Source organism: Streptomyces sp. NPDC029044 (assembly GCF_040637495.1).
In the GTDB taxonomy this organism is placed as follows: domain Bacteria; phylum Actinomycetota; class Actinomycetes; order Streptomycetales; family Streptomycetaceae; genus Streptomyces.
Genome location: NZ_JBEZWN010000003.1, coordinates 186,259 through 300,230, shown reverse-complemented (window position 1 = coordinate 300,230; position 113,972 = coordinate 186,259). Strand labels below are relative to the sequence as shown.

General features: G+C 69.6%; 103 protein-coding genes and 3 tRNA genes (1 of these 106 running past the window's edge). 43 read left to right on the top strand and 63 right to left on the bottom strand.

The genetic code is table 11. From position 1 onward, the window contains the following. The 5 genes from AB0E85_RS04840 to pdhA form a co-directional block, all read right to left on the bottom strand. Positions 1-1,213, bottom strand: the 5' portion of a protein-coding gene (locus tag AB0E85_RS04840) for a molybdopterin molybdotransferase MoeA (protein ID WP_361922365.1). The gene continues 176 nt to the left of window position 1, outside the view; 1,213 of the gene's 1,389 nt are visible here — the first part of the coding sequence; it begins with the start codon at positions 1,211-1,213; the stop codon falls past the left edge of the window. After that, positions 1,210-2,193 (bottom strand): NTP transferase domain-containing protein, encoded by a 984-nt coding sequence (locus AB0E85_RS04835; RefSeq protein ID WP_361922363.1) that lies wholly within the window; start codon positions 2,191-2,193, stop codon positions 1,210-1,212. Before AB0E85_RS04835 ends, AB0E85_RS04840 begins: the two co-directional genes overlap by 4 nt. An 86-nt stretch (positions 2,194-2,279) precedes the next feature. Beyond that, positions 2,280-3,704 (bottom strand): dihydrolipoamide acetyltransferase family protein, encoded by a 1,425-nt coding sequence (locus tag AB0E85_RS04830; protein ID WP_361922361.1) that lies wholly within the window; start codon positions 3,702-3,704, stop codon positions 2,280-2,282. Continuing rightward, positions 3,704-4,708: an alpha-ketoacid dehydrogenase subunit beta gene (locus tag AB0E85_RS04825; protein WP_361922360.1), complete on the bottom strand. Its 1,005-nt coding sequence runs from the start codon at positions 4,706-4,708 to the stop codon at positions 3,704-3,706. Before AB0E85_RS04825 ends, AB0E85_RS04830 begins: the two co-directional genes overlap by 1 nt. Beyond that, the gene (gene pdhA, locus AB0E85_RS04820; RefSeq protein WP_361922358.1) at positions 4,705-5,856 is read right to left on the bottom strand and encodes a pyruvate dehydrogenase (acetyl-transferring) E1 component subunit alpha; all 1,152 of its coding nucleotides are present in this window, start codon (positions 5,854-5,856) and stop codon (positions 4,705-4,707) included. The genes AB0E85_RS04825 and pdhA overlap by 4 nt, the downstream gene beginning before the upstream one ends. Positions 5,857-6,046: 190 nt before the next feature. Here pdhA and AB0E85_RS04815 point away from each other — a divergent pair, with 190 nt between their 5' ends. After that, positions 6,047-6,532, top strand: a complete 486-nt coding sequence (locus AB0E85_RS04815) for an Lrp/AsnC family transcriptional regulator (RefSeq protein ID WP_361922399.1) — start codon at positions 6,047-6,049, stop codon at positions 6,530-6,532. Positions 6,533-6,550: 18 nt separating this feature from the next. Here AB0E85_RS04815 and AB0E85_RS04810 read toward each other — a convergent pair whose 3' ends face one another. The 3 genes from AB0E85_RS04810 to AB0E85_RS04800 form a co-directional block, all read right to left on the bottom strand. Then, the gene (locus AB0E85_RS04810) at positions 6,551-6,859 is read right to left on the bottom strand and encodes a hypothetical protein (RefSeq protein WP_361922356.1); all 309 of its coding nucleotides are present in this window, start codon (positions 6,857-6,859) and stop codon (positions 6,551-6,553) included. Positions 6,860-6,973: 114 nt separating this feature from the next. Then, a complete protein-coding gene (locus AB0E85_RS04805) occupies positions 6,974-7,564 on the bottom strand; it encodes a TetR/AcrR family transcriptional regulator (RefSeq protein ID WP_361922354.1) in 591 nt (196 codons plus the stop codon). After that, positions 7,561-9,084, bottom strand: coding sequence for a 3-hydroxyacyl-CoA dehydrogenase (locus AB0E85_RS04800; protein ID WP_361922352.1), 1,524 nt, complete (start codon positions 9,082-9,084; stop codon positions 7,561-7,563). Before AB0E85_RS04800 ends, AB0E85_RS04805 begins: the two co-directional genes overlap by 4 nt. Before the next feature lie 160 nt (positions 9,085-9,244). Here AB0E85_RS04800 and paaN point away from each other — a divergent pair, with 160 nt between their 5' ends. Further along, entirely contained in the window at positions 9,245-10,936 is a 1,692-nt protein-coding gene (gene paaN / locus AB0E85_RS04795) for a phenylacetic acid degradation protein PaaN (protein ID WP_361922351.1), read from the top strand. Between the two features lie 68 nt (positions 10,937-11,004). Here paaN and AB0E85_RS04790 read toward each other — a convergent pair whose 3' ends face one another. The 3 genes from AB0E85_RS04790 to AB0E85_RS04780 are packed head-to-tail and all read right to left on the bottom strand — an operon-like array spanning position 11,005 to position 13,786. Beyond that, positions 11,005-11,748: a TrmH family RNA methyltransferase gene (locus AB0E85_RS04790; RefSeq protein ID WP_361922349.1), complete on the bottom strand. Its 744-nt coding sequence runs from the start codon at positions 11,746-11,748 to the stop codon at positions 11,005-11,007. Further along, the gene (locus AB0E85_RS04785; protein WP_361922347.1) at positions 11,745-12,956 is read right to left on the bottom strand and encodes an HTTM domain-containing protein; all 1,212 of its coding nucleotides are present in this window, start codon (positions 12,954-12,956) and stop codon (positions 11,745-11,747) included. Before AB0E85_RS04785 ends, AB0E85_RS04790 begins: the two co-directional genes overlap by 4 nt. Continuing rightward, on the bottom strand, positions 12,953-13,786 hold the full coding sequence (locus AB0E85_RS04780) for a DUF5819 family protein (protein WP_361922398.1): 834 nt from the start codon (positions 13,784-13,786) through the stop codon (positions 12,953-12,955). The genes AB0E85_RS04785 and AB0E85_RS04780 overlap by 4 nt, the downstream gene beginning before the upstream one ends. Before the next feature lie 813 nt (positions 13,787-14,599). On the opposite strand from AB0E85_RS04780, the gene AB0E85_RS04775 reads away from it, so the two are divergent. Then, a complete protein-coding gene (locus AB0E85_RS04775) occupies positions 14,600-15,733 on the top strand; it encodes an acyl-CoA dehydrogenase family protein (protein ID WP_361922345.1) in 1,134 nt (377 codons plus the stop codon). A gap of 52 nt (positions 15,734-15,785) precedes the next feature. Here the strand turns inward: AB0E85_RS04775 and AB0E85_RS04770 are convergent, their stop codons facing one another. The 4 genes from AB0E85_RS04770 to AB0E85_RS04755 form a co-directional block, all read right to left on the bottom strand. Then, a complete protein-coding gene (locus tag AB0E85_RS04770) occupies positions 15,786-16,115 on the bottom strand; it encodes a rhodanese-like domain-containing protein (RefSeq protein WP_361922396.1) in 330 nt (109 codons plus the stop codon). A gap of 65 nt (positions 16,116-16,180) precedes the next feature. Continuing rightward, positions 16,181-17,050, bottom strand: coding sequence for a hypothetical protein (locus AB0E85_RS04765; protein ID WP_361922343.1), 870 nt, complete (start codon positions 17,048-17,050; stop codon positions 16,181-16,183). Between the two features lie 432 nt (positions 17,051-17,482). Further along, a complete protein-coding gene (locus AB0E85_RS04760; protein ID WP_361922342.1) occupies positions 17,483-18,922 on the bottom strand; it encodes a DUF2252 domain-containing protein in 1,440 nt (479 codons plus the stop codon). 135 nt (positions 18,923-19,057) lie between these two features. Beyond that, the gene (locus AB0E85_RS04755; RefSeq protein WP_361922340.1) at positions 19,058-19,765 is read right to left on the bottom strand and encodes a ScbR family autoregulator-binding transcription factor; all 708 of its coding nucleotides are present in this window, start codon (positions 19,763-19,765) and stop codon (positions 19,058-19,060) included. Positions 19,766-19,942: 177 nt separating this feature from the next. Between AB0E85_RS04755 and AB0E85_RS04750 the strand changes: the two genes are divergently transcribed. Together AB0E85_RS04750 and AB0E85_RS04745 are read left to right on the top strand one after the other, a co-directional pair. Next, positions 19,943-21,193, top strand: coding sequence for a ScbA/BarX family gamma-butyrolactone biosynthesis protein (locus AB0E85_RS04750; protein WP_361922338.1), 1,251 nt, complete (start codon positions 19,943-19,945; stop codon positions 21,191-21,193). Next, entirely contained in the window at positions 21,190-22,113 is a 924-nt protein-coding gene (locus tag AB0E85_RS04745; protein WP_361922336.1) for an NAD-dependent epimerase/dehydratase family protein, read from the top strand. The genes AB0E85_RS04750 and AB0E85_RS04745 overlap by 4 nt, the downstream gene beginning before the upstream one ends. Before the next feature lie 63 nt (positions 22,114-22,176). On the opposite strand, the gene AB0E85_RS04740 is transcribed toward AB0E85_RS04745, so the two are convergent. Beyond that, positions 22,177-23,493, bottom strand: coding sequence for a cytochrome P450 (locus tag AB0E85_RS04740; RefSeq protein ID WP_361922335.1), 1,317 nt, complete (start codon positions 23,491-23,493; stop codon positions 22,177-22,179). A gap of 120 nt (positions 23,494-23,613) precedes the next feature. After that, a complete protein-coding gene (locus AB0E85_RS04735) occupies positions 23,614-24,429 on the bottom strand; it encodes a ScbR family autoregulator-binding transcription factor (protein WP_361922333.1) in 816 nt (271 codons plus the stop codon). Positions 24,430-24,978: 549 nt separating this feature from the next. Between AB0E85_RS04735 and AB0E85_RS04730 the strand changes: the two genes are divergently transcribed. Beyond that, the gene (locus tag AB0E85_RS04730; protein WP_361922331.1) at positions 24,979-26,169 is read left to right on the top strand and encodes a spore photoproduct lyase family protein; all 1,191 of its coding nucleotides are present in this window, start codon (positions 24,979-24,981) and stop codon (positions 26,167-26,169) included. Positions 26,170-26,349: 180 nt separating this feature from the next. On the opposite strand, the gene AB0E85_RS04725 is transcribed toward AB0E85_RS04730, so the two are convergent. Then, a tRNA-Leu gene (locus tag AB0E85_RS04725) sits at positions 26,350-26,436 on the bottom strand. Between the two features lie 472 nt (positions 26,437-26,908). On the opposite strand from AB0E85_RS04725, the gene AB0E85_RS04720 reads away from it, so the two are divergent. From AB0E85_RS04720 to AB0E85_RS04690, 7 genes are all read left to right on the top strand, one after another. Further along, positions 26,909-27,778, top strand: a complete 870-nt coding sequence (locus AB0E85_RS04720; protein ID WP_361922329.1) for a DUF3662 and FHA domain-containing protein — start codon at positions 26,909-26,911, stop codon at positions 27,776-27,778. 10 nt (positions 27,779-27,788) lie between these two features. Beyond that, on the top strand, positions 27,789-28,307 hold the full coding sequence (locus AB0E85_RS04715; protein ID WP_184560543.1) for an FHA domain-containing protein: 519 nt from the start codon (positions 27,789-27,791) through the stop codon (positions 28,305-28,307). 140 nt (positions 28,308-28,447) lie between these two features. Then, positions 28,448-29,998, top strand: a complete 1,551-nt coding sequence (locus tag AB0E85_RS04710; protein WP_361922327.1) for a Stp1/IreP family PP2C-type Ser/Thr phosphatase — start codon at positions 28,448-28,450, stop codon at positions 29,996-29,998. 22 nt (positions 29,999-30,020) lie between these two features. After that, the gene (locus AB0E85_RS04705; protein WP_361922326.1) at positions 30,021-31,478 is read left to right on the top strand and encodes an FtsW/RodA/SpoVE family cell cycle protein; all 1,458 of its coding nucleotides are present in this window, start codon (positions 30,021-30,023) and stop codon (positions 31,476-31,478) included. Next, complete coding sequence (locus AB0E85_RS04700) at positions 31,475-32,953, top strand: penicillin-binding protein 2 (RefSeq protein WP_361922324.1); 1,479 nt, start codon at positions 31,475-31,477, stop codon at positions 32,951-32,953. The genes AB0E85_RS04705 and AB0E85_RS04700 overlap by 4 nt, the downstream gene beginning before the upstream one ends. 169 nt (positions 32,954-33,122) lie before the next feature. Then, positions 33,123-35,159, top strand: coding sequence for a Stk1 family PASTA domain-containing Ser/Thr kinase (gene pknB / locus AB0E85_RS04695; protein WP_361922322.1), 2,037 nt, complete (start codon positions 33,123-33,125; stop codon positions 35,157-35,159). 195 nt (positions 35,160-35,354) lie between these two features. Then, positions 35,355-36,386 carry a restriction endonuclease gene (locus tag AB0E85_RS04690; RefSeq protein ID WP_361922320.1) on the top strand — a complete coding sequence of 344 codons (1,032 nt, stop codon included), beginning with the start codon at positions 35,355-35,357 and terminating at the stop codon, positions 36,384-36,386. 94 nt (positions 36,387-36,480) lie between these two features. Here AB0E85_RS04690 and AB0E85_RS04685 read toward each other — a convergent pair whose 3' ends face one another. The 6 genes from AB0E85_RS04685 to AB0E85_RS04660 are packed head-to-tail and all read right to left on the bottom strand — an operon-like array spanning position 36,481 to position 40,749. Beyond that, the gene (locus tag AB0E85_RS04685; RefSeq protein ID WP_361922318.1) at positions 36,481-37,230 is read right to left on the bottom strand and encodes a class E sortase; all 750 of its coding nucleotides are present in this window, start codon (positions 37,228-37,230) and stop codon (positions 36,481-36,483) included. Between the two features lie 13 nt (positions 37,231-37,243). Next, positions 37,244-38,425 carry a class E sortase gene (locus AB0E85_RS04680; protein WP_361922316.1) on the bottom strand — a complete coding sequence of 394 codons (1,182 nt, stop codon included), beginning with the start codon at positions 38,423-38,425 and terminating at the stop codon, positions 37,244-37,246. Continuing rightward, complete coding sequence (locus tag AB0E85_RS04675; RefSeq protein ID WP_361922314.1) at positions 38,422-39,060, bottom strand: aminodeoxychorismate/anthranilate synthase component II; 639 nt, start codon at positions 39,058-39,060, stop codon at positions 38,422-38,424. Before AB0E85_RS04675 ends, AB0E85_RS04680 begins: the two co-directional genes overlap by 4 nt. Then, positions 39,057-39,254: a hypothetical protein gene (locus AB0E85_RS04670; protein WP_033309918.1), complete on the bottom strand. Its 198-nt coding sequence runs from the start codon at positions 39,252-39,254 to the stop codon at positions 39,057-39,059. The genes AB0E85_RS04675 and AB0E85_RS04670 overlap by 4 nt, the downstream gene beginning before the upstream one ends. A 17-nt stretch (positions 39,255-39,271) precedes the next feature. Next, the gene (locus tag AB0E85_RS04665) at positions 39,272-39,946 is read right to left on the bottom strand and encodes a class E sortase (protein WP_361922312.1); all 675 of its coding nucleotides are present in this window, start codon (positions 39,944-39,946) and stop codon (positions 39,272-39,274) included. A 20-nt stretch (positions 39,947-39,966) separates the two neighbouring features. Then, the gene (locus AB0E85_RS04660) at positions 39,967-40,749 is read right to left on the bottom strand and encodes a DUF881 domain-containing protein (RefSeq protein ID WP_361922310.1); all 783 of its coding nucleotides are present in this window, start codon (positions 40,747-40,749) and stop codon (positions 39,967-39,969) included. Between the two features lie 139 nt (positions 40,750-40,888). Here AB0E85_RS04660 and crgA point away from each other — a divergent pair, with 139 nt between their 5' ends. After that, positions 40,889-41,143: a cell division protein CrgA gene (crgA, locus tag AB0E85_RS04655; RefSeq protein ID WP_030846986.1), complete on the top strand. Its 255-nt coding sequence runs from the start codon at positions 40,889-40,891 to the stop codon at positions 41,141-41,143. A 254-nt stretch (positions 41,144-41,397) separates the two neighbouring features. Here the strand turns inward: crgA and AB0E85_RS04650 are convergent, their stop codons facing one another. Both AB0E85_RS04650 and AB0E85_RS04645 read right to left on the bottom strand, forming a co-directional pair. Then, on the bottom strand, positions 41,398-42,288 hold the full coding sequence (locus AB0E85_RS04650; protein WP_361922308.1) for a rhomboid family intramembrane serine protease: 891 nt from the start codon (positions 42,286-42,288) through the stop codon (positions 41,398-41,400). 112 nt (positions 42,289-42,400) lie between these two features. Continuing rightward, positions 42,401-42,928: a peptidylprolyl isomerase gene (locus tag AB0E85_RS04645; RefSeq protein ID WP_033309915.1), complete on the bottom strand. Its 528-nt coding sequence runs from the start codon at positions 42,926-42,928 to the stop codon at positions 42,401-42,403. 337 nt (positions 42,929-43,265) lie between these two features. On the opposite strand from AB0E85_RS04645, the gene AB0E85_RS04640 reads away from it, so the two are divergent. Then, positions 43,266-43,967, top strand: coding sequence for a DUF5324 family protein (locus AB0E85_RS04640; protein WP_361922306.1), 702 nt, complete (start codon positions 43,266-43,268; stop codon positions 43,965-43,967). A 158-nt stretch (positions 43,968-44,125) separates the two neighbouring features. Here the strand turns inward: AB0E85_RS04640 and AB0E85_RS04635 are convergent. Then, positions 44,126-44,198 (bottom strand) — tRNA-Ala (locus tag AB0E85_RS04635). Between the two features lie 181 nt (positions 44,199-44,379). On the opposite strand from AB0E85_RS04635, the gene AB0E85_RS04630 reads away from it, so the two are divergent. Continuing rightward, positions 44,380-44,928, top strand: coding sequence for a DNA-binding protein (locus tag AB0E85_RS04630; RefSeq protein ID WP_033309914.1), 549 nt, complete (start codon positions 44,380-44,382; stop codon positions 44,926-44,928). A gap of 303 nt (positions 44,929-45,231) precedes the next feature. After that, the gene (locus tag AB0E85_RS04625; RefSeq protein ID WP_361922304.1) at positions 45,232-46,731 is read left to right on the top strand and encodes a protein kinase; all 1,500 of its coding nucleotides are present in this window, start codon (positions 45,232-45,234) and stop codon (positions 46,729-46,731) included. A gap of 25 nt (positions 46,732-46,756) precedes the next feature. On the opposite strand, the gene AB0E85_RS04620 is transcribed toward AB0E85_RS04625, so the two are convergent. Continuing rightward, complete coding sequence (locus AB0E85_RS04620; RefSeq protein ID WP_361922302.1) at positions 46,757-48,037, bottom strand: hypothetical protein; 1,281 nt, start codon at positions 48,035-48,037, stop codon at positions 46,757-46,759. A gap of 207 nt (positions 48,038-48,244) precedes the next feature. Then, positions 48,245-48,373, bottom strand: a complete 129-nt coding sequence (locus AB0E85_RS04615; protein ID WP_003999697.1) for a DLW-39 family protein — start codon at positions 48,371-48,373, stop codon at positions 48,245-48,247. Between the two features lie 337 nt (positions 48,374-48,710). Here AB0E85_RS04615 and AB0E85_RS04610 point away from each other — a divergent pair, with 337 nt between their 5' ends. Next, the gene (locus tag AB0E85_RS04610) at positions 48,711-49,073 is read left to right on the top strand and encodes a DUF6344 domain-containing protein (protein ID WP_361922301.1); all 363 of its coding nucleotides are present in this window, start codon (positions 48,711-48,713) and stop codon (positions 49,071-49,073) included. Between the two features lie 64 nt (positions 49,074-49,137). Here the strand turns inward: AB0E85_RS04610 and AB0E85_RS04605 are convergent, their stop codons facing one another. The 10 genes from AB0E85_RS04605 to dnaA form a co-directional block, all read right to left on the bottom strand. After that, positions 49,138-49,416 carry a hypothetical protein gene (locus tag AB0E85_RS04605; protein ID WP_361922299.1) on the bottom strand — a complete coding sequence of 93 codons (279 nt, stop codon included), beginning with the start codon at positions 49,414-49,416 and terminating at the stop codon, positions 49,138-49,140. Positions 49,417-49,472: 56 nt separating this feature from the next. Then, positions 49,473-49,549, bottom strand: a tRNA-Ile gene (locus tag AB0E85_RS04600). Positions 49,550-49,662: 113 nt separating this feature from the next. Then, the gene (locus AB0E85_RS04595) at positions 49,663-50,472 is read right to left on the bottom strand and encodes a DUF3566 domain-containing protein (RefSeq protein ID WP_361922297.1); all 810 of its coding nucleotides are present in this window, start codon (positions 50,470-50,472) and stop codon (positions 49,663-49,665) included. Positions 50,473-50,491: 19 nt separating this feature from the next. Beyond that, the gene (gene gyrA, locus AB0E85_RS04590; protein ID WP_361922295.1) at positions 50,492-53,083 is read right to left on the bottom strand and encodes a DNA gyrase subunit A; all 2,592 of its coding nucleotides are present in this window, start codon (positions 53,081-53,083) and stop codon (positions 50,492-50,494) included. Positions 53,084-53,125: 42 nt separating this feature from the next. Beyond that, positions 53,126-55,186 carry a DNA topoisomerase (ATP-hydrolyzing) subunit B gene (gyrB, locus tag AB0E85_RS04585; protein WP_359632966.1) on the bottom strand — a complete coding sequence of 687 codons (2,061 nt, stop codon included), beginning with the start codon at positions 55,184-55,186 and terminating at the stop codon, positions 53,126-53,128. Positions 55,187-55,657: 471 nt separating this feature from the next. Then, on the bottom strand, positions 55,658-56,212 hold the full coding sequence (locus AB0E85_RS04580) for a DciA family protein (protein WP_361922293.1): 555 nt from the start codon (positions 56,210-56,212) through the stop codon (positions 55,658-55,660). Beyond that, entirely contained in the window at positions 56,209-57,330 is a 1,122-nt protein-coding gene (gene recF / locus AB0E85_RS04575; RefSeq protein ID WP_361922291.1) for a DNA replication/repair protein RecF, read from the bottom strand. Before recF ends, AB0E85_RS04580 begins: the two co-directional genes overlap by 4 nt. A 31-nt stretch (positions 57,331-57,361) precedes the next feature. Beyond that, complete coding sequence (gnd, locus tag AB0E85_RS04570; protein ID WP_361922289.1) at positions 57,362-58,237, bottom strand: phosphogluconate dehydrogenase (NAD(+)-dependent, decarboxylating); 876 nt, start codon at positions 58,235-58,237, stop codon at positions 57,362-57,364. A 197-nt stretch (positions 58,238-58,434) separates the two neighbouring features. Then, the gene (dnaN, locus tag AB0E85_RS04565; protein WP_033309904.1) at positions 58,435-59,565 is read right to left on the bottom strand and encodes a DNA polymerase III subunit beta; all 1,131 of its coding nucleotides are present in this window, start codon (positions 59,563-59,565) and stop codon (positions 58,435-58,437) included. A gap of 1,038 nt (positions 59,566-60,603) precedes the next feature. Beyond that, the gene (dnaA, locus tag AB0E85_RS04560; RefSeq protein WP_361922287.1) at positions 60,604-62,694 is read right to left on the bottom strand and encodes a chromosomal replication initiator protein DnaA; all 2,091 of its coding nucleotides are present in this window, start codon (positions 62,692-62,694) and stop codon (positions 60,604-60,606) included. A 374-nt stretch (positions 62,695-63,068) separates the two neighbouring features. On the opposite strand from dnaA, the gene rpmH reads away from it, so the two are divergent. From rpmH to AB0E85_RS04515, 9 genes are all read left to right on the top strand, one after another. Then, positions 63,069-63,206: a 50S ribosomal protein L34 gene (rpmH, locus tag AB0E85_RS04555; protein WP_003956500.1), complete on the top strand. Its 138-nt coding sequence runs from the start codon at positions 63,069-63,071 to the stop codon at positions 63,204-63,206. A gap of 21 nt (positions 63,207-63,227) precedes the next feature. Continuing rightward, the gene (gene rnpA, locus AB0E85_RS04550) at positions 63,228-63,599 is read left to right on the top strand and encodes a ribonuclease P protein component (RefSeq protein ID WP_078625383.1); all 372 of its coding nucleotides are present in this window, start codon (positions 63,228-63,230) and stop codon (positions 63,597-63,599) included. Further along, positions 63,596-63,970 carry a membrane protein insertion efficiency factor YidD gene (gene yidD / locus AB0E85_RS04545; RefSeq protein ID WP_361922285.1) on the top strand — a complete coding sequence of 125 codons (375 nt, stop codon included), beginning with the start codon at positions 63,596-63,598 and terminating at the stop codon, positions 63,968-63,970. Before rnpA ends, yidD begins: the two co-directional genes overlap by 4 nt. Positions 63,971-63,973: 3 nt before the next feature. After that, a complete protein-coding gene (yidC, locus tag AB0E85_RS04540; RefSeq protein WP_361922283.1) occupies positions 63,974-65,260 on the top strand; it encodes a membrane protein insertase YidC in 1,287 nt (428 codons plus the stop codon). A 15-nt stretch (positions 65,261-65,275) separates the two neighbouring features. Then, on the top strand, positions 65,276-65,788 hold the full coding sequence (locus AB0E85_RS04535) for a R3H domain-containing nucleic acid-binding protein (protein ID WP_033309900.1): 513 nt from the start codon (positions 65,276-65,278) through the stop codon (positions 65,786-65,788). A 125-nt stretch (positions 65,789-65,913) separates the two neighbouring features. Then, entirely contained in the window at positions 65,914-66,630 is a 717-nt protein-coding gene (gene rsmG, locus AB0E85_RS04530) for a 16S rRNA (guanine(527)-N(7))-methyltransferase RsmG (protein WP_033309899.1), read from the top strand. Between the two features lie 338 nt (positions 66,631-66,968). Beyond that, positions 66,969-68,045: a ParA family protein gene (locus AB0E85_RS04525; protein ID WP_078899128.1), complete on the top strand. Its 1,077-nt coding sequence runs from the start codon at positions 66,969-66,971 to the stop codon at positions 68,043-68,045. After that, the gene (locus tag AB0E85_RS04520) at positions 68,042-69,142 is read left to right on the top strand and encodes a ParB/RepB/Spo0J family partition protein (RefSeq protein WP_361922280.1); all 1,101 of its coding nucleotides are present in this window, start codon (positions 68,042-68,044) and stop codon (positions 69,140-69,142) included. The genes AB0E85_RS04525 and AB0E85_RS04520 overlap by 4 nt, the downstream gene beginning before the upstream one ends. Positions 69,143-69,466: 324 nt before the next feature. Continuing rightward, positions 69,467-70,084, top strand: coding sequence for a GNAT family N-acetyltransferase (locus AB0E85_RS04515; RefSeq protein ID WP_033309896.1), 618 nt, complete (start codon positions 69,467-69,469; stop codon positions 70,082-70,084). Positions 70,085-70,173: 89 nt separating this feature from the next. Here the strand turns inward: AB0E85_RS04515 and trxA are convergent, their stop codons facing one another. The 7 genes from trxA to AB0E85_RS04480 form a co-directional block, all read right to left on the bottom strand. After that, positions 70,174-70,506 (bottom strand): thioredoxin, encoded by a 333-nt coding sequence (trxA, locus tag AB0E85_RS04510; RefSeq protein WP_030847066.1) that lies wholly within the window; start codon positions 70,504-70,506, stop codon positions 70,174-70,176. Between the two features lie 45 nt (positions 70,507-70,551). Continuing rightward, positions 70,552-71,520 (bottom strand): thioredoxin-disulfide reductase, encoded by a 969-nt coding sequence (gene trxB / locus AB0E85_RS04505; RefSeq protein ID WP_359632973.1) that lies wholly within the window; start codon positions 71,518-71,520, stop codon positions 70,552-70,554. A gap of 165 nt (positions 71,521-71,685) precedes the next feature. Then, positions 71,686-72,636, bottom strand: a complete 951-nt coding sequence (locus tag AB0E85_RS04500) for a hypothetical protein (RefSeq protein WP_361922277.1) — start codon at positions 72,634-72,636, stop codon at positions 71,686-71,688. Then, entirely contained in the window at positions 72,633-73,355 is a 723-nt protein-coding gene (gene sigM / locus AB0E85_RS04495; RefSeq protein ID WP_361922275.1) for an RNA polymerase sigma factor SigM, read from the bottom strand. Before sigM ends, AB0E85_RS04500 begins: the two co-directional genes overlap by 4 nt. 27 nt (positions 73,356-73,382) lie before the next feature. After that, positions 73,383-75,080 (bottom strand): protein kinase family protein, encoded by a 1,698-nt coding sequence (locus tag AB0E85_RS04490; protein WP_361922274.1) that lies wholly within the window; start codon positions 75,078-75,080, stop codon positions 73,383-73,385. A 140-nt stretch (positions 75,081-75,220) separates the two neighbouring features. Further along, positions 75,221-77,515, bottom strand: coding sequence for a murein biosynthesis integral membrane protein MurJ (gene murJ, locus AB0E85_RS04485; RefSeq protein ID WP_361922272.1), 2,295 nt, complete (start codon positions 77,513-77,515; stop codon positions 75,221-75,223). 43 nt (positions 77,516-77,558) lie between these two features. Then, a complete protein-coding gene (locus AB0E85_RS04480) occupies positions 77,559-79,964 on the bottom strand; it encodes a DUF6049 family protein (RefSeq protein ID WP_361922270.1) in 2,406 nt (801 codons plus the stop codon). Between the two features lie 267 nt (positions 79,965-80,231). Here AB0E85_RS04480 and AB0E85_RS04475 point away from each other — a divergent pair, with 267 nt between their 5' ends. Next, complete coding sequence (locus tag AB0E85_RS04475; protein ID WP_361922268.1) at positions 80,232-81,677, top strand: CCA tRNA nucleotidyltransferase; 1,446 nt, start codon at positions 80,232-80,234, stop codon at positions 81,675-81,677. A gap of 117 nt (positions 81,678-81,794) precedes the next feature. On the opposite strand, the gene AB0E85_RS04470 is transcribed toward AB0E85_RS04475, so the two are convergent. From AB0E85_RS04470 to AB0E85_RS04455, 4 genes are all read right to left on the bottom strand, one after another. Beyond that, entirely contained in the window at positions 81,795-82,307 is a 513-nt protein-coding gene (locus AB0E85_RS04470) for a hypothetical protein (protein WP_361922267.1), read from the bottom strand. A gap of 123 nt (positions 82,308-82,430) precedes the next feature. Then, on the bottom strand, positions 82,431-83,693 hold the full coding sequence (locus tag AB0E85_RS04465; protein ID WP_361922265.1) for an MFS transporter: 1,263 nt from the start codon (positions 83,691-83,693) through the stop codon (positions 82,431-82,433). Positions 83,694-83,782: 89 nt separating this feature from the next. Further along, positions 83,783-84,865 (bottom strand): inositol-3-phosphate synthase, encoded by a 1,083-nt coding sequence (locus AB0E85_RS04460; RefSeq protein ID WP_361922263.1) that lies wholly within the window; start codon positions 84,863-84,865, stop codon positions 83,783-83,785. 44 nt (positions 84,866-84,909) lie between these two features. Continuing rightward, positions 84,910-85,593 (bottom strand): PadR family transcriptional regulator, encoded by a 684-nt coding sequence (locus tag AB0E85_RS04455; RefSeq protein WP_361922261.1) that lies wholly within the window; start codon positions 85,591-85,593, stop codon positions 84,910-84,912. Between the two features lie 786 nt (positions 85,594-86,379). Between AB0E85_RS04455 and AB0E85_RS04450 the strand changes: the two genes are divergently transcribed. After that, positions 86,380-88,653 (top strand): transglycosylase domain-containing protein, encoded by a 2,274-nt coding sequence (locus AB0E85_RS04450; RefSeq protein WP_361922394.1) that lies wholly within the window; start codon positions 86,380-86,382, stop codon positions 88,651-88,653. Between the two features lie 127 nt (positions 88,654-88,780). Next, positions 88,781-90,292 (top strand): glycosyltransferase 87 family protein, encoded by a 1,512-nt coding sequence (locus AB0E85_RS04445; RefSeq protein WP_361922259.1) that lies wholly within the window; start codon positions 88,781-88,783, stop codon positions 90,290-90,292. Positions 90,293-90,394: 102 nt separating this feature from the next. Here the strand turns inward: AB0E85_RS04445 and AB0E85_RS04440 are convergent, their stop codons facing one another. The 3 genes from AB0E85_RS04440 to AB0E85_RS04430 all read right to left on the bottom strand — a co-directional run bounded on the left by AB0E85_RS04440 (position 90,395) and on the right by AB0E85_RS04430 (position 93,103). After that, positions 90,395-91,426, bottom strand: a complete 1,032-nt coding sequence (locus AB0E85_RS04440) for an alanine racemase (RefSeq protein ID WP_030847092.1) — start codon at positions 91,424-91,426, stop codon at positions 90,395-90,397. Between the two features lie 81 nt (positions 91,427-91,507). Beyond that, positions 91,508-92,629: a peptidoglycan bridge formation glycyltransferase FemX gene (gene femX, locus AB0E85_RS04435; protein WP_351631819.1), complete on the bottom strand. Its 1,122-nt coding sequence runs from the start codon at positions 92,627-92,629 to the stop codon at positions 91,508-91,510. A 168-nt stretch (positions 92,630-92,797) separates the two neighbouring features. Continuing rightward, the gene (locus AB0E85_RS04430; protein WP_107456497.1) at positions 92,798-93,103 is read right to left on the bottom strand and encodes a hypothetical protein; all 306 of its coding nucleotides are present in this window, start codon (positions 93,101-93,103) and stop codon (positions 92,798-92,800) included. Positions 93,104-93,366: 263 nt separating this feature from the next. Here AB0E85_RS04430 and rpsF point away from each other — a divergent pair, with 263 nt between their 5' ends. From rpsF to rplI, 4 genes are all read left to right on the top strand, one after another. After that, entirely contained in the window at positions 93,367-93,657 is a 291-nt protein-coding gene (gene rpsF / locus AB0E85_RS04425; protein ID WP_030847098.1) for a 30S ribosomal protein S6, read from the top strand. A 71-nt stretch (positions 93,658-93,728) separates the two neighbouring features. Continuing rightward, a complete protein-coding gene (locus tag AB0E85_RS04420; protein WP_361922256.1) occupies positions 93,729-94,322 on the top strand; it encodes a single-stranded DNA-binding protein in 594 nt (197 codons plus the stop codon). A 45-nt stretch (positions 94,323-94,367) separates the two neighbouring features. Beyond that, positions 94,368-94,604, top strand: coding sequence for a 30S ribosomal protein S18 (gene rpsR / locus AB0E85_RS04415; protein ID WP_003949403.1), 237 nt, complete (start codon positions 94,368-94,370; stop codon positions 94,602-94,604). Between the two features lie 18 nt (positions 94,605-94,622). Further along, entirely contained in the window at positions 94,623-95,069 is a 447-nt protein-coding gene (gene rplI / locus AB0E85_RS04410; RefSeq protein WP_033309881.1) for a 50S ribosomal protein L9, read from the top strand. Between the two features lie 174 nt (positions 95,070-95,243). Here the strand turns inward: rplI and AB0E85_RS04405 are convergent, their stop codons facing one another. Beyond that, the gene (locus AB0E85_RS04405) at positions 95,244-96,581 is read right to left on the bottom strand and encodes an MATE family efflux transporter (protein WP_361922254.1); all 1,338 of its coding nucleotides are present in this window, start codon (positions 96,579-96,581) and stop codon (positions 95,244-95,246) included. A gap of 460 nt (positions 96,582-97,041) precedes the next feature. Between AB0E85_RS04405 and dnaB the strand changes: the two genes are divergently transcribed. Beyond that, complete coding sequence (gene dnaB / locus AB0E85_RS04400) at positions 97,042-98,523, top strand: replicative DNA helicase (protein WP_361922252.1); 1,482 nt, start codon at positions 97,042-97,044, stop codon at positions 98,521-98,523. A gap of 9 nt (positions 98,524-98,532) precedes the next feature. Here the strand turns inward: dnaB and AB0E85_RS04395 are convergent, their stop codons facing one another. Further along, on the bottom strand, positions 98,533-99,534 hold the full coding sequence (locus AB0E85_RS04395) for an RNA-binding protein (protein ID WP_361922250.1): 1,002 nt from the start codon (positions 99,532-99,534) through the stop codon (positions 98,533-98,535). A 144-nt stretch (positions 99,535-99,678) separates the two neighbouring features. Here AB0E85_RS04395 and AB0E85_RS04390 point away from each other — a divergent pair, with 144 nt between their 5' ends. Next, positions 99,679-101,064, top strand: coding sequence for a serine hydrolase domain-containing protein (locus AB0E85_RS04390; protein WP_361922248.1), 1,386 nt, complete (start codon positions 99,679-99,681; stop codon positions 101,062-101,064). Between the two features lie 57 nt (positions 101,065-101,121). On the opposite strand, the gene AB0E85_RS04385 is transcribed toward AB0E85_RS04390, so the two are convergent. After that, entirely contained in the window at positions 101,122-101,574 is a 453-nt protein-coding gene (locus tag AB0E85_RS04385) for a GNAT family N-acetyltransferase (protein ID WP_361922246.1), read from the bottom strand. A 157-nt stretch (positions 101,575-101,731) separates the two neighbouring features. Then, positions 101,732-102,196 carry a MarR family transcriptional regulator gene (locus AB0E85_RS04380; RefSeq protein ID WP_107456502.1) on the bottom strand — a complete coding sequence of 155 codons (465 nt, stop codon included), beginning with the start codon at positions 102,194-102,196 and terminating at the stop codon, positions 101,732-101,734. A 142-nt stretch (positions 102,197-102,338) separates the two neighbouring features. On the opposite strand from AB0E85_RS04380, the gene AB0E85_RS04375 reads away from it, so the two are divergent. After that, positions 102,339-103,547: an MFS transporter gene (locus AB0E85_RS04375; protein WP_361922244.1), complete on the top strand. Its 1,209-nt coding sequence runs from the start codon at positions 102,339-102,341 to the stop codon at positions 103,545-103,547. 67 nt (positions 103,548-103,614) lie between these two features. After that, positions 103,615-104,037, top strand: a complete 423-nt coding sequence (locus AB0E85_RS04370; protein ID WP_361922242.1) for a heme-binding protein — start codon at positions 103,615-103,617, stop codon at positions 104,035-104,037. 70 nt (positions 104,038-104,107) lie between these two features. Here the strand turns inward: AB0E85_RS04370 and AB0E85_RS04365 are convergent, their stop codons facing one another. Further along, positions 104,108-104,971: a GNAT family N-acetyltransferase gene (locus AB0E85_RS04365; protein WP_361922240.1), complete on the bottom strand. Its 864-nt coding sequence runs from the start codon at positions 104,969-104,971 to the stop codon at positions 104,108-104,110. A 567-nt stretch (positions 104,972-105,538) separates the two neighbouring features. On the opposite strand from AB0E85_RS04365, the gene AB0E85_RS04360 reads away from it, so the two are divergent. Continuing rightward, on the top strand, positions 105,539-107,176 hold the full coding sequence (locus AB0E85_RS04360; protein ID WP_361922238.1) for a globin domain-containing protein: 1,638 nt from the start codon (positions 105,539-105,541) through the stop codon (positions 107,174-107,176). Positions 107,177-107,185: 9 nt separating this feature from the next. Here the strand turns inward: AB0E85_RS04360 and AB0E85_RS04355 are convergent, their stop codons facing one another. The 5 genes from AB0E85_RS04355 to AB0E85_RS04335 form a co-directional block, all read right to left on the bottom strand. Beyond that, entirely contained in the window at positions 107,186-107,668 is a 483-nt protein-coding gene (locus AB0E85_RS04355; protein WP_030849972.1) for an NUDIX hydrolase, read from the bottom strand. A 178-nt stretch (positions 107,669-107,846) separates the two neighbouring features. Then, a complete protein-coding gene (locus AB0E85_RS04350) occupies positions 107,847-108,752 on the bottom strand; it encodes a LysR family transcriptional regulator (RefSeq protein WP_361922236.1) in 906 nt (301 codons plus the stop codon). Between the two features lie 195 nt (positions 108,753-108,947). After that, positions 108,948-110,279 carry a cystathionine gamma-lyase gene (locus AB0E85_RS04345; protein WP_361922234.1) on the bottom strand — a complete coding sequence of 444 codons (1,332 nt, stop codon included), beginning with the start codon at positions 110,277-110,279 and terminating at the stop codon, positions 108,948-108,950. Continuing rightward, positions 110,276-110,767: a low molecular weight protein-tyrosine-phosphatase gene (locus AB0E85_RS04340; RefSeq protein WP_361922232.1), complete on the bottom strand. Its 492-nt coding sequence runs from the start codon at positions 110,765-110,767 to the stop codon at positions 110,276-110,278. Before AB0E85_RS04340 ends, AB0E85_RS04345 begins: the two co-directional genes overlap by 4 nt. A gap of 6 nt (positions 110,768-110,773) precedes the next feature. After that, the gene (locus tag AB0E85_RS04335) at positions 110,774-111,151 is read right to left on the bottom strand and encodes a phage holin family protein (RefSeq protein ID WP_033309868.1); all 378 of its coding nucleotides are present in this window, start codon (positions 111,149-111,151) and stop codon (positions 110,774-110,776) included. A gap of 60 nt (positions 111,152-111,211) precedes the next feature. Between AB0E85_RS04335 and AB0E85_RS04330 the strand changes: the two genes are divergently transcribed. The 4 genes from AB0E85_RS04330 to AB0E85_RS04315 all read left to right on the top strand — a co-directional run bounded on the left by AB0E85_RS04330 (position 111,212) and on the right by AB0E85_RS04315 (position 113,494). Continuing rightward, positions 111,212-111,529 carry a cupin domain-containing protein gene (locus AB0E85_RS04330; protein WP_361922229.1) on the top strand — a complete coding sequence of 106 codons (318 nt, stop codon included), beginning with the start codon at positions 111,212-111,214 and terminating at the stop codon, positions 111,527-111,529. 165 nt (positions 111,530-111,694) lie between these two features. After that, positions 111,695-111,907: a DUF5326 family protein gene (locus AB0E85_RS04325; RefSeq protein WP_361922227.1), complete on the top strand. Its 213-nt coding sequence runs from the start codon at positions 111,695-111,697 to the stop codon at positions 111,905-111,907. Positions 111,908-112,226: 319 nt separating this feature from the next. Continuing rightward, complete coding sequence (locus AB0E85_RS04320) at positions 112,227-112,961, top strand: IclR family transcriptional regulator C-terminal domain-containing protein (protein WP_361922392.1); 735 nt, start codon at positions 112,227-112,229, stop codon at positions 112,959-112,961. A gap of 98 nt (positions 112,962-113,059) precedes the next feature. Continuing rightward, complete coding sequence (locus AB0E85_RS04315; protein ID WP_030849994.1) at positions 113,060-113,494, top strand: SsgA family sporulation/cell division regulator; 435 nt, start codon at positions 113,060-113,062, stop codon at positions 113,492-113,494. The last annotated feature ends 478 nt before the right edge of the window (positions 113,495-113,972 follow it).

Genomic DNA, 113,972 nt, shown 5'->3' with positions numbered 1-113,972 from the left:
CCACGGGCACGAGCCGGGTGTCGTGCGGGTGCCCGTGCACGGCGTCCCGGAGCGGCATCGTGTACGGCTCCGGGGCCGGGCGGGCCGCGAGGATCCGCAGCAGCGGCTCGGCGAGCGTCAGCAGGCCGGAGACGGCGGCGAGCGGATTGCCCGGCAGGCCGACGAGGTGCTGGGTCTCCGTGGTGCGGGCCAGCAGCATGGGGTGGCCCGGGCGCACCGCGACGCCGTCGACGAGGAGTTCGGCGCCGATCCTGCGCAGGGTGGGGTGGACGTGGTCGACGGGACCCGCCGCGGTGCCGCCGGTGGTGAGGATGACGTCGGCGTCGCAGGTGGTGACGGCCTCGTGCAGGGCGTCGGCGTCGTCGCGGACGCGCCGGACGGCGGTCACCTCGGCGCCGAGTGCCCGCAGCCACGGCGGCAGCATGGGACCGAGCGCGTCCCGGATCAGACCGTCGTGCGGCAGGCCCCGCGTGAGCAACTCGTCGCCCAGGACGAGGACTTCGACGCGGGCCCGGGGGACGGCGGTGACGGTGTCGTAGCCGGCCGCCGCCGCCAGTCCGAGGACGGCCGGGGTGACGAGGGTGCCGACGGCGAGGAGCTGGTCGCCGGCACGGCACTCCTGGCCTCGCGGGCGGATGTCCTGGCCGGGGACGACGTCCCTGGTCGCGGACAGGCGGCCCTTGTCGTCGGTACGGCCGTGTTCGCTGCGCAGGACGGCGGTGGTGTCCGGGGGGATGCGCGCGCCGGTGGCGATCCGCACGGCCTCGCCGTCGGTGAGGGACACGGGGGCGGCGTGCCCCGCGAGGACGCCGTCGTCCCGTACGTGCCAGGGAGCGGGGCCGCAGACCGCCCAGCCGTCCATCGCCGAGGTGTCGAAGGAGGGGAGGTCGGTGAGGGCGTCGAGCGGGGCGGCGAGGGTCAGGCCGAGGGCGGTGTCGAGGGGGACGGAGACCGGGGCACGGCGGGCGGCCCGGATGGCGTGCCGCCCGGCGCGTTCCGCGAGGGCCCGGGCATCGGGCCAGGCGGTGGCGCGATGGCGGGGGTCGGGCCGGGCTGCGGGGTCCGGCTGGTGGGAGGCGCGGGCGCGGTCCGTCCCGCCTCGTGCTGCCGGGTCGGGCAGCTGGCTGCCGTTGCTGTTCCTCACGAGGGCGAGCACCTCCTCGACGTCGAGGTCCTCGGCGTCCTCACCGGCTCGGGCGCCGTGCGGGGTCATCCGGCGTCCGGGTGGGTGTCGGGGGTGGCGTCGGGGGCGACATCGCCCTGCGCGGGCCGCTGCTCGCCGCCGGAGGGCCGGTCCTCAGCGGTGCTCTCCCGCGCCCAGCGGGCGGCGAGGGCCTCGGCCTTGCGGGCGGCCTCGGCGACGGCCTCCGGGCCGCCGCCGGCCTGCGCGGCCGCGTAGCCGACGAGGAAGGTGGTCAGCGGCGCCGCGGGCCGGTCCACACCGTGGGCGGCGTCGCGGGCGAGGTCGAGCAGGCCGCGGGTGTCGACAGCGAGGTCGATCCCCAGTTCGTCCTTGACGGCGGAAATCCATTCATCCAACACGTGCCCATGCTCCCTGATACGTGCCCTGGCGGTGGCGATGTCGTCCCAGGTGTCGCAGTCGAAGGACGCGACGGGGTCGGAGATGCGGGTGAGATCCAGCTCGGCGGTGAGGCGCCGCAGGGGCAGACCGGCGAGGGCGCCGTGCCGGCCGGCGAGGAGCGCGAGTTCCTCACGCAGCCGCGGCGCCCGGTAGGCGGCCACGAGTGGCTGGTCACGGCCGCCGGGGTCGGTCAGCAGCACGCCGTCGCGGCCGCTCGTCCGCAGCGTGCTCAGCATGCGGTCCACGGTCGTCTCGTCCAGGAACGGCAGGTCGGCGGAGAGCACCACGACGTGTTCGGCGGTGGTGTGGCGGAGCCCGGCGTCCAGTGCGGCGAGCGGTCCGCCGCCGGGCGGGTCCTCGCGGGCCCAGGTCACGGGCCGCGCGGTCGGGCGGGGCGCGGCGACCACCACGGTGGTGCGAGCGGTGGCGCAGGCCGCGAGCACCCGGTCGAGCAGGGGCCGCCCGCCCACCCGCACGCCGGGTTTGTCCGCGCCGCCCAGACGCCGGGCGGCACCACCGGCGAGCACGACGGCGTCGTACCGGGCCGGGCCCGCCCCGTGCGCGGGGCCGGTCGCGGCGCCTGGTTCGCCGGGGTGCTGGTACGCGGTCACCCCCCGAGTATGCGGGCCCCCGCGATCACACGGAACGCGGGGGAAGCGACGCGATCACGAAGGCCGGCTCGGACGAGGAACAGGAATCACAGCGTCCGCAGCAGGACCGCCGGCTGTTCCACGCAGTCCGCGACGTACCGCAGGAATCCGCCCGCCACACCGCCGTCGCACACCCGGTGGTCGAAGGTGAGCGAGAGCTGGACGACCTGCCGCACCGCCAGCTCACCCTCGTGCACCCACGGTTTGGGGACGATGCGGCCGACGCCGAGCATGGCGGCTTCGGGGTGGTTGATGATCGGGGTGGAGCCGTCGACGCCGAAGACGCCGTAGTTGTTCAGCGTGAACGTCCCGCCGGTGAGGTCGCCCGGCGTCAGCGTCCCCGTCCGGCCCGCCTCGGTCAGCCGGGCGAACTCGGCGGTCAGCGATTCGGCGTCGCGTGCGTGCGCGTCCCGTACGACCGGGACGACCAGGCCCCGGTCGGTCTGCGCCGCGAAGCCCAGGTGCACCTGGCCGAACCGGACGATCTCCCTGGCCTCGTCGTCGACCGTGGAGTTGAGCTCGGGGAAGCGGGCGAGGGCCGCGGTGCAGATCCTGGCCAGCAGGGCGAGGAGGGAGATCTTCGGGCCGCCGGCCGCGTTCATGGCCGTGCGCGCCCGCATCAGCTCCGTGGCGTCGGCGTCCACCCAGCAGGTGGCGTCCGGGATCTCGCGGCGGCTGCGCGCCAGCTTGTCGGCGACGGCGCCCCGGATGCCCTTGAGCGGGGTGCGGATCTCGGCGGGCGCCGCTGTCGCCGAGGACGCCGGCACGAGCGCCGGGCTCGGCGCCTGCGGCACGGGCGGGTGCGGCTCGGCCGCCGGAGCCGTCGTGGCCCCCCGGCCGGCGGCGCGCAGGGCGTACTCCACGTCCGCCCGCAGGATCAGCCCGTCGGGGCCGGATCCGGTCAGCTCCCGCAGGTCAAGGCCGTTCTGCCGGGCCAGCCTGCGCACCAGGGGCGAGATCACGGGGACGGGTCCGTCCTCCGTCGCGAGGCCGCCCGCCCGCCCGTTCACCGCCGCCGGGGCGCCCGCGGCCTGCGCGTCCACAGGGGCAGCGTCGGCTGCGGTCCGCCCGTTCGCCGTTCCGGCACCGGACTGCCCGGCCGTCGCGGACGCGCCGGACGCCGGCCGCTCCTGCCGGACCCGGCGGCGCCGCGCGGGCGCCTCGGAGGTGCCGTACCCGACCAGGACGTTGCCCGAGCCCTCGGAGGCGTTGCCGTCGGCGGGCTTCTCCCCCACGGCGACCGTGATCAGCGGTGCCCCGACGGGCAGTTCCGTGCCCTCCTCGCCGAAGCGGGCCGTGACCACGCCGCCGTAGGGGCACGGCACCTCGACCATCGCCTTGGCCGTCTCGACCTCGACGACCGGCTGGTCGATGGCGACGACGTCGCCGACCTCGACCAGCCAGCGCACGATCTCCGCCTCGGTGAGCCCCTCCCCGAGGTCGGGCAGCTTGAACTCCAGCACCTGTGCCATCAGCTCTCGGCCTCCCACTGCAGACGCCCCACGGCGTCCAGGATCCGGTCCACACCGGGCAGGTGGTGACGCTCCAGCATCGGCGGCGGGTACGGGATGTCGAACCCGGCCACGCGCAGCACCGGCGCCTCCAGGTGGTGGAAGCAGCGTTCCGTGACCCGGGCCGCGATCTCACCGCCGGGGCCCCCGAAGGAACCCGACTCGTGGACGACGACCGCGCGGCCCGTCCGCCGTACCGAGGCGCACACCGTCTCGTCGTCGAACGGCACCAGGGAGCGCAGGTCGACGACTTCGAGGTCCCAGCCCTCGCCCTTCGCCGCCTCGGCCGCCTCCATGCAGACGGGCACGGAGGGCCCGTAGGTGATGAGCGTGGCGCTCCGGCCCGGGCGCCGCACCACCGCTCGGCCGATGGGTTCGACGGGCGTCGGCTCCTCGGGGTTCCAGGAGTCCTTCGACCAGTACAGCCGCTTCGGCTCCAGGACGACGACCGGGTCGTCGGAGGCGATGGCGGCGCGCAGCAGACCGTAGGCGTCGGCGACGGTGGCGGGCGTGACGACATGGAGGCCCGGAGTCGCCATGTAGTACGCCTCTGAGGAGTCGCTGTGGTGCTCGACGCCGCCGATGCCACCGCCGTAGGGGACGCGGATGGTGATCGGCAGGGGCATCGTGCCGCGGGTGCGGTTGCGCGTGCGGGCCACGTGCGAGATGAGCTGCTCGAACGCCGGGTAGGCGAACGCGTCGAACTGCATCTCCACGACCGGGCGCAGGCCGTACATGGCCATGCCGACGGCGGTGCCGAGGATGCCCGCCTCGGCGAGCGGGGTGTCCGTGCAGCGGTCCTCGCCGAACTCCTTCGCCAGTCCGTCGGTGACGCGGAAGACGCCGCCGAGGGTGCCGACGTCCTCGCCCATGACGTGCACGGCGGGGTCGGCGGCCATGGCGTCGCGCAGCGCCCGCGTGAGGGCCTGGGCCATGGTGGCCGGCTTGACGGCGACGGTGGTCATCGGTGCGTGCCGCCTTCCGGCTCGGTGTCGGCCTCGGCCGCCAGCTCGGCCCGCAGCTGGTCCTGCTGCTCGCGCAGTTGGGGTGTGGGCTCGGCGTAGACGTGGGTGAAGAGGTCCACCGGGTCCAGGGCCGGGTCCTGGTTCATGTGCTCGCGCAGGGCCGCCGCCATGGTCTCGGCGTCCTGGCGGGCGGCTTCGATGCCGGCCTCGTCGAGCAGGCCGCGCCCGGTCAGCTCGCGCTCCAGCAGCCGGATCGGGTCGTGCTCGCGCCAGGTCTCGACCTCGGCGTCGCCGCGGTAGCGGGTGGCGTCGTCGGCGTTGGTGTGGGCGTCGACGCGGTAGGTGATCGCCTCGACGAGGGTGGGGCCGCCGCCCGCGCGGGCGCGGCGCACGGCGTCGGAGAGCACCTCGTGCACGGCGGCGGCGTCGTTTCCGTCGACCAGGCGGCCGGGCATGCCGTAGCCGACGGCCTTGTGGGCCAGCGACGGGGCCGCGGTCTGCTTGGCGAGCGGGACGGAGATCGCGAAGCCGTTGTTCTGCACGAAGAAGACGACCGGGGCCTGCCAGACGGCGGCGAAGTTCAGTGCCTCGTGGAAGTCGCCCTCGCTGGTGCCGCCGTCGCCGACCATGGCCAGCGCGACCACGTCGTCGCCCTTGAGGCGGGCGGCGTGCGCAAGGCCCACGGCGTGCGGCAGCTGGGTGGCCAGGGGGGTGCACAGGGGGGCGACCCGGTGCTCGTGGGGGTCGTAGCCGGTGTGCCAGTCGCCGCGCAGCAGCGTGAGCGCCTCGACCGGATCCACGCCCCGGGCGACCACGGCGAGGGTGTCGCGGTAGCTGGGGAACAGCCAGTCCTGCTCCTTCAGCACCATCGCGGCGGCGACCTCGCAGGCCTCCTGGCCGGTGGTGGAGGGGTAGACCGCGAGACGGCCCTGCTTGGTGAGGGCGGTGGCCTGCGCGTTGTAGCGGCGGCCCTTCACCAGCTGCGCGTACAGCGTCCTCAGCAGCTCGGGGTCGGCCTTCGCGGCCGCCTCGGTGCCGAGGACGCGGTACGGCTCGGCGTCGGGCAGCAACGGCGCGGGATCCGTCCGGGGCTGCCAGGCGGGCGGCGGGGTGGGCTTGTACGCGCCCCGCTGCTCCATGACCGTCATGACGGCACCTCCTCGTGGGAGCGGCTCGAAGAGGCGCGTCGGCTGTGACCCGCCTCACCTACCGATTGTTCGGTCGACGGCGCAATTTGGCTATGGGTGGCCTCAGGCTGTGGACAAACGGTTCTCCACAGCCTGAGATGGACGCAGTACGTCCATGGTAGGGAGGTCGGCGCAGGTGGCATCTGAACAAATGGCCGCGCGGCAGGACGACGGCGGCGTGCCGCCGCCGCCGCGACCTCTGGACGCCATAGATCAGGACATCCTGCGCATGCTCCAGGCGGACGGGCGCGCCTCGATACGGTCGGTCGCCGAGCGGGTCCACGTCTCGCGCGCCAACGCCTACGCCCGCATCAACCGGCTGGTCGAGGACGGCGTGATCCGGGGCTTCGGCGCCCGCGTCAACCACGAACGGGCGGGTCAGGGCACGTCCGCGTACATCACGCTGAAGATCGTGCAGAACTCCTGGCGCACGGTGCGCGAGGAGCTCAGACAGCTGCCCGGGGCCTCCCACATCGCCCTGGTCGGCGGCGACTTCGACGTGCTGCTGCTGGTGCACGTGTCCGACAACCGGGCGCTGCGCGAGCTGGTGCTGACCCGGCTCCAGGCGATCCCGCAGGTGCTCAGCTCGCGCACGCTGCTGGTGTTCGAGGAGGAGGATCTGGAGCCGCAGGGGTGACCGGCCCGGCCCCGCCCGTCAGTCCGAGGCCATCGCGGCGCCGAGCAGCACCGCGAACATCACCGGGAGCAGCGCGCAACCGAGTCCGGTGCCGGCCGCCGCGATCCGCAGCCCGCGCAGGGACCGGCGGTGGGGCAGCACCCAGGCGAGCGCGATGAGGCCGGCCGCCCAGAACAGCACGCCCGAGAAGGCGCCGGGGCCGTCCTGGGCGGCGAACCAGCGGTACTCCAGCGCGAGGAGCGGCAGGCCGGGCAGGGTGGCCACGAGCGGGGCCCGCCACCACGTCCGGTGAGCGGCGGGGGAAGGCGGCGCGTCGTTTCCGGGCATGCGCCCCACCCCATCACCGCGCCACGGCCGGGACATCGTCACGCGTACTCATCCCGCCCAGGCGCGCGTACTCACGCGAAGGGGCCGCCGTCGGACGGCCTCGCGCATGTCGCGTCAGGCGGCCTTGCGCAGGCCTGAGAAGGCCACCTGCACCACCGCGTCGGCCACCTCGCGCTCGTTCATGCCGCGGCCGTCCGGCCGGTACCACTCGACGATCGAGTTGATCATGCCGAAGACCAGCCGGGTCACCAGCCGGACCTCTATGTCGGCGCGCACGTCCCCGTCCGCCGCGGCGGCCTTGAGCAGGTCGGCGACGCGGTGGTCGAAGTCGCGGCGCCGCTCCAGGGCCCACCGCTCGGTGTCGGTGTTGCCCCGCACGCGCAGCAGCAGGGTCACGTAGGGCAGTTCGGTGATGAGCACCTCGACCATGCGCCGGACGACGTACTCCAGGCGGTCGGCGGCACGCCCCACGCGCGCGTGCTCCTCGTCGAGGATCCCGAAGAGCCCGTCCAGGGCCCGGCTCACGGCCCGGCGCAGCAGCTCCTCCTTGCCGGCCACGTGATGGTAGATCGACGACTTGGAGATGCCGGCCGCCTTGGAGAGGTGCTCCATGGAGGTGCCGTCGTAGCCACGCTCGTTGAACACCCGGACGGCGACGGACAGCAACGTGTCCGGGGTGTAGGTGTCGCGCTTGGCGGTGGTCATGAGGCGGTGCCTTCCCGCGGGTCGGGGGCGTGGGCGTGGCGGTACAGCGCCAGGGACGGCGCGTAGCGGCCCGAGGGATCGCGCCGGTGCAGGTCGTCCAGGAGCACGTAGGCCCAGGTGCGGCCGAGGCGGCGGCTCCACTCGAAGGGGCCCAGGGGGTAGTTGACACCGAGGCGCATCGCGGTGTCGATGTCCTCCTCGGTGGCCACGCCCTTGGCGACCGCGTCGTGCGCCAAGTCGATGATCCGCGCGACCGTGCGGGCGACGATCATGCCGGGCATGTCGCCGATGAAGCTGACCTGCTTGCCGAGCGCCTGGAAGAGGCCGGCGGCCTCGGCGATGGCCTGCGGGGAGGTGTCCTGGGAGGCGGACAGGGCGATCCGGGTGGCCCGGCGGTAGTCCAGGGCGAGGTCGAAGTAGACGAGGTCGCGGTACTCCACGGCGGTCTGCCCGTCGGCGAGGACGAGCCGGCCGCCGCTCGGGAGCAGCAGACACGCCCCCTGATCCTCGTCGTCGCTCTCGTCGCGGACCGGGATGCCCGCCTCCCCGATCATCGCGAGCAGCTCGGCGGCCGGCCCCAGGTCGCCCTCGGCGACGACGTACGCGGGCGGCTGCCGCCGCTCGGCGGTGTCCGGCTCGGGGCGCTCGGCGCCGTCGCGGTGGTCGTACCAGCCGTGGCCGGTCTTGCGGCCGAGCCGGCCGGACTCGACTAGGCGGCGCTGGGCGAGGGACGGCGTGAAGCGCACGTCGTGGGAGAAGGACTGCCACACCGACTGCGTGACGGACTCGTTGACGTCCTGGCCGATCAGGTCGGTCAGCTCGAACGCGCCCATCCGGAAGCCGCCCGACTCACGCAGCACGGCGTCGATGGTGGCCGGGTCGGCGCCCTGCGCCTCGTAGACCGCGAAGGCCTCGGCGTAGAAGGGCCGGGCGATGCGGTTGACGATGAAGCCCGGGGTGTCCGCGCAGGCCACCGGCGTCTTGCCCCAGGCCCGGGCGGTCTCGTACGCGCGCGTGGCATGGGTGACGTCGGTGGCGAACCCGGAGACGACCTCGACCAGCGGCAGCAGCGGAGCGGGGTTGAAGAAGTGCAGGCCGACGAAGCGGCCGGGGGCGCGCAGGGCGCCGCCGATGGCGGTGACGGACAGCGACGAGGTGTTGGTGGTGAGCAGGCAGTCGTCGGAGACGATGCCCTCCAGGTCGCGGAACAGCGCCTGTTTGACGTCCAGGCGCTCCAGGACCGCCTCGACGACCAGGGCGCAGTCGGCGAGCTCGGCGAGGTTCTCGGCGGGCAGCAGCCGGGCGCGGGCGGCGTCCCGGTCGGCGCCGGTGAGCCGGTCCTTCTCGACGAGCCGGTCCAGCCGGGCACCGATCGCCTCGGCCGCCTTCCGGGCCCGCCCCGGGGCGGTGTCGTACAGCCGTACGGGATGGCCCGCGACCAGCGCGACCTGGGCGATTCCCTGGCCCATGGTGCCGGTGCCGACGACGGCCACGGGGCTGCTGAGGTCGAGTGCTGTCATGTGCGCGATCCTCCCGCACGGGGTTTTCCACAGATGCGGCGGACCCCCTTGAACCGACCGATCGTTCGGTTACTCTAGCTCTGTCCGAGTGTTCCTGCCCAGGTTTCTGCCCAGGTCATGAACTCGACGAAGAGTTCTTGAGACGAGGAGATGGTCACCCATGACCGCCGCACTCTCGGCGCACGAGCTGATCGCCCGGCACCGGTCCACCCTCGACCAGGCGCTGGAAGCGATCCGCACGCGCGCGTACTGGTCCCCGCACCCCGAGCACCCGAAGGCCTACGGGGAGAACGGCAGCCTGGACGCGGCGGCGGGCAAGGCCGCCTTCGACGCCCTGCTCGGCTCCCGCCTCGACCTCGGCCAGCCCGGGACGGACGACTGGGTGGGCGGCGAGACGTCCCCCTACGGCGTCGACCTGGGCGTGACCTATCCGCACGCGGACCTCGACGTGCTGCTGCCCGCCATGAAGGCCGGACAGCGGGCCTGGCGCGACGCGGGCGCGGAGCAGCGCGCGGTGGTCTGCCTGGAGATCCTCAAGCGCATCAGCGACCGGACGCACGAGTTCGCCCACGCCGTCATGCACACCTCCGGCCAGGCCTTCATGATGGCGTTCCAGGCGGGCGGGCCGCACGCCCAGGACCGCGGCCTGGAGGCCGTGGCGTACGCCTACGTGGAACAGGTGCGCACGCCCGACAACGCCGAGTGGACCAAGCCGCAGGGCAAGCGCGACCCGCTGGCCATGAACAAGCAGTTCACCCCGGTCCCGCGCGGCATCGCCCTGATGATCGGCTGCAACACCTTCCCGACGTGGAACGGCTACCCGGGCCTGTTCGCCTCCCTCGCCACCGGCAACGCCGTCCTCGTCAAGCCCCACCCGCGCGCGGTACTGCCGCTCGCGCTCACCGTGCAGGTCGCGCGCGAGGTGCTCGCGGAGACCGGCTTCGACCCGAACCTGATCGCGCTGGCCGCCGAGCGCCCCGGCGAGGGCATCGCCAAGACCCTCGCCCTGCGCCCCGAGATCCGCATCATCGACTACACCGGCTCGACCGAGTTCGGCGACTGGCTGGAGGCCAACGCCCGCCAGGCGCAGGTCTACACGGAGAAGGCCGGCGTCAACACGGTCGTCGTCCACTCCACGTCCGACTACAAGGGCATGCTCGCCAACCTGGCCTTCTCGCTGTCCCTGTACAGCGGCCAGATGTGCACGACCCCGCAGAACCTGCTGGTCCCCCGCGAGGGCATCACCACGGACCAGGGCCCCAAGTCCTACGACGAGGTGGTCGCGGACCTCGCCAAGTCGGTGGACGGCCTGCTGGGCGACGACGCCCGGGCCAACGCGCTGCTCGGCGCGATCGTCAACCCAGACGTGAAGGCCCGGCTGGAGGCCGCGGCGGGGCTGGGCGAGGTCGCCCTGGCCTCCCGCGAGATCACCAACCCGGACTTCCCGGGCGCGGTCGTCCGCACACCGGTGATCGTCAAGCTGGACGGGGCCAAGCCGGACGACGAGGCCGCGTACATGAGCGAGTGCTTCGGGCCGGTGTCCTTCGCCGTGGCCGTCGACTCGGCCACCGACGCGGTGGAGCTGCTGCGGCGGACCGTCCGGGAGAAGGGCGCGATGACCGTCGGGGCGTACACGACCGACGCGGAGGTCGAGCGGGACGTGCAGGAAGCCTGCCTGGAGGAGGCGGCACAGCTGTCGCTGAACCTCACGGGCGGGGTGTACGTGAACCAGACGGCCGCGTTCTCCGACTTCCACGGGTCCGGTGGCAATCCGGCGGCGAGTGCGGCGCTGTGTGACGGGGCGTTCGTCGCCAACCGGTTCCGGGTGGTCGAGGTGCGGCGGGACGCCTGAGCACTCGGGGGTGCGGTGATCGTGCGTCTGCCGGCGCGTAGGGGCTTGTCGCGCAGCTCCCCGCTCCCCTAAAGGGACGCCCCGAAACTCCAGTGGTAGAGGGTCATCGCCACGCTCGTCGCCAAGTTGTAGCTGCTGACCTGGGGGCGCATCGGGAGGGACAGGAGATGGTCGGCCCGGGCGCGCAGCTCGGCCGACAGGCCCGTGCGCTCGGAGCCGAACGCGAGGACGGCGTCGTCCGGGAGCTTGACGCCCCGGATGTCGTCGCCCTCCGGGTCCAGGGCGAACAGCGGGCCGGGCGGCAGCTCGTCGGCGGTCAGCCGCTCCACCGTCGTCGCGAAGTGCAGTCCCGCCCCGCCGCGCACGACCGTGGGGTGCCAGGGGTCGACCGTCCCGGTCGTCACCACACCGGTCGCCCCGAAACCGGCCGCCAGGCGGATCACCGCACCCGCGTTGCCCAGGTTGCGCGGGTTGTCGAGGACCACGACCGGGGCCGTGCGGGGCGTGCGGGCCAGTTCCGCGAGGTTCGACTCCCGGGAGGGCCGTACCGCGAGCGCCGCCACCGCCGTCGGGTGCGGGCGGGGCACGAACGACGTGTACGTCCCGTACGGCACCTCCGTCAGCAGCCCGGCCAGCGCGTCCCGTACGTCTGGGGCCAGTTCCTCGGCCAGGGCCAGTGCGGCGGCCCGGTCCGCGGTGACCGCCACCGGCACCTCCGCACCGAAACGCAGCGCGTGCTTGAGGGCGTGGAACCCGTCGAGCAGCACGGTGTCGCCGGCGAGCCGGTGCCAGCGGGTCACGGGGTCGGTCATGCCCCGGAGCCTACGTGCTCGGCGTCGGGGTTCTCACGGGCACGCTGCCCGGGCAGGGTCACACGCCCGCCCCGGCGCGCGAGCCGGTCACGCGCCCGTGCCGCCCGGCAGCCCAGGCGGCGCAGGAAGCCCGTCGGCAGGAACACCGCGTCCGCCGCGATCATCGCCAGCGAGAAGAACGGCAGACCGAGGACCACGGCGATCACGGCGTGCTCGGTCATCATCACCGCCAGCAGGACGTTCTTCACCCGCCGGTTGAACAAGGTGAACGGGAAGGCGACCTGCACCAACACCGTCCCGTAGGTCACCAGCATCACCATCGTGCCGCTGGCCGACAGCAGATCGGCGAGCGCCGGCCAGGGCGAGAAGTACTCCAGGTGGAGCGGGTAGTAGACCGCGGTGCCGTCCTGCCAGCGAGAGCCCTGGACCTTGTACCAGCCGGCCGTCGCATAGATCAGGCACGCCTCGGCCATGATCACGAGCAGCGCGCCGTTGTGCACGATGTTGCCGATCACGTCCAGCAGGATCCGCGGCTCACCGGTCCCGGCCCGGCGACCGACCAGCCACCACAGCGCCTGCACCACCCACACCGTCCACAGCAGCGCCGGTATCAGCCAGTCGCCCTGCATCCGGCCGACCAGGGTCACCGCGGCCAGCACGACCCCGAGCACGCCCCACAGGGCCGGTCCGGTCCGGTCCGTGACCCGCTCACCCCGCGCGCGCGCCGCCCGCTCCCGCACGGCCCGACGGGCGTCCAGCGACCACACCTGGGCACACCGCGTGAAGACCAGGTAGATCGACATCAGGTGCAGCACGTTGTCGCCGCCGTCGCCCATGAAGACGCTGCGGTTCTGCAACGACAGCACACCGACCATGAACAGCACCGACATGGTGCGGGTGCGCCAGCCCAGCATCAGCAGGGCGCTGGAGAGGACCCCGAGCGCGTAGACGATCTCGAACCAGACCCGGCCGTCCGACCACATCAGCGTGGTGAAGGAACCGTTGGATGCGATCAGCTGCTGGGCGAGATCCCAGCTCCAGGGTCCGTCGGGACCGTACAGCTCGTGGCGGTGGGGGAGCTCACGGAGCAGGAACAGCAGCCAGGTGGCGCTGAAGCCGATGCGGACGACGGCCGTCTGGTAGGGGCCCAGGGCGGCCTCGGTGACGCGGGCGATGGCGCCCGAGACGGCCAGCGAGAAGCGGTTCACCGCACCCCTCCCGCGGCCTCGTCCTGCGGGACCCTCCACCACGGCAGCTCCCGGTAGGACGGCGTCGTGGAGACCTTCTCCCGGCTCCACTCGGGCGGCGGCACGTTGCTGGTCCGGGAGCGCACCTGCACCCGCTCGATGACTCCGGAGCCCCCGGTCGCGGCCCGTATCGCGTCGTCACGGTCGAGGCGCAGCACCATGATCCGGCGAAGGTACGACTCCGAGAGCGAGCCGCGCAGGCCCACCGGTCGGTTCTCGCCGTCGTGCGTGGCGACGTAGAAGTCCCAGGCGCGGCGCAGCTCGTTCTGCTGGGTGTGGCTGGGCAGCAGGTTGCCGTCGATGGCGCGGCCGTCCTCGGCGGACAGGTCGTACCAGCCGGTGGTGAGCGTCATGCCGTCCGGCCCCCGGATCCCGGCGCGGACCTGGATCGAGATGTTCTGCTGGAGCGGGTTCGGCGCGAAGAGCTTCCAGTTCTGCTCGAACTCCGGATAGATCCAGTCGTCCACGGCCTTGCCGTGCGCCTTGGTGACCGTGTTCGCCGGCGCGACGTGCAGGAACGTCATCCCCAGATGCACGCACACTCCTACGGCGACGACCGCCAGCGCCAGGGCTACCGCGATCCGGTAGCGGAGGGAGAGTGCGGCGACGCCGGTGCGGGCTTCGCCGAGGGGGCAGGAAACCGACGGCTCAGACCGCTCGGACGACCCGGGCGACTCGACGAGCCCGGAAGGCCACACCGACCCTGACCACACGGGCGACTCGACGAGCCCGGGAGGCCCCACCGGCCCGGACCGCACGGCGGGATCAGCAGCGCCGGACGGCACACCCAGACCGGCGCCCCCGAACGGCCCGACCGGATCGGCGCCCGCGGAGGACTCGACCGGGTCGGCGCCCGCGGAGGGCTCGACCGGATCGGCGCCCGCCGAGCGCTCGACCGGATCGGCTGTCCCGGAGGGCCCGATCGGATCGGCTGTCCCGGAGGACTCGACCGGATCGGCGTCCCTGGAAGACTCGACCGGATCGGCGGACTCCGCCGGTGCGCCCCGCTCCTCGGGCGGGCCCGGTCGGCTCGGCGCGTCCGGCCGGCTCGGCGCGTCCGGCCGGCTCGGCGCGTCCGGCCGGCTCGGCGCGTCCGGCCGGCTCGGCGCGTCCGGCCGGCTCGGCGCCTCCGGACCGTGCCGGACGTCAGGACCGTGCCGGGCGTCCGGGCCGTGCCGGGCGTCCGGGCCGTGCCGGGCGTCCGAGCCCTCGTCGTACGCGTCCATTCCGCCCCGTTCCACGATCCCGGTCCGTCGTTCCGCCCGCCCGGCCGCGAGGGCGTCGTACCGCCCGCGCGGCACTGCGCGGCGTCGGCACGGGCACGGTACTCAGGACGCCAACCCGGGCACAGCCCCCTGCCCGCCGGTCCCGCCGTGGCCGTCGCCACACCGCGGAGGCCGACCGTACGGCGAGCGCGACCGGTCGAAGCCGCGGTCCCCCTGGCCCACAGGGGACCCCCGCAGGTTATCCACAGGGCGCCCCGGCCGGTCGTCCATGAGAGTGACACCCTACGGCGCCCGCCCGTACACCCATTCCCTTCTTCTAGAACCTGTTCTATCTTGACGCCCCGTCAGCTCACCGGGATCGCCGGAAGGACAGGCACCGTGGACTTCACCTTCACCGAGGAGCAGCAGGCGGCAGCCGAGGCGGCGAGGGGCGTGTTCGCCGGGGTCACGCCCGACGCCGTGCCCAGCCCGGCCCTCACCTCCGGCGCCGTCGCCGATACGTACGACCAGGCCCTGTGGGCCACACTCGCCGACGCGGACCTGCTGAGCCTGCTGCTCGACACCCGGTACGGCGGGGCCGGACTGGACGCCATCGCCTTGTGCCTGGTGCTGCGGGAGTCGGCGCGGGTCCTGGCCAGGGTGCCCCTGCTGGAGAGCAGCGCGGCGGCGGCAGCCGTCCAGGCCTACGGCGGCGAAGAGGCGAAGGCGGACCTGCTCGCCCGGGCCGGCCGGGGCGAGACCGTGCTGACCGTCGCCGCCCACGGCCGCACCGGCCACGACCCGGCCGAGCAGGCGGTGACCGCCCGGCAGGACGGCGGCACCTGGGTGCTCGACGGGGTCCAGACCGCGGTGCCGTGGGCCCATGATGCGGACGTCACGCTCGTCCCGGCGCACACCGAGGTCGGCCGGACCGTGCTGGCCCTGGTGCCGCGCGGCCACGAGGGAACCGTCCTCGCCGAGCAGTTCTCCACCAGCGGCGAGCGGCTCGGCGAGCTGCGGCTGGAGTCGGCACGGCTCGCCGCCCGCGACGTGATCGACGCCGACGGGGCGTGGGAGTGGCTGCGGGATCTGCTGGCCACCGGGACGTGTGCGCTGGCCCTCGGCCTCGGGGAGCGCGTCCTGCGGATGACCGGGGACTACACGGGCAAGCGGGAGCAGTTCGGGTTCCCGATCGCGACCTTCCAGGCCGTCGCCGTGCAGGCCGCCGACCGCTACATCGACCTGCGCGCGATGGAGGCCACGCTGTGGCAGGCCGCGTGGCGGATCTCCGCCGGGGCCCCGGGTCCGCTGCCCGCCGCCGGGGACGTGGCCGTCGCGAAGATCTGGGCGTCGGAGGGCGTACGCCGGGTCGTGCAGACCGCGCAGCATCTGCACGGCGGCTTCGGCGCCGACGTCGACTACCCCCTGCACCGCTACCACGCCTGGGCCAAGCACCTGGAACTGTCACTCGGCCCGGCGTCCGCACACGAAGAGGCCCTGGGGGACCTCCTGGCGACCCACCCACTGGCCTGACGAGAACGGGCGGGTCCAGCACGTCCGGGCGGAACTACACGTCCGGGCGGAACTAGAGGACGAACCCCTGCTGCCCGTCGTCCGTCACGACGGGACGGCCCACCGCCTCCCACACCTGCATGCCGCCGTCGACGTTCACGGCGTCGATGCCCTGCTGGGCCAGGTACATCGTGACCTGGGCGGACCGTCCGCCGGAGCGGCAGATCACATGGACCCGCCCGTCCTGCGGGGCGGCCTCGGCCAGCTCGCCGTAGCGGGCGACGAACTCGCTGATGGGGATGTGCAGCGCCCCTTCGGCATGACCGGCCTTCCACTCGTCGTCCTCCCGGACGTCCAGCAGGAAGTCGCCGTCCTTGAGGTCCGCGACCGCGACCGTGGGCACACCAGCTCCAAAACTCATGCGTCCGACGCTACCGGAACCGGCCAGTGCCCCGACCGGGGCACGGCTCAGACCTGGCCCTCGCTCTCGCCCTGACCCTCGCCCTGACCCTGGCCCTGCCCTTCGTCCTCGCCGAGCAGCGCGGCCAGCTCCGTCTCGCGTTCGGTGACCTGGGAGAGCAGGCCCTGCCCGATCTCGTCCAGGAGCCGGTCCGGGTCGTCCGGGGCCAGCTGGAGCATGTGGCCGATGGCGCTGTCCTCCAGTTCCCTGGCGAGCAGGCCGAGCAGCTCCTTGCGCTGGGCGAGCCATTCGAGCCGGGCGTAGAGCTCCTCGGCGCGGCTCGGGCCCCGCTTCAGCTCGGGTCCCTTGGCCCACTCCTCGGCGAGTTCACGCAGCTCGGCCTCGTCGCCCCGGGCGTAGGCGGCGTTGACCCGCGTGATGAACTCCTCGCGCCGCGCGCGCTCCTTCTCCTCCTGGGCCAGGTCCGGGTGGGCCTTGCGGGCGAGGTCGCGGTAGAGCTTGCGGGCCTCCTCGCTGGGGCGGACCCGCTGCGGGGGCCGGACCGGCTGGTCCGTGAGCATCGCGGAGGCCTCCGGGAACAGACCGCTGCCGTCCATCCAGCCGTGCAGCAGATCCTCGACGCCGGGGATCGGGGCGAGCCGGGCCCTGGCCTCCTCCGCCCGCTGGCGGTCCGCGGGGTCGCCGCTGCGGGCGGCTCTGGCCTCCAGGATCCGGGCGTCCAGCTCCTCGAGCCGGGCGTAGAGCGGGCCGAGCTTCTGTTCGTGCAGCCGGGAGAAGTTCTCGACCTCGACGCGGAAGGTCTCCACCGCGATCTCGTACTCGATCAACGCCTGCTCGGCGGCCCGCACGGCCCGCTCCAGCCGCGCCTCGGGCCGGGCGGCGTCGCCACCATCCTGCTCAGCTTCCGGGGTCGTCACCCGACCAGCCTAGGTGACGGCCCGACCCCGTCCACGCCCCGAGGGCAGCCCCGGCCGGACGAACCCGACGGACGGCGCCACTTCCGACGCCCCCGGCCCCAGCCACAGCCCCCGGCCACGTCCGGCGATCCCCAGCCACAGCCCCCGGCCACGTCCGGCCATCCGCGGCCACAGCCCCCGGCCACATCTGGCGATCCGCGGCCGCAGCCCGCGCCGGCACCGACACCGGTACCCGCACCCGCACCCGCACCCGCAGCCTCACTGAACCGGGAACCCCCAGCCCCACCCCCGCAGCCTCACTGAACCGGGAACCCCCACCCCGCAGACGCCCACACAGGCAGCCCGCACCCCGCAGCCGCCCACACGGGCAGCCCGCAGCCCGCAGCCCGCCACCCGCGCTTGCCCGCAACCCGCGCTCAAAGCCCGCTGGCCCTACACCCCCACCTCCGCGGCCACCTTCCTCGCCCGCACTCCGGCCACCAGATCCGCGTGATCCGCCTCGGTCCGGTCGGCGTAGGCCACGGCGAAGTCCGCCATCGCCTCGTCAAGCTCCTCGTTCTTCCCGCAGTACCCGGCGATGAGTCTCGGATCGGCGCTGTGTGCGTGCGCGCGGGCCAGGAGCGCCCCGGTCATGCGGCCGTAGTCGTCCATCTGGTCGGCGGCCAGCGCGGCCGGGTCGACGCTGCCCTTGCGGTTGCGGAACTGGCGGACCTGGAAGGGGAAGCCGTCGACCGACGTCCAGCCCAGCAGGTTGTCGCTCACGACCTGCATCCGCTTCTGGCCCATCACGACCCGCCGCCCTTCGTGACCGGCCTCCGGTGCCTCGAAACCGGCCTTCACCAGATGCGGTACCAGCGCCGACGCCCGCGCCTCCTTCACCTGGAGCACCAGCGGCTCGCCCCGGTGGTCGAGGAGCAGCACGACGTAGGACCGGGTGCCGACACTGCCCGTGCCGACGACCCGGAAGGCCACGTCCTGCACCGCGTACCGGGCGAGGAGCGGCAGGCGGTCCTCCTGAAGGGTGCCGACGTATTCCTCCAGGGACGCCGCCACCGCCGCGGCCTCGGCGTCCGGGACCCGCCGCAGCACCGGCGGGGCGTCGACGAAGCGGCGCCCGCCGTCTTCGGTCGCCTCGGTCGACTTGGCCGCGAAGCGGCCGCTGGTGTTGTGCCGGGCCTTCTCCGAGACCCGCTCCAGCGTTCCGAGCAGATCATGGGCGTCCGCGTGGGAGACGAGCTCCTCGTCCGCGATGGCGTTCCACGCGTCCAGCACCGGGAGCCTGGCCAGGAGCCGCATGGTCCTGCGGTAGGCGCCCGCCGCGTCGTAGGCCGCCTTGCGGCACTGGTCCTCGTCGGCGCCCGCCACCCGGCCCGCGAGCACCAGGGAGGCGACGAGACGCTTGAGGTCCCACTCCCAGGGGCCGGGCACCGTTTCGTCGAAGTCGTTCAGGTCGATGACCAGGCCGCCGCGCGCGTCGCCGTACAGGCCGAAATTGGCGGCGTGGGCGTCGCCGCAGATCTGGGCCCGGATCCCGGTCATGGGCGTGCGCGCCAGGTCGTACGCCATGAGGCCCGCCGCTCCGCGCAGGAACGCGAACGGGGTGGCGGTCATGCGGCCGACCCGGATCGGGGCCAGCTCGGGCAGCCGCCCACGGCCGGACTCCTCGACGGCGCTCACCGCGTCGGGCCGGGACGCGTCCAGGTCGAGCGTGGCGTGCGCGCCGCGCGGGATCCGCTTGCGCAGGGCCTTGCCCTCGTCCTTGGGCGAGCCCTCGGCCGGCCATTCGGCGAAGCCACGCACCTTGGGCAGCCGGCGCGGCGCCCCGTCCCTCGCCGTGGCCCCGCCCTCGTCCTGAGCTCCAGCCCTGATCATCCCGACCGCCTCCCCCGCACGCGCACGAACATCAACTCGTGCCGACCGTACAACCGGCGGCCGAAACGCGTCAGACCCTGTGGACAACTCCACAGCTGTGCACAACCCCTGCCGGGCGCGTGCGACGGTGGTTCGCTACGCCCCCGACGAGACGGAAGGCACGGCAGGCACGGAAGGCACCGAAGCCTGTACGGCGACGGCCCTTCCCTCCTCCGTCCGTACCTGCTCCAGCAACCGCTCGGCCCGGTCCACCGAGATGTCGAGCCGGGCCAGCACCGCGGGCACGGTGATGCTGGGCAGGAAGTGCTCGAACAGCACGACGACACGGCGCTCCAGATCCTGCCGCTGGCAGCGTAGCTGGGACAGCAGCTGCACCCCGGAGAAGCTGCCGACGAGCAGCTCCGCCGTCTCCGCCACGTCGACGTGCTGCAACAGCTCGCCGTGCGCCTTCGCCTCGGCCAGCAACTGCGTGTTCTGGTCGATCCACATCCGGAAGGCCGGGGTGCGGTCGAGGTCCATGGCCCCTTGGTCGAGGGCGAGTCCCACACTGGCCCGCACCAGCGGTTCGGACCGCAGCCGGCGGGCCATCACCAGGCCGGAGTCGACGAGCTCCTGGAGCTTGCTGGACTGCGGCGGGAGCGCGATCGCGAGTTGCTCCTCGAACACCCCCACCGCCAGCTCCTCCTTGGAGCCGAAGTGGAAGTACAGCGCGCCCTTGGTGACGCCTGCCCGGTCCAGGATCTCGCCGATGGTCGCCGAGGTGTAGCCGCGTTCGTCGAAGACGGCCGCTGCCGCCTCCAGGATGGTCCGCCGGGTGCGGATCGCGCGCTCCTGTCGCGCCATCGGGTGCCTCCTGAGCTTGGTCGATCCCTGTGAAGTCGCTGTGTGGCGAGGGCGCGAGGGGCTGCCCCAGCGGCTTGGCCCACCCTTTGAAAAAAACCGGCTCGTCCGTATCTTAGTCAAGCGTCGATCGCGGCCAGGCAGCCGATCCTGGGGGTTCTCATGCCGCAGACAGCGCCTTTGAGCGCACTCACGGAGGATCAGACCGGAAGCGGGGGCCGTCGGGCAAACGGAACCGCTACGACCGTCGAGAACCCGCCATACCCCGCCGTCCCCCGGCAGGCGGCAGCTCCGGGCCCCACCTCCGCGGAACCCACGCCCTCGACCACCGCCACCGCCACCGCCACCGCCACCGCCACCGAGGAACCCGCGTCCTCGGCGACCGCCCCCGACAAGCCCGCACCCTCGGCGACCGTCTCCGCAGAACCCGCACCCTCGACCACGCCCCCCGAGAAGCCCGCACCCTCGGCGACCGCCCCGGAGGAACCCGCGCCCGGGTCTCCCGCCACCGGCCACACCCCCCACCCGCCCATCACCGCCGTCACCACGGAACTCGCCCACCGCACCACCGAGACGGACGTCTTCCCCGCCCGGTGGGCCCGAATCTCCGACACCCGCTTCCGGTTCACCGCGCACTGGCCGGCCGCCCACCCTTTCTTCGGCCCCGTCGACGTCCGGCACCAGGACCCGATGATCGTGGGCGAAACGTTGCGGCAGGCCTCGATGGTGCTGGCGCACGCCGAGTTCGGCGCCCCGCCAGACACCCACTTCGTCATGTGGGACATGACGGTCGACGTCGACCCGACCGCCCTGCTGCTGGCGGACGCCGCGGAGCCGGTCGAGTTCGACGTCGTCTGCTCGGAGATCCGCCGCCGCGGACGCGGACTGCGCAGCATGCGGACGACGATGGAGTTCCGCCGCGCCGGACGGTTCCTGGCCCGCGGCACCGGAAGCACCGGCTGCACCCCGCCGCGCGCCTACCGCCGCCTGCGGGCGGGCCGGTTGAACGCCCTGAACACACCGGTCCCCCTCCTGGCGGGCATAGCACCGCAGGTCGCGGGACGGTCCCGCGCCGAGGACGTCGTCCTCGCCCCCGCCGACCGCCCCGGCGTCTGGAACCTGCGCGTCGACACCGGCCACCCGGTCCTCTTCCCGCGGCCCAACGACCACGTCCCCGGCATGGTCCTGTTCGAGGCGGCCCGCCAGGCCGCCACCGCCGCGTCCGGCCTGCGCCCCTTCCTGCCGGGCACGCTGACGGCCGAGTTCACCCAGTACGCGGAGCTGCACAGCCCGTGCCGGATCGAGACCGAGGTCATCGACGACCGCCCCGCGGAAGTGACCGTACGGGTCGCGGGCCGGCAGGACGGCGCGTCCGTCTTCACCGCGAGCCTGACCTCCCCCCGGCCGGCGCGGGTACGGTCCCCGTCGTGACGGTGAAGGTTCTGGTCACGGGCGCGAGCGGCTTCGTCGGCAGCCGGGTCGCCGCCGCGGCACAACGGCAACCCGACGTCCACGTACGCCTGTTGTCCCGCCATGCGCCGCAGGGCCCCGAGTACGTCCACGGCGACCTCTGCGCCCCGCCCTCCCTGCGCGGGGTCTGCGCCGACACCGACGTCCTGGTGCACTGCGCCACGCAGGTCGGCGGCGACGCCGAGACCGTCCAGGCGGTCAACGACCACGGCACCCACGCCCTGGTCGAGGAGGCCGTGCGCGCCGGAGTGCGCCGGATCGTGTACGTCAGTACGGCCGCCGTCCACGGCCGGGGCCCCTTCCGCGGCGTACGCCCCGGGGAGGCGCCGATCGCGCCGGCATCACCCACCAGCCGCACCCGGGCCGCCGCCGAACGGTACGTCCTCGACGCGGGCGGCATGGTGCTGCGCCCGCACCTCGTGTACGGCGAGGGCGACCGCTGGGTGATCCCCGGGCTGGTGTGGCTGATGAAGGAACTGTCGGCGACCCTGACCGGCTGCGAGGCGCTCCAGTCGATGATCGACGTCGACACCTTGGGCCGTGCGGTGGTGGCCGCCGCGCTCTCCTCCGCGCCCGGCGGGGGTGTGCACCACGTCAACCATCCCGAGCCGGTGACGGTCGCGGACCTGCTGGCCGCCGTGTCCCGGGAGCTGGGGGAGCCCGGCGGCGGTGCGGCCGTGGACGTCGCCACCGCCCTCGACCGGGCCGCCGGGTCAGCCCCGGCCCTCCATCACCTCGGCATGCTCACCGTCGACCACTGGTTCGTGGACGACGCGTTCTGGAAGGACCTCGGCTGCTCGCCCGGTGAGGGGTTCGCAGCCGCGTTCAGCCGCGCGGCGCCCTGGTACCGCGCGTTCCTCGACGGCCGGAGAGCCTCCTGACCGCCTCGGCCTGCGCGGCGCCTGCACCTGCGCCTGCGCCTGCGCCTGCGCCTACATCTGCGCCTAGACCTCCGTATCCGCCTCCATGTCCGCCTCCGTCTCCGCCTCCGCCTTCTCCGGGGGCGGGCCCGCCGGGCCGCGGCGGCCGTGCAGCAGCACCGGCAGCTCCTCGTGGCCGGTGGAGATGATGGATCGCAGCCGCTTCGGCGGCCGCGCCGGATCAGCCAGTGCCAGCCGCGGGAAGCGCTCGAACAGCGACGTCAGGGCCACGGTCGCCTCTGCCATCGCGAGGGGGCGGCCCAGGCAGTGGTGCACGCCGTGGCCGAAGGACAGGTGGTCGCGGCTGGTGGTGCGCGTGACGTCGAACCGTTCGGCGTCCGGCCCGTGCCGTTCGGGGTCGCGCCCGGCGCCGGCGAAGGAGACCACGAGCGGGTCGCCCTTGGGGATGGTCAGACCCGGCTCGATCTCGATGTCCTCGACGGCGTAGCGCAGGCCCGACATGGCGCCCGGCGCCTCGAAGCGCAGCGACTCCTCCAGCGCGTCCTCCCAGCTGACCTGCCCGGAGCGCACGAGGTCGAGCTGGCCGGGGTGGGCGAGGAGGCTGTGCACGGTGTTGTCGATGAGGTTGACGGTCGTCTCGAACCCCGCGGTGAGCAGCAGGATCAGATTGTCCATCAACTCCTGTTCGCTGAGGCTGCCTTCGTCGCGCGCGGCGATGAGCGCCGTCGTCAGGTCGTCGGCCGGGTGTTCGCGCTTGTGCTGGAGGAACGCGGTCAGCGTGCCATAGAGGTCGACGGCGTTGGCCTGGGCGTCCTCCAGGGAGATCGCCGTGTCGAAGAAGCGGCTGATGATGCGGTAGAGGGCCGCCCGGGGTCCGTCCTGGCCGGGCGGTACGCCGAAGAGTTCGCACACCACCTCGTGCGGGACGGGCGCCGCGAACGCCGCCCGCAGGTCGACGACTTCGCCGTCCGGGATCCGCTCCAGGGCGTCCAGTGCCCGGTCGACGATGTCCTGGACGCGTGGCAGCAGCGCGTCGACGCGGCGCTTGGTGAAGGCGGCGGCCATCGGTTTGCGCAGCCGGGTGTGGTCGGAGCCGTAGGCGGTGACCATGTTGCGCACCGAGACCCAGATGGCGAGCGGCCAGGTGCGGGAGATGTCCCCGTTGATCCAGGCCGGCCAATGCTGGAAGGCGTCCTTGCTCGTCTCGGGTCCGGCCAGGAGCCGCTTGTTCAGCTCCAGGCCGGTGATCCACCACGCCCGTACACCGCCGGGGAGTTCGACCTCCACGGCCGGGCCCTGGGCACGGATGCGGGCTATCTCGCCGTAGAGGTCCTGGCCGGACGGGTCGATCGACAGGAAGGGGCAGGCCTGCTGTGCCATGACTCATCGCTCCTTGGTCCAGAGGCTGGGGGGACCATCGTGCGATCCGGGACCGGAAAAAACTTGGCATCCGGTTTGTTTTGGCCACAGCTTCACCTGCTGTCGGCCACAGCTGGGTGCCTACCGCAGCGCGAGCCCCGCCCTGCCCGCCTCCGCCGGCCCGTCCCCGGCGACCGGTCCGCGCCCCGGCGGACCACTCCCCACCGGTTGATCCGCCGCCGGTTGACCCGCCGGTCGATCCGCCGCCGGTTGACTCCCCGCCGGTCCGATGCCCGCCGGTCTGGTCCCCGCCGGTTCGCTCTCCACCGGTTCGCTCTCCACCGGTTCGCTCCCCGCCGGATCTACCGCCTCTGCCAGCCGAGGCGCCGCCAGGCACGGCAGCAGCAACCGCCACAGATCGGTCAGCGAAGGCCGCGCGAGCCACGCGTGGTCCTCCCGCGCCAGCACCTCGATGCCGGTCGTGGCGGCGAGGACGACGGCGCTGGTGCGCTGCGGCGTCACACCTGCGGAGAGTTCCCCGCTGCGCTCCGCCTCGGCCAGCAGCCCCTGCACGCACTCCCGCCACTCCCGGCGCAGGTCCCGCACCCGCCCGACGGCCCCTTCCACGTTCAGCCGCAGGCCCGCCCGCACCACGACGTCGGCGCACAGCAGCCGGGCGAGGTGGTGCGTGACGTCCACGAGGCGCTGCAGTGCGCAGCCGTCGCCCCCGCGACCACGGACCGCCGCCGCGCACAAGGCTCGGGCGGCGGCGTCCTCGACGGCCTCGGCGACGGCGGCCTTGTCGGCGAAGTGGAAGTGCAGCGCACCGGAGCTGACGCCGGCCCCCGCGCTGATCCGCGCCAGGCCGGCCCCGACGTACCCATGGGCCTCGAACTGCGCGGCCGCCGACCGGATCAGCGCGAGACGGGTCCGGACGGCCCGGTCCTGTTTGGTCACCCGTGGCCCCCCTGCACGGCTCTGATGGCGACGCAATGAAACCAACTCGACGGTTTTTATACAACGCGTCGACGCCCCAAGAGCGCCCTCGCCCTACCAGAGGCCCCAGCCGTCCCAGCGACCCCGACCATCCCGGCGGTCCGGCACCCAGGCACCCAGGCACCCAGGCAAACCCTCCGCGGCGGGCCCCGGGGCAGGACGCCGGCCGCTTATGCCACCCCTGCCACCCCTGCCACCGCTGCCACCCCCGCCGCCCCCGCCACCCCCGTCCCACCAGGCAGAGCGCCAGTAGACTGGGAGGCCGGACCCGCCCGCACCCGGTGACCACCGCCGCCAGGCGGAACCCGAGGCCGCCACCGGAACGATCACGTCGATCGCCCCGCGACCCACCACCCCCTGTCGGCCCTCGTGCCGCGAGCGCTTCAGCTCCCCTCGGCATCGACGGCACCCCCGTCCGAACAAGCACAAAAGACACCCACCCCCCTCACCGTTGCCGCGCGGCCTTCCTCCCCACCCTCCACCTCGCACTCATTCCGTACGGGAGCACTCATGCACCACCCGTCCGGCACCCCGGACGACGACTCCGGCACCCTCTTCGGGCTCGACGCCCTGGGCCCCGGCCCCGCCGTCCCCGGCCCCGCCGTCCCCGGCACGGACCCGTCCTTCCGGACCTCCGCCACAGCCCGCCGGCTGCTGCCCGTGCGGGAGATCTACGCCGAGCCCGCGGCCGCAGCGTCCCCGCGCGGGCGGCAGATCAGCGCCCGGTTCCCCGACGCACAGGTGACCCTGGTCGACTCCCACTGGCGCATCCCCGGCCTGCACGGCAACGAGGGCAACGTCGAGCGCTGGGTGCGCATCAAAGGAGAGACGCTGGTCCTGGGCGAGAAGAAGACCCTCACCACACGCCCCAACGGCCGGTCTGCGGACTGGATCGCCCCCGGCACCTCCAACGGCTGCGCGATGGCCTGCGCCTACTGTTACGTGCCCCGGCGCAAGGGATACGCCAACCCCATCACCGTCTTCACCAACATCGACCGGATCGTCGCCCACCTCGCCAGGCACATCGCCCGGCAGGGGCCCAAGCCCGAGCCGAACCAGTGCGACCCCGAGGCGTGGGTGTACGACATCGGCGAGAACGGCGACTGCTCGGTGGACGCCCTGATCTGCGACAACACCGCGGACGTCGTGCACGCCTTCCGGCAGTGGCCCACCGCCAAGGCGTCCTTCGCCACCAAGTTCGTCAACCCCGGCGTGCTGGCCCTCGACCCCCGCGGCCGCACCCGCATCCGGTTCTCACTGATGCCACCGGACGACGCCCGGCTGCTCGACGTGCGCACCTCACCCGTCGCCGAGCGCATCGGCGCCGCGGCGGACTTCCTGGACGCGGGATACGAGGTGCACTTCAACCTCTCGCCCGTGGTCGTCCGCCCCGGCTGGCAGGACGCCTGGGCCGAGCTGCTCATCCACCTCGACGACGTCCTGCCCCCGCGGGTGAAACAGCAGGCCGCCGCCGAGGTGATCATGCTCACCCACAACCGGGAGCTGCACGAGGTCAACCTCGGCTGGCACCCCCGGGCCGAGGAAGCGCTGTGGCGGCCTGAGCTCCAGCAGGCCAAGCGCTCCGAGAACGGCGCCCTGAACCTCCGCTACCGCAACGAGGTCAAGGCGGAGGCCGTGCACACCCTGCGCGCCCTGATCGACCACCACGCGCCCTGGCTGCGCGTGCGCTACGCCTTCTGAACCAGAGGAGCGCCGCCGCCGGCCCCGCCGACGACGCCAGGCCCCACCCGTGAGTTAGCTCACGCGTCACGGTCTCCCGTACGACCTGGCCGGGCAGCTGTGTGATGTTTCACAACGGTCCTGGAAACGAGAAACGGGCCCCTGCGATGACTTCTGTCACCTGCAGAGACCCGTGTCTCATGGTGCGCGAGGGGGGAGTTGAACCCCCACGCCCTTGCGGGCACTGGAACCTGAATCCAGCGCGTCTGCCTATTCCGCCACCCGCGCATTGGGTGTGTCCTGGGCGTCTGCCCCTTGCGGGCCGGCGCCTTCCGACACCCAGAACACTAGCACGCTGGAAGGGGTGGGTTCACATCCCTTATTGCCGCAGGCAGACACCTCGACGAACCATCGATGCCCCTGCCACGTATCAAGGCGTACCGGTTCACGTATCAACCTCGTACCGGTACCGGCCGTCTCCGCAGGAGGGGGTCGGGGTCCACAGTCAGGTGCGGGACACTGGTCTTCCACCGCCTCTACGATCCTTGGCAGGCATACACGAGGCGGTTACGCGCAGCAGTACCACCGGAGGAGTTCGAAGAGGAGCTCCACAGGGAACTTCGTCATGCGTCGACACCGTCGGCGGTGCTGACAGGGGGAACCAGCCGATCGAGCGGCGCGTGGATACGATCAGTAAGCAGTACCAGCCAAGCGGCCCGCAGGGCAGTACACAGGACGGCAGCCAAGGAGGAGGTGCCCCATGGGAGTCCTGAAGAAGTTCGAGCAACGTCTCGAAGGTCTGGTCAACGGCACCTTCGCCAAGGTCTTCAAGTCCGAGGTCCAGCCCGTGGAGATCGCGGGAGCGCTCCAGCGCGAGTGCGACAACAACGCCACCATCTGGAACCGGGACCGCACGGTCGTGCCCAACGACTTCATCGTCGAACTGAGCACGCCCGACTTCGAGCGGCTCAGCCCCTACTCCGGCCAGCTCGGCGACGAGCTCGCCGGCATGGTGCGCGACTACGCCAAGCAGCAGCGCTACACCTTCATGGGCCCGATCAAGGTGCACCTGGAGAAGGCGGACGACCTAGACACCGGCCTGTATCGGGTGCGCAGCCGTACGCTCGCCTCCTCCAGCAGCCAGCAGGGCGGCCCGGGAGGCGGCGGCGCCGCACCCGCCGCCCCGCAGGGCGGCCGTCCCGGCGGCTACGGCTACCCGCCCGCCGCGGCACCCTCCGGCGCCCCGCCCATGCCGTCCGCGCCGCCGCCCGGCGGCCGTCCCGGCGGCTACGGCTACCCGCCCGCCGCGAGCGGCCAGCGGCCCCCGGCCGCCCCGGCCGCCGGCGGACGCACCCGCCACTGGATCGAGATCAACGGCACCCGCCACCAGATCTCCCGCGCGACGCTGGTGATGGGCCGCAGCACCGACGCCGACGTGCGGATCGACGACCCCGGCGTCTCCCGCCGGCACTGCGAGATCCGGACCGGAACGCCCTCGACGATCCAGGATCTCGGATCCACCAACGGCATCGTGGTGGACGGGCAGCACACCACCCGCGCTACGCTCCGCGACGGCTCGCGGATCGTCGTGGGCAGCACCACCATCATTTACCGGCAAGCCGAAGGGTGAAGCGGGGGCAATGTCAGAGCTGACCCTCACGGTCATGCGGCTGGGTTTCCTGGCCGTACTGTGGCTGTTCGTGATCGTGGCCGTGCAGGTCATCCGCAGCGACCTCTTCGGTACGCGCGTCACCCAGCGCGGTTCGCGCCGGGAGGCGGGCCGCCAGCAGCAGCAGGCCGCCGCCGCCCGCCAGGCGCCGCCCCAGCAGCGCCAGCAGCCCGCCGGCGGCCGGCGCGGCCGTAACGCCCCCACCAAGCTCGTCGTGACCGAGGGCACCCTCACCGGCACCACGGTCGCGCTCCAGGGCCAGACCATCACCCTGGGCCGCGCGCACGACTCGACGATCGTGCTGGACGACGACTACGCCTCCAGCCGCCATGCCAGGATCTACCCGGACCGCGACGGCCAGTGGATCGTCGAGGACCTCGGCTCCACCAACGGCACGTACCTGGACCGGTCCCGGCTGACGACTCCCACACCGATTGCGCTGGGCGCGCCGATCCGCATCGGCAAGACCGTCATCGAGCTGCGGAAGTAGTGCTACATCATGGATAGGCGCGAGCGGAGCGAGCACGCAGTGGCGGGCCCCACCCCGGCCCCCCGCGCGCTCCCGACCGGAGGGTGGGCAGTGTGGCTCGACACGACCGGCTGTACCCGGAGCCGACAGGCGAGGTGCGCATGAGTCTGTCACTGCGCTTCGCGGCCGGATCGCACAAGGGCATGATCCGGGAGGGCAACGAGGACTCCGGATACGCCGGCCCGCGCCTGCTCGCCATCGCCGACGGCATGGGCGGCGCCGCGGCCGGTGAGGTCGCCTCCTCCGAGGCCATCTCCACCATCGTCGCCCTCGACGACGACGTCCCCGGCTCCGACATCCTCACCTCCCTCGGCACAGCGGTGCAGCGCGCCAACGACCAACTGCGCTCGATGGTCGAGGACGACCCCCAGCTGGAGGGCATGGGCACCACCCTGACCGCCCTGCTCTGGACGGGCCAGCGCCTCGGCCTGGTCCACGTCGGCGACTCCCGCGCCTACCTGCTCCGCGACGGCGTCCTCACCCAGATCACCCAGGACCACACCTGGGTGCAGCGCCTGGTCGACGAGGGCCGCATCACCGAGGAAGAGGCGACCACGCACCCGCAGCGCTCGCTGCTGATGCGCGCCCTCGGATCCGGCGACCACGTCGAACCGGACCTGTCCATCCGCGAGGTCCGCGCCGGCGACCGCTACCTCATCTGCTCCGACGGCCTGTCCGGCGTGGTGTCCCACCAGACCCTGGAGGACACCCTCGCCAGCTACCAGGGCCCCCAGGAGACCGTCCAGAACCTCATCGAGCTCGCACTGCGCGGCGGCGGCCCGGACAACATCACCGTCATCATCGCCGACGTCCTCGACCTCGACACCGGCGACACCCTCGCTGGCCAGCTGTCCGACACCCCCGTCGTCGTCGGCGCCGTCGCCGAGAACCAGCACCAGCTGCACGACAACGGCATCATGCAGACCCCCGCCGGCCGCGCCTCCGGTCTCGGCCGCCACGGCCACGGCGGCGGAGGCGGCGAATTCGGCCCGCCCGGCTCCGGCGACACCACCGGCTACATCCCCGCGGACGGCTTCGACTACGGCGACGACGACTTCACCAAACCCCGCAAAAAGGGCCGCTGGCTGAAGAGATCCTTCTACGGCGTCCTCGCACTCGCCCTCATCGGCGGCGGCCTCTACGGCGGATACCGCTGGACGCAGACGCAGTACTACGTCGGCGCCGAGGACGAACACGTCGCGCTGTACCGGGGCATCAGCCAGGACCTGGCCTGGGTCTCGCTCTCGAAAGTCGAAAAGGACCACCCCGAGATCGAACTCAAGTACCTGCCGCCCTACCAGCAGAAGCAGGTCGAGGCCACCATCCCCGAAGGCGGCCTGAAGAACGCCCAGGCGAAGATCCAGGAACTGTCGGTGCAGGCCTCCGCGTGCAAGAAGGAAGCGCAGCGGCGCGAAGCCGAGAGCAAGAACAACTCCAAGACCGGCGAAGGCGAGGCCGGGGGCACCACGGGAACCACTCCCGCCTCCTTCACGTCCAAGGCCACACCGACGCCGAACCCGTCCAGCCCGTCGGGTTCACCGTCGGCACCGGAGAAGTCCACGCCCCCGACCACGACCGCACCCACTCCCAGCCCCGGCCCCAGCCTCTCTGAGGAAGAGCAGAAGGTCGTCTCGCTGTGCGGTAAGCAGTAGCCGTGAGAGGCCCTGTCACACGATGAGCGGTACGAATACGTCGCACTCGCCGACGCACCACACGTCCACGATCGGCGCCGTCGGCGCGCCGAGCCGGCGCAACACCGAGCTCGCGCTCCTGGTGTTCGCCGTCGTCATCCCGGTGTTCGCCTACGCCAACGTCGGCCTGGCCCTCAACGACTCGGTCCCACCGGGCCTGTTGAGCTACGGGCTCGGACTCGGCCTGCTCGCCGGCGTCGGGCATCTCGCCGTACGGAAGTTCGCGCCGTACGCGGACCCGTTGATGCTGCCGCTGGCGACGCTGCTCAACGGGCTCGGACTGGTCATCATCTGGCGCCTGGACCAGTCGGAGAAACTGCAGGCGAGCAAGCAGTTCGTCGAGGCAGCCCCCCGACAGCTGCTGTACTCCGCGATGGGCGTCGCCCTGCTGGTGGTCGTCCTGATCTTCCTGAAGGACCACCGCGTCCTGCAGCGCTACACCTACATCTCCATGGCCGGCGCACTGTTCCTGCTGATCCTGCCGCTCGTGCCCGGACTCGGCGCGAACATCTACGGCGCCAAGATCTGGATCAAGATCCCCGGCCTCGGCACGCTCCAGCCCGGTGAGTTCGCGAAGATCGCCCTCGCGGTCTTCTTCGCCGGCTACCTCATGGTCAAACGAGACGCCCTGGCCCTGGCCAGCCGCCGCTTCATGGGCCTGTACCTGCCGCGCGGCCGCGACCTCGGCCCGATCCTCGTCGTCTGGGTCATCTCGATCCTCATCCTGGTCTTCGAGACCGACCTCGGCACATCCCTGCTGTTCTTCGGGATGTTCGTCATCATGCTGTACGTCGCCACCGAGCGGACCAGCTGGATCGTCTTCGGTCTGCTGATGTCCGCGGTCGGCGCCGTCGGCGTGGCGAGCTTCGAACCGCACATCCAGACGCGTGTGCAGGCCTGGCTCGACCCGATGCGCGAGTTCGAACTCTCCCGCGCCGGCGTCCAGGACGGCATCGTCCACTCCGAGCAGGCCATGCAGGCCCTGTGGGCCTTCGGCTCCGGCGGCACCCTCGGCACCGGCCTCGGACAGGGCAACTCCGACCTCATCGGCTTCGCCGCCAACTCCGACTTCATCCTCGCCACCTTCGGCGAGGAACTGGGCCTCGCCGGCGTCATGGCCATCCTGCTGCTCTACGGCCTGATCATCGAACGCGGCGTACGCACCGCGCTCGCGGCCCGCGACCCGTTCGGCAAGCTGCTGGCCATCGGCCTGTCCGGCGCCTTCGGCCTCCAGGTCTTCGTCGTCGCCGGCGGTGTCATGGGCCTCATCCCGCTGACCGGTATGACCCTGCCGTTCGTGGCCTACGGCGGATCCTCCGTCATCGCCAACTGGGCCCTCATCGGCATCCTGCTGAGAATCAGCGACACCGCCCGCCGCCCCGCCCCCGCCCCCGCCGCCAACCCCGACGCCGAGATGACCCAGGTGGTCCGCCCGTCATGAACAAGCCCCTGCGCCGGATCGCGATCTTCTGCGGCCTGCTCGTTCTGGCACTGCTGATCCGCGACAACTGGATCCAGTACGTCCAGGCCGACGAGCTCAGGACGAACAAGAACAACCGCCGCGTCACCATCGAGCGCTACGCCTCACCCCGCGGCAACATCATCGTCGGCGGGGAGCCGATCACCGGCTCCGCCGAGTCGGCGGGCAGCGACTTCAAGTTCAAGCGCACCTACAAGAACGGCGCCATGTGGGCGCCGGTCACCGGCTACGCCTCGCAGGCCTTCGGCGCCACCCAGCTGGAGAACCTCGAGGACGGCATCCTCACCGGCAACGACGACCGGCTGTTCTTCCGCAACACCCTCGACATGCTCACGGGCAAGAAGCAGCAGGGCGGCAACGTCGTCACCACCCTGAACGCCGCCGCCCAGAAGGCCGCGTACAACGGCCTGAAGAAGCAGGGCGGCAAGGGCGCCGTCGTCGCCCTGGAGCCGTCCACGGGCAAGATCCTGGCCCTGGCCTCCTACCCGTCGTACGACCCGTCGTCCTTCGCCGGCAACTCCACGACGACGGACACCGAGGCCTGGCAGAAGCTCCAGAAGAAGAACAACCCGAACGACCCGATGCTCAACCGCGCGCTGCGCGAGACCTACCCGCCGGGCTCCACCTTCAAGGTCGTCACCGCGGCCGCCGCCCTCGAGGACGGCATCTACTCGGACCCGGACGGCAAGACCGACTCGCCCGACCCGTGGATCATGAAGGGCACCACCACCAAGCTGCCCAACGAGGGCAACATCCCCTGCAAGAACGCGAGTCTGCGGGAAGCGCTCCGGTGGTCCTGCAACACCGTGTTCGGCAAGATCGGCTCCGACCTCGGCAACGACAAGATGCTGGACATGGCCAAGAAGTTCGGCTTCGACGAGGAGCAGTTCACGCCGGTCCGCGCCAACGCCTCGGTCTTCTCCGACAACATGAACCCGTCGCAGACCGCCCTGTCCTCCATCGGCCAGTTCAACACCGCCGCGACCCCGCTCCAGATGGCCATGGTCGCCTCCGCCGTCGCCAACGACGGCAAGCTGATGAAGCCGTACATGGTCGACGAACTCCAGTCGCCCGGCCTCGACCCGATCGAGAAGACCGACCCCGAAGAACTGAGCCAGCCACTGTCCGCGGAGAACGCCCAGAAGCTCCAGTCCATGATGGAGACGGTCGTCGACAAGGGCACCGGCTCGAACGCCAAGATCGACGGCGTCAAGGTGGGCGGCAAGACCGGTACCGCCCAGCACGGCGTCGACAACAGCGAGAACCCCTACGCGTGGTTCATCTCCTACGCCAAGGGCGACGACGACAGCTCACCGGTCGCCGTGGCCGTCGTCATCGAGGACGACAACGCCGTCCGTGACGACATCTCCGGCGGCGGCCTCGCGGCACCGATCGCGAGGAACGTGATGGAGGCGGTCATCGAGAGCAAGAAGTGACCCCGCTCACGCCTGCTTCACATCGGTGCACGTTGCGATACCGGTCCTGTATCGGCTGACGGGCTTGGCCAGGTCACACAAAGCGAGCCGGGTACGGTAGGCCCGGACGGCAGCCTCCGACCGTACAAGCATGCCGGTCGGGACCGACGGAGAGGGCTGGTAGGTAGCTATGGAAGAGCCGCGTCGCCTCGGCGGCCGGTACGAACTGGGCCAGGTGCTCGGGCGTGGTGGCATGGCGGAGGTCTACCTCGCGCATGACACCCGCCTCGGCCGCACCGTGGCGGTGAAGACGCTGCGCGCGGATCTCGCGCGTGACCCTTCCTTCCAGGCCCGGTTCCGCCGGGAGGCCCAGTCGGCCGCCTCGCTCAACCATCCCGCGATCGTCGCGGTCTACGACACGGGCGAGGACTACATCGACAACGTGTCGATCCCGTACATCGTCATGGAGTACGTGGACGGCTCGACCCTGCGTGAACTGCTGCACTCCGGCCGCAAGCTGCTGCCCGAGCGGGCCATGGAGATGACCATCGGCATCCTCCAGGCCCTGGAGTACTCCCACCGCGCCGGCATCGTCCACCGCGACATCAAGCCGGCCAACGTCATGCTGACGCGCAACGGCCAGGTCAAGGTCATGGACTTCGGCATCGCCCGCGCCATGGGCGACTCCGGCATGACGATGACGCAGACCTCCGCCGTCATCGGCACCGCCCAGTACCTCTCCCCGGAGCAGGCCAAGGGCGAGCAGGTCGACGCCCGCTCCGACCTGTACTCCACCGGCTGTCTGCTCTACGAGCTGCTGACCGTCCGCCCGCCCTTCGTCGGCGACTCCCCGGTGGCCGTGGCCTACCAGCACGTCCGCGAGGAACCGCAGTCCCCCAGCGTCTTCGACCCCGAGATCACGCCCGAGATGGACGCGATCGTGCTCAAGGCGCTCGTCAAGGACCCGGACTACCGCTACCAGTCGGCCGACGAAATGCGCGCCGACATCGAAGCCTGCCTCGACGGCCAGCCCGTCGCCGCCACGGCCGCCATGGGCGCGGTCGGCTACGGCGGCTACCCCGACGACCAGCCGACGACGGCCCTGCGCGCCGACTCCGGCGCCGGCGCCACGTCCATGCTGCCCCCCATGAACCCGGACGACGGCGGCTACGGCTACGACGACCGCCCCGACCGGCGCCGCGGCCAGCAGCGCAAGTCCAACACCTCCACGATCCTCCTGGTGGTGGCGGGCATCCTCGTCCTCGTCGGAGCGATCCTGATCGGCCGGTGGGCGTTCAGCGGCGGCGGAGGCGTGGGCAACGACACCGTCGCGGCGCCCAACTTCATCGGCGAGACCAAGAAGAGCGCCGAGCAACTGGCCACGAACTCCGACCTCAAACTGGAGTTCTCCAACAAACCCTGCGACGACCAGGCCAAGGGCAAGATCTGCAAGCAGAACCCCGCGGCCGAGACGCAGGTCAACAAGGGCGACACCATCTCCCTGGTCGTCTCCACGGGAGCGCCGAAGGTGACGGTTCCCAGCGTCACCGGCCTGACTGTCGACGAGGCCAAGGACAAGCTGGCGGGCGACAAGTACGAGTTCAAGATCGAGACGAAGGCCCGGACGTCCCCCGAGAAGCCGGGCACCGTCCTGGAGCAGAACCCCACCACGGGTGAAGAGGTGGAGAAGGGCTCCACCATCACCCTCACCGTCGCCAAGGAAGCCGAGAAGTCCACCGTCCCGGACGTCCTCGGCCAGAGCTGTGACGCGGCCAAACAGCAGATGCAGGCCAACGACCTCGTCGGCAACTGCACCGAGGTGGAGACCGACGACGACAACCAGGTCGGCAAGGTCGTCCAGACCACGCCGCAGGCCGGCACGTCGGTCGTCCCGAACTCGTCGGTGAACATCCAGATCGGCAAGAAGAAGCAGCAGCAGAAGGTCAAGGTCCCGCAGGTCGTCGGCCAGACGGTCGGCCAGGCCAAGCAGATCCTCGCCCAGGCCGGCTTCACGAACATCCAGTTCGCGGGCGGCAGCGACCAGAGCGACAACGCCCTCGTCGCCGGCCAGAACCCCGGCCCCAACCAGGAGGTCGACGACCCGGCAGGGACGACGATCACCCTCCAGACCGTCGGCTTCGGCCAGGACAACGGCGGCAACAACAACGGCGGCGGCGGAAACGGCGGCATCTTCGGCGGCCTCAACGGCAGCAACGAGGACGACTGACCCCGCCCCACCACACCGTCACACAACAGAGCCCCCCGGCCCCCACACAGGCCGGGGGCTCTGCGTTTCAGGGCCTCAGGCATCCCCCGAAAAGGCGTGCGCCCGTCGATCGTGTCTTCATATGTCCTGACTCGTTCACCGGGTGGGGTGGGGCATCGGTACTTCACCCCGGCCATACGAGCCGGAGGACAGAACGTGATCAACGAAACGGCCTTGCTGGAATCACCGACCCTGCGCGGCAGCGTGCTCGACCGCACGGACGTACTCGACAGGGTCAAGGCACTGTCGCTGCTGCCGGACGGGATGCATGTGACGACCGCGATGGTGGCGTCGTACTTCGACGTCGGTCTCGAAGCCATCAAGTCACTCGTCAAGGACCACCGGATCGAACTGGAAGCCAGCGGCTACCGGCTGCTGACCGGCGAAGAACTGAGGTCCTTCAAGAACCTCAGTGGAACCCAGTCCCGCACCCGATCCCTCGCCCTCTTCCCCCGGCGCGCCGTCCTCAACATCGCCATGCTGCTCCGGGACAGCGAAGTCGCACGTCAGGTGCGGGTGTACCTCCTCGACATGGAGTACCTGGCGCGCACACAGCCTGTGGAAAACCCTGCCCCGGCCGACACCGACTCCCTCGACGCCCGCATCGACCAGCGCATCACCCACATCCTGGGGAGGACCGTCGTCCCCCTGTTCAACGCGCTGATCGAAACCTCGGGCGAGCACCGACGGGAGCTCACCGCCCTCCGGGCAGGCGTCCAGCGCGTCGAGAAACGACTCCAGCAGCACCACACCCGACTACAGCGGCTGGAAGCCCCCCGGAAGGACCGCCCCCTAGCCGGAGTCATGGCTGCCATGGACGCCATGAACGGACGCGAGTTCGAAGAACACGTCGCCGGGCTGCTGCGCCGCGACGGCTGCACCAACGTCGTCGTCCAAGGCGGCGGAAGGGACCGCGGCATCGACATCACCGCGCTCACAGCCGACGGGCGGCGCATCGTCGTCCAGTGCAAGAGGTTCGCGCCCCACATCTCCATCACCAGCCCCGAGATCCAGAAGTTCCTCGGGGCGGCCAAGGTCCTGCACGACTCCGAGGTGGCCCTGTTCGTGGCGACCTGCCCCTTCACCCGCGACGCCCTCAACATCGCAGCCGAGAGCGGCATCACCGCCGTACACCGCGGGCTGGTGGAGGAATGGAGCGCCGGGGCGGCCCTGACCGTCCTGGAGTGACCGCCCGACCGCGACAAAGGCCCGAAGCCGCAAGAGTTGGTTGCGGCTTCGGGCCTCCGTCATGCTAGCGGCCGACCTCCCCCGAGGAGCGCACTCAGCCCAGTTCCTTCGGCGGTGTCCGGTCCGCGTCCACCTTCTCCACCCGCTCCAGCTCACCCCACACCACGTACCGGTACGTGCTCGTGTACACCGGCGTGCAGGTCGTCAGCGTGATGTAGTGGCCCGGCTTCTTCCTGCCGGACTCCTTCGGGACCTGGGAGAGAACCTTGACGTTGTACTTCGAGGTCTCGGGAAGGATGTCGTACACCTTGTAGACGTACCACTTGTCCTTCGTCTCGAAGACGATCGGGTCGCCCTTCTCGATCTTGTCGATGTTGTGGAACTTGGCGCCGTGGCCGTCCCGATGGGCAGCCAGGGAGAAGTTGCCGTCCTTGCCCGACATCGGCAGGGTCGCCTTGACGGGGTCCGTGTAGTAGCCGGCGACACCGTCGTTGAGGATCTTGTTCGACGTGCCCTTCTCGACCAGGACCTCGCCGTTCCTCATCGCCGGCACGTGCAGGAAGCCGATCCCGTTCTTGGTGTTCAGCGCACCCGGCCCACCCCGGCCATGAGCCCAGTCCTCACGGACCCGGTCCGCCTGCTTGCCCGCCGCACGGTCGGCGACCACGTTCGTCCACCACAGCGAGTAGACGACGAACAGACCGAGGACGAGGCCCGCGGTGATGAGGAGTTCCCCGAAGAAGCTGACCGCCAGGGCGACCGGGCCGGGCCTGCGACGTGCCGCAGGCGGCCGCGACGCCGCGCCGGTGTGCTTCTCGTGATCCGTGTCGGTGGTCGCTGCCACTGGTCATCTGCCCTTAACTGACGAGCGCATCCGGCTTGCCCTTGCTGCGCGGCCGTTCCTCGACCATCTTGCCCCAGACGATCATCCGGTACTTGCTGGTGAACTCCGGCGTGCACGTGGTCAACGTGATGTAGCGGCCGGGCTTGGTGAAACCGGACCCCGTGGGCACCGGATTCAGGACGCTCGTGTTGCTCGGCGGCGTCACCGGCAGGATCGACGCCATCTTGTAGACGAAGTACTCGTCCTGCGTCTCCACGACGATCGGATCCCCCGGAGCGAGCTTGTTGATGTACCGGAACGGCTCTCCATGGGTGTTGCGGTGGCCCGCGAGCCCGAAGTTCCCCGTCTTGTCACCGGGCATCGCCGTCTTCAGCGCACCCTCCGCGTAGTGGCCGACCATGCCGCGATCGAGCACACCCTTGCTCTCGGTGCCCTCCGCGATCGGGACCACCACGTCCAGCTTCGGAATGTGCAGAATGGCGAAACCCTGCCCCGGCTCGAACGCCCCCGGATTGCGCTTGCCACTCGCCCAGTCGTTCTGGAGGCTGCTGGCCTCCTTGCCCGCCTGCGCATGCGCCCGCACGTTCGTCCACCACAACTGGTACGTGACGAACAGCAGCATCAGCACACCGGTGGTGATGAACACCTCGCCTATCGCCCGGCTCGCGACCACCGCCGGTCCGGGCTTGCGCGCCCGCGCCTGCCGCCGCGCCTCGACCCGCGACAACGGCGCCCGCGAGCGGCCCCCGTCATCGGCCCGAGCAGCCGAAGGGGCGTCCGACGCACCCCCATGACGCCCATGACGGCGTTTGGCGGCCTTCCTGCGGGCCGCACGGCCGCCCTCGGCAGATCCGTCCCGCCGCCCGCCCGAAGACGCCGCAGACCCCGCCCCGGGGCCACCCGACCCCATCGGTGGATCCGGTATCCGCAACGCCACCGTCTCTTCGTCGACGGGCGGCAGATACGACTCCTCCGGGACCGGCTCATAGGACGCGTACTGCCCCGGATGCCGCGCACCGGACCGCGGCCGCCCTCCCGCCCCCGGCCCTGAACCCGGCTCCGGTGGATACGGCTCCCCCTGCGGGGACGCACCGTACCCCCCACCACCCGACCAGTCCTCGAACGCGCCCGACACCCCGTACGACTGCTGCCCGTACGAGGTGTCGGACTCGCGCTCGGGGCGCAGCGCGGTCACGCCGAGGCCCTGCCCACCACCGGGGCGAGCCCGGCCGACCTCGTCACCGCACCCTGGTCCCCGCACTCGACCAGCCAGTTCGCCAGCATCCGGTGCCCGTGCTCGGTCAGCACCGACTCGGGGTGGAACTGCACACCCTCCACCGGCAGTTCCCGGTGCCTGAGGCCCATCACGATGCCGTCGTGCGTACGGGCCGTCACCTCCAGCTCCGCCGGCACCGTCGCCGGCTCGGCGGCCAGCGAGTGGTAACGCGTCGCCGTGAACGGCGAGGGCAGACCCGCGAAGACACCACCGCCACCGTGCTCGACCAACGAGGTCTTGCCGTGCAGCAGCTCCGGCGCACGGTCCACCACACCGCCGTACGCCACCTGCATCGACTGCATGCCCAGGCAGACACCGAACACCGGAACACCCGTGTCGGCGCAGTGCCGGACCATGTCCACGCAGACACCCGCCTGCTCCGGCGTACCGGGCCCCGGAGAGAGCAGAACCCCGTCGAAACCGTCCTGCGCATGCGCCGTCGACACCTCGTCGTTGCGCAGGACCTCACACTCGGCACCCAGCTGATACAGGTACTGGACCAGGTTGAAAACGAAGCTGTCGTAGTTGTCGACGACGAGAATGCGCGCGCTCACTGGTTGTCCACCGTCACATCGTTGAAGGGCAGCAGCGGCTCCGCCCACGGGAAGACGTACTGGAAGAGGACGTAGACCACGGCCACGACCAGGACGAGCGAGATCACTGCCTTCACCCACGTGTTCCCCGGCAGATGCCGCCAGATCCAGCCGTACATGCCGTCCCTTCCGTCGTACCACGGCACCAGACCCACGCCGTACAGCCACCAGACTAACGGCGCAGCGCCTCTGGTTTCCCGGCCTCCACAGGCTGGGTGGAGTCCAGGTGCGCCCAGACGATCAGCCGATGACTGTGCCCCCACTCCGGTTCGCACGTGGTCAGCGTCAGATACCGGCCCGAACGCGTGTACCCGGATGTACGTGGGACAGGGTCGATCACCTCGATGTCCGAGGGCACTGTTTTGTACGGGCCTTTGTCGATCCGATACGTGAACCAGGTCCTACCGTCGGTCAGCACCACGGCGTCACCCCGCCTGAGCTCGGGAAAGTCCTTGAAGGGATCACCGTGGGTGCGGCGGTGACCGGCGACCGCGAAATTACCCCGCTGCCCGAGCTGGGCGGTCTCCGCGTAGTGGCCGAGCCCCTTCTTCAGCGTGCCGGTCGCGGTGCCTTCGAGCACGGGCTTGTTCCACGTGAAACCAAGCCGCGGAATGTACATGATCGCGAAAGGCCTGCCCTCGGCGTAGGGCGCGGGCTTCGCAGGACTCGCGGGGCCACCGGCCGGCGGACGGGGCCTCGACCACTCCTCCCGGAGCAGCTCGATCTGGTCGTCCATGACGCCATCGGCCTTCACACCCGTCCAGAAGAGCACATAGACGACGAACAGCACGATCACACTGCCGACGGTGATGCACAGTTCGCTGACGGTCCTGACGATCACGCGCACCGGCAGCTCCCCCGGTCCGGCTACTGCTCCACGGGCTTCGCGTAATGCAGATCCACTGTGCCCGAGTAGCCGGGCAGAGTCACCGGGCCGTTCTCCTCGACTTTCCATCCGAGCCCGTAGACATTGACGTAGACCATGTAGTTCTGGATCGCCGGCGACGCCGCGAGCGCCTGCTGAAGCTTCCCCGGGTCCCCGACCGCCGTGATCTTGTACGGCGGCGAGTAGACGCGCCCCTGAAGGATCAACGTGTTGCCCACGCAGCGCACCGCACTGGTGGAGATCAACCGCTGGTCCATCACCTTGATGCCCTTCGCCCCGCCCTGCCACAGCGCGTTCACCACGGCCTGGAGGTCCTGCTGGTGGATCACCAGGTAGTCGGGCTGCGGCTCCGGATAGCCGGGGAGCTTGGCCGTGGCATCCGGCGGGGCGTCATTCAGCGTGACCGTGAGCGAGTCACCCTTCAGCTTCTGCGTGCCCGCACGCTTCTCCAGAGCCGAGAGCTTGTCGTCCTCCGCCTTGGTACTGCCGTCGTCCCGCTCGGCGAGGGCCTCTATGTCCTTGCGCAGGGCCCCGTTGGTCTCATCCAGCTCACCGTTCTCCTGGCTGCGCTCGTGGATGAGGTCGGACAGCTTCAGCAAGGAGGTGTCCGTGCGGATGTTGGTGCCCTTGGCGGTGTTGAAGCTGGTGAAGAAAATGAGACCCGCGAGAGCGAACACGGCCGCCGTGAGGATGCGCACGGGCCGGAAACGCCGCGTGCGCTCAGGGGTGGATCCCGTCCCGGGGGAGTCGGCAGAATTGCTCAACGTACCCTTATCTCCTTCGGCGCGGCGGAAGCACTACGCTAACGGACGCCCGGGGGAGCAATCGGAGTCCCCTTACGCTGCCCCGAGACCGACCCAGTTACCTGCGCGGCCACGCAGCGCATCGACAGGAGAGACCCTCGTGCCGAAGTCACGTATCCGCAAGAAGGCCGATTACACGCCGCCGCCTGCCAAGCAGACGACCGCCATCAAGCTGAGCAACCGTGCCTGGGTCGCGCCGGTCATGCTGGCCATGTTCCTCATCGGCCTGGCCTGGATCGTCGTCTTCTACGTCACCGACGGCTCGCTGCCCATCGACTCGCTGGGCAACTGGAACATCGTGGTGGGCTTCGGCTTCATCGCGGCCGGCTTCGGTGTCTCGACCCAGTGGAAGTAGCGCTCACCGCACGGTGAACGCAGCTCTGCCCAGGGGTGTTCGCTGAGTTATCCACAGCAGTTATCCACATGGGGATAATGAAGACGATCTGTGGATAACCCGCTGGGTGTTGACGCCGGTATGACGGAAGTACCGGCACTCGAAAACTTGTTCGCCCCCTGCCTGACCTGCGGAGACGCAAGTCAGCGCCAGGGGGCACATGTGTTCCCGCACCGTGTGCACAAGATCCGACACCCGCTGTGGACAACGCCTGCTCAGGTGAGCTGCGCCGTCCTCAGTACGGTCATGAGCACGACCACTCCCAGGACCAGGGCGCAGGTGCCGTACTGGACCAGTGCCCGGCGCTCGCGCGGGGCGTGGACCATGGCGTATCCGACGACGACTCCGGCGACGAGGCCGCCGATGTGGGCCTGCCAGGAGATGTTGAACCCGGGGCTGAAGGTGAAGATCAGGTTGATCGCCAGCAGCGCGATGATCGGCCGCATGTCGTAGTTGAGCCGGCGCATCAGGACGGCCGTCGCGCCGAAGAGACCGAAGATCGCGCCGGATGCACCGAGGGTCGCCGTGTTGGGGGACGCCAGCAGGTAGGCCAGCGCGCTGCCGGCGAGTCCGGAGATGAAGTAGAGCGCTAGGTAGCGGGCGCGGCCCAGTGCCGCTTCGAGGGGGCCTCCGAGCCACCACAGGCTGAGCATGTTGAACGCGATGTGCCAGATTTCCTGGTGGGTGAACATCGAGGTCACCATGCGGTACCACTCGCCTCCGGCCACGCCTTGTGTGGGCGTGAAGGGTGCGGGCGGCCAGGCGCCGAGAAGGACGATGTCGTTGAGGAGCGACTCGTGGACCTGGACGGCGATGAAGACGGCCAGGTTGATCCCGATGAGGATCTTGGTCAGCAGCCGGGGGTCGGCGGCGATGGAGCCGCCGGCGATGGTGCGGGGGATGGCGGCCGTGGGTGAGTGGCCTGTGCCGGAGCCGGTTCGGACGCACTCGGGGCAGTGGAAGCCGACGGAGGCGTTGACCATGCAGTCGGGGCAGATGGGGCGCTCGCAGCGGGTGCAGCGGATGCCTGTCTCGCGGTCCGGGTGGCGGTAGCACATGGGGACGCTGTGGGCGTCCTGCGGGCTGCCCGCAGCCTGGTCGTCCATGGTCTCCCCTAGGTTGTGTGAGAAAAGCCCGCCCCGCTCATCCTTACGGATGAGCGGGGCGATTGGTTCCCTGCGGGAGCCTTCGCGCGGTTCCCGGTGGAAGCCTTCGCGCTCAGCGGGTTTCGATGACGACCGACTCGATGACCACGTCGTTCAGCGGGCGGTCGGTGCGCGGGTTCGTCTGGGTCGTGGCGATGGTGTCCACGACCTTCTGGCTGGCGGCGTCGGTGACCTCGCCGAAGATGGTGTGCTTGCGGTTCAGCCATGCCGTCGGGGAGACGGTGATGAAGAACTGGGAGCCGTTGGTGCCCGGGCCGGCGTTGGCCATGGCCAGCAGGTAGGGCTTGTCGAAGCGCAGGTCCGGGTGGAACTCGTCCTCGAACTGGTAGCCGGGACCGCCGGTGCCGTTGCCCAGCGGGTCACCGCCCTGGATCATGAAGCCACTGATCACCCGGTGGAAGACCGTGCCGTCGTAGAGCTTGTCCGTGGACTTCTGGCCCGTCTCGGGGTGGGTCCACTCCCGCTCGCCCTGGGCGAGCTCGACGAAGTTCTTGACCGTCTTGGGCGCGTGGTTCGGCAGGAGCCGGACTTCGATGTCGCCGTGATTGGTCTTCAGGGTGGCGTAGAGCTGCTCAGCCACGATCTGCCTTCCGTTGTCTTTCTGTGACTCCCTGATCCTCGCACGGACGGGCCTCCGCGTCGTCCGGCCTCGGTGCGGCGGGGGGAAACCCTCGGCGGGTGTCGCGGAAATCCAGTCGAGTAGGCCCGGGGCGGGGGCGCTGGGCGGCGATCCGTGGCATTGTCGACGACAAGCTCCTGTTGCCCCCTATTCGTCCGCTATCGCACGTGATCGGCGTTGGATGCCGACTCTCGTGACCCGGATGCTCTTCCGCGCATGCCTGGTCGTGTGTCGGGAGGCATGATCCGTAAAAGGGTGGAAAGTCGAAATACCGTACGCCACCGAGGAGGAGGAACCCGTGACCCGCATCGACAGCGTGCGCGCCGCGACTGGTTCGGCGAAGGACAGCGTGCTGCACGCCGCGGAAGTGGTGGCGCCCTACGCCGACACGGCCAAGGACAGGGCCGCGCACTACGCACACGAGGCACGCGTACGGCTAGCGCCCAAGGTGACGCAGGCCGCAGGGCAGGCGCGTGTCCAGTACGGCGCCCATGTGCAGCCGTATCTGGAGCAGGCCCGCACGCATGTGCCGCCGAAGGTCGACCAGGCCGCCCAGGAAGCCGCCGAGCGCACGCGTAAGGCTGCCCGTCAGGCGGCGGAGTACTCCAGGCCGAGGATCGAGCAGGCGATGGCTGCGGCTGTGCCTGTCACGACCGAGGCTGCGGCCCGGAGTGTGGCCGCCATGGCCGCGCTGCGCGGTCAGGTCTCGTCCAAGGAGATCCAGAAGTTGGTCCGCAAGCATGAGCGGCGGGCCAAGGCCGGCAAGGCTGTGAAGTCGCTGCTGCTGCTGGGCGCTCTTGCGGGCGGGGCTTTCGCTGCGTGGAAGTGGTGGGACAAGCAGGCCAATCCTGACTGGCTGGTGGAGCCGCCGGCTGCGACGGAGGTCCCGGAGTCGGGGCGCCTGTCATCCGTGGACGGCACGGGTCCGGCGGTTCTGGACCCGGAGGTCGAGGCCAAGCAGGCCGAGGACGAGGCCGCTCGGCGCGACGATCGGTCCTGAGGGCGCACCGGATTCAACAGCACGGCGGGGCGGGAGACTTGAGGGTCTCCCGCCCCGCCGTGCTGTTTCACGTGAAACACTCGCCGCCGGCAGGCGCCCGGCTGCGTAAAAATGCCCTCCGAGGCTGCGTTTTCGCAGTTCGGAGGGCGTTTTGCGAGTGGAGCCTAGGGGAGTCGAACCCCTGACATCTGCCATGCAAAGACAGCGCTCTACCAACTGAGCTAAGGCCCCGTGCGGGGACGTCCGGCCGGAGAAACTGCGTCCCGGTGGGCGTCGGAGACCAGAGTACCGGGTCACCCCCGTGGTTCTGCAAAAAGATTGGGGGTCCCCGTCGACGACCACTCTCCGTAAGATGCTCGGCGTGGTTCGCTACCGCGAACCGCCGTACATGGGGAAGCGATGGGGAGACGCAATGGACGCCGCACAGCAGGAAGCGACCGCAAGAGCGCGGGAACTGCAGCGGAACTGGTATGGGGAGCCGCTGGGGGCGCTCTTCCGTAGGCTTATCGACGATCTTGGTCTCAACCAGGCTCGTCTCGCGGGGGTTCTGGGACTGTCGGCGCCGATGCTGTCGCAGCTGATGAGTGGTCAGCGGGCGAAGATCGGCAATCCGGCTGTGGTGCAGCGGGTGCAGTTGCTCCAGGACCTGGCGGGGCAGGTCGCGGACGGCAGTGTGAGCGCGGCCGAGGCCACCGAGCGCATGGAGGAGATCAAGAAGTCACAAGGGGGGTCGGTGCTCAGCAACACCACGCAGACGACGAGCAGTTCGGGGGCGCCCACGGTCAAGCGCGTGGTGCGGGAGATCCAGTCGCTGCTGCGGTCGGTGGCGGCGGCGGGCGACATCATCGATGCCGCCGATACTCTCGCCCCGACCCATCCGGAGCTGGCAGAGTTCCTCCGGGTCTACGGCGCCGGCCGCACTTCGGACGCGGTCTCGCACTACCAGTCCCACCAGAACTGATCCGCTGCCCGGTCGCCGGAGGGGGTCCGGCTGCGGGCGGCAGGTGAGGTGACGGGGGATGCGTCACGGTACGGACGGGCACGTGGGGGCGTGTTCCGTACGGGGGACCGTTCGACGCGAGGGGGATGTTCGCTCATCGGGGGAGTGTCGGGGCCGGGGGCTCGGGGGATTGTCGAGTCCCGGGGGCTCGGGGGATTGTCGAGGCCGGGGGCTCGGGGGAGCTGTTTCGTCCGTCGGGGAGTCGTAGCGCTCGCCGGGGGGAAGCAAGGGGGGAAGCCGCAGGGGGAGGAGCGACGTACAGCCATGGGTGAGGTCTTCGCCGGCCGGTACGAACTGGTCGATCCGATCGGGCGCGGAGGGGTCGGCGCCGTGTGGCGCGCCTGGGATCATCGCCGGCGTCGCTATGTGGCCGCGAAGGTTCTGCTCCAGAGCGACGCGCACTCGCTGCTGCGCTTCGTGAGGGAGCAGGCGCTGCGGATCGACCATCCTCATGTGCTCGCCCCCACCAGCTGGGCCGCCGATGACGACAAGGTCCTGTTCACGATGGACCTGGTCGCGGGCGGCTCACTCGTCCACCTCGTCGGGGACTACGGTCCCTTGCCGCCGACTTTCGTGTGCACTCTGCTCGACCAGTTGTTGGCGGGTCTGGCCGCGGTGCACGCGGAGGACGTGGTGCATCGTGACGTGAAACCGGCGAACGTGCTGCTGGAGGCCACTGGCACGGGCCGGCCGCGGCTGCGGCTGTCGGACTTCGGTATCGCGATGCGGCTGGGTGAGCCGCGGCTGACGGAGACCAACCTCGTGGTGGGGACGCCGGGTTATCTCGCGCCGGAGCAGATGATGGGCGCCGAACCGGACTTCACCGCCGATCTGTTCGCCGTGGGGCTGGTCGCGTTGTACTTGCTGGAGGGCGCCAAGCCGGACAGCAAGGCGCTGATCCAGTACTTCGTCGAGCACGGGACGCCCGGTGCGCCTCAGGGCATTCCGGAGCCGGTGTGGCAGGTGGTGGCCATGCTGCTCCAGCCGGATCCGGAGGCGCGGTTCCGTACGGCTACGGGGGCGCGCAAGGCGCTGGCGGCTGCCGCGGAGCTCCTCCCGGAGCCGGGGCCGGACGACGAGCTGATCGAGATCTTCGACCAACTCGGCCCGCTGCCGAGGGGGTTCGCCGCCGAAGGGCCTCTGGAGCGGGAGAAGGGCCTGGGCCCTGGAGGGGAGCGGTCCGACTTCGCGGGGAGGGGCGAGGAGCGGTCCGACTCCGCGGGGAGGGGTGAGGAGCGGTCGCGGCAGGGAGACGGCGAGGGTGTGCTGTCGGTGTCCGGCGGGCAGTCGGCCGAGACCGAGCGGCGCCCCGGGCGGGAGACGCCCAGCGACCCTCGGCGTGCCGCTGACCTGTCAGACGGCTCGGCCCAGCCGCCCTCCATGTCGGACACCGGCAGCTTCCATCTGCCGCCTCCGCAGGCCACCGTCACCTCCTCCCCCGCTCCTGGGCAGCAGGCGGCGGCACCGCACCAGCAGCCGTCCGTCTCCCCGTACGACTCCACGTACCGGCTGTCGCCCGCACAGCCGCTGCCGCCGGTGCACTCAGGTCCTCCCCTGCCCCTTGCGGAGCAGTATCGTGCGGAAGCCTCGACAGCCTCGTACACCGCTCGCTCCCCGCAGTCCCCGCCGAGCGGCCTGACGCCGTCACGGCACCGGGCCCGGCGGCCTTCCCGCCCCGGACCTCCGGCGAGGGTGGCGATCCCGGTGCTGCTGCTCGCGCTGGCCTGTTACGCCGTGGGCTTCTGGGCACTGGCGCGGATCTGAGGCCGTTGCGGGGCCTGCGCCCGCCCTACGCTGCGGTTCCGCGCCGGGCGAGCACGGTCCACACGCCGAGTCCGACCAGCAGTGCGCTCCCGGTGCCGATGCCGCCCACGGCGAGCGCTCTCATGGCGGTGTCGTCGCCTGCGGTGACGCCCTCCGCGGCTGCTTCCCGGTCCTGGTCCGAGACCTCGAAGACGCCCGTCGGCTCGGACTCTCCGGTGTACTCGGGACCGCTCTGCGGCTGTCCGCTCACCCGGACGCGCAGCGTCATCGGGAACGGCCCGTCCCCGTAGGTGTCGGCGACGCTCTCCGCGAGGTGGGCGACGAGGTAGTAGGAGCCGGCGAAGCGCAGTGTGCTCACCTGTGCGGTGGCGGCGTAGCGGTTGGCGTGGTCGACCGGTGGCAGGGGAGGCAGGCTTGCGGAGTTCTGGCCGCCGTTGTAGCCCACGCCGATGTCGGCGACGTCTCCGCGAGCGGGGTTGTAGAGGGTCAGGTCCAGGGCGCCGGGGGTGTAGCCGGTGCTGCCGGAGTCGGTGCTGCCGAGTTCCGCGGTGACGGAGATCTGCTGTCCCCAGTCGACCGGCACCGCGTAGAAGAGGGTCTGGCCGGGGCGGATGTCGTCCTGCCAGACTCCCTGGTCGATCGGTGTCGCCCGGGTGAATCCGGGGCCGCCCTTGCGGCGCTCGGCGTCTCCCTGGAGCGGCTGGGGGGTGGCGGAGTTCCATGCGCCGGGCGCGCTGGTCGGCCCGGTCTTCGCTGTCCGCGGTTCCGTCATGGCGACGAGTTCCAGGTCCCAGGCGTCCGGTGAGGAGCCTTCGCCGTCGGGGTCGACGCGCTCGACGGTCACGTAGTAGGCGCCGGCTTTCTGGCACAGCGTTTTGCCGGGCGAGATCTCGCGCATGCCCCATGCCGCGGTGGGGTGGGGGCTTCGGGCGGCCCCGAAGCTCGTTCTGTCGACGGAGCAGGTGTTGCCTTCGGCGTCCTGGACGGTGACTTCGACGCCGTCGATGACGGAGACGGTGCTGCCGGGGGAGGGGACGGCGGTGGCGGAGACGTAGGCGCTGGTCTCGGCGTCGAGGTCGAGGCGGTAGTTGACCTTGCCGCTGCTCGGCAGGGAGCTCTTGTAGGTGGCGCCGGGCTTCAGGAGGGCGGCGTTGCCTGTGCTTCTCGCTCCCTCGATGCTCTGAGCGCCGTCGGCGAAGGCGAACGGGCTGGGCGTTGGGGCGGCGGGTGCGGCAGCGGCGGCCGGTGCCGTGGCCGCTGTCGCGCCGAGGGCCACGGCCAGGGCTCCCAGGCGCACGGCCGTCATCCCCGGACGGTGACGCCACGACCCCGCGCGCCGTCCCCTCGCCGTACGGCACCGTCCTCTCACGCGCCACCCCTCACCGTTACCGGACCCCAGAGCTGTGAAGCCGTGGCCCATCCTGCCGCGCCGGCGGGGTTCGCGACCGGCTCTCGGCACACAAAACCCCGACCGCGAGGCGGCCGGGGTGTGCTCGGTATGGGTTGTCGTGACTCACGAACCCGTGGGCACGGAGTCAGTCGCCTCCGTCCACAGGTCCTGCTCGGCGCGATCCGCCTGGATCTGGCGGTACACGAGGAGCCCGCCGATGGCGGCCAGTGCGACCAGGAGAAGCTTCTTCACCGCGCGACCTCGTCTTTCGTTGACGTAGGGGACCTCTGGCGCCCGACTATACACACCGACCGATACCGATCGGTGACCTGAGTCGGCCCTCAACTCCCTTCCCGGCCACCGGGATAGAAGCGGAGTTCACCGCTCCGATCGGAGGGTGATCACACCCCGACGGACGGTTACTTTGACCTCCCTTCGCCGCTCTCCTCATCTTTTCTACCCCTTTGCGTCCATCCGAGTGGTGTTCATCGGAACATCGACGCGCCACGGGCGGAGGTCCACCACTTCTCGCCCCCCATACACATCATGAGGAAAGTACGCAAATCGCCCGACCCGAAAGTGAGGGGCCATGGCCCGGAACAAGGTCATGAAGCTGTGGACCGCCATCGTCACCGCCTTCCTCGCGCTGTGCACCGCGCTCGGACTCATCACCACGACCGCCGCCGCGGCCGTACCGCAGACCGAGCAGAAGAGCAACAGCAACGGCGCGAGCATCCCGCAGCAGCGGACGGCGGCACCCGCGACGTTCCCCTGGTCCTCACCCAGGGCCCTGCCCCCCACGATGAAGCAGCGCATCCGCGCCGAGGCGCACGGCAAGACCCCACGCTGCCGGCACCGCTCACCCGCGGACACGACGGTCTCCCCCGCCACCGACTGCACCGACGAGGAATCCGACGCGGAAGCGGACCATCTCACGCCCCTCCAGCGCTGAACCCCTGGATCAACATCCGGCGATCCTGCGTACAAAGCCCGGCAGCTCGGCAGAGCGGCCGGGCTTACGCATGTCCCGGCCCGTCCGCGGTCTCCTGACCGGCAGAGCCGGCCTGACGTGTCCGCCGGGCCCAGCGGACCCGGTACCAGACGGCCCAGCCCACCAGGAGGGTCGAGAAGACGAGGGCGCCCAGCCTGCCCGGGTCCCCGTCCAGGGCCTTCGGCCAGGCATGCCGCCCCACATAGAACTGAGCGGTGATGAACACCAACCATCCCCACCTGCCCCGGCCCAGCCACCGCCGCAGATGCGCGCCGGTCGCTCGGGCGACTGCTCTCACCGTCACGCAGCCCTCCCTGAATGACGAAAACCCCCAACCATGAATGGTTGGGGGTTTCATGCTGGTGGGGCTAACAGGATTTGAACCTGTGGCCTCATCCTTATCAGGGATGCGCTCTAACCAACTGAGCTATAGCCCCGCCGCGCTCTGCGGGGGTGTGTCCCGCGCGCTGACTCCTGAAGATTAGCGCACGACACGGGCAGTCCCAAAATCGGTTGTCGGGACCTCGTCAGGGCAGCGGCGAAGGTGGCGTCACTCGTCCTCGGCGAGGGTCAGCTCGACACCGCCCACGAAGCCCGCGGACAGGTTGTAGATGAACGCGCCGAGGGTCGCCAGGGCCGTCGCCAGGACGACGTCGATGACCGCGATGACCGACGTGAACATCAGGACGTTGGGCAGCGACAGGAAGGCCTGCAGGTCGAAGCCGTTGGACTCGTTCGAGCCGGTGGCCTCGGAGATCGTGCCGCCGACCGTCGAGAAGACGCCCATCGCGTCCATGACCATCCACAGCACGGCGGACGCGACGATCGTGCAGATGCCCAGGGCGATGGAGAGCAGGAAGCTGACCTTCATCACCGACCACGGGTCGGCCTTCGCCACCCGCAGCCGCGCCTTGCGGACCCGAGGCGTGGTGCTCGTCCCCGTGCGGGGGCGCCGTACGGCACCCGTCGCGGCGCCCGCTCCCGCTCCGGCCGCTGCCGCCTGCTGTGCCGGGTAGGCCTGCGGCGGGTGATACGGCCCGGCCTGCTGCTGCGCCTGCCGCTCCCCCGGCAGGGGCGAGGCCGCGCCCGGCTCCTGCGCGGCCGGCTGCGGCTGCGCGCCGGAAGCGGACGAGCCAGGGCCGGCCTTGGGCTGCTTCGTTTTCGGACCTCGGGTGTCCGTCACAGTTCCCCCCTGTGATTCATGCGAGTCAGGCGAGGGCGTGTCCTTGGTCGGGGACTTGATCGCCTTCAGGTTGGTCGTGTGCGGGTCCGCCGCACGCGCGGCGGAGCCACGGCCGCCGTCGTCCGCTTCCGTACCCCTTGAGGTTCCGGCCGGTCCGGCGCCCGTGGCTCCGCTCACGCTGACTCACTCCTCGTGCCTACTCGGCCGAGGGCGCCTCACCCTCGTCCGTGCCGCTCGCGGCACCCTCGGCGGTCTCGTCGACGACCACGTCGCCGTCGACCTCCTCCGCCTCACGTCCCGCCTCGGCGTTGCGAGCGATGCCCACGACGGCATCGCGCTTGCCCAGATTGATCAGTTGGACGCCCATGGTGTCACGGCCGGTTTCCCTGATCTCGTTGACTCGCGTACGAATCACACCGCCCGACAGCGTGATGGCGAGGATCTCGTCGGTCTCCTCGACCACCAGCGCGCCGACGAGGGATCCGCGGTCCTCGACGATCTTGGCGGCCTTGATGCCGAGGCCGCCGCGACCCTGGACGCGGTACTCGTCGACGGCGGTCCGCTTCGCGTACCCGCCGTCTGTGGCAGTGAACACGAACGTACCGGGTCGAACAACATTCATCGAGAGCAGCTCGTCACCCTCGCGGAAGCTCATGCCCTTGACACCCGAGGTGGCACGGCCCATGGGCCGCAGGGTGTCGTCCGAAGCGGTGAACCTGATCGACTGCGCCTTCTTGCTGATCAGAAGCAGATCGTCGTCCGCCGAGACCAGTTCGGCTCCGATCAGTTCGTCGTCCGAACCGTCCTCCATCGACCGGAGGTTGATCGCGATCACACCGCCGGAACGGGGCGAATCGTAATCCTTCAGAGGCGTCTTCTTCACAAGTCCGGCCTTGGTGGCGAGCACGAGGTAGGGAACCGCCTCGTAGTCGCGGATCGCCAGGATCTCGGCGATCGCCTCGTCCGGCTGGAAGGCGAGCAGGTTCGCGACGTGCTGACCGCGCGCGTCCCGGCCGGCGTCCGGCAGCTCGTAGCCCTTGACGCGGTAGACCCGGCCCTTGTTGGTGAAGAACAGCAGCCAGTGGTGCGTGGTGGACACGAAGAAGTGGTCGACGATGTCGTCTTCCTTGAGCTTCGTGCCGCGCACGCCCTTGCCGCCGCGCTTCTGGGCGCGGTAGTCGTCGGTCTTGGTGCGCTTGATGTAGCCGCCCCGGGTGACCGTGACGACGATGTCCTCCTCGGCGATCAGGTCCTCGATGGACATGTCGCCCTCGTAGGGGATCAGCGTCGTCTTGCGGTCGTCTCCGAACTTCTCGACGAGCGCGGCCAGTTCCTCACTGACGATGCCGCGCTGGCGGACCGGGGAGGCGAGGATCTCGTTGTACTCGTTGATCTTCGCCTGGAGCTCGTCGTGTTCCTGGACGATCTTCTGGCGCTCCAGGGCGGCCAGTCGGCGCAGCTGCATCTCGAGGATGGCGTTGGCCTGGATCTCGTCGATCTCCAGCAGGCTCATCAGGCCGCCGCGGGCGATCTCGACGGTGTCGCTGCGCCGGATCAGCGCGATGACCTCGTCGATGGCGTCCAGGGCCTTCAGCAGACCGCGCAGGATGTGCGCCCGCTCCTCGGCCTTGCGCAGCCTGAAGCGCGTACGGCGGACGATGACCTCGATCTGGTGCGTCACCCAGTGCCGGATGAACGCGTCGAGCGAGAGCGTGCGCGGCACGCCGTCCACCAGCGCCAGCATGTTGGCGCCGAAGTTGGTCTGCAGGTCGGTGTGCTTGTACAGGTTGTTCAGCACGACCTTGGCGACCGCGTCCCGCTTCAGCACGATGACCAGGCGCTGCCCGGTCCGCGAGGAGGTCTCGTCCCGGACGTCGGCGATGCCGCCGATCTTGCCGTCCTTCACCAGGTCGGCGATCTTCTGGGCGAGGTTGTCCGGGTTGACCTGGTACGGCAGCTCCGTGACCACCAGGCACTGGCGGTTCTGGATCTCCTCGACCTCGACGACCGCACGCATGGTGATGGAGCCGCGGCCGGTGCGGTACGCCTCCTCGATCCCCCGCCGGCCGACGACCAGCGCGCCGGTCGGGAAGTCCGGGCCCTTGATGCGCTCGATGAGCGCGTCCAGCAGCTCCTCGTGTGAGGCCTCGGGGTTCTCCAGGTACCACTGGGCGCCGGCGGCGACCTCGCGCAGGTTGTGCGGCGGGATGTTGGTCGCCATACCGACCGCGATACCGGCCGAGCCGTTGATCAGCAGGTTCGGGAAGCGGGCCGGCAGGACGGTCGGCTCCTGGGAGCGGCCGTCGTAGTTGTCCGTGAAGTCGACGGTCTCCTCGTCGATGTCACGGACCATCTCCATCGACAGCGGCGCCATCTTGCACTCGGTGTACCGCATGGCCGCGGCCGGGTCGTTGCCCGGGGAGCCGAAGTTGCCGTTGGAGTCGACGAGCGGCATCCGCATCGACCACGGCTGCGCGAGGCGGACCAGCGCGTCGTAGATGGAGGAGTCGCCGTGCGGGTGGTAGTTGCCCATGACGTCGCCGACGACGCGGGCGCACTTGTAGAAGCCGCGCTCCGGGCGGTAGCCGCCGTCGTACATGGCGTACAGCACACGGCGGTGGACGGGCTTGAGGCCGTCGCGGACGTCCGGCAGCGCACGCGAGACGATGACGGACATCGCGTAGTCGAGGTACGAGCGCTGCATCTCCGTCTCGAGCCCGACGGGCTCGACGCGCATGGCCAGGGCGTCACCCTCGGGCGTCGTCACGGGAGTGTTCTCGTCGGTCATTGCTGGTGAAGATCCTTCCCTGTGCGGTCAGCTGAGACCGACTCAGATGTCGAGGAAGCGGACGTCCTTGGCGTTGCGCTGGATGAACGCGCGGCGTGCCTCGACGTCCTCGCCCATGAGGACCGAGAACAGGTCGTCGGCCTGGGCGGCGTCGTCGAGGGTGACCTGGCCGAGGACGCGGTGCTCCTGGTCCATGGTCGTGACGCGCAGTTCCTCGGCGTTCATCTCGCCGAGACCCTTGAAGCGCTGCACCGAGTCGTCCTTGATGCGCTTGCCGGCGTTGCGGCCCATCTCGATCAGGGCGTCGCGCTCGCGGTCGGAGTAGGCGTACTCGAAGTCGTCCTTGCCCCACTTGATCTTGTAGAGCGGCGGGCGGGAGAGGTACACGTGGCCGGCCTCGACCAGGGGCCGCATGAAGCGGAACAGGAAGGTCAGCAGCAGGGTGTTGATGTGCTGGCCGTCGACGTCGGCGTCCGCCATCAGGATGATCTTGTGATAGCGGAGCTTCTCGATGTCGAAGTCCTCGTGGACTCCGGTGCCGAAGGCCGAGATCAGCGCCTGGATCTCCTGGTTCTGGAGGATCTTGTCGATCCGCGCCTTCTCGACGTTCAGGATCTTGCCGCGGATCGGGAGGATCGCCTGGTACTGCGGGTTGCGGCCGGACTTGGCCGAGCCGCCGGCGGAATCACCCTCGACGATGAAGATCTCGCACTTGGTGGGATCGTTCGACTGGCAGTCGGAGAGCTTGCCCGGCAGGGACGCGGTCTCCAGCAGGCCCTTGCGGCGGGTCAGGTCGCGGGCCTTGCGGGCCGCCACGCGCGCGGTGGCCGCCTGGATGCCCTTGCGGATGATGTCCGCGGCCTCGTTGGGGTTCCGGTCCAGCCAGTCCGCGAGGTGCTCGTAGACGACCTTCTGGACGAACGTCTTGGCCTCGGTGTTGCCCAGCTTGGTCTTGGTCTGGCCCTCGAACTGCGGCTCGCTCAGCTTGACCGAGATGATCGCCGTCAGACCCTCGCGGATGTCGTCGCCCGTGAGGTTGTCGTCCTTCTCGCGCAGCAGCCTCTTGTCGCGCGCGTACTTGTTGATCAGCGAGGTCAGCGCGGCCCGGAAGCCCTCTTCGTGCGTACCGCCCTCGTGGGTGTGGATGATGTTGGCGAAGGAGTACACGCCCTCGGTGTAGCCGCCGTTCCACTGCATGGCGATCTCGAGGGACAGCTGCCTGTCCTTGTCCTCGGCCTCCAGGTCGATGACGGTCGGGTGGACCGCCTCGCCCTTTCGGGAGTTGAGGTACTTCACGAAGTCGACGATGCCGCCCTCGTAGTGGTACGTGACGGTCTTGACCTCGGCCTTCTCGTCCGCACCGGCCTCGTCGGCACCGGTCACGGCCTTCGCCGACTCGCGCTCGTCAGTGAGTTTGATCGTCAAACCCTTGTTGAGGAACGCCATCTCCTGGAAGCGCCGCGAGAGCGTCTCGAAGGAGTAGTCGGTGGTCTCGAAGATGTCGCCGTCGGCCCAGAAGGTGACCGACGTGCCGGTCTCGTCCGTGGCCTCGTGCTGGGCGAGCGGGGCCGTCGGGACGCCCATCTTGTAGTCCTGCGTCCAGCGGTGGCCGTCGGTCCTCACCTCGACGGAGACCTTGCTGGACAGGGCGTTCACGACCGAGACACCGACGCCGTGCAGACCACCGGAGACCGCGTAGCCGCCGCCGCCGAACTTGCCGCCCGCGTGCAGCACGGTCAGCACGACCTCGACAGCCGGCTTGCCCTCGGACGGCACGATGCCCACCGGGATGCCACGGCCGTTGTCGACGACGCGGACGCCGCCGTCGGCCAGGATCGTCACCTGGATCGTGTCCGCGTGCCCGGCCAGCGCCTCGTCGACGGAGTTGTCGACGACCTCGTACACGAGGTGGTGCAGACCGCGCTCACCGGTCGAGCCGATGTACATGCCGGGTCGCTTGCGGACCGCGTCCAGACCCTCGAGGACGGTGATGGCACTGGCGTCGTACGAGGCGGTGACCTCGCTGTTGGAGGTGATCGCCTCGCTGCTCACGCCTTCGTCGGTGGACGGGATGTTCTCGTTGGGGTTGCCGGAATCGGCCACGAAGCGCCCTTTCTGGCACAGCACGAGCCAGGCTCGTCGGCGGGTTGCCGGAGCGGCTGCGGCATGTTGCGTTGGTAAGCCTTGATCAGCGTTGCTCAGCTTTTCCCGGACGGTCCCCAGCGAGTGGGGCGGGATTGCTTCCAGTCTACCGGTAGCACTGACACTGATGGGGGTTTGCCGGTACCTGAGTCCGCATGTGCCGCCCTCGACGGGTCTCGTCCTACTCCCGATATACGGATGGGGGCTCCAAGAGGCTCACAGAGCCACTCAGCGCTTCCGGCCGTCAACCCTTGGCTACTTCGGAGTCAGGTCCCGATTCGCAACCGTGTGCGGGCACACGACGGAAGCGCCGCCGGCCCTCCCAAACGGCGGACGGAAGCCCTCGATGTGAAGTCGGTCACGTACTGTCGACGGGTGGGAAACCGGTGCCGATCAGCCGCGTGCTGTCGACAGGTGGGAAACCGGTGCCGATCAGCCGTAGGTATCGCCCGGACCGGTGCTGCCGGGGGCGCGCAGCGGCCCGTAGCGGCGCGCGGGGCCGCCGGGACCCTGCACCTTGATCAACTGCACCGTGCCGTGGCCCAGGTCCTCGTTGAGGCGCGCGACCAGCGTGGGCGCGAGCAACCGGAGGTTCGTCGCCCAGGCCGTCGAGTCACAGCGCACGATCAGAACCCGCTCGTCCTCGTCGTACCTCTCCGGCACACAGTGCTTGGCCACGTCCTCACCGACGATCTGCGGCCAGCGGCCCATCACACCGCCCACCGCGGCCGGCGCCTCCCAGCCGCGCTCGGTGATCAACCGGTTGATCGCGGAACCGAGCGCCATCGGATCGCGGCCGTCGGCGCGCGCCCCGGAGCGCAGACCCCCGCGGCGCGCCTGCCTCTTCTGCTGCGCCGCGTCCCCACGCGCGCGTGCGGCGTCCTTCGCGGCACGCAACGCCACGCGCGCGAGATCGACGCCGGAGGGCTCGGGAGCCTTGGGAGCCTTGGGGGGCTGAGGGGCGTCGCCGGATGTGTTCTCCGTCATACCCGCTCCACCGTCCCTTCGGACACGGCGAACCGCGTCCCGGACAGCATATGCGGTACGTCGTCGTCGACCGCCGCCGTCACCAGGACCTGCTCGCCGGGCGCTACCAGTTCCGCGAGGCGCTCACGACGACGGGTGTCCAGCTCGGCGAAGACGTCGTCGAGCACCAGAACCGGCTCGTTGCCCTCCGCCCGGAGCAGGTCGTACGACGCCAGACGCAACGCCAGCGCGTAGGACCAGGACTCGCCGTGGGACGCGTAGCCCTTCGCGGGGAGCTGGCCGAGCTTGAGCACCAAGTCGTCGCGGTGCGGGCCGATCAAGGTCACCCCGCGCTCGATCTCCTGCTTGCGGGCCTCAGCGAGCGCGGCCATCAACTGTTCGAAGAGGTCCTCACGGGTGTGTGCCTCACCCGGCGCGGACGGCTTGTACTCCAGCGCGATCGGGCCGCCACCGGGCGCGAGTTGCTCGTACGCCTTGTCGGCCAGCGGCTGGATCGTGGCGATCAGATCCAGACGCTGGGCGAGCAACTCCGCCCCCGCGCGCGCCAGATGCTGGTCCCACACATCGAGGGTGGACATGTCCATGGCGCGCCCACCGTGCCGACGGGCCAGCGCCGCCGACTTCAGCAGCGTGTTGCGCTGCTTGAGGACCCGGTCGTAGTCGGAACGGACCCCGGCCATGCGCGGGGAACGCGCGGTGATCAGCTCGTCGAGGAAACGACGCCGCTCACCGGGGTCGCCCTTGACCAGCGCGAGATCCTCCGGCGCGAACAGCACGGTCCGCACGATCCCCAGCACGTCACGTGGCCTGACCTGCGAGGACCTGTTGATACGGGCCCGGTTGGCACGCCCCGGGTTCAGTTCCAGCTCCACCAGCTGCTGCCGCTCGCCCTGCCGGACCTGCGCCCGGATGATCGCGCGCTCGGCGCCCATGCGGACCAGAGGGGCGTCGGAGGAAACCCGGTGGCTGCCGAGAGTGGCGAGATAGCCGACGGCCTCGACGAGATTGGTCTTGCCCTGCCCGTTCGGCCCGACGAAGGCCGTCACCCCGGGGTCGAGCGGGACCTCGACCCGGGGGTACGAACGGAAGTCGGCAAGCGACAGATGCGTGACGTGCATGGTCGTTTCGCCGACCTCCCTCGGTGCTCGGTTACTTCTTCTCGACCGCGTGGCCGCCGAACTGGTTCCGCAGCGCCGCGATCATCTTCATCTGGGGCGAGTCCTCCTGGCGGGAGGCGAACCGCGCGAACAGCGACGCGGTGATCGCCGGCAGCGGCACCGCGCTGTCGATCGCCGCCTCCACCGTCCAGCGTCCCTCGCCGGAGTCCTGTGCATAACCCCGGAGCTCGTCCAGGTGCTCGTCCTCGTCGAGCGCGTTGACCGCGAGATCCAGCAGCCAGGAGCGGATGACCGTGCCCTCCTGCCAGGAACGGAAGACCTCCCGGACATCGGTCACGGAGTCGACCTTCTCCAGGAGCTCCCAGCCCTCGGCGTAGGCCTGCATCATCGCGTACTCGATGCCGTTGTGGACCATCTTCGCGAAGTGGCCCGCACCGACCTTGCCTGCGTGCACCGAGCCCGCGTCGCCCTCCGGCTTGAGCGCGTCGAAGACCGGCTGCACCTTGGCGACGTGCTCCTTGTCGCCGCCGTACATCAGCGCGTAGCCGTTCTCCAGGCCCCAGACGCCGCCGGAGACGCCGCAGTCGACGAAGCCGATGCCCCTGGCCGCCAGCTCCTCGGCGTGCTTCACGTCGTCGGTCCAGCGGGAGTTGCCGCCGTCCACGACGACATCGCCGGGCTCCAGGAGCTCGGCGAGCTGGTCGATCGTGGTCTGCGTGGCCTCACCGGCCGGGACCATCACCCAGATCACGCGAGGCCCGCTGAGCTTGCCCACCAGCTCTTCCAGGCTGTGGACATCGGCGAGGTCCGGGTTGCGGTCGTATCCGAGGACGGTGTGACCTGCGCGGCGGATCCGCTCGCGCATGTTGCCGCCCATCTTGCCGAGGCCGACGAGACCGAGCTCCATCAGTTGTTTTCCTTAGGTTCTGCGACGTGGCGTGGCGGCACGTGCGTACCGCGGGGCACTTTCGTACCCGCGTCCGAGCCTAAACCCGGACGCTCGCGCACATCTGTGGGCATACGCGCTCAGTCGTACGCCCTCACCTGCGGCTTTGTCCTCAGCCTGTGGACAGCCACCGACGATCCCCGGCGTCTCGGGCAGGCTCAGCCGCTGAGGCGCACCGGCATGATCAGGTACTTGTAGGCGTCGTCCGCCTCGGCGTCAAGCGCGGGCTTGCCGCTGAGCAGCGCGGGCTTCGTGGACGTCGTGAACGACAGCTGGGCCACCGGAGAGTCGATGGCGCTCAGGCCGTCCAGCAGGAACGTGGGGTTGAAGGCGATCGAGATGTCGTCGCCTTCGAGCTGGGCGTCCACCCTTTCCACAGCCTGTGCGTCGTCGCTGGAGCCCGCCTCCAGGATGAGTACGCCCTGCTCGAAGCTCAGCCGCACCGGGGTGTTGCGCTCGGCGACCAGGGCCACACGCTTGACGGCCTCCACGAACGGGGCGGTCTCGATGACGGCGACGCTGTTGAACTCCGTCGGGAACAGCGTGCGGTACTTCGGGAGGTCGCCCTCCAGCAGGCGGGTCGTCGTACGGCGGCCGGCACCCTCGAAGCCGATCAGGCCCTCGCCGGAGCCCGAGCCGGACAGCGCCAGGATCACCTGGTCGCCGCTGGTCAGGGCCTTGGCGGTGTCCAGGAGCGTCTTGGCGGGCACCAGGGCGACCGCGGAGGCCTCCGGGTTCTCCGGCTTCCACAGGAACTCGCGGACCGCGAAGCGGTAACGGTCGGTGGACGCCAGCGTGACGGTGTCGCCCTCGATCTCGATACGGACACCCGTGAGGACCGGAAGCGTGTCGTCACGGCCGGCCGCGATGGCGACCTGGGAGGCGGCGGAGGCGAAGACCTCACCGGGAACCGTGCCCGTCGCGTTCGGCATCTGCGGCAGGGCCGGGTACTCCTCCACAGGCAGGGTGTGAAGTGTGAACCGGGACGAGCCGCAGACCACGGTCGCCCGTACACCGTCTGTGGAAATCTCCACCGGCCGGTTGGGGAGCGCGCGGCAGATGTCCGCGAGGAGGCGGCCCGAGACCAGGACCGTGCCCTCCTCGTCGACCTCGGCCTCCACCGACACCCGCGCCGAGACCTCGTAGTCGAAGCTGGACAGGCTCAGCTGGCCTTCCTCGGCCTTCAGCAGCAGGCCGGCGAGGACAGGCGCCGGCGGACGGGCCGGGAGGCTGCGTGCCGCCCAGGCCACTGCCTCCGCGAGTACGTCGCGTTCCACCCGGATCTTCACTGTTGCCGCCTCCTGCTGTTGCCGGCGCTTCTCGCTCTGCCTGGCCCTCGTCGTCTGTCTCGGTGTCGACGGTCCCTGTGAGGGGGAGGACACCGGGGACCAGTCTGACGCACCGCACTGACAGTAGGTGCCTCTCGGGGTCAAGTCGTGACGAGGGGCAGCCGGGCACCGAAGAGCGAGTTGTGCACAGGGCCCCCTTCGAAACGGATTCCCAGCTCTCTCTAGTCGGGAGTAGTAGTAGGGGCTGTGGATACCGTGGATAACCTCGTTTGCCCAGCTCAGAGCGGGAATTTTGTCCACGGGTCCTGTGGGTGGAGGCGGTGGACAACTGGGCGTATCTGTGGAGAACAGAAAGTTCTGCACACGCCGTGCACAGGGTGAGGCGAGTTCTCCCCAGCGCCGTCCCCAGCTTTACCCACGTTTCCCACAGCCCAACCCGGCAGCTTTGTGTGACGCCTTTCACTCGACCCGGTGAGGAGGCGCGTCGCGTTGCCGAACAGTGGACAGGCATGTGGAGAAGCGACGGTTTGCTGGGGACAACTCCGCCCAGCCTGTGGGTGGCCGGTGGACAACGCGGTGCACAGCCTGTGGATCATCTCGTTGTCCACAGTCTGTGGAGATCCTTCGTCCACGAATCCACAAGCAGCTGAGCTGGCCTGATGGTCTATCAACAGTGGCTGCTGTGGACACGATCTGGACAACTTCCCGGTCCCCAGGATGTGGACGGCAGAAAGTCCACGAATCTGTGGAGGGAGGCCGTAACCCGGCAGCTATTCGAACAGCGGGTTGCGATCTGGTGCCTGGGGATGGAGGCGGGACATCCGCACCAGTGGAGTTCGGAGGGGCTTGGAAGGGCTCGATGGCGGCTCGGGGAGGGGCTGGGGAGGGCTCGGGAGTCCGCAGGCAGGCGTTGCTGAGCCCGCCTGTTGGCAGCAGGCGCTTCTGTGCATGAACAGGAGCTCATGAACAGGCTTCTGTGCATGGAAAAGGGCACCCCTGAGGCTCAGGGGCGCCCTCAGCGGTGTACCGCTGTCGCCGTCAGCCGTTCTTGATGCGGTTGGTCAGCTCGGTGACCTGGTTGTAGATGGAGCGGCGCTCGGCCATCAGATTGCGGATCTTGCGGTCCGCGTGCATCACCGTGGTGTGGTCGCGGCCGCCGAACAGCGCGCCGATCTTCGGCAGCGACAGGTCCGTCAGCTCACGGCACAGGTACATGGCGATCTGCCGCGCGGTGACGAGGGCGCGGCCGCGCGAGGTGCCGCACAGGTCCTCGACGGTCAGCCCGAAGTAGTCCGCCGTCGCGCCCATGATCGCCGTCGAGGTGATCTCGGGCGCGGAATCGTCGCCGCCGGGGATGAGGTCCTTGAGGACGATCTCCGTCAGACCGAGGTCCACCGGCTGCCGGTTGAGCGACGCGAACGCCGTGACCCGGATCAGCGCGCCCTCCAGTTCGCGGATGTTGCGCGAGATCCGGGACGCGATGAACTCCAGCACCTCCGGCGGTGCGTTCAGCTGCTCCTGTACCGCCTTCTTGCGGAGGATCGCGATCCGTGTTTCCAGCTCGGGCGGCTGGACGTCCGTGATCAGGCCCCACTCGAAACGGTTCCGCAGCCGGTCCTCCAGCGTCACCAGCTGCTTCGGCGGCCGGTCGGAGGAGAGCACGATCTGCTTGTTGGCGTTGTGGAGCGTGTTGAAGGTGTGGAAGAACTCCTCCTGCGTCGACTCCTTGTCCGCCAGGAACTGGATGTCGTCGACGAGCAGGATGTCCATCTCGCGGTACCGCTTGCGGAAGCTGTCGCCCTTGCCGTCGCGGATGGAGTTGATGAACTCGTTGGTGAACTCCTCCGAGCTCACGTACCGCACCCGCGTGCCCGGGTAGAGGCTGCGCGCGTAGTGCCCGATCGCGTGCAGCAGGTGCGTCTTGCCGAGCCCGGACTCCCCGTAGATGAACAAGGGGTTGTACGCCTTCGCCGGTGCCTCGGCCACAGCGACCGCGGCCGCGTGGGCGAAGCGGTTGGAGGCGCCGATCACGAACGTGTCGAAGAGGTACTTCGGGTTCAGCCGCGCGGTGGGCTCCCCGGGGCCGGTCGCCGGCGCAGGCTGCGCGGCCAGGGGGCCGGGCGCCCCTGTCGTCGGCAGGTTCGGGCCGACCGGGCCGCCCCGGTGCACGTGCCCGGAGCCGGCCGGCGGCTCGGGCAGCTCCCGGCGCACCGGGTCGCGCTGGTCGTAGTCGGGGCGTGGCGCGTCGTAGTCGGAGCGCGGCTGCTCGTAGGAGGGGCGCTCCATGGGCTGCGGGCGGTAGTCCTGCGTGGCGGAGCCGTAGGAGTCCTGGGAGCCGTAGGAGTCCTGGGAACCGTAGGCGTCCTGTGCGGGTGACGCGTACGGGTCACGTTCGGGGAAGCCGAGGCGCTGCTGCTGCCAGCCGTACTCGTCCTGCTGCGGCGGCCGGGGCCAGCCGCCCGGCTCGGGGCGCTGGTACTCGGACGGGTATGCGGGACGGGCGGTGGGAAGTTGATCTGCGCGCGTAGGCGGGAGCTGGTCACCGGCCGTCCCGGGCAGTTGGTCGGCGCGGTGGCGGCCGTACCCCTCGTACCCGTCACGGTCCTGGCGGTCCTGGCGCTCTTGGCGGTCATAGGCGTCACGCTCGGGACGGTCGTAGCCGTCACGTTCCGGCCGGTCGTATCCGTCACGGTCCTGGCGGTCCTGGCGGTCATAGGCGTCACGCTCGGGACGGTCGTAGCCGTCGCGGTCGGAGCGGTCGTATCCGTCGCGGTCCTGGCGAGCGGCCGGGAGCTCGGGTTCCTCGTAGCGCGGCTGGGGGCGGGAGGGCGCCGGCGTGGCGGGGGGCTCGCCCGCGGAGTCATCGACGGTGATCGCGATCCGGATCGGGCGGCCGCACTCGCGGCTCAGTGTCTCGCTGACGATCGGCGCCAGCCGGCCCTCCAGGACGCCCTTGGCGAATTCGTTCGGCACGGCGAGCAGGGCGGTGTCCGCGACCAGCGCGAGCGGCTGGCAGCGCCGGATCCAGTGCTCGTCCTTCCCTTCGACCCCCTGGCCGCGGCCCTCCCCGAGGAGCTGCTCCAATACGCGTGGCCACACTGCGGCAAGATCGGCAGGTACGTCAGCCACAGGGCACGCTCTCTCACAGGTCCCACGAACGTGTGGTTCTGGGACGGCTCGGGATGTAAATCGGGTGGGGCAGGGATAAGGGAACGAATCGGAGTTCCGTCACGGTAGTCAGGGCGGCCGGTAGGGTTCAAGTTGTTGTCCCCAGCCTGTGGACAAGTGTCTCCCGACGACTCCTGGTTTGACCGGATGGCGTAGCCGCGCGTACCGTAACCAGGTCGAGTTGTCGATGGCTGCTGCCGCCTGCCTCCGATGGGCACAGATCATTTGGGTGATCGGTCAGCGGTGCACTCGGGCGTAACTGCGAGCTACTCGTGGGCGCACGGTGACAGCCAGGACGGCACCCCGCAACCACCGATTCTTTCTGGAGCCCCCGAGTGAGCAAGCGCACCTTCCAGCCGAACAACCGTCGTCGCGCGAAGACCCACGGCTTCCGGCTGCGTATGCGCACCCGTGCCGGCCGCGCGATTCTCGCGTCCCGCCGTAGCAAGGGTCGCGCCCGTCTGTCCGCCTGATTCCGATCAGGTCATGACGTCGTGCTGCCCACCGAGAACCGGCTGAGGCGGCGCGAGGACTTCGCGACCGCGGTACGGCGAGGCCGTCGGGCAGGACGCCCGCACCTCGTCGTCCACCTTCGAAGCGGTGCCACGGACCCGCATGCGCCTGGGGAGAGCGCTCCCCCGACGCGTGCGGGTTTCGTCGTGAGCAAAGCGGTGGGTGGCGCGGTCGTGCGCAACAAAGTGAAGCGCAGGCTTCGCCACCTGATGCGCGAGCGAGTCGCCCAGCTGCCCCCCGGTAGCCTGGTAGTCGTACGAGCGCTGCCCGGATCGGGCGACGCCGACCATGCACAGCTGGCCCGAGACCTGGATGCCGCTCTCCAGCGGTTGCTGGGAGGGGGCGCGCGATGAAGTACCCGCTGCTGGCTCTGATCAAGCTCTACCAGTGGACGATCAGTCCGCTGCTCGGGCCAGTCTGCAAGTACTACCCGTCGTGCTCCCACTACGGCTTCACGGCCATCGACCGGCATGGTGCCATCAAGGGAACGGCACTCACGGCATGGCGCATCCTGCGGTGCAATCCGTGGTCGCTGGGCGGTGTGGATCATGTCCCGCCGCGCAAGCGTCCGCGGTGGCACGAAATGCTGCGTAACGCGTGGCGCGCACGCAAGGGCGGGCCCTCCGCCGCCGGACCGGCCACCGAGGGACAGACTTCTCCCACAAGTCCGTCGAGTCCTTCGAGCCCGGCCGCAGAGACACCGTCCCATGCCCAAGGAGCATGATTAGTGGACACGATTGCCAGCCTCTTCAGCTTCATCACCACACCCGTCTCCTGGGTCATCGTCCAGTTCCACACGGTGTACGGCGCCATCTTCGGCCCTGATACCGGGTGGGCCTGGGGCCTGTCGATCGTGTCCCTGGTGATCCTGATCCGTATCTGCCTGATCCCGCTCTTCGTGAAGCAGATCAAGGCCACGCGGGCGATGCAGACGCTCCAGCCCGAGATGAAGAAGATCCAGGAGCGCTACAAGAACGACAAGCAGCGTCAGTCCGAAGAGATGATGAAGCTGTACAAGGAGACGGGTACCAACCCGCTCTCCTCGTGCCTTCCCATCCTGGCGCAGTCCCCGTTCTTCTTCGCCCTGTACCACGTGCTCAACAGCATCGCCTCGAACGACACCATCGGTGTGATCAACGAGAACCTGCTGCAGAGCGCGCAGAAGGCACACATCGTCGGTGCGCCCCTGGCGGTGAAGTTCACCGACAGCTCGTCGAAGGTGGAAGCGCTCGGTGCCTCGCTCACCGATGTGCGTGTGGTCACCGCCGTCATGATCGTCCTGATGTCGGCGTCGCAGTTCTTCACCCAGCGCCAGCTGATGACGAAGAACGTCGACACCACGGTGAAGACGCCGTTCATGCAGCAGCAGAAGATGCTGATGTACGTCTTCCCCGTCATGTTCGCCGTCTTCGGCATCAACTTCCCCGTCGGTGTCCTCGTCTACTGGCTGACCACCAACGTGTGGACCATGGGTCAGCAGATGTACGTCATCCGCAACAACCCGACCCCGGGTTCCAAGGCCCAGGCCGAGTACCTGGAGCGCCTGACCAAGCACGTCACGCAGCACAACAAGGTCGGCAAGCGCCGCGACCGGGCCATCGTCAAGGCCATCGTCGCCAAGGGCCGCGACCGCAACGAGTTCGAGCGCAAGTTCATCAACGGCCTGAGCAAGGCCAACCTCGCCGCCCAGGCCGACGGCACCGTGATCAAGAGCGACACGGCGGCCGCGGTTGAGGCCGAGGACGGTACGCCGACCACCGCCACCGGTGCCCCGAAGCGTCAGCAGCCGAAGCGGCAGAGCAAGTCGCAGCGTCAGCACGGCGCCGCCGGTGCCAAGGCGGCGGGTGAGAACGAGCCGAAGACGTCGCTGACGAAGTCCGACGAGCCCGAGGACGCCAAGCCCGCCGGCGCTGCCAAGAAGGGCGGCGCGAAGCCCGCCGGTGGTACCCGCAGCAAGGCCCAGTCCGGACAGCGCAAGGGTCCCCAGCGGCCCAAGTCCCCGTCCAAGAAGTAAGAAGGAGTCCATCCCGTGACGGAAGGCACCACCTCCGCCGCTGCCGAGGGTGCAGACACCCTGACTCGCCTGGAGCAGGAAGGCGAGATCGCGGCGGACTACCTGGAGGGTCTGCTCGACATCGCCGACCTCGACGGTGATATCGACATGGACGTCGAGGCCGACCGTGCCTCCGTCTCGATCATCAGCGACGCGGGCGGCCGTGATCTGCAGAAGCTGGTCGGCCGTGACGGCGAGGTGCTGGAGGCGCTCCAGGAGCTCACTCGTCTGGCCGTGCACCGGGAGACCGGTGACCGCAGCCGCCTGATGCTGGACATCGCCGGCTACCGGGCGCAGAAGCGCTCGGAGCTGTCGGAGCTGGGCGCCAAGGCTGCCGCGGAGGCCAAGAGCAGCGGTGAGGCCGTCAAGCTGAAGCCGATGACGCCCTTCGAGCGCAAGGTCGTGCACGACGCGGTCAAGGCCGCGGGTCTGCGCAGCGAGTCCGAGGGCGAGGAGCCGCAGCGCTTCGTCGTCGTGCTGCCCGCCTGATCGGCCCCTACGTTCTCCGGCCCCGTCTGTTGCGCAGGCGGGGCCGAACTTTGTCAGCCTGATAGTTCTGGTGGTTCTGGTGTCGGCGCCGGGTGCGCTGACGCGGTACGGAAGGACGGTCCCCCGTGACGGAGGCAGCGGAGCTTCCCCCCGCGCCCGAGCAGGCTCGCGAGGTGTTCGGTGATCGCTTCGCGGATGCGGTGCGGTATGCCGAGCTGCTCGCCGAGGCGGGCGTGAAGCGTGGTCTCATCGGCCCGCGGGAGGTGCCCCGCCTGTGGGAGCGGCACCTGCTGAACTGCGCGGTGCTCTCGGAGGTCGTGCCCGACGGAGTCACGGTGTGCGATGTCGGCTCCGGGGCCGGTCTTCCCGGCATTCCGCTGGCGCTGGTCCGCACCGACCTGAAGATCACGCTCCTGGAGCCGCTGTTGCGGCGCACCAACTTCCTCACTGAAGTCGTGGAGCTGCTCGGCCTTGACCATGTGACCGTCATGCGCGGCCGGGCCGAAGAGGTCATGGGGAAGATTCAACCGGTCCACGTGGTGACGGCCCGGGCCGTGGCGCCGCTCGACCGGCTCGCCACCTGGGGTATCCCGCTGCTGAGGCCGTACGGGGAGATGCTCGCGCTCAAGGGTGACACCGCGGAAGAGGAGCTGAAGAGCGCGTCGACCGCGCTCAGCAAGCTGGGCGCGGTGGAGACCTCCATCCTGCATGTGGGTGAGGGCGTGGTGGATCCCATGTCCACCGTCGTGCGGGTCGAGGTCGGGGAGAGCCCCGGCGGTGTGCGCTTCGCCGCGAAGCGTGCCAAGGCGGCTCGCACAGGGCGGACGCGCCGACGGCGTTGAGGCGGTCCGTCTCTCGGGCGCTATCCGGCTGCCGTCACTGATCCGAGGCGAGGGGTCACCTGACGGGTGCTGATCCGTCCTGACGACGAGACGTACTCCACACAAGCTGCCAAACCCATGCAAGCCGGAGTGTCGCGAGGGTCCGGCCTCGGCTGCTGTGCATCGTGTTTCACGTGAAACGTCGCTCACTGCTGCACGGCATCATCAGTCGTGGCCGCGCCGCGGCCGAACCCCGCGACCGCAAGCCTCTAGGTTCACTCGATGAGGGACCTGAGGTGTCCACAGAGGTGGATTTCTCCACAGAACGACAGGCCTCACTGGTTCACGACCCCGAAGACATGGGAGGCTCTGTTCATTGCGAGCCTGAAGTCGAGGAGAGTGAATCCTTGCGGTCCGACGCCAACATCGCGGGACCGATGACCGATCCGGTCCCCGGTCCCCGTACCGAGTCGATGGGGGCGGATGTTTCACGTGAAACACCGCCTCCGATGGACGACACTCCCATCGGTCGTGCTGCCCAACTGGCGGTGGAGGCTCTGGGTCGTGCCGGCGAGGGTCTGCCACGGCCCGAGCAGACCCGAATCATGGTGGTCGCCAACCAGAAGGGTGGCGTGGGCAAGACGACGACGACCGTCAACCTTGCCGCTTCCCTGGCGCTGCACGGTGGTCGGGTCCTGGTGGTCGACCTCGACCCGCAGGGCAATGCGTCCACGGCGCTGGGTATCGACCACCACGCCGAAGTCCCTTCCATCTATGACGTGTTGGTCGACAGCAGGCCGCTCTCCGAGGTGGTCCAGCCGGTCCCCGACGTCGAGGGCCTCTTCTGTGCTCCCGCTACGATCGATCTCGCCGGTGCGGAGATCGAGCTGGTGTCCCTGGTGGCACGGGAGAGCAGGCTTCAGCGGGCGATCCAGGCATACGAGCAGCCGTTGGATTACATCCTCATCGACTGCCCGCCCTCCCTCGGTCTTCTGACGGTCAATGCGCTGGTGGCCGGCCAGGAAGTTCTGATCCCCATTCAGTGCGAGTACTACGCGCTGGAAGGCCTCGGGCAGCTTCTACGCAACGTCGACTTGGTGCGGGGGCACCTCAACCCCGCCCTGCATGTGTCGACCATCCTGCTCACCATGTACGACGGCCGGACGCGGCTCGCGTCCCAGGTCGCGGAAGAGGTGCGCACCCACTTCGGTGACGAGGTGCTGCGGACGAGCATCCCCCGCTCTGTCCGTATCTCGGAGGCGCCGAGTTACGGGCAGACGGTACTGACCTACGATCCTGGATCGAGTGGTGCCCTCTCCTACCTTGAGGCGGCACGAGAGATCGCGCTGAAGGGTGTCGGCATCAGCTATGACGCGACGCACGCCCATATCGGCGTACAGCAGAACGACCCGAGCATGGTGGAGGGCATTCAGTGAGCGAGCGACGAAGGGGGCTGGGCCGTGGTCTCGGCGCACTGATCCCTGCTGCGCCGACGGAGAAGTCGGTGGCTCAGGCTGCGGCGGGGAACGCTGCTTCCTCATCCCCTGCGGCAGTGCCGGTCCTGCCGAACGATCGTGGGGTGGCCGCGGCGAAGGTGGCGACTCTGCCGACGGTTTCACGTGAAACAGAGGAGCCGGTGCAGCCGGTTGCTCCCGCCACGCCTCCGGCGCCCATCGGTGCGCACTTCGCCGAGATCCCGCTCGACTCCATCACGCCGAACCCGCGCCAGCCGCGTGAGGTCTTCGACGAGGACGCGCTGCACGAGCTCATCACCTCCATCAAGGAAGTGGGGCTCCTCCAGCCGGTCGTTGTACGGCAAGTGGGTCCTGCCCGCTACGAGCTCATCATGGGTGAGCGTCGGTGGCGCGCCTGCCGTGAGGCGGGGCTGGAGGCGATCCCGGCGATCGTGCGGGCCACGGAGGACGAGAAGCTCCTTCTGGACGCTCTGCTGGAGAACCTGCACCGCGCCCAGCTGAACCCCCTGGAAGAGGCAGCGGCCTATGACCAGCTGCTGAGGGACTTCAGTTGTACGCACGACCAGCTGGCGGACCGCATCGGCCGGTCCCGGCCGCAGGTCTCCAACACCCTGCGTCTGCTGAAGCTCTCGCCGGCCGTGCAGCGCCGGGTCGCCGCCGGGGTGCTCTCCGCGGGCCACGCCCGAGCACTGATCTCCGTCGAGGACTCGGAGGAGCAGGACCGGCTGGCCCACCGCATCGTGGCCGAGGGCCTGTCGGTGCGAGCCGTCGAAGAGATCGTGACCCTGATGGGATCGCGGCCACAGAAGGCTCAGAAGCCCAAGGGTCCGCGTGCCGGCGCCCGGGTCTCTCCTGCACTGTCCGATCTCGCCACGCGGTTGTCCGACCGCTTCGAGACCCGCGTGAAGGTCGACCTGGGGCAGAAGAAGGGCAAGATCACCGTCGAGTTCGCCTCGATGGAGGATCTTGAGCGGATCCTCGGCTCGCTCGCTCCTGGCGAGGGGCCGGTCCTTCAGAAGAGTCTTCTGGAGGGTGACTCCGCGGAGAGCGAGTCCTGAGCCTCCGGCAAGGAGTACCTGCTGTGCAGGAGGCAGAGCGGGCCGTGTCCGGTGTGTGCCGGAACGTGGCCCGCTCTTTCCTTTCTGGCGGTATCGATGGAATCGCATCGTGGATACGATGCGTTCGGGTACGGCGCAGCCACTTGGCAGCACCTCTGAGAGGGAGGCAGGGGCCATGCGAACCATGAGCCGCACCGGACTGGTGAGCACCGGTTTGGGGCTGGGAGCGGTCGGTGGGTTCATCGGCAGTCTCCTCAGGGAACGGAGCGCTCTGACAGCCGCCCGCGATGCGGCGGCGGGCGAAGGAAGCGAGGATCAGCCTTCATGGGCCGCCGGCTCGTACCGCTCACGCTGGACAACCTTCAAGACCTGCCCAAGCGTTGTCGCTCGTGCGTCTTCTGGGAACTCGACCCAGTCAGCGGTGAGGCCGCGGTAAAGGCAGGCACGGCGGCTTCGGAGAAGGAAGCCTGGATCTCGGCGGTTCTGTTGGACTGGGGGTCCTGCGGGCGGGTCGTGTATGTCGACGACGTGCCGGTGGGCTTCGTGCTCTACGCCCCGCCTGCCTATGTCCCCCGCTCTACAGCGTTTCCCACGAGCCCCGTCTCGCCTGATGCGGTGCAGCTGATCACCGCGTTCATCGTGCCGGGTTACCAAGGTCAGGGACTGGGCCGGGTGATGGTGCAGACGGTCGCCAAGGATCTGCTGCGGCGCGGGTTCAAGGCGATCGAGGCCTTCGGTGATGCCCGCTGGAAGGAACCTGCTTGTGTGCTTCCCGCCGATCATCTTCTGGCGGTCGGCTTCAAGACGGTCCGCCAGCACCCCGCCCATCCCCGGCTGAGGCTGGAACTGAGGTCGACGCTCTCCTGGAAGGAAGACGTCGAGATGGCGCTGGACCGGCTGCTGGGTGCCGTGCAGAAGGAGCCGGCCCTCCGGCCCCTGTAGAGCAACCAAACGAATGGGCCAACCCGGCAGGGTTGGCCCATTCGTGTTTCACGTGAAACATGCACCGTGGGTGCGACGGTGCTGCCGATTCACTCGGCGATGAACTCCTCAAGGTCGCGAACGATCGCGGCCTTCGGCTTCGCGCCCACGATGGTCTTGGCGACCTCGCCACCCTGGTAGACGTTCAGGGTCGGGATGGACATGACGCCGTACTTGGCGGCCGTACCCGGGTTCTCGTCGATGTTCAGCTTGACGATCTCGATCTTGTCGCCGTACTCGGAGGCGATGGCCTCGAGGGACGGCGCGATCTGGCGGCAAGGGCCGCACCAGGCGGCCCAGAAGTCCACCAGAACAGGCTTGTCGCTCTTCAGGACGTCCTGCTCGAAGGAGTCGTCGGTCACGTTCTTCAGGGTGCCGGCCACGGAGGGCTCCTTAACTGGTTGGTGCGTGGGGCGGGTAGGGAGAGGTCAGACAGAGGTCTTCTCGGGCTCGGGCTGCTCCTCGTCCGCCAGGGCGGCGAGGTAGCGCTCGGCGTCGAGAGCTGCGGAGCAGCCGGTCCCGGCCGCGGTGATCGCCTGACGGTAGGTGTGGTCGACCACGTCGCCGGCGGCGAAGACGCCGGTCAGGTTCGTGCGCGTCGACGGCGCTTCCACCTTCAGGTAGCCCTCTTCGTCCAGGTCGAGCTGTCCCTTGAAGAGCTCGGTGCGCGGGTCGTGGCCGATGGCGATGAACAGCCCGGTCACCGGCAGGTCCGAGATCTCACCGGTCTTGAGGTTGCGCAGCTTCAGGCCCGAGAGCTTCGGGTCGCCCTGGATCTCGGCGACCTCGCTGTCCCACACGAAGTTGATCTTCGGGTCGGCAAAGGCGCGCTCCTGCATGGCCTTGGAGGCGCGCAGGGTGTCGCGGCGGTGGACGACGGTCACGGACTTGGCGAACCGAGAGAGGAAGGTGGCCTCCTCCATCGCGGTGTCGCCACCACCGATCACGGCGATGTCCTGGTCCTTGAAGAAGAACCCGTCACAGGTGGCGCACCAGGACACGCCACGGCCGGAGAGCGCGTCCTCGTTCGGCAGTCCCAGCTTTCGGTGCTGCGAGCCGGTGGTGACGATGACAGCCTTGGCCTGGTGGACGGTGCCGGCCGTGTCCGTGACGGTCTTGATCTCACCGCTCAGGTCCACGGCCACGATGTCGTCCGGGACGAGTTCGGCTCCGAAGCGCTCCGCCTGGGCGCGCATGTTGTCCATGAGATCAGGGCCCATGATGCCGTCCCGGAAGCCCGGGAAGTTCTCGACGTCCGTGGTGTTCATGAGCGCGCCACCGGCGGTGACGGCTCCCTCGAACACCAGCGGCTTCAGCGACGCGCGCGCGGTGTAGAGCGCCGCCGTGTAGCCGGCGGGCCCGGAGCCGATGATGATCACGTTACGGACGTCGCTCACGGCTTGATTCCTCGTCTCTGGACTGCGTCGTTCGACCGGTGGGAGCGTCTTCAGACCTCTCACCCCACCCAACGGATCCTAAGGGGCGCGCATTCCCACTGTGTCCGGGCACACGGAGATACGGCACCAAGCGGTGACCCCGGAGGGCGAAAGACGAGCGCTCGCTCAGACGGAGGGGTAGGTGCGCTTCAAGAGGACTTCGCCGGTGGCAGTGGACGCCGCCTGCTCCACACACGTCGCGTCGACGATGTAGGCGGTGACCCGGGTGGCGTCGGAAGCATCGGGAAGCAGTACGAGCATGGCCTTCTTCCCTTGGTAGACGCCGTTCTCTGTGGCCAGTGCCGGATCGTCGCGCCCGATGCCGTCGCGAACGCAGCCGGGCACCACGGGTTCCCTGGAGAACTTGGGCTGATTGGTGCCGGGGGCCGTCGCCGCGCCGTAGGGGGTGCGGGAGCTGCCGCCCTTGGTCTTGTCATGGGCCAGGAGGTCGGTGACCTGCTTCTGGAGCTTTCCCTCGGAGAAGGTGTCCGAGGCGGTGGTCTGCCGTCCGCCTGCCGACTCATGAGGGGGCTTGTTGTCACCGAGGGATGACAGCAGGACGGAACCCAGCCCCAGGGCGGCCACCGTGAAGGCGGTCCCCAGGACGGCGACCCTGCGGCGCCCGATGCGGGTGCGGTTCTTGCGGCCAGGGCCGGTGGTGGAGGAGCGGGGGCGGCCGGCGGGTCGGTCGGCAGGCCGGTCAGTAGGTGTCGATGTTTCACGTGAAACATGCGCCCCGCTATCGTCCCCGGACGAGGCACCGGCGGCGCCGGGAACGGGAGCATTCTCCGGCTCCGGACTCTCCTCGGATTCCGGACCGCCGGCGTTCAGCAGGGCCTCGGCGGCGAGAGCGGCATCGATGCGGCCCACGACATCGGCGGGCATTCGCGGCGGTCCCGGCAGCGTGCCGAGCATCCCGCGGATCTCCTCCAGGGAGGCATACACATCCGCGCAGAGCTCGCACTCGTCCAGGTGGCGGCGCAGCTCGGTGGTCCGGGCCGGCGGGAGGAGTCCCTCGGCGAGGTCGGAGATCTCCGCGACGTCCGGGTGCCCGGCCATGTCTGTCGTCGACGTCACGCTCGTCCACCTCCGCCCTTCACAGCAGCTGAGTCGGTCGGTCCTGTGTCCGGGGGCGCCGCCTGCGGCCCCGCTGCGGGTGGGACGGCTGTCCCCTGCGTCCGGTTCCGTTCTCCGCCCGGGTTCTTGCCCTCGCCGCCACTGTCCGTCCGCAGGTGGGTGAGCAGCGGCAGGAGTCTGGCCCGTCCGCGGGCGCATCTGCTTTTCACCGTGCCGGTGGGCACATCGAGAATGCGGGCCGCCTCCGCGACCGGGTAGCCCTGCATGTCCACCAGGACGAGCGCGGCACGCTGGTCCGTCGGAAGGGTTCCCAGGGCTTCGATGAGCTGCCGGTGAAGATCGTTGCGCTCGGCGGGGGCCGAGGCCGACTCGTGCGGCTCCAGCAGCTGCTCCAGGCGCTCGGTGTTGTCCACGGGGGAGGTCTTCCGGGACGCCGCTTTGCGGGCACGGTCCAGGCAGGCGTTCACCGTGATCCTGTGCAGCCACGTCGTGACGGCCGACTGGCCCCGGAAGGTGTGGGCGGCCCGATAGGCGGACACGAGGGCGTCCTGCACGGCGTCAGCGGCCTCCTCGCGGTCGCCGAGCGTCCGCAGGGCGACGGCCCAGAGCCGGTCGCGATGCCGGCGCACGATCTCACCGAAGGCATCGGGGTCGCCTTCGACGTGGCGGGCGAGCAGATCCTGATCGCTCACTCCGTCACATCCGGTGCCGTCTGCCATCGGCCTCCTTCCTCGAGGCAGATGCCGTCAGCTGGTCACCTTGATGTCCGCCACCCTGCCGCGCCACTTGCCGTCGTCGGCCTGTATGGGCAGCTTCGTCAGCCACACCAGGAGATACCGGCTCTTGAGCGACTTGTCAGGCTTGAGCTGGACGGTCGTTCCCGAACCTTGGGCGACCTTGGAGTAGGCGTCGAGGGACGTCGGCTCCGAGCCCGCGTCAGGGCTCGCGCTCCGAAGCTCGACGGAGGTGTCCCCCACGAAGGTGACGGTAACCTTCCCTACCTGCTGGGTCTTACCGAGGTCGAGGATGATGCCGACGCCCGACTTCAGCCGGCCGAAGTCCGCGCTCAGGTAGAAGTCCGTCTGCCAATAGGTGGCCGTGCTGTTGTCGTAGACCTTCCCTATGTCCGACGGCTTCTCCGACTGATCCCCGAGAGGATCGAAGTCGCGGGCACCGCTGATGGCGATGGGCTTGCCGCCCGACGGCTTCTTCGGGCTCTTGTCGTTCCCGTCGTTCGTCTGCGTCTGGCCCGGGTCGTCGTTCTTGCCGCCCTGGTCCATCAGCGCGTCCGCGAGCTGCCAGCTGCCGAGGCCCAGAGCGGCGATCAGGAGTGCGGAGACGGCCCACTTCAGGGCCTTGCCCGTGCGGCTCTGGAGCGGGGGCGGCGGAGACGTGATCGGCTGGGTGACACCGGGGTGCGGGCCCTGACGGCCGTAGGTGCCCTGCTGATACGTCGTGCGCTGGTACTCGGGCGGGGCCGTGAACGCCGGCTCCGGCGGGCGGATGCGGGGCATCTCGCCAATCGCTTTCACCAACTCCTCCGGCGTGGTGCACGGCGACTCGTGCCGGGAGGCGGTGGCACCGTCGTTGGCGAGCGCGCGCATCGAGAGCTCGGACAGACCGCGATGCACGCCGGCCCGCACCTGGTCGGGTGCGATCAGGCCGATGTCCTTCGGCAGGCCCGACAGACCGTAGGCGTCGCTCTCGTAGGGCCAGCGCTGCGTGAGCGCCGCGTACAGCAGGGCGCCGATGGCCTCGGTGTCGGTGCGCTGCGGAGTGTCGGACGCGACGCCGCGCAGCGCGGCGTTCACGGCGAGGCCGCGGATGCGCCACTGCCCGGTCGAGGCACGCAGTACGGCGTTGGGGTTCAGCCGCAGATGGGCGAGACCTTCACGGTGGGCCGCGGCCATGGCGGAGGAGACCTGACTGACCATCTGGTAGGCGTCGTAGGGCTCCAGGGGCCCGGAGGCGAGGAGCGTGGTCAGCTCCGTCGCGTCGGGAAGCCACTCGTGGACGACGTAGACGACGTCGTTCTCCTCCACCGCGTCCAGCACCTGGACGAAGCGAGGGTCACCCAGGAGGGCGGAGGAGCGGGCGGCTGCCAGGACGGAGCGGGCTCGCGAGTGGTCGGCGGGCAGGATGTGCACGCCGACGGCCCGGCGGAGCTTCTCGTCCACGGCACGCCAACTGCTGAAACCGTCCAGACGGGTGACGCACTCCTCGAGGCGGTAGCGTCTGGCCAGTTTGTGACCACTGTGCAGTTCAGGCGGCGAGGGCGTTCCGGCACCGTCGGTCCGGGTGCTCTCCTGTACCTCGTCGCTGTCCGTGTCCCGCTCCCGGTTCTTGGCCACCCCGTCGGCCGTGGACTGGTCCGCCTGTGCGGTCAGCGACGTGTCGTCGCTGTTGTCTGCCACGTCGACGGCAGCCGTACTCCGTTCCGCCACCGTCGTTCCTGCCTCCCCATCCATTGCGCGCCGGCCGGCATCCCTTGCGCGCCGCCCGAAGCCGAAACCAATTGTGCCCACAGTCCGCCGCTATGCACGACACGCGGTGGCTGACGATGGTTGTGCGCCTACCCCCCGACTCAGCGTCCCAGGCGTCCGCGGACCATGCCGACCAGCGAGTTGAGTTCCTCGATGCGCATGCGGCGGGCGGCGACGAAGAAGATCCCGAGCAGCACGGCGCCGCCTGCCAGGACCGCGGCGAGCGAGCCCGCGGGGCCTTGGCCGAGCGAATGTCCGATGCCGTAGCAGGCTGCTCCGCTGAGCAGGGCGGCCGGGACCGACGCGATACACAGCCGGGCGTAAGTCCGCAGGACGCGGGCGCCGTCGAGGTCCCCGCCGAGGCGCTTGCGCAACCGGCGCCAGGCGACGCCGACGCCGATCGCGTAGGCAAGGCCGTACGAAGCGGCCATGCCGACCACGGCCCAGCGGGACGGGATGACGAAGTAGCAGATCGCCGAGGCGCCCGCGTTGACAGCGGCCACGATGACCGTGTTGTAGAAGGGAGTTCGGGTGTCCTCGTAGGCGTAGAAGGCACGCAGGACCACGTACTGCACGGAGTACGGGATCAGGCCGAGCCCGAACGCCATCAGCATGAAGCCCATGTTGGTGGCCTCGCTGGTGCCGGACGAGCCGAACATCAGCGTGCACATCGGGATGCCGAGGGAGAGGAACCCGAACGCGATCGGCACGATCGCTACCGCCGTGGTGCGCAGGCCCTGGGAGATGTCGTCACGGACGGCGCCCCCGTCGCCCTCGGCCGCCGAGCGTGACAGGCGCGGCAGCAGGGCGGCCATGAGGGAGACCGTGATGATGGCCTGCGGAAGACCCCAGATCAGCTGGGCGTTGGCGTAGGCGGCGAAGCCGGTGCCGTCGACCGGGGAGGCCTTGCCCGCGGCGGTGGACAGCTGGATGACGATCATGGCGCCCGCCTGGTTGGCGAGGACGAACAGGACCGTCCACTTGGCCAGTGTGATGGCCTTGCCAAGGCCCTGGCCCTTCCAGTCGAAGCGCAGCCGCAGCCGGAAACCGGTCTCGCGCAGGTAGGGGATCATCGCCAGCGCCTGGACCACGAGGCCGAGCAGGACGCCGATGCCCAGCAGGCGCTGGCCCTCCGGCGGGATGGTCGCGGCCTTCATCCCGGAGGTGGCCGCGGTGCCGTAGACGTAGATGAACATGCCCAGCGTCACGATGATGACGATGTTGTTCAGGACCGGGGTCCACATCATCGCGCCGAACTTGCCGCGGGCGTTGAGGATCTGGCCCATCACCACGTGGATGCCCATGAAGAAGATCGTGGGCAGGAAGTACTGGGCGAAGGTGACGGCGACCTGGTTGGCGGCCGGGTCGCTGGCCACCGGGTCGGACAGCACGCGGATCAGGAGCGGCGCGCCGAGGACAGTGAGGGCGGTGAGTGCGCCGAGCGTGACGATGACCAGGGTGAGCAGGCGGTTGGCGTAGGCCTCGCCGCCGTCGTCGTCCTCCTTCATGGCACGCACGAGCTGCGGCACGAAGACAGAGTTGAGACCACCGCCGACGGTGAGGATGTAGATCATCGTCGGCAGCTGGTAGGCGACCTGGAAGGTGTCACCGAGGAGGCCCACGCCCAGAGCGGAGACGATCAGCGCCGAGCGGATGAAGCCGGTGAGGCGGGAGACCATCGTGCCCGCCGCCATCACGGCGCTGGACCTCATCAGGCCTGCGGCGCGGCCGCCCTTCTTCGGGGCGGCCGATGCGGCGGGCTCGGGGGCCGGCGCCTCCTCCACGACAGACGGTGCCGCCGCCGTCTGGCCGGGCGCCGCGTACTGGTCCTGCGGTGCGTACGGGCCCTGTGCCATCGGTCCGGGAGCCGGGGACGGTCCGGGCACCGAAGGTGTCTCGTACGACGGGTGGCCGCTGCTCTGCTGCTGGTCGCGGAAGAGATGCGCGAACGCGTCCGGCTCCTGGCGCGGCTCGCCCGCCTGGGATACGAGGTCGTCCACGCCCACGAACTGGGTGGTGCGGGGGTCGTCGCCGTACGGCAGGTGCCGCGTGGGGCCCTCCGGCTCCGGCGCGGGGGTCTGCGCCCACACCTGCGGGTCGGGCGCGTACGGCGACTGCGGCGGCTGGCCGTACATCTGCTGCTGCGGCCCGTATGTGCCGGGAGCGGGCGGTGGGTGCGCGGCGCGGTCGTACAGTGCCTCGCCGACGGGGTCCTGAGCGGAGAGGTCCTGGGCCCGGTAGGGGTCCTGGCCGTAGGCGTCCTGGAGATAGATGTCCGCGGGCGGCTGCGGCGGCACCTGGCCGTGCTCGGGCGGTGAACCCTCGGGCCCGCCCGCTTCGGGGTAGCCCGGGTTGCCCGCGGCACGGCCGCGGTCACCGTCGTACGGCGCGTTCATGGTTACCCCACCTCATCGTCCCGGGCCCACCGGCCACGACTTCTCAACGGTCCACTCTCTCACCCGTGCCGGACGGGTCGGCGCTTTCCGCTGCGGTGTCCGGGGCCGGGTCACTCGGCTGCTCCGGGCCGTCCGCCTTGGATCCGGCCGCCGTCTCCTGCTCAAGACGTGCGCCGGAGGCCTCCGGGTTCTGCGGGGCGTCGGCCTGGCTCTGCGGGCCGTCGGTCTCGTCGTCCGCCTCGGCCGCGTCGTCCTCGGCGGCCTCGCGGGCGACTGCGCGCTTGCGCTGGGTGTACATCCGGAAGCCCGCGAGGACCAGGAGCAGGACGCCACCGCCGATGACCAGCATCACCGTGGGTGTGACCTCGGTGACCCTCACGTCGAAGGTGACCGGGTCGCCGTACCTCTGGCCGTCCTCCGTGTACAACTGGGCGACGACCTTCGCCTGGCCGTTGGCGTTGGCCGACGTGGTGAACTTCACCGACTGGGCGTGGCCGCCGTTGACCGTGACGCGCTGCTCCTCGTAGGCGTCTCCGCCGATCTTGAGTCGCGTGGGGTTCTGCGAGGTGAGCCGCAGTTGCAGGTGCTCGACGCCCTGGACGAGGTTGTTCTGGACGGTCACGGGGATCGTGGCGCTGCGGCCGGAGAGCTTGGTCTCCGACTTCTGGATCAGCTTGACCCCGTCGATGAGCCCGTTGAGGTAGGACTCGATGCCATCGCGGTATCCGACCGCCGCGACACCCCGGCCACGCCACGACGTGGACATCTCACGGTTCATGGCCCGCCCGAAGGGGGTCACCACCCGGGACTGGCGGGTGAGAATCACCTTGAACTTGTCGAGCTTGCGCTGGGTCCTGGCGATCTGCTCGAAGGCAGCCCGGGGCAGCTCCTGCTTGCGCAGCGAGGAGGGGTATGCGGAGGCCGGCGGCACCTTCGTGTTGGCAGCGGGGTCCGGCTTGGCCTTGGCGGCGGCCGTGAGGTCCTGCGAATCGGACCAGTTCCCGCCCTGGAGGGCCGCCAGCGCCTCGGCCATGGCCTGTGCCTGGCTCACGGACGGCATGCGCTGCGGGGCGACGACGATGCTGCGCTGCTTGCCGGTCTGCAGGCCGAGCGTGAGGCTCTGGGCCAGGAAGCGCTGCACGGCGAGCGTGGAGGCGGAGGCCTTGGTGAGGTTGCCCTGGAATGCCGTGGACATCCTGGAGTCCGCGACGACCGCCGTCGTGCCGCCACCGATGGGCCGGGCCGCGGAGGGCGTGTACGAGAGGTTGTCCTGGAGGCTGTCGCTGCGGGTGATCACTTTGTCGGCGCCAGCGGATGTGGCGACCTTCACGATCGACGGGTCGACCGCGCCGTCCACCGGCCAGACGAAGTCCGTGGACGGTTTCACGTGGAGGATCGTGTCCACCGTCTCGTCGGCGGCGTCGGTGGCTTCCTTGAGGTGGTTCAGCGAGCCGGTGACGTTCGTGCCGTTGTGGGCGAGGGAGGCCAGGTCGGGGTCGCCGAAGGGCAGGGCGGCCACCTCTTCGCCGGTGACCGCCTGCTGGAGCTCGGCCAGCCAGTTCTTGGCGATCTCCTGGTTCTTGCCGGGTGTGGTGCCGCCGTCCCCGTCGCGGACCTCGTAGCTCCCCGTCATCGCGTCGACGGAGGCGAGCAGGTCCGGGTCGACCACCCACGTGACGTCGAGGCCCTTGCCCAGCGACACCATCTGGTCGAGGCGGCCGCCCGGGGCGATCTCCTCGGCGAGCTCGTCGTCGCGGAACACCGGCGTCTGCTGCTCGTTCGACCCGGTCTCGGCTGCCATGTGAGCGCTGGAGATCAACGGCCACAGGAAGGTGGTCTTGGTCTTCGTGCCCGCATCCTCCGGCTGCCACGGCAGGAACGTGCGCTGGATGCCGAGAACCTGGTCCCAGGGCTGCGCCGAGGTCTTACCGGAGAGCGCGACGGCCAGCTGGTAGACGCCGTCGTCTCCGAGGTCGAGCTTGTCGGCCGGCACCGAGATGCTGAAGGGTTCCGCGACACCGGGGATGAGCGCGGGGAACTTCTCGGTGTACTTGCCGCCGACCTTCTCGCCCGAGGGTCCCTGGAGGTCGTCGCTCTTCTTGGCGAGGGTGTCGATCGCCGAGCGGGTCTCGAGTGGGGGGCCTACTTGCAGGTCGACGTGGGCGCCGGTGACCGGCTGCTTGCCGTTGTTGGTCACCGTGCCCGACACGGTGACCGTGTCCCCCTCGGAGGGGGCGCTGGGGCTGAGCGAGTCGACCGCGACCGATACGGAACCCGCGCTGGAGGCAACCTGCGCAGCCTCCTGTCCGGCCGCGTCCGCCGGCGTCGCGGCGGGCAACTGGAGGAGTCCGGCCAGCAGGGGCGCGCCGGCGAGCAGAGCTCCGGTGCGCCGCAGCCAGCGGCGGGCAGGTGAGGCACCGGTCCCCTGGAAGTCTGCCGCCTCGGCCACGCGCTCGTCCGTCCCTCGTCGTCGTCAGTGGTCGTCGGAATGTGCGTCCACGCATGGTAACGATGCGCGCTGAGGGGAAGTGCCGCGGTCCGCTCCACAAGATCGCGGGCGGCCACCCGTGCTGTCCGGTATGCGGCGCTATGAGGAAGAGAGGTTCGTTACGGCCCTGGAGCTTGGCTTGTGAGCCTATAACGGACGTGTCCCCATGCTTGTGCATGCGGAATAGGAGGAGCCCGCGTCGGCCTGGGCCACGTACCCTCTTCTGTTGTGCCGAACGCCAACGAAGAAACGTCCAGTGCCCTGAGCCAGGTGCAGCACCGTGCCGTGAGTGAACTGCTGCGGGTCGCTCCTGTCGCCGACGACCTCGCCCGCCGCTTTGAGGAGGCCGGGTTCTCACTCGCCCTCGTCGGCGGCTCGGTACGGGACGCGCTGCTGGGGCGGCTCGGCAATGACCTGGACTTCACGACGGACGCCCGTCCCGAGGACGTCCTCAAGATCGTGCGTCCGTGGGCGGACTCCGTCTGGGAGGTGGGGATCGCGTTCGGCACGGTGGGTGCCCACAAGGGCGGTTACCAGATCGAGGTGACCACCTACCGCTCGGAGGCCTACGACCGCACTTCGCGCAAGCCCGAGGTGTCGTACGGCGACTCCATCGAGCAGGATCTCGTCCGCCGTGACTTCACGGTGAACGCCATGGCCGTGGCGCTGCCGGAGAAGGAGTTCGTCGACCCGCACGGCGGGCTGGAGGATCTCGCAGCCCGTGTGCTGCGCACGCCCGGCACCCCGGAGGAGTCGTTCTCCGACGACCCGCTGCGGATGATGAGGGCCGCGCGCTTCGCGGCTCAGCTCGATTTCGAGGTCGCCCCCGAGGTCGTCACGGCGATGACGGAGATGGCCGAGCGCATCGAGATCGTCTCGGCCGAGCGGGTGCGGGACGAGCTGAACAAGCTGATCCTCTCCCAGCAGCCGCGCAAGGGGCTGACGCTGCTCGTCGAGACGGGCCTCGCCGAACGAGTTGTGCCCGAGTTGCCGGCCCTGCGCCTGGAGCGTGACGAGCACCACCGCCACAAGGACGTCTACGACCACTCGCTGATCGTCCTGGAGCAGGCGATGGCGCTGGAGGAGGACGGCCCCGACCTCACCCTCCGCCTGGCCGCTCTTCTGCACGACATCGGCAAGCCACGCACGCGCCGGTTCGAGAAGGACGGCCGGGTCTCGTTCCACCACCACGAAGTGGTCGGGGCCAAGATGACCAAGAAGCGCATGACGGCTCTGAAGTACTCCAACGAGCTGGTGAAGGACGTCTCTCGTCTGGTCGAACTCCACCTGCGTTTCCACGGCTACGGCACAGGCGAGTGGACGGACTCGGCGGTCCGCCGTTACGTCCGTGACGCCGGCCCGCTCCTCGACCGTCTCCACAAGCTGACCCGCTCGGACTGCACCACCCGCAACAAGCGCAAAGCGGCCGCTCTGTCGCGTGCGTACGACGGGCTGGAGGAGCGGATCGCCAAGCTGGAGGAGCAAGAGGAGCTGGACTCGATCCGCCCGGACCTCGACGGCAACCAGATCATGGAGATCCTCGGTGTCGGTCCCGGCCCGGTCATCGGCCGTGCCTACCAGCACATGCTGGAGCTGCGCCTGGAGAACGGGCCGATGGAGCAGGACGCTGCGGTGGCCGCGCTCAAGGAGTGGTGGGCCGAGCAGGGGAGCTGAGGCTGTGAAACGGGGTCATGTTTCACGTGAAACATGACCCCGTGGAAACAGGCGGCCCGCTGGAGACGGACCGAGGGGCGGTGTTTCACGTGAAACACCGCCCCTCCTCGTGTCTGCCTACTTCTTGTAGTCCTTCAGGCAGAGAAGGAAGTCCTTGCCGTCACCGCTCTCGGTGTACGTGTACTGGAAGTCCTTGGCTTCGGCTTCGCACTTGCTGGAGGCCAGCGTCTGCGTGAGGTACGAGCCCTCGATCTTGGCCAGCACCTTGAACTGGGCCTTGGCATCCTCGCACGCGACGACTTCGAGGTCCGGGTTGTTGTCGCTGGTGCTGCCGCGGTGCATGCAGTCGCCGACAGCGGCCGTGTTGGCGTCGTCCCGGCTGGCTATGTAGCCGCCGATGGCCACACTCGCCACAGCGATGACGATGACGATGTTCTTGATCGTCTTGAAGCTGAGCTTGCGGCCGGACGGCTGCGGGGGGACCGGAGCGTACGGACCGGCGCCCTGGGGCGGGAAGCCGGGCTGTCCGGGCTGCTGCGGGTAACCGCCCTGGGGCGGGAACGGAGCCTGGGGTGCAGCCGCAGGCTGGCCCTGCGCGAACGGATTGCCCTGCGGCGGCGGAGTGGTCACTTGGGGGTCCCCCTAGAACATGGTGAGTGACGCGAACATGTCGCGAGATAAGACCCACGTAAGGTAGCGGTCCCCACTGACAACGCAGTAGCCGGAAATGGCTCTGTGTCATTGATGTGACACTTACTGACGGCCAAACCGGGCCATAGTCACAGCTACTGCCGCGTAGGTAACGGCGATCGTGATCACCAGGGGCACGGATCGGCCGTCCGGAGGCAGCATCAGGGCGGCCACGGCGGCCGCGCCGACGAAGGAAGCGTTGAAGAGGACGTCGTAGACCGAGAAGATCCGGCCACGGAAGCCGTCCTCGACGGAGGACTGGACGACGGTGTCCGTGGCGATCTTCGCGCCCTGGGTGGTCAGCCCCAGGACGAAGGCCGCGGCCAGCAGCGGGGCGGTGGCGAACGGCAGCCCGAGAGCGGGCTCCAGCAGTGCCGCTGCGCCGGCGCACACGACGATCCAGCGGCCGGGCCCGAGCCGCCCCGCAGCCCAGGGCGTCACCACGGCCGCCGCGAAGAATCCGGCGCCCGAGACGCCCAACGCCAAGCCCAGCAGGGCGAGTCCGTCGTCCGTGGTCGAGGTGAGGGCGTACCGGCACAGCATCAGCAGCATGACCAGCAGGGCGCCGTAGCAGAACCGCATCAACGACATCGCCACGAGCGCCCAGGCAGCCTCCCTGCGCTGCGGAGCGGCCAGGTGGCGTACGCCTGCCGCCAGATCACGGGCGGTGTCCGTGAGAGCCGTTCCGATCCGCTCGCGCGCCAAGGGCCGGTCCGGTCCGAGGAGTTCTCGCGCCATGCTCAGCGATGCCAGGGCGGCGCACAGATACAGCCCCGCTCCCACGAGCACGACAGCGGCGTCCGAGTCCGCCACCACCAGGCGCACGACGAAGGCGAGGCCGCCGCCCGCGGTCGCCGCCAGCGTTCCGGCTGTCGGGGAGAGGGAGTTGGCGATGACCAGGCGGTCGGCGTCGACGACGCGCGGCAGGGCGGCGGACAGGCCCGACAGGACGAAGCGGTTGACCGCGGTGACGCACAGCGCCGAGACATAGAAGAGCCAGTCCGGAGCCGGGCTGAGGATCAGCAGGGCCGTCGCGAAGGCCAGGAGGGCGCGCAACAGGCTGCCGAACAGCAGCACCTGCCGGCGCCGCCAGCGATCCAGCAGGACACCGGCGAAGGGGCCGACGAGGGAGTACGGGAGCAGCAGCACCGCCATCGCGGAGGCGACCGCGGCCGCCGAGGTCTGCTTCTCCGGGGAGAAGACCACGTACGCGGCGAGCGCGACCTGGTAGACGCCGTCGGCACCCTGGGAGAGCAGGCGCACGGCGAGCAGGCGCCGGAAGCCCTGGAAGCGCAGGAGGACGCGCAGGTCACGGACGACGGCCATGCGGCACAGCCTCACATATGGGGAGGGTCCCCGGGTCGTACGACCCGGGGACCCTCACAGCCCTGGCAGGAGCGACTGGTTGCGGCGCGTCAGCGCTCGACCTCACCCTTGATGAACTTCTCGACGTTCTCGCGGGCCTCGTCGTCGAAGTACTGCACGGGCGGGGACTTCATGAAGTAGCTCGACGCCGACAGGATCGGGCCGCCGATGCCGCGGTCCTTGGCGATCTTCGCGGCGCGCAGGGCGTCGATGATGACGCCGGCGGAGTTCGGGGAGTCCCAGACCTCGAGCTTGTACTCCAGGTTCAGCGGGACGTCGCCGAACGCACGGCCCTCGAGGCGGACGTAGGCCCACTTGCGGTCGTCCAGCCAGGCGACGTAGTCGGACGGGCCGATGTGGACGTTGCCCTCGCCCAGCTCGCGGTCGCGGATCTGGGAGGTGACGGCCTGCGTCTTGGAGATCTTCTTCGACTCGAGGCGGTCGCGCTCGAGCATGTTCTTGAAGTCCATGTTCCCGCCGACGTTCAGCTGCATCGTGCGGTCCAGGATGACGCCCCGGTCCTCGAACAGCTTCGCCATCACGCGGTGCGTGATGGTGGCGCCCACCTGGGACTTGATGTCGTCGCCGACGATCGGGACGCCCGCCTCGGTGAACTTGTCCGCCCATTCCTTGGTGCCGGCGATGAAGACCGGAAGGGCGTTGACGAAGGCGACCTTGGCGTCGATGGCGCACTGGGCGTAGAACTTCGCCGCGTCCTCGGAGCCGACGGGCAGGTAGCAGACGAGGACGTCGACCTGCTGGTCCTTGAGGGTCTGGACGACGTCGACCGGCTCCTCGGCGGACTCCTCGATGGTCTCGCGGTAGTACTTGCCGAGGCCGTCGAGGGTGTGGCCGCGCTGGACCGTCACACCGGTGCTGGGCACGTCGCAGATCTTGATGGTGTTGTTCTCGGAGGCGCCGATGGCGTCCGCCAGGTCGAGGCCGACCTTCTTGGCGTCCACGTCGAAGGCGGCGACGAACTCGACGTCGCTGACGTGGTAGTCGCCGAACTGGACGTGCATCAGGCCCGGCACCTTGGACGCCGGGTCGGCGTCCTTGTAGTACTCGACTCCCTGTACCAGCGATGCGGCGCAGTTGCCCACACCGACGATGGCTACGCGAACCGAACCCATTCCGGTTGCTCCCTGTGTGTACGAGTGAGGCCCTGAGTGGGCTCTCACGTGGCGGTGTCGTCGGGCGAATCCGGCCGGGGGTCGCCCCCCGGCCGGGGCAGGTCGCCCGACGCTCCAGATGTGGTGTCACGCGAAACGGGCTCCCCGGTGGCCGGACCCTTGAGGTCCCGCCCCGCCCGCTCGCTCTCGATGAGCTCGTTCAGCCAGCGCACCTCGCGCTCCACGGACTCCATCCCGTGGCGCTGGAGCTCGAGCGTGTAGTCGTCGAGGCGCTCCCGGGTGCGGGCCAGGGAAGCGCTCATCTTCTCGAGCCGCTCCTCCAGCCGGCTGCGACGGCCCTCCAGTACGCGCATGCGGACATCGCGTGAGGTTTGCCCGAAGAAGGCGAAACGGGCTGCGAAGGTTTCGTCCTCGTACGCGTCGGGCCCGGTCTGCGAGAGCAGCTGCTCGAAGTGCTCCTTACCCTCCGCCGTCAACCGGTAGACGATCTTGGCGCGACGCCCGGCGAGGGGGGCGGCGAGGGCGTCCTCGGTGGTGTTCCCCGTTTCCTCGATCAACCAGCCGTTGGCGACCAGCGTCTTGAGGCAGGGGTAGAGCGTCCCGTAGCTGAACGCACGGAAGACGCCCAGTGATGTGTTGAGCCGTTTGCGCAGCTCATAGCCGTGCATCGGAGATTCGCGGAGCAGGCCGAGTACGGCGAACTCGAGGATCCCGGAACGCCGGCTCATCGTCGCCTCCTCTCGCCGCGGTGCGCATGTATCAGTCCGATGTGTCGGGCCGATGTGTCGAGCTGATGTATCGACTCGATACATCACGACGATAGAACGGCCTTCCGGATGCGACAAGAGGGGGTCGGGTGAACGGGGTCACATCACCGATTCATCGGATGCGAGTTGCCTGATTTGAGGTGAACTTCGGGGCTCGGCAGGTTTTGGCGGTGCGTAGTCTGTGCGCCATGCACATCACCGGGAACCGAGTGACGCCTGAGAGCGTCGTCGTCTGCGGTGTAGTACGGGTGCATGCGGGACCGATGAATGCGGAGCCGACCGCATCCGTACTTCGGGGGGACCGGAAACCAGCCGCCGTTTCCAGGCGCGCAGGGGTGCGCCTGCCCGAGGAGTAGTCGTTCGATGAGCGAGCACCGTCGCAAACCGCCGCAGCCGCAGGGAGGCGGACGTGCCGCGGCCCGACGCGGCCAGTCCGGCTCGTCCTCCGGCCGCCGCGCGGCACCGCGAGGCGCCACCGGGTCTCCGTCCGAGTCCTATGGGTCGGACTCCTACGACTCGGGGGGTGAGGAGCGTCAGTACGGCGGCCGTGCCGAGGCCCGGCGTGCGGCGCAGAGAAGTACGGGTGGAGGCCGCCGGAGAGCGGCCGAACCGACCCGAGGCGGCCGACGAGCAGGTCCCGGCGGCCCGAACGGGCCCGGCCGGGGCAGAGGACGCGTGGCCGCTGTTCCCGACAAGAAGCGGCTGATCGACTATCCGCGCGCCGGCAAGTACGGCTGGCAGCGCTGGATGCCGTCCTGGAAGCTCGTCTCGGGACTGTGTATCGGCTTCTTCGGCAGCCTGGTGGCCGTGGCGGGCATCGGCTACGCGATGGTGGGCGTCCCCAGCGAGGAGAACGCGGCGGCCCTGTCGCAGAACAACGTCTACTACTGGGAAGACGGCACCCAGATGGTCGCGGCGGGCAGCGGCCAGAACCGGCAGAACGTCACGATCGACCGGATCCCCAAAGCCATGCAGTGGGCGGTGATCTCGGCCGAGAACAAGACCTTCTACAAGGACAAGGGCGTCGACCCCATGGGTATCGCCCGCGCCCTGGCGAACATGGCCCGCGGTGGTGACACGCAGGGCGGTTCGACGATCACCCAGCAGTTCGTCAAGAACACCTACCTGACCCAGGAGCAGTCGGTCTCCCGGAAGTTCAAGGAGATGTTCATCTCCATCAAGGTGGGCACCAAGTTCAGCAAGGGGCAGATCCTCCAGGGCTACCTCAACACCTCGTACTACGGCCGAGGCGCCTACGGCATCCAGGCCGCAGCCCAGACCTACTTCGGCAAGGAAGCGGAGGACCTCAAGCCGAACGAGTGTGCCTTCCTCGCGGCTCTGCTCAAGGGCCCGACCTACTACGACCCGGCGGGCAACGAGGGCATCGACAACTCGGCGACCAAGACGGCCAACACCAAGCGCGCCAAGGCCCGTTGGAGCTGGATCCTCGAGCAGATGCACAACGACAAGAGGATCACGGACCAGCAGTACCAAGAGGCGATCAAGAACTTCCCCAAGCTCCAGGGCCGCAAGGCGTCCAAGGGCATGTCCGGCCAGATCGGGTACCTGGCGGACACGGCCAAGAAGTACGTCCTGAACCACTCCAACATCTCGGAGAAGCAGTTCGACCAGGGCGGCTACCAGATCAAGACGACCTTCAAGAAGGCCAACGTCGAGGCGCTGGCGAAGGCCGTCAAGAAGATCGAGAAGGAGAAGCTCGACCCGAAGAACCGCGAGCTGGACAAGCACGTCCAGTTCGGTGCGGCGTCGGTGAAGCCCAACGACGGCGCGATCGTCGCGCTCTACGGCGGCGCCGGGTACGAGAACGGCCACTTCAACAACAACGCGGACACATCGGGTGTCCCCGTCGGTTCGACGTGGAAGCCGTTCGTACTCGCGGCGGCGATGGAGCACGGCACGTACAAGAGCGACGGAGTCGGGGTCTCGCCGCTGAGCAAGTACAACGGCAACGACCATCTCAAGGTCAGGAAGAACGACGGCACCTACGTCCTGAAGAAGGACAACACGCCGTTCTTCCAGGAGAACGAGAGTGACTACCCCTGGGGCTACATCACCTTGCGCAAGGCGATGGAGCAGTCCGTGAACACGCCGTTCGTGCAGCTCGGCATGGACGTGGGGATGAAGAACGTGGCCGACGTGGCCGAGAAGGCCGGCATCCTGGAGGGCAGCTTCGCCGAGCTCAACGCGTCCTTCGCGCTCGGTACGTCGACTCCCAGTGCGATCCGTATGGCCGACGCCTACGCGACGTTCGCCGCAGCGGGCAAGCAGGCCGCGCCGTACTCGGTGACCAGCGTCAAGTTCAACGGTCAGGAAATCGAAGGCTTCGAGCCGCCGAGGGTCACGCGGGCGATGCCCGAGAACGTGGCCAACAACGTCACGGACACTCTGGAGAACGTCATCCAGAACGGTACGGGCACGAAGGCGCTCCCCCTGGGCCGTACGGCGGCCGGCAAGACCGGTACCACCGACGAGAACAAGTCGGCTTGGTTCGTCGGCTACACCCAGCAGCTGTCGACCTCGGTCGCGATGTTCCGTGAGGACCCCAAGAGCGCCAAGCTGCTCTCCATGAACGGCACCGCCGGTGAGAAGTCCATCCACGGTGGTGACGTGCCCACGCTGGTGTGGACCGAGTACATGAAGGCCGCACTGAAGGACAAGCCCGACCTCGGCTTCCCGGAGGCCGAGAAGATCGGTGAGATCCAGGACGCGGTGGGTGCTCCGTCGCCGACCCCGACGCCCAGTGTGGAGCCCAGCGAGACCGTGACCGAGTCTCCGAGCCCCACGCCCACGGAGAGCTCGACCCCGTCGCCGTCGCCGAGTGACACCTGTGGGTTCTTCGGCTGTGAGGAGGACGGTGGCGCGCAGAATGGCGGCACCGGTAACGGAGGCACAGACGGGGGGGCGTCCACCGAGCCCACGCCAACCGATACGAACCTGGATGGTGGCGGCAACAATAGAGGCAACGGCAACGGAGGCATCTTCGGAGGCCCTGAGGGATAACCGCCGCTGACAGATCGCCCGGCTTGGGTGTTTCACGTGAAACGCGAGGGCGTTTCACGTGAAACAGGGGCCGCCGTCCCCTTTGGGTGCGGCGGCCCTCGGCGTATTCCCAGACGCGTACGGCAGGATGTGCGGCATGCCCAGTGCAGAATCGACGCCAGCGAGCGTCCATGAGCCGGACCCGGTGCGGCCGACCAAGGAGGACGAGGTCGCCGCGGCCGGCAGCGAGCTGATCGGCGGCCCGCTCGGGCGGCGTGCCCTGCTCGGGGCGTCCTGGTGGACCCCCGTGCGGGTGATCGCGCTGGTGGCGATCGGCATGTTCGCCCTCGGACTGGTCCAGAAGGCGCCCTGCTACAACGGCGCCTGGTTCTTCGGTGCCAGCTCCCAGTACACGCATGCCTGCTACTCGGACATCCCGCACCTCTACCAGGGGCGCGGCTTCGCCGACGGGCTCGTGCCGTATTTCGACAGGCTCCCCGGCGACATGCAGTACCTGGAGTACCCGGTGCTCACCGGTGTCTTCATGGAGGTCGCCTCCTGGCTCACGCCCGGCAGCGGCACCATCCAGTTCCAGGAGCAGTGGTACTGGATGGTCAACGCCGGAATGCTCATGGTGTGTGCTGCCGTGATCGCCGTCTGCGTGACGCGTACCCACGCCCGGCGTCCCTGGGACGGTCTGCTCGTCGCCCTGGCGCCCGCCGCCGCGCTGACGGCGACCATCAACTGGGACCTGCTCGCGGTCGCTCTGACGGCCGCCGCGATGCTGATGTGGTCACGTGGCCGTTCCCTCGCCTTCGGCGTGCTGCTGGGGCTCGCCACGGCCGCCAAGCTCTACCCGTTCCTGCTCCTCGGGCCGCTGATGGTGCTGTGCTGGCGCGCGGGCAGATGGCGGGCGTTCGGGACGGCTCTGGGTGGCGCCGCCGCCGCCTGGGTCGTCGTGAACGGGCCGGTGATGCTCTTCGCGTTCGAGGGCTGGTCGAAGTTCTACACCTTCAGCCAGGAACGGGGTGTCGACTTCGGCTCCTTCTGGCTGATCATGGCCCAGAACTCGGACGACCCGCTCAGCACCGACACAGTCAACACACTGGCCACACTGCTGATGCTGGCGTGCTGTGCGGCTGTCGCAGCGCTCGCACTGACCGCCCCGCGCCGCCCGCGGTTCGCCCAGCTCGCGTTCCTGATCGTCGCAGCGTTCATCCTCACCAACAAGGTCTATTCGCCGCAGTACGTCCTGTGGCTGGTTCCGCTGGCCGCCCTCGCGCGGCCGAAGTGGCGGGACTACCTGATCTGGCAGGCCTGCGAGGTGGCGTACTTCCTGGGGATCTGGCTGTACCTCGCGTACACGACCAGTGGAGACGCTCACAAGGGGTTGCCGACCGACGGGTACCACTGGGCCATCGCCCTGCATCTGCTGGGGACGCTGTACCTGTGCGTGATGGTCGTGCGTGACATCTTCCTGCCGGAGCGGGATCCGGTGCGGCGGTCCGGTGGCGACGATCCCTCGGGCGGGGTGCTCGACGGAGCCGAGGACGTCTTCGTCCTCGGTCCGGCGGCACGTCCCCGGCGGCATGCGGCCGCCCAGTTCGACGGGCCGCCGGTCGACTGGGGCAGGCCGGGCGCTACGAGCGGTTCGCTCTGAGCGAACGGCGCGTGACGCCGCAGCCGGGACACGTCGAAGGCCGTACACGGGAAGCCGTGTACGGCCTTCTTGCTGCGTTGCGAGAGTCGACGACCCTGACGGTCAGCGGTCCATGATCCGGTCGAACTGCGTGGTGGTGTGCCGCAGATGAGCGACCAGCTCATCGCCGACCTTCGGCTCGGGCGCGTCCGCCGGCACGAACAGGATCGACACCTGCATGTGCGGTGGCTCCGCGAACCAGCGCTGCTTGCCCCCCCAGACGAACGGAGAAAGGTTCCGGTTGACCGTCGCGAGTCCGGCGCGGGCGACGCCCTTGGCGCGCGGCATGACGCCGTGCAGCGCCTTGGGGGCCTCCAGACCCACTCCGTGCGACGTACCGCCCGCCACGACCACCAGGAAGCCGTCGGAGGCCGCCTTCTGCTGCCGGTAGCCGAAACGGTCGCCCTTGGCGACGCGCGTGACGTCCAGGACCGCCCCGCGGTACTCCGTGGCGTCGTGGTCCCCCAGCCACAGCCGCGTGCCGATGCGGGCCCGGAAGCGGGTCTGCGGGAACTGCTGCTGAAGCCGGGCGAGTTCCTCGGCCTTGAGGTGGCTGACGAACATGGTGTGCAGGGGCAGCCGGGCGGCACGCAGCCGGTCCATCCAGCCGATGACCTCCTCGACGGCGTCCGAGCCGTCGGTGCGGTCCAGCGGCAGGTGGATGGCGAAGCCCTCCAGACGGACGTTCTCGATGGCCGCGTGCAACTGCGCCAGGTCCTGCTCGCTGATGCCGTGCCGCTTCATCGAGGACATCACCTCGATCACCACACGGGCACCGACCAGGCCGTACACACCGTCTATCGACGAGACGGAGCGGATGACCCGGTCCGGCAGCGGTACCGGCTCTTCGCCCCGCCGGTACGGCGTCAGCACCAGCAGGTCCCCGCCGAACCAGTCCTTGATCCGGGCGGCCTCGTACGTCGTACCGACGGCGAGGACGTCCGAGCCAAGCCGTGTGGCCTCCTCCGCCAGCCGCTCGTGTCCGAAGCCGTAGCCGTTGCCCTTGCAGACCGGTACGAGACCCGGGAACTGCTCCTGCACGTGCTTGTGGTGCGCACGCCAGCGCGCGGTGTCGACGTAGAGCGTGAGCGCCATGGCCGGACCTGGAACCTTTCTCGCGGTGCCGTGTATCGGCGGTTGCCGTGTATCAGGGGTATAGAAGCACTGAACGGGACATCAGCGGCGCGACATGTAGATGTCGAGCGCCTTGTGGAGCAGCTTGTTCAGGGGGAAGTCCCACTCGCCGAGGTATTCGGCCGCCTGGCCGCCGGTACCCACCTTGAACTGGATCAGGCCGAAGAGGTGGTCGGTCTCGTCCAGCGAGTCGGAGATGCCGCGCAGGTCGTAGACGGTGGCGCCGAGCGCGTAGGCGTCGCGCAGCATCCGCCACTGCATCGCGTTCGAGGGCCGGACCTCGCGACCGATGTTGTCGGAGGCACCGTAGGAGTACCAGACGTGCCCGCCGACGATCAGCATCGTGGCGGCCGACAGGTTCACGCCGTTGTGCCGCGCGAAGTACAGCCGCATGCGGTTGGGGTCCTCGGTGTTGAGGGCCGTCCACATGCGCTGGAAGTACGACAGCGGGCGCGGCCGGAAATGGTCGCGCACGGCCGTGATCTCGTACAGCCGCTGCCATTCCTCAAGGTCCTGGTAGCCGCCCTGGACGACCTCCACGCCGGCCTTCTCGGCCTTCTTGATGTTGCGGCGCCACAGCTGGTTGAAGTTCTTGTGGACCTCTTCCAGGGAGCGGTTCGCCAGCGGCACCTGGTACACGTAGCGGGGCTGGACGTCCCCGAAGCCGGCGCCGCCGTCCTCGCCCTGCTGCCAGCCCATGCGGCGCAGCTTGTCGGCCACCTCGAAGGCGCGCGGCTCGATGTGGTCGGCCTCGATGTCACGCAGCCGCTTCACGTCCGGGTTCTGGATGCCCGCCTTGATGGAGGGGGCTTCCCAGCGCCGGATGATCACCGGCGGGCCCATCTTCACGGAGAAGGCGCCCTGCTGCTTGAGGTGGGCCAGCATCGGTTCGAGCCATTCCTGCAGGTTCGGCGCGAACCAGTTGATGACCGGGCCCTCGGGCAGGTAGGCGAGGTAGCGCTTGATCTTGGGGAGCTGCCGGTAGAGGACCAGGCCGGCACCGACCATCTCGCCGGTGCGGTCGTCGAACCAGCCGAGGTTCTCGGAGCGCCACTCCGCCTTGACGTCAGCCCAGGCCGGGACCTGCATGTGGCTCGCCGACGGCAGGCTCTGGATGTAGGCCAGATGCTGCTCGCGACTGATGGTCCTCAGGGTCAGGCTCATTTAGGGGCGCTCCTCGGGCTGGTGTGTCCCCATGGGTACAGGGGCTCCGGCTCTCGCGCGAAGCCTACTGCGCCTTGGGAGCGCGCCGGTTGGGCGTACGGGACCTTCGCCCCGGCCCGAGGTCGGCCGGGGCGTGATCCGGTGTTCAGCTGAGGGGGTGTCCTGGCGTCAGCCGATGAGACCGCCGTGCGCCATGCCCAGGAAGAAACCGACCCCCGATGCGCCCAGGCCGAGGATCAGGCCGAAGCGTTCCCGGGTCGTCTCCGAGATCCACTGGCCGTACGCACCCGTGAGGATGCCCACCAGGCCGGCCCAGGAGCTGAGCAGGTGGAGGTCTTCGTCGATGATCGCCGTGAGGAACGACAAGAGGCCCAGGACCAGGGTCACCGCGAGCAGGGTGTCCTGGAGGGGGTGGGGTTTGCCGTCCGTGGCGAAGAGACCGCCGGCGGTGTTGGGTCGCAATGCCTGTGCCATAGGGCACCTCCTGCGAAAGGCGGCGCATCGTAGCGCCATACACACCCGATGTGTACAGATTGGCTGCCCCGGCGGCCGGATTTCAACCGCAAGCCGCTGTGCGGGTACTCTGTACCGTCCGCACCGGTGTCTGCCCATGTCACGGCAGGGGCTTCTCTCCAGAACCCCGATTGTCAGTGGTGGCCGATACCGTTGCCTACGCATCACAACCCTCCTGCCACGGAACGACCGTGGCCGCTGAGTCCAAAGGAGGTGGGTTCCACATGCGTCACTACGAGGTGATGGTCATCCTCGACCCCGAGGTCGAGGAGCGCGCTGTCTCTCCGTTGATCGAGAACTTCCTCTCTGTCGTCCGTGACGGCGGCGGAAAGGTCGAGAAGGTCGACACCTGGGGCCGTCGTCGTCTCGCGTACGAGATCAAGAAGAAGCCCGAGGGCATCTACTCGGTCATCGACCTGCAGGCCGAGCCTGCGGTCGTCAAGGAGCTCGACCGCCAGATGAACCTGAACGAGTCGGTCCTCCGGACCAAGGTCCTCCGCCCCGAGACCCACTGAGCTTCCCAGCTCAGCTGATCCCGGGATTCGAGTAGCAAGCAGCCAGAGCAAACCCGCCGAGAGGTTCCCCCATGGCAGGCGAGACCGTCATCACGGTCGTCGGCAATCTTGTCGACGACCCCGAGCTGCGCTTCACCCCCTCCGGTGCGGCGGTCGCGAAGTTCCGTGTCGCGTCCACCCCCCGCACCTTCGACCGCCAGACGAACGAGTGGAAGGACGGCGAGAGCCTCTTCCTGACCTGCTCGGTCTGGCGTCAGGCGGCGGAGAACGTCGCCGAGTCGCTCCAGCGAGGCATGCGCGTCATCGTGCAGGGCCGGCTGAAGCAGCGGTCCTACGAGGACCGTGAGGGTGTCAAGCGCACGGTCTACGAGCTGGACGTCGAAGAAGTCGGCGCCAGCCTGCGCAACGCCACGGCCAAGGTCACCAAGACCACCGGCCGTGGTGGACAGGGTGGCCAGGGTGGCTACGGCGGCGGTGGCGGCGCCCAGGGTGGCGGCGGCTGGGGCGGCGGCCCCGGTGGCGGTCAGCAGGGCGGCGGCGCTCCCGCCGACGACCCGTGGGCGACCGGCGCTCCCGCCGGTGGCAACCAGGGCGGTGGCGGCGGCTGGGGTGGAAACTCCGGCGGCGGCGGTGGCGGCGGCTACTCGGACGAGCCCCCCTTCTAAGGGCGGGTTCGCACCCACACTTCTTGATCACACAGGAGAAACACCATGGCGAAGCCGCCTGTGCGCAAGCCGAAGAAGAAGGTCTGCGCATTCTGCAAGGACAAGGTCACGTACGTGGACTACAAGGACACGAACATGCTGCGGAAGTTCATTTCCGACCGCGGCAAGATCCGTGCCCGCCGCGTGACCGGCAACTGCACGCAGCACCAGCGTGACGTCGCCACGGCCGTGAAGAACAGCCGTGAGATGGCGCTGCTGCCCTACACCTCCACCGCGCGATAAGGGAAGGGTGACCGACTCATGAAGATCATCCTCACCCACGAGGTCTCCGGCCTCGGTGCCGCGGGCGACGTCGTCGACGTCAAGGACGGTTACGCTCGCAACTACCTGATCCCGCGGAAGTTCGCTATCCGCTGGACCAAGGGTGGCGAGAAGGACGTCGAGCAGATCCGTCGTGCTCGCAAGATCCACGAGATCCAGACCATCGAGCAGGCCAACGCTGTGAAGGCCCAGCTCGAGGGCGTCAAGGTCCGTCTGGCCGTTCGCTCCGGCGACGCCGGTCGTCTCTTCGGCTCCGTCACCCCGGCCGACATCGCTTCCGCGATCAAGGCCTCCGGTGGCCCCGAGGTCGACAAGCGCCGCATCGAGCTCGGCTCGCCGATCAAGACGCTGGGCGCTCACGAGACGTCCGTGCGTCTGCACCCCGAGGTTGCCGCGAAGGTGAACATCGAGGTCGTCGCGGCCTGAGTGCCGCGTGCGCTGAAGCAGTAAGCCATGGGGCCGCACCCTCCGGGGTGCGGCCCCATGCGTGTCTCTCGGATTGGTGCCTCCCGAACAGCACGCGGTGTTTCACGTGAAACACCGCCTTCTGTGGAGCACACCGTGTTTCACGTGAAACAGGCAGCGTTTCACGTGAAACGGTCAGCGGGTCGCGCCCGTTACGATCCAGCGGCCCGAGCGGGTGCGAAGCCACAGGGTCAGCATGCGCACCGTCATCATCAGCGTCATCGTGGCCCAGAGGGCGGTGAGACCACCGCCCAGTACCGGGACCAGCAGAGCGACCGGCGTGAAGACCGCCAGAGTGATCAGCATGGCCCAGGCCAGATAAGGGCCGTCGCCGGCACCCATGAGGACTCCGTCCAGGACGAAGACGATGCCGGAAATGGGCTGAGAGAGAGCGACGATGATCAGGGCGGGCAGTGCCACATCCTTGACCGCCGGGTCGCTGGTGAACAGGGGCAAAAACGCCGGTCGGCTGATGACCACCAGAACCCCGAGAACGACCCCGACGGCGATGCCCCACTCGACCATGCGACGGCAGGCGTCCCGGGCGCCCTGGGCGTCACCGGCTCCGAGGTAGCGACCGATGATGGCCTGCCCAGCGATGGCGATGGCGTCGAGGGCGAAGGCCAGCAGGCTCCACAGGGAGAGGATGATCTGGTGGGCGGCGATGTCGGCATCACCTAGACGGGCGGCGACCGCCGTGGCGATCATCAGGATCGCCCGCAGCGACAGGGTGCGCACCAGCAGGGGCACACCGGCTTGCGCGGACGCCCTGATCCCGGCGGCGTCCGGGCGCAGCGAGGCACCATGCTTGCGCGCTCCTCGCAGAACCACCACGAGGTAGACCGCGGCCATGCCGCACTGGGCGATGACGGTGCCCCACGCGGAACCGGCGATCCCCAGATCGGCGCCGTAGACGAGCCCGGCGTTGAGGGCGCCGTTGGCGACGAAGCCGGCGATGGCGACGTAGAGCGGAGTCCTGGTGTCCTGCAGGCCGCGCAGGACCCCGGTGGCGGCGAGGACCACGAGCATGGCCGGTATGCCGAGGACGGAGATGCGCAGGTAGGTGATCGCGTAGGGGGCTGCCGCGTCCGAGGCACCGAAGAGGTCCACGAGATGGGGTGCTGTCGGCAGCGCGACGGCGACCACGACAGCACCGAGAAGCAGAGCAAGCCAGATACCGTCCATGCCTTGCCGGATGGCGGCCTGAAGGTCTCCTGCTCCGACGCGGCGGGCAACCGCGGCCGTCGTGGCGTAGGCGAGGAAGACGAAGACACTCACGGCGGTCATCAGCAGGGCCGAGGCGATGCCGAGACCGGCGAGTTGGGCGGTGCCCAGGTGGCCCACGATGGCGGTGTCGGCCATGAGGAAGAGGGGCTCGGCGACGAGGGCACCGAAGGCGGGCACGGCCAGCGCGACGATCTCTCGGTCGTGCTGTCTCCGGCCGGTTCGGCGGCGCGCGGGGGCCTGTGTCATGTGCACCAATCTAATCGTCCACAGGTAAGAGATGCAAAGCTTTCGTGCCCCTTACTTTCCGTCCTGGGGTGCGCACTGCTGTGCACTGTTCGAGGCGATCTTGGGCCGGTTGGGAAAGTTTTTCTTCTGCACAGCCGGTGGACGACAAAGATGCAGGTCAGATTGGTTCCGCTGGTGAGGATCGCTGCTTGTTCACAGGCCTGTCCACCGGGTCGTGCACAGGTTTCGCGGAGTTCTCCACAGCATCTGGGCCGTCGTCCACATGGCCTGTGGATAACCAGATTGGCTGACGGTGCCGACAGGCCTACGGTGGTCCGGCGCCCGCTCCGTCCGCCGGTTTTCAAAACGCCACAAAACCGGCGTGTGCCAACCGGAGTTGGGCCTCTTATTTGTCAGTGCCGTGCCGTAGAACAGAGGGGCACGGCTAGGTCTGCTTCGGCGGACGGGAGGAGGTGGCTCGGTGAGCATTTCCGAGCCCTTGGACGATCCATGGGCCGACAGCGGTCCCAGTGATCGTCTGCCCGCCTCCCGCCGACGTGGTGACGGAGCTCGCGGCCGCGACGAACAGCACGAGCGTGGCAGGGACAACGGGACGTGGGACGGCGGATCGGCTCCGTCCTTCGAGCGGGTACCGCCGCAGGACATCGACGCGGAGCAGTCCGTCCTCGGCGGCATGCTCCTGTCCAAGGACGCCATCGCCGACGTCGTCGAGATCCTCAAAGGCCACGACTTCTACAAACCGGCCCACGAGACGATCTACCAGGCCGTTCTCGACGTCTACGCCAAGGGCGAGCCGGCCGACCCCATCACGATCGCGGCCGAGCTCACCAAACGCGGCGAGATCAACAAGGTCGGCGGAGCCTCGTATCTGCACACCCTCGTCCAGACGGTGCCCACGGCCGCCAACGCGGCGTACTACGCGGAGATCGTCCACGAGCGGGCCGTCCTGCGCCGACTGGTCGAGGCCGGTACGCGCATCACCCAGATGGGATACGCGGCCGACGACGACGTAGACGAGATCGTCAACCGCGCTCAGGCAGAGGTCTACGCGGTCACCGAGCAGCGCACCAGCGAGGACTACCTGCCGCTCGGCGACATCATGGAGGGCGCCCTCGACGAGATCGAGGCGATCGGCTCCCGCAGTGGCGAGATGACGGGCGTTCCCACGGGGTTCACCGACCTCGATTCCCTCACCAACGGTCTGCACCCGGGGCAGATGATCGTCATCGCGGCCCGTCCCGCCATGGGTAAGTCGACGCTCGCTCTGGACTTCGCCCGGGCCGCGTCGATCAAGCACAACCTGCCGAGCGTCATCTTCTCCCTGGAAATGGGGCGCAACGAGATCGCGATGCGTCTGCTGTCCGCGGAGGCCCGCGTCGCCCTGCATCACATGCGGTCCGGCACCATGACGGACGACGACTGGACACGCCTGGCGCGCCGGATGCCCGAGGTCTCGTCCGCACCGCTCTACATCGACGACTCCCCGAACCTGTCGATGATGGAGATTCGCGCGAAGTGCCGTCGGCTGAAGCAGCGCAACGACATCAAGCTCGTGATCATCGACTATCTGCAGCTGATGCAGGCCGGCGGTTCCAAGCGCTCCGAGAGCCGGCAGCAGGAGGTCTCGGACATGTCCCGGAACCTCAAGCTCCTGGCGAAGGAGCTGGAGGTTCCGGTGATCGCGCTCTCCCAGCTCAACCGTGGTCCCGAGCAGCGCACGGACAAGAAGCCGATGGTGTCCGACCTGCGTGAGTCGGGTTCCATCGAGCAGGACGCCGACATGGTGATCCTCCTGCACCGTGAGGACGCGTACGAGAAGGAGTCGCCGCGCGCGGGCGAGGCGGACATCATCGTGGGCAAGCACCGTAACGGCCCGACGGCGACGATCACGGTCGCCTTCCAGGGACACTACTCACGGTTCGTGGACATGGCGCAGACCTGATCCGCCTCCCTACGGCCGGCGGCGTGCCCCATCGTGGTCGCTCGGCGTCGGCTCGGTCCTCCAACGGGCCCGCAGGACTCCGTCGTCGTCGGTCATGACTGCCGCGGACAGGGGCACACGCTCACCCACATAGACGGACAGGAGTGCGGCAGCGCGGGCACGGGACATCCGGGCGGTCAGCTCCGGGAACGTGTCCTCGTCGGCTATGGTGCTGCAGATGACGCCCTCTTCGTCCTGCCACACCCCCTCGACGAGGCCATCTGCGGGAACGGCCCTGAGGACGGCGGCGATGTCGGAGGACAGGGGTGGCCAGACCGCGATCCGAGCCCGGGGTGTCAGCCCAGCGCGGACCAGGTCGAGGGTGTCGCCGGTGAGATGGTGCCACCGTGAGGCACCTTCGAGATACGTCTCTTCCAGGATTCCTGCCTGGCCGGCGACGACTGCCCTGTGCAGGTCGGCCCAGAAGTCATCATCTGCAGGACGCTGGATGTACTGCTCTTGCTCCTCGGCTTCGAAGGCGTAGGGGGAGGAGTCCGTACGTTCTGCGAACAGCCCGAGTTCGCGGGTGACGGCCAGTGCCTCCTCGCAAACCCGGCTGCTGCTGATGTAGAGGTACTGGTCCCATCCCACGTGGACCGCGAACCTGCCCTCCGCCTCCAGCCGGCACCAGGCACCGTTGTCACGCAGCATGACCCGGACCAGCTCCAGTGCGCTGTGGAGGGGCACCTGTGCCCCGTCGTGAAAACCGGCCAGGCCGGACGGGAAGAGTGCTTCCAGCCCGAAACCGTCCATCGCGGGCCCGGCACCGAAGTGCGCGAGGGAGGGAACCTGAGGCTCGCGCACGGCCAGGTGATCGATGCCAGTGTCCGCGGCGAATGCGGCGACCGCCCGCAGATATGCTGCCTCGACCTCGCCGTGGTCGCTGACGGTGTCCTCAGGACCGGAGTAGCGGCCCTGTGTGTCGCGGTCGGCGGGGTCGTACTTGGTGATGCGGTACACGTAGGTCAGCACGGCCTCATCCTTCCGCACAGGCCCGCCTCCGCCTGCTGGACGCGATGTTCTGTGCCACCGGTCGCGCGAGCCCAGGCCCGACCTTGAAGGCTCCGGCCCTGAATGTGCTCGACGAGGGGATGTCCGGCCGGGTGGACTGGGCTCATGACGACATCTCAGGGAGAACTGCTTCCCGGTACCCGTCGCGCTCTGTTGCACCGGATCGCCGTTGCGCAGGCTGAAGGGCGGGCTCCGTCGCTCGTCGCGGCCGTCGTGCGGGACGGGACGACGGTGTGGGCGGGTGCGCGGACTTCGGTGGAAGGGCACGCGCCGGACGAGAACGTGCAGTACCGGATCGGTTCGATCACCAAGACCTTCACAGCCGTCCTCGTCCTGCGACTTCGCGACGAGGGCGCCTTGGATCTGGGGGATCCGCTCGAGAAGCATCTGCCGGGCACCGGCGTGGGGGAGGCGACCATCGCCGAACTCCTGGCGCACACAGGAGGGCTGGCGGCCGAGACGCCGGGACCATGGTGGGAGCGGAGCCCCGGATCCCTGCGGCCCGAACTCGCCGACGTTCTGGGTGAGCGGCCCCTCCTGGCTCCGCCCGGCCGCCGGTTCCACTACTCGAACCCGGGATACGCATTGCTCGGCGCACTCATCGAGAAGCTCCGCGGGGCCCCTTGGGAGGAGGTCCTTCGGCGTGAAGTGCTCGAACCTCTGGGCCTGCATCGCACGAGTGCGCTGCCTCAGGCGCCCCATGCGGGTGGCTGGGCCGTGCACCCCTGGGCCGATGTGATGCTTCCCGAGCCCATCGAGGATCTGGGGCGCATGGCTCCGGCCGGTCAACTCTGGTCGACGACCGGTGACCTGGCGCGGTTCGCGGTCTTCCTCGTCCAGGGCGACGAGCGGGTGCTGAGCGCCGCGTCGCTGCGGGAGATGAGGACACCGGCCGCGCCCCACGAGGCGGCGGACGTGGCGGGCGGTTACGCCTACTGTCTGGGCATGGAGATCCGGCGGCGGAACGGCCGGTCCCTCGTCGGCCACACCGGCTCGCTGCCCGGGTTCCTCGCGTGCCTCATGATCAGCGTCGATGACGACGTGGCGGCGATCGTCATGGCCAACTCCACTTCCGGGCCGCTGCTGTTCCCGGTCGCCGCTGACCTGGTTCGCATCGTGGCCGAGGCGGAGCCGAGCATCCCGGCACCGTGGAAGCCGCTGGCTGATCTCGACCCGTCGCTGCTGGAGCTGACGGGGCAGTGGTACTGGGGGACGCACGCCTTCGCTCTGCGGCTGACGGCCGACGGACTGGTCTCACTGGGGCCGCTGTCCGGTGCCGGGCGCCGCTCACGGTTCCGTTCGAACGGCGACGGCACCTGGACGGGGCTGGAGGGCTACTACGCCGGCGAGCTCCTGAAGGCCGTACGGCGGCCGGACGGGTCCGTGGGCCATCTGGACCTCGGCTCGTTCGTGTTCACGCGTCAGCCGTACGACGAGGGGGCTCCCGTGCCGGGCGGGGTCGATCCCGGGGGATGGCGCGGTATCGGTTAGGCGGTGACATGTCTGGGCGCTGTGTTTCACGTGAAACACGGCACCCAGACATGCCGGTCACAGCGAAAGCTTGAAGCCTGTGTGGGAGGCCGTGAACCCGAGCCGCTCGTAGAAGCGGTGGGCGTCGGCGCGCGTCCTGTCGGAGGTCAGTTGGACCAACTGGCATCCCAACTCCCGGGATGTGTCGATCGCCCACTCGATGAGCTGTGTTCCCAGGCCGCTGCCGCGCTCGTCCGCGTGGATGCGCACTCCTTCGATGATCGACCTGGTGGCACCGCGTCGGGAGAGCCCGGGAATGATCGTGAGCTGGAGCGTGCCGACGACCCGGTCCTGCCGTACGGCTACGACCACACGCTGGTTCGGGTCGGCGCTGAGCCGCTCCAGGGCGGCCAGGTACGGGCCGAGGTCGTCCGGTGACTCGCGCTGGGCGCCCAGCGGGTCGTCCGCGAGCATGGCGACGATCGCCGGGACGTCGTCGGAGGTGGCGGAACGTATCTCAAGATCTCCCATGAGCGCACCCTATGCAGAGCCGCCCCGTGCGGAGATGCCCCAGGCGCCATCCGGTCCCCCGCGCAGACTCGCTCTACGAGGCAGCCGCCGACGCGCCCGCTCTCCGGCGCTGATCAGCACCGCCGATTTCCTGCGGCCTGATCCGAACGACAGGCACCTAGGCGGGCACCGGGGCCTTCAGGGTCTCCACGACCCGGACCAGCGGGGCCAGTTCGGGGTTCTTCGCGGCTTCGTCGAGGGCTTCGCGCAGGGCGGCGTCATTGGTCGGCCGCGCCGCTTCCAACAGTTCGAGGCCCGCTTCGGTGACGTTCGTGTAGATGCCCCGGCGATCCGTGGGGCACAGATAGCGCTCCAGGAGCCCGCGGTCTTCCAGCCGCGTGACCAGGCGTGTGGTGGCGCTCTGGCTGAGGACGACCGCGTCGGCGACCTGCTTCATCTGCAGATGTCCGCCGTCCCCGTCGTGCTGTCGGCTGAGCACGTCCAGCAGGGAGTACTCGCGCGCGCTGAGGTCGTGCCCGGCCTGCAGGGCGCGCTCGATGTGGGCCTCGATCCTCCCGTGGAGCAGGGAAAGGGCGCACCAGCTCTGGGCGAGAGCGGTGAGCGCGGGGTCCGTCGCTGTCATTGGCGTTTCCTCCGTCCCGGAGCGGCTGTCACCCAGGATAGAGCAGGTCCGCAATTGACGGCGGTTGCATATAGCCCGCGCGTGCAACTATTGTGAACGCACGCAAAGCGCTCCTGCAATCGTCTGGGAAGGTAACCCCTCCATGCCTCTCGCGCTTCTGGCCCTCGCGATCGGGGCCTTCGGGATCGGAACGACGGAATTCGTGATCATGGGCTTGCTGCCCGAGGTCGCGGGCGATTACGGGGTGTCCATCCCCACAGCCGGCTACCTGGTGACCGGGTACGCGCTCGGCGTCATGTTCGGCGCCCCGCTGATGACCGTGCTCGGCACCAAGGTCTCCCGCAAGTGGATGCTGATGCTGCTCATGGGCCTGTTCATCGTCGGAAACCTGCTCTCCGCTCTGGCCCCGGCCTTCTCCGTCATGCTGATCGGACGGATCGTCGCCTCGCTGGCTCACGGCGCCTTCTTCGGCATCGGTTCGGTCGTCGCGGCCGACCTCGTCGCCCCCGACAAGAAGGCCGGAGCCATCGCGATGATGTTCACCGGCCTGACCGTCGCCAACGTGGTCGGCGTCCCGCTGGGCACGCTCGTCGGGCAGTCCGTCGGCTGGCGGGTGACCTTCGGCATCGTTGCCGCCCTCGGCGTCGTCGGCCTGGCCGGCATCGCCCGGCTCGTCCCCGACATGCCCAAGGCGGAGGGCGTGCGCCTGCGCCACGAGCTGGCTGCCTTCAAGAACGTTCAGGTGTTGCTCGCAATGGCCATGACCGTCCTCGGCTTCGGCGGTGTCTTCGCGGCCATCACCTACATCGCGCCGATGATGACCCACATCGCAGGATTCGCCGACGGCTCCGTCACCTGGCTGCTCGTCCTCTTCGGCCTCGGCATGGTCGGCGGCAACCTCGTCGGCGGCAGGTTCGCCGACCGTGCCCTGATGCCCATGCTGTACGTCTCCCTGGGCGCCCTGGCCGTCGTTCTGGCGCTGTTCACCGTCACCGCCCACGACAAGCTGCTGTCGGCCCTCACCATCGCGCTGATCGGCGCCCTGGGTTTCGCCACCGTGCCGCCGCTCCAGAAGCGGGTCCTGGACCAGGCCCACGGTGCCCCGACCCTGGCCTCCGCCGTGAACATCGGCGCCTTCAACCTCGGCAACGCGTTGTCCGCCTGGCTCGGCGGCCTCGTGATCGCGGCTGGCCTCGGCTACACCGCCCCCAACTGGGTCGGTGCCGCTCTGGCAGCCGGAGCCCTGGTCCTGGCTCTTGTCTCGGCCGCCCTGGAGCGCCGTGCCGGCGAGCCCAGCACCGTCGTCACGGGCGGCGCACCGGCCGAGCAGCGGCCGGCCGTCCACCACTGAGCAGCCGGACCACCCCGGCCCACCCCATCACCCAGCACCACCAGCACGCCGCCCAGGAGAAACACTCATGAACACCACCACCGCTGTCGCCCCGCTGACCACGCAGGACGCCGATGCGCTCGTCGCAGCGGCCCAGCGCGCCGCCGAGGCCGCAGGCGTCACCATCAGCGTCACCGTTCTGGACGCGGGCGGCCATCTGCTCGCCTTCCGGCGGGACGACCGTGCCGTGCTGATCTCCGGCGAGACCAGCACACGTAAGGCCTACACGGCTCTCCAGCTGAACGCGCCCACCGCCGACCTGGTCGACGAGGTGCAGCCCGGTGGCCTCTTCCACACCCTGCCGACCGCGCTCGACCGGCCGCTGCTGTTCATCGCCGGCGGGGTTCCGGTGCATCGCGACGGCCGTCTGATCGGCGCGATCGGCATCGGCGGCGGCGCCCCGCAGCAGGACCACGGGTTCGCCACGGCCGCCTTGGAGACCCTCGCCTGACCAGCCGTCTTCAGCACGACGATGGGGGCTCCCCGGAACCGGGGAGCCCCCATCGTCGTATCAAGGCTCTTCAGCCCGCCGCGACCGTGACCGGCGCGAACCGCCGGCTCCAGTCTCCGGGCAACTCGGTGATCCCGTACGCCATCACCGAGTTGAAGGCGAGGGATTCCAGGCCGCGCTCCTTCACCCACGCGAGAAGCTCTTCGTGACGCACATCGATGTCCGTGCGCAGCGGACGGTCGGTGCGAGCAGCAAGAGAGGCGATCAGGGCCTGCGCCACCGCCGTATCGCGTGCGATGAGCGGCCCCACGACGTGAGTGTCCATGTTCGGCCAGGCACCCGCGTACCCGATGATCCGCCCGCCCTCCTCGGCCACGCGCAACTGGTCGGCGAAGGCGGGGAGTCGGGTGACGATGTGAGTGCGGTCGGTCCCGAACACCTGCTCGTCGAGGTGGAGGATCGCGGTCAGGTCCTCGGCGGTGGCGGCGCGCGTGGCGACTCTCGGCACGGGCCCACCGGGAGTGAAGTGCCCGCGGACCATCTCGGCCCGCCCGATGACCTTGAAGCCGAGTTCCTCGTAGAGGGGCCGGCCGTAGGGCGTGGCGTGCAGGGTGAGGGGCGTGGCTCCCATCGCCGAGATGACGTGGCGCATCAGCCGGCGTCCCACGCCTTGCCGGGCATGCCGTCCGGCGACCAGGACCATGCCGATCGCGGCGAGGGTGGGGTCCTGCGGTCCGTACTCGGTGACGACGCATGCGCTGACCAAGCCGCCGTCGGGGTCGTCGATGCCGTAACCCTTCCCGGCCGTGAGGAGGAAGCCCCACTTGTGCTCCTCACGGGGCCACGCCCGGTCCTCGGACAAGTCGGCGCATGCGGCTTGATCGCGGAGCGTCAGACGACGGATGGGCAGGGAGGCAAGGGAAGGAGTCGGCACGCAGGTCAGGCTGTCCGACGCGGGCCCCTGGCGTCCACCTCTTTCAGCGGAGACATACGAGCTTTTGGCCAGTTGTCGCCGCCCGTACACGGCGTGGGCCGGTGCTGGATGTTTCACGTGAAACACGTAAGAACATCGCGTGTCCGATCAGCGCTGGGAACGGTGCTTCACCGCACCGTAGTTGACCGACTTGATGGTTCGCGAAGTGACCGCATTCGTGGCGGAGGAAGGGGGGACTTGTGTGCACGGCGGTGGCCGGTAGGGTCGACTCCGGTTCGCATCCGGGACGGGACGCCCCTGTGAGGGCCGAGTGCGGGGCAGTGCAGCCTAACGGGACGGGGAGATCGAAGACCCGCGTTTCCGGTTATGCGATGGAAGCGTCCAGGCGAGTGGGAAGCTCGATGAGAGTTACTGCGGCCAATGTCACACTCTCGCCTTACTTGTCCGTACGGGGCCGGAATACGGGTTGAATGTGGCCGCATTGGCCGCGACAAGGATGGGAACGCAGACCGTCCACGGGGGAAAGCAGGCACCTTCCGACTGGGAAGTGCGCAGACCGACCGAAAGATGCTCGAGGCGAGGCACACCATGGACGCTCCGACCACCACGTCGGCCGACAACGGCACTTCTGGCGGCGGGGGCGGCTGGTTCACACCCCGCAAGGACCCGACGACGGTGCCGGACACCGACGCCCTGCCGCCCGACAGGGCGGCAGACGGGCGCCGACCGGCCGCGATACGCCCGGTGGGCAGGCCCGGACCCGCCCGGCAAGCGCCGGCAGACGGCCCATCCGCGCCGCCCGGCCCGGCACCCGGCAGTGTGGGCACCGGTGGGCCGGAGCAAGGGCATGAGACCCCGGATGCCATGCCGACACCCGCGCCTCCCACCACGCAGCACGCTCCTTCCCCCGCTGTATCCAGCCTCTTCGGCGCCACATCGTCCGGCCCCGCACCGACCGCGCTGACCCCGACGCCCTTCGCCTCCACACCGGCTCCGCCTACAACTGCCGCTGCCGAGCAACCTGTCTCCGCCCAGCGGCACGCTCCGGTGTCGTCCCCGGAAGCGGCCGACACCGCACCGGCCGGAGAGGGCTCCCCGGACGCACTGCTCATCCGCCGGGCCATGACCGAGGTGGCGCCGGTCGCCGACAAGGTCACGTCGTACTTCTATGCCCTGCTCTTCGTCCGCCACCCCGACCTGCGGTCGCTGTTCCCGGCCGCGATGGACACCCAGCGGGACCGGCTGCTCAGAGCGCTGCTCACGGCGGCCGAGCACATCGACAACAAGGAAGTCCTCGTCGACTACTTGCAGAATCTCGGCCGGGGGCACCGGAAGTACGGGACGCGGGCCGAGCACTACCCGGCCGTCGGCGAGTGCCTCATCGGTGCGCTGAGCAAGTACGCCGCCGGGGTCTGGAACCCGGAGATGGAGGCGGCCTGGGTCAGGGCCTACACCACGATCTCCCAGGTCATGATCGACGCGGCGGCCGCAGACGAACTGCGCGCTCCGGCCTGGTGGTACGCCGAGATCGTCACGCACGACCTGAGAACCCCGGACGTCGCGGTCGTCACCGTCCGGCCCGACCAGCCGTACCCCTTCCTCGCGGGGCAGTACACGAGCGTGGAGACGCCCTGGTGGCCCCGGATCTGGCGGCACTACTCCTTCGCCTCGGCACCTCGCTCCGACGGTCTTCTGTCGTTCCACGTGAAGGCCGTTCCGGCGGGCTGGGTCTCCAATGCCCTGGTGCACCGCGCCCGCCCCGGCGACATCATCCGGCTCGGCCCGCCCGCCGGTTCCATGACCGTGGACCACACCACCGACAGCGGTCTGCTCTGCCTGGGCGGCGGTACGGGCATAGCGCCCATCAAGGCCCTGGTCGAGGATGTCGCCGAGCACGGGGACCGCCGGGCGGTCGAGGTCTTCTACGGCGCCCGCACGGACATCGACCTGTACGACATCGACACCATGCTCCGCCTCCAGCAGAGCCACCCCTGGCTCTCGGTCCGGGCGATCATCGACCAACAGGCGAACCAGCAGTTGCCGGACGCGATACGTGCCTATGGGCCGTGGAACGAGTTCGACGCCTATCTCTCGGGGCCGCCCGGAATGATCCGCAGCAGTATGAACGCCCTGAGGGACATCGGCATCCCGTCGGAGCGCATACGGCACGACTCCGTCGAGGAGCTGGTGGGGACCGGAAGCTGACCGGCTGCCTCAGCCCAGGTCGGGCGCGTGCATGGCGAGTACGCCCTCGATGTTGCCGTCCAGGTAGTGGCGCAGCGACAGCGGCACGAGATGCACCGAGGCGATGCCGACACGGGTGAAGGGCACGCGCACGATCTCGTACTCGCCGACCGGCTCGTCCACCTCGGGGCCATGGCGCAGGGAGGGGTCCATGGACTCCAGGCGGCAGACGAAGAAGTGCTGCACCTTCACACCGGTCGCGCCGCCGTCCTCCCCGATGTGCTCCATGGTGTCCACGAAACAGGGCACCACATCGGTGATCTTGGCGCCGAGCTCCTCGTACACCTCGCGGTGCAGGGCGTCGACGACGGTCGAGTCGCCGGGCTCGACCCCGCCACCGGGCGTGAGCCAGTAGGGATCCACACCCGGCTTGGTGCGCTTGATCAAGATCAGGTCGGCACCGTCCAGCAGAACGGCGCGGGCGGTGCGCTTGACCACGGGTCGGACGGTCATGAGTGAAATGTGGCCCGGCTGGTTCCACGTGAAACATCGCGAAACGTCACCGGTCGAGCTCCTGGAGTGAGGCCCGGTCCCGAGCGCACCGATACCTGCGCCGAGGCGCCCCCCGTGCCCCCGCCGTGGGCGCAGCCGAAACCCACGTCACGCAGCTCCAAGGCCGGCCGGAAGGGCCTCAGCACCAGTCGGCCGAAGCCCGCTGCAACCACTCGTGGGCCCGAGCGATGTGGGGCATGGCCAGCGTCCCGGTACGGACCACCAGAAAGTACGTCCGCAACGGCGGAACCGGCGGCTCGTGCAGGGCGACGATCTCACCCCGCTCCAGCGCCGGCGCACACAGATAGCGGGGCAGCACCGCCAAGCCGGCGCCGGCGGCCGCGCAGGCCAGGACCGCGCGCAGGTCGGGGACGATCACGGTGCCCGGGGCGGCCGGGTGCGAGTCGAAGACGGAGGCCCAGTAGCGGGAGACGAAGGGCAGCGACTCGTGCACCTCCACCACAGGCACCTTATCGAGGGCCGGTTCCGGCTTGCGGTCCGGTTGCCCGGTGCCGATCTCCTCGGCCCAGCGCGGGGTGGCGACCAGGACGTGCTCTTCGTCGCAGAGCGCAGTCGCCGTGAGCAGGGCGCCCCGCGGCTGGGCGGTGCTGATGGCCAGATCGTGATGCCCGGCGGAAAGCCCTTCCAGAGTCTCCTCGGCCGTCCCGAAGGAAGCGCGCAAGGCGAAGCCCTGCCCGTCCTCACCGGTCAGCTCCGTGAGGGCGGGCAGGGCTCGTTCGGCGGTGAACTCCGGAGGACCTGCGAGGTGCAGCGTCCGTAAGGAGGAGTCGTCGTCGAGGCCGGTCTCGGTGATCTCCACCAGGGCGTCGAGATGGGGCGCGGCCTTGTGGGCGAGTTCGTCGCCGATGCTCGTCGGGGTCACGCCACGGGCCTGCCGGAGGAACAAGGGGCGGCCCAGCTGCCGTTCCAGCGTGCGTATCTGCGAGGTGACGGCGGGCTGGGAGAGACCGAGCAGGGCGGCGGCGCGGGTGAAGGAGCCGGCCCGGTGCACGGTCACGAAGGTCCGCAGCAAGGCCAGATCCACCGCTCACTCCCCTCTCCGGCCCCCGCTCCCCGCCCACGGCCGTGCTCAACTATAAATAAGTCGATAGGTCTCTGTCGCTACCGTGATTGGACACTGACAGAGAGTCAACTAGCCTTGGTCGCGCGGTTCTTGCGCGCGGAACCGGGGGACGGTCCGAGCCACGAGGGGGGAGGCTCGGACCGTCCGTGGGGATGGTCAGTCAGCCGACGCGTCCAGCGCACGCAGCACGTCCGCCACCAGGTCCTCCGGGTCCTCGGCGCCGACCGACAGGCGGATGAAGCCCTCAGACACCGCGTCCCCGCCCCAGCGCCCCCGCCGTTCGGCCGTGGACCGCACCCCGCCGAAGCTCGTCGCGTCGTCCACGAGCCGCAGCGCGTCGAGAAAGCGGTCGGCACGCGCGCGCGTGGGCAGGGTGAAGGACACCACGCAGCCGAAGCGCCGCATCTGCCGCGCGGCGATCTTGTGCGACGGGTCGTCAGGGAGGCCCGGGTAGCGCAGCCCCGTCACCTCGGGGCGCTCGCGCAGTGCCTCGGCGACCGCCAGCGCCGTCGCGCTCTGCCGGTCGACCCGCATCTGGAGCGTCGCGATCGAACGGTGCGCCAGCCAGGCCTCCATGGGCCCCGGGATCGCACCGACGATCTTGCGCCAGCGGCGCACGGCGACCATGGCCTCGGCGTCCCGGCCGACGACATAGCCCAGGAGGACGTCGCCGTGGCCGGTGAGCTGCTTGGTGCCGCTGGCCACCGAGAAGTCGGCACCGAGCTCCAGCGGACGCTGACCGAGCGGCGTCGCGAGCGTGTTGTCGACGGCCACCAGGGCACCACGCGCGCGTGCCGCCTCGGCGAGCCGCCCGATGTCGCACACGTCGAGCCCCGGGTTCGACGGCGTCTCGATCCACAGCAGCCTCGCGCCGTCGAGGACGTCGAGCTGGGCGTCGCCGCCCGTCGGCGCGGTGCGCACCTCGATGCCGTACGCCTCCAGCTGGGCACGGACCAGCGGCAGCGCCTGGTAGCCGTCGTCGGGCAGGACGCACACGTCGCCGGTGCGCAGCTGCGAGAAGAGCACCGCCGAGATCGCGGCCATGCCCGACGCGAAGACGAGCGTCTCGGCGTCGTCCCGGCCGGGTGCCTCCAACTCGCCGACAGCGCGCTCCAGCAGCGTCCACGTCGGGTTCTCGTCCCGGCCGTAGGTGTAGGGGCCGGTCGGGTCACCCGGCAGGTGGAAGTGGGCGGCGAACACCGGGCCGGGCAGGGTGGGCTCGTGCTTGACCGGCTCGGGCAGCCCGGCCCGCACCGCGCGCGTGCCGTCACCGGCCCCCGAGGCTGTCCGTCCCGCGGCGCCCGTCACCTCGTCGACGGCGCCGGTCGCCCTGTCCACGGCATCCGTCACCTCGTCCACGGCATCCGCCGCGCGGCCCGCAGCCCTGGTCACTCGGCCCGCACCGTCCGTCGTCTTCTCCGCGTCGGCCGCCGCCCGGGCCGGCTCGCCCGTCGCCCCGCCCGCGCCATCCGTCGCGGAATCGCTCATGCCACCCGTCCTTCCAGGTCCTTGCGTACGGCGGCGAGCAGAGAGGTGCTCGCCGCCTCCACCATCTCAAGGCACTCCTCGAAGCCGTCCACGCCCCCGTAGTAGGGGTCCGGTACGTCGAGGTCGTCGCCGGCGGCAGGATCGTACGAGCGGAGCAGCCGTACCTTCCGGGCGTCCTGCTCCGTCGGCGCGAGGCGGCGCAGCGCCCCGAGGTGGCCGGAGTCGAGGGCGATCACCAGGTCGAGGCGGGAGAACCAGGACGGCTGGAACTGCCGGGCCGTGTGCCCGCCGGCGTAGCCGTTGTCCTCCAGGACGGCCACGGTGCGCGGGTCGGCGCCGTCACCCTCGTGCCAGCCGCCCGTACCGGCGCTGTCGACCTCCACCAAACCGTCGAGACCGGCCTCCGCCACGCGTGCGCGGAAGACGACCTCGGCCATCGGGGACCGGCAGATGTTGCCCGTGCAGACGAAGCAGACGCGGTACGTCATGTCTGCTCAGTCTCCGTCGGGCAGGACGACGTGCAGCGCCCAGGAGACGACCGAGATGATCAGGCCGCCCAGGACGGCCGTCCAGAAGCCCTCCACGTGGAAGCTCAGGTCGAGCTTGTCCGCCAGCCATGAGGTGAGCAGCAGCATCAGCGCGTTGACGACCAGCGTGAACAGGCCGAGCGTCAGTATCAGAAGCGGCAGGCTGAGGAGCTTGACCAGCGGCTTGACCAGGAAGTTCACCAGGCCGAAGAGCAGCGCCACGATGATCAGGGTGCCGATCTTCTTGCCCGTGCTGTCACCGGTCAGGGTGATCTTGTCGAGCAGCCATACGGCGACCGCCAGGGCGCCCGCGTTGGCGATCGTCTTGACTACGAAATTCATCATGTGTCTGATCGTGGCAGACCTGATCGGACGCGGGCACAAGAGGCAGGGGCGGACAAGGCGATGAAGGCATTCCGGCTGGATGAACTGGAGGCGGAGCGCGCCGCCAACGACGGCGCCTACCTGCAGTTTCTGCGGGAGCAGAACATGTCGGTCGGTCTGTACGCCCTGGACGCGGGCGAACAGGATCCACAGAAGCCGCACAATCAGGACGAGGTCTACTTCATTGTGAGCGGCCGTGCCGCGATCACCGTCGGGCTGGAGACGACCCAGGTGGCGCGCGGAAGTGTGGTCTACGTGCCGGCGGGCGTCGCGCACAAGTTCCACCACATCACCGAGGACCTGAGGGTGATGGTGGTCTTCTCTCCGCCCGAGAGGTGACGGACGGCCTCAGGGTTCCCTAGGGGATCGGTCAGGGGAGGACAAGGGGTGCGAGGCCCCCGTTCGACCCCCTCCCGGACCTAGCATCGAGTGCAGGACATCAGAGATCCAGAAGGACCGACAGGGCCCGGCACTCGAACGGGTGGGAAGGTAAGGACGAGGGCGATGCGAGAGATCTTCACGGGACTGCCGTGGTGGGTGAAGTGGATCGCGGTGCCGGTCATCGCCTTGGTCGTGTTCGGCGGGCTGATCGCCAGTGTGGTCGGCTTCGTCATCGGACTGCTTTTCAAGGTGCTGGTCTTCGTGGCGCTGGTCGGTGGACTGATCTACGTCGTACGGAAGTTCACTTCGAGCGCCTCGTCGCGCAGCGACTGGTGAGACCGGTGGGAAACCGGTGGGGGTAGCGGGAAACACCTGGAATCACCCGTTCCCTCGGGCGAGGGAAGTTTCCCGTCCGGACCGTCTGCGTGCGGTGGCAGACGAATAGAGTCCGGAACTCGACGCGGGGACTTCCCCGCGAGCGGCATTCACCCCACCCGTGTTCCTCCGCACGGTCTGCCCCCTCGCGCTTCGGGAGAGACCCTTGGTCCCGGCTGACACCGCACCCGTCCAGCTCCACACCGTCCCCGCGCAACCGCGCTCGGCGGCACCGGCCGGGCCACCGCCCCCCTCCGCACCGCCGCCTCCGCCGACCCTCATCGGCTCCGTGCAGCGCGCGATGCGCCTGCTGGAGACCGTCGCCGTGCACGAGTACGGGGCTCCGGCCAAACAACTGGCCCGGGAGACCGGGTTGGCGCTGCCCACGACGTACCATCTGCTGCGCACCCTCGTGCACGAGGGCTATCTGCGCCGGGACAAGGGCCTGTTCTTCCTCGGTGAGGCGGCCGAGCGGCTGAGCAGCAGCGGGGCGCGGCAGAAACGTCGCAGCACGGTCGTCGACGCGCTCGCGCACTGGCGGGACGTCCTGGGTGTGCCGGTGTACTACGCGGTGTACCGCGAGGGCGAGATCGAGGTCATGTGCGTCTCCGACGCCCCGGGCACCCCGGCGGTCGAGGAGTGGGCGGACTTCCGTGAGACCGGGCACGCCCACGCGATCGGGCAGTGCCTGCTGTCCCAGCTGGACGAGGAAGCGCGCCGGGACCACCTAGACCGCTACCCGGTGCAGCCCCTCACGCCGTACACGGCGCGCGACAACCACAGTCTGCTCCGGCGTCTGGAGCGGATCCGGCGGATGGAACCCGTGACCGAGCGTCAGGAGTACGCCCTGGGTGCGGTGTGCGCCGCCATCCCGCTCACCCTCGGCACCACGGCCGCGACGGTGGCCATCTCACTGCCCGCACACCAGGCCGACCGGCTGCTCCCCGCAGCCCGTCAGTTGCAGACCGAGATCGGGCGGATGCTCGGCTCGCTCGCGCTCTCTATCAGTATGTGAAAACTCACTCCTTGTGATCTGCTGTGTACGTTCAGCAAGATTCCACCAAGTGTCAGAGGTTCGTTCCCGGCCAGTCACGGCGAATGACGGGGTTATCGATGCGCGAGTCCGTACAAGCAGAGGTCATGATGAGCTTTCTCGTCTCCGAGGAGCTCTCCTTCCGCATTCCGGTGGAGCTGCGCTATGAGTCCAGTGATCCCTATGCCGTCCGGCTGACTTTTCATTTGCCCGGCGATGCTCCGGTGACATGGGCTTTCGGGCGGGAGTTGCTGATCGACGGGGTCGGCCGGCCGTGCGGGGAGGGTGATGTGCGGGTCACTCCTGTAGACCCCGACGCGCTGGGCGAGGTGCTGATCCGGCTTCAGGTGGGCAGCGACCAGGCCTTGTTCCGGTCGTCGACGGCACCGCTCGTCGCTTTCCTGGACCGCACGGACAAGCTGGTGCCGCTGGGCCAAGAGGGCTCGCTCGCCGACTTCGACGCGCACCTCGACGAGGCCCTGGACCGCATCCTCGCCGAGCAGGGCGCTGGTTGAGACATGGGCCCGGCGGCACGGTGGAGTAACGCTTCACCGGATGCCGCCGAGCTGTGCAGGAACGCTTCTTCCTGCGATCTTCGTATGACCGGGCGATCTTCACGCGGTCTGGGTCGGTTGAGACGAGGCGGTCCGAGGCGGTCGAGACGAGACGCTCAAGGGCAACTGGCCGGATGCCGGGGCGGCACGTCGAGGACCGGGCGTTGAGTCGGCACGCCGGGGACCGGGCGGCCCGCGGAGGGCAAGGGCGCTGCACCGAGGGCCGGGGCGCCGGCCGGGAGTCCGTCCGCACCTGATGCCGGGGCGTCGGCCGGAAGTCGGCTCGCACCCGATGCCGGGGCGTCGGCCGAGAGCCAGCCCGCACCAGCCGATGGGGTCCAGGCCCGCACCAGCCGATGGGGTCCAGGCCCGCACCAGCCGATGGGGTCCAGGCCCGCACCAGCCGATGGGGTCCAGGCCCGCACCAGCCGATGGGGAC

Excerpts from the sequence above, each read along its gene's own strand:
- AB0E85_RS04830 (WP_361922361.1), bottom strand. The coding sequence starts at position 3,704 with ATGGCACAGGTGCTGGAGTTCAAGCTGCCCGACCTCGGGGAGGGGCTC.
- AB0E85_RS04825 (WP_361922360.1), bottom strand. The coding sequence starts at position 4,708 with ATGACCACCGTCGCCGTCAAGCCGGCCACCATGGCCCAGGCCCTCACG.
- pdhA (WP_361922358.1), bottom strand. The coding sequence starts at position 5,856 with ATGACGGTCATGGAGCAGCGGGGCGCGTACAAGCCCACCCCGCCGCCC.
- AB0E85_RS04815 (WP_361922399.1), top strand. The coding sequence starts at position 6,047 with ATGGCCGCGCGGCAGGACGACGGCGGCGTGCCGCCGCCGCCGCGACCT.
- AB0E85_RS04810 (WP_361922356.1), bottom strand. The coding sequence starts at position 6,859 with ATGCCCGGAAACGACGCGCCGCCTTCCCCCGCCGCTCACCGGACGTGG.
- AB0E85_RS04805 (WP_361922354.1), bottom strand. The coding sequence starts at position 7,564 with ATGACCACCGCCAAGCGCGACACCTACACCCCGGACACGTTGCTGTCC.
- AB0E85_RS04800 (WP_361922352.1), bottom strand. The coding sequence starts at position 9,084 with ATGACAGCACTCGACCTCAGCAGCCCCGTGGCCGTCGTCGGCACCGGC.
- paaN (WP_361922351.1), top strand. The coding sequence starts at position 9,245 with ATGACCGCCGCACTCTCGGCGCACGAGCTGATCGCCCGGCACCGGTCC.
- AB0E85_RS04790 (WP_361922349.1), bottom strand. The coding sequence starts at position 11,748 with ATGACCGACCCCGTGACCCGCTGGCACCGGCTCGCCGGCGACACCGTG.
- AB0E85_RS04760 (WP_361922342.1), bottom strand. The coding sequence starts at position 18,922 with ATGATCAGGGCTGGAGCTCAGGACGAGGGCGGGGCCACGGCGAGGGAC.
- AB0E85_RS04755 (WP_361922340.1), bottom strand. The coding sequence starts at position 19,765 with ATGGCGCGACAGGAGCGCGCGATCCGCACCCGGCGGACCATCCTGGAG.
- AB0E85_RS04740 (WP_361922335.1), bottom strand. The coding sequence starts at position 23,493 with ATGGCACAGCAGGCCTGCCCCTTCCTGTCGATCGACCCGTCCGGCCAG.
- AB0E85_RS04730 (WP_361922331.1), top strand. The coding sequence starts at position 24,979 with ATGCACCACCCGTCCGGCACCCCGGACGACGACTCCGGCACCCTCTTC.
- AB0E85_RS04720 (WP_361922329.1), top strand. The coding sequence starts at position 26,909 with ATGGGAGTCCTGAAGAAGTTCGAGCAACGTCTCGAAGGTCTGGTCAAC.
- AB0E85_RS04715 (WP_184560543.1), top strand. The coding sequence starts at position 27,789 with ATGTCAGAGCTGACCCTCACGGTCATGCGGCTGGGTTTCCTGGCCGTA.
- AB0E85_RS04710 (WP_361922327.1), top strand. The coding sequence starts at position 28,448 with ATGAGTCTGTCACTGCGCTTCGCGGCCGGATCGCACAAGGGCATGATC.
- AB0E85_RS04705 (WP_361922326.1), top strand. The coding sequence starts at position 30,021 with ATGAGCGGTACGAATACGTCGCACTCGCCGACGCACCACACGTCCACG.
- AB0E85_RS04700 (WP_361922324.1), top strand. The coding sequence starts at position 31,475 with ATGAACAAGCCCCTGCGCCGGATCGCGATCTTCTGCGGCCTGCTCGTT.
- pknB (WP_361922322.1), top strand. The coding sequence starts at position 33,123 with ATGGAAGAGCCGCGTCGCCTCGGCGGCCGGTACGAACTGGGCCAGGTG.
- AB0E85_RS04650 (WP_361922308.1), bottom strand. The coding sequence starts at position 42,288 with ATGGACGACCAGGCTGCGGGCAGCCCGCAGGACGCCCACAGCGTCCCC.
- AB0E85_RS04630 (WP_033309914.1), top strand. The coding sequence starts at position 44,380 with ATGGACGCCGCACAGCAGGAAGCGACCGCAAGAGCGCGGGAACTGCAG.
- AB0E85_RS04625 (WP_361922304.1), top strand. The coding sequence starts at position 45,232 with ATGGGTGAGGTCTTCGCCGGCCGGTACGAACTGGTCGATCCGATCGGG.
- AB0E85_RS04620 (WP_361922302.1), bottom strand. The coding sequence starts at position 48,037 with ATGACGGCCGTGCGCCTGGGAGCCCTGGCCGTGGCCCTCGGCGCGACA.
- AB0E85_RS04610 (WP_361922301.1), top strand. The coding sequence starts at position 48,711 with ATGGCCCGGAACAAGGTCATGAAGCTGTGGACCGCCATCGTCACCGCC.
- gyrA (WP_361922295.1), bottom strand. The coding sequence starts at position 53,083 with ATGACCGACGAGAACACTCCCGTGACGACGCCCGAGGGTGACGCCCTG.
- AB0E85_RS04580 (WP_361922293.1), bottom strand. The coding sequence starts at position 56,212 with ATGACGGAGAACACATCCGGCGACGCCCCTCAGCCCCCCAAGGCTCCC.
- recF (WP_361922291.1), bottom strand. The coding sequence starts at position 57,330 with ATGCACGTCACGCATCTGTCGCTTGCCGACTTCCGTTCGTACCCCCGG.
- gnd (WP_361922289.1), bottom strand. The coding sequence starts at position 58,237 with ATGGAGCTCGGTCTCGTCGGCCTCGGCAAGATGGGCGGCAACATGCGC.
- yidD (WP_361922285.1), top strand. The coding sequence starts at position 63,596 with ATGAAGTACCCGCTGCTGGCTCTGATCAAGCTCTACCAGTGGACGATC.
- AB0E85_RS04525 (WP_078899128.1), top strand. The coding sequence starts at position 66,969 with ATGGGAGGCTCTGTTCATTGCGAGCCTGAAGTCGAGGAGAGTGAATCC.
- AB0E85_RS04515 (WP_033309896.1), top strand. The coding sequence starts at position 69,467 with ATGGGCCGCCGGCTCGTACCGCTCACGCTGGACAACCTTCAAGACCTG.
- sigM (WP_361922275.1), bottom strand. The coding sequence starts at position 73,355 with ATGGCAGACGGCACCGGATGTGACGGAGTGAGCGATCAGGATCTGCTC.
- murJ (WP_361922272.1), bottom strand. The coding sequence starts at position 77,515 with ATGAACGCGCCGTACGACGGTGACCGCGGCCGTGCCGCGGGCAACCCG.
- AB0E85_RS04465 (WP_361922265.1), bottom strand. The coding sequence starts at position 83,693 with ATGGCCGTCGTCCGTGACCTGCGCGTCCTCCTGCGCTTCCAGGGCTTC.
- AB0E85_RS04460 (WP_361922263.1), bottom strand. The coding sequence starts at position 84,865 with ATGGGTTCGGTTCGCGTAGCCATCGTCGGTGTGGGCAACTGCGCCGCA.
- AB0E85_RS04455 (WP_361922261.1), bottom strand. The coding sequence starts at position 85,593 with ATGAGCCGGCGTTCCGGGATCCTCGAGTTCGCCGTACTCGGCCTGCTC.
- AB0E85_RS04450 (WP_361922394.1), top strand. The coding sequence starts at position 86,380 with ATGCCGTCCTGGAAGCTCGTCTCGGGACTGTGTATCGGCTTCTTCGGC.
- AB0E85_RS04445 (WP_361922259.1), top strand. The coding sequence starts at position 88,781 with ATGTGCGGCATGCCCAGTGCAGAATCGACGCCAGCGAGCGTCCATGAG.
- AB0E85_RS04440 (WP_030847092.1), bottom strand. The coding sequence starts at position 91,426 with ATGGCGCTCACGCTCTACGTCGACACCGCGCGCTGGCGTGCGCACCAC.
- femX (WP_351631819.1), bottom strand. The coding sequence starts at position 92,629 with ATGAGCCTGACCCTGAGGACCATCAGTCGCGAGCAGCATCTGGCCTAC.
- AB0E85_RS04430 (WP_107456497.1), bottom strand. The coding sequence starts at position 93,103 with ATGGCACAGGCATTGCGACCCAACACCGCCGGCGGTCTCTTCGCCACG.
- rpsF (WP_030847098.1), top strand. The coding sequence starts at position 93,367 with ATGCGTCACTACGAGGTGATGGTCATCCTCGACCCCGAGGTCGAGGAG.
- AB0E85_RS04420 (WP_361922256.1), top strand. The coding sequence starts at position 93,729 with ATGGCAGGCGAGACCGTCATCACGGTCGTCGGCAATCTTGTCGACGAC.
- rpsR (WP_003949403.1), top strand. The coding sequence starts at position 94,368 with ATGGCGAAGCCGCCTGTGCGCAAGCCGAAGAAGAAGGTCTGCGCATTC.
- rplI (WP_033309881.1), top strand. The coding sequence starts at position 94,623 with ATGAAGATCATCCTCACCCACGAGGTCTCCGGCCTCGGTGCCGCGGGC.
- AB0E85_RS04405 (WP_361922254.1), bottom strand. The coding sequence starts at position 96,581 with ATGACACAGGCCCCCGCGCGCCGCCGAACCGGCCGGAGACAGCACGAC.
- AB0E85_RS04390 (WP_361922248.1), top strand. The coding sequence starts at position 99,679 with ATGACGACATCTCAGGGAGAACTGCTTCCCGGTACCCGTCGCGCTCTG.
- AB0E85_RS04385 (WP_361922246.1), bottom strand. The coding sequence starts at position 101,574 with ATGGGAGATCTTGAGATACGTTCCGCCACCTCCGACGACGTCCCGGCG.
- AB0E85_RS04380 (WP_107456502.1), bottom strand. The coding sequence starts at position 102,196 with ATGACAGCGACGGACCCCGCGCTCACCGCTCTCGCCCAGAGCTGGTGC.
- AB0E85_RS04375 (WP_361922244.1), top strand. The coding sequence starts at position 102,339 with ATGCCTCTCGCGCTTCTGGCCCTCGCGATCGGGGCCTTCGGGATCGGA.
- AB0E85_RS04370 (WP_361922242.1), top strand. The coding sequence starts at position 103,615 with ATGAACACCACCACCGCTGTCGCCCCGCTGACCACGCAGGACGCCGAT.
- AB0E85_RS04360 (WP_361922238.1), top strand. The coding sequence starts at position 105,539 with ATGCTCGAGGCGAGGCACACCATGGACGCTCCGACCACCACGTCGGCC.
- AB0E85_RS04355 (WP_030849972.1), bottom strand. The coding sequence starts at position 107,668 with ATGACCGTCCGACCCGTGGTCAAGCGCACCGCCCGCGCCGTTCTGCTG.
- AB0E85_RS04345 (WP_361922234.1), bottom strand. The coding sequence starts at position 110,279 with ATGAGCGATTCCGCGACGGATGGCGCGGGCGGGGCGACGGGCGAGCCG.
- AB0E85_RS04340 (WP_361922232.1), bottom strand. The coding sequence starts at position 110,767 with ATGACGTACCGCGTCTGCTTCGTCTGCACGGGCAACATCTGCCGGTCC.
- AB0E85_RS04335 (WP_033309868.1), bottom strand. The coding sequence starts at position 111,151 with ATGATGAATTTCGTAGTCAAGACGATCGCCAACGCGGGCGCCCTGGCG.
- AB0E85_RS04330 (WP_361922229.1), top strand. The coding sequence starts at position 111,212 with ATGAAGGCATTCCGGCTGGATGAACTGGAGGCGGAGCGCGCCGCCAAC.
- AB0E85_RS04325 (WP_361922227.1), top strand. The coding sequence starts at position 111,695 with ATGCGAGAGATCTTCACGGGACTGCCGTGGTGGGTGAAGTGGATCGCG.
- AB0E85_RS04315 (WP_030849994.1), top strand. The coding sequence starts at position 113,060 with ATGCGCGAGTCCGTACAAGCAGAGGTCATGATGAGCTTTCTCGTCTCC.